The sequence below is a fragment of the Dyadobacter ginsengisoli DSM 21015 genome (assembly GCF_059568735.1).
Genome location: NZ_JCANTY010000001.1, coordinates 258,988 through 374,330 on the forward strand (window position 1 = coordinate 258,988; position 115,343 = coordinate 374,330).

The following is a 115,343-nucleotide window of genomic DNA, read 5'->3' on the forward strand; positions in this document are numbered from 1 at the left end:
TCCTGTTCGGAATACAGTTTGAACAAACTTTCGGTCGGGCGAGCTATCCCGCTTCCCCCGCTCGGGTATATGAGCGCGCTGCGTACGCCATAACCTCTGCCCAGGCCGTGCCCGCGTACATCCGTGAGGTATTGCACTTCGAAAATATTCTCTTTTCCGCCCCTTGCCGCAAGCGAAAATGCGTCGGCGAAGTTCGCATACAGGTCATATACGCCCGAGTCGATAATCTGTTTCAGTTTGTCGGCGGCCAGTTTCCAGTAGTTGGATTGACGGTCTGTCCCGGCCATTGTGATGTACACTTTGGCCAGCATACCCATGGCCGCTCCTTTGGTGGCCCGTCCCGCGTCGCTGGGCGGATATTTTGCGGGCAGGATACCCTCAGCGGCCGTCAGTTCCCCGATAACGAACTTGTAGATTTCCTCCGCCGGTACCTTTTCAACTTCCAAACCGTCGAGCGAGGAAGTTTCGGTGGTTACCAGCGGCACGCCGCCATACCAGCGCACCAGGTTGAAATAATGCACTGCGCGCAGAAAACGCGCTTCGGCGATGTAGCGTGTTTTGAGTGCCTCATCCATTGGAATGGAGGGAAGACGGCTGATCACGGTGTTCGACCGGTTGATCCCCCGGAACCCGCCCGCATAATAGGCTATGAATGAATTTGCTGAAGTAATCTCGTACCGCCAGAGCTGCGGCCGGTCTGCGGCACCGGTCAGGAATGGAATGCCGTCGTCGGTGGTAACCAGATCTGCAAATGGATCCAGGTTACCGATGGCGCCATAGCACGCACCCAATGCAGCTTTTGCGTCTTCCGCTGTTTTGTAGTAGGTGGCGTCGGTCAGGTTGGTGACCGGAGTGAGGTCCAGCTTGCTTTCGCATGAACCCAGCATGATCACCGGAAGGAGGTAAATGAGTTTGAATTTCATGGGAGAACTTTTAAAAAGTCAGATTCAGTCCTACAAGAATGGTTTTTGCTGCCGGGTAGCCGCCGTAATCGATGCCCTGGCTCAATGAAGAGCTGCCGTAGCGGTTCACTTCAGGGTCGTAGCCGTTGTACCTGGTTACAGTGAAAAGGTTCTGCGCCGCGATGTACACTTTCGCTGCCTGTGCCCTGAATTTGCTCCGCCAGTTTTGAGGCAGGTTATAGCCTATTGAAATATTTTTGAACCTCAGGTACGATCCGTCTTCCACATGGAGTGACGACAACAGCCGTGAACCACCGGCAGCATTGGCCCTCGGAATGGTATTGCTGGGATTCGAAGGCGTCCAGCGGTCCAGCACGCGGGCCGACTGGTTGTTCCCTCCTGTGAAATTGAGCTGGTCGAATGAGCCGTAGTTCAGGATTTCGTTTCCGTAAGAGCCCTGAACAAACACATTGAATTCAAATCCCTTGTAAGTGAGCGTGTTGTTGATGCCTCCGAAGAAATCGGGGTTGGCATTCCCCAGGATATCGCGGTCGTCGTCGTTAATGACGCCGTTACCATTGCGGTCTACATAGCGGATGTCGCCGGGCTTGGCGGTTTTCTGGGCGGAATTATCGACTTCCGACTGGCTCTGGAAAATGCCGTCCATGATGAGCCCGTAGTAGTTGCCCAGCTCGCTGCCCACCCTGAGCAAAATAGGATTCTGCGAAGTATTGGAAATGGTCGCATCCGCCCCCGTCCTGAATTCCTGGCGGCCATCGAGGGTCAGGATTTTATTCCGGTTAAATGTGATATTGAACTCCGAATTCCACCTGAAACCTGCCTTGTCGATATTGATGGTGTTGATGGACAGTTCGATACCTTTGTTTTGTACGCTTCCGATGTTTTTCAGCGTAGTGGTAAATCCGGAGGATGTGGGCACGCCCACGTCGAAGAGCAGATCGGAAGTCTTTTTGTAATAATAATCGGCCGAGATATTGATGCGGTTACGGAACAACCCCAGGTCGAGGCCGATATCGAATTGTGCGTTTCTCTCCCATCTCAGGTCGGGATTGGCGATGCCTCCCGTGGCGGAGCCTGTGTTAAGTACGCCGCCAATCACGTAGGGCGTGGCGGAAATATTGGCCAAATACCTGTAATTCCCGATTTCCTGGTTACCGGACAACCCATAGCTGGTGCGAAGCTTGGCCTCGGATACGGCGGGGATACTGGCCATCCACTTTTCATTGTGAAGCTTCCATGCCAGCGCGCCCGAGGGAAAGAAGCCGAATTTGCGATTGGGCCCGAAGCGGGAGGAGCCATCCCGGCGTCCGGTGAGGGTCAGCAAAAAGCGGTCGTCGTAACCATAGTTGACGCGGGCCAGATAGGAGATCAATGCCCACTCATTGGCTGCCGAGCTGGGCGCGATGAGCGTGGAACCGGTGCCAAGGTTGTTGTATTCCGCAAAATCGTTGGAAAAGGTATTGGCGTTGGCGACGGCATTCTCCCCCTTGATTTCCTGGATCGTGTAGCCTGCCAATGCGCTGATCGTATTTTTGGGGTTAATCGACTTCGTGTAGTTTAAAGTATTCTCGTTGAGCCAGTTGATACGCTGTGTGGTATTCACCGACGCACTTCCCTGCACGCTCGCCCCGACGATCGCGTTTCTCGTCACATAATAGTTGAGTCGGGAACTTTGAAGATCAGCGCCCAGGCTGCTCCTCAGGTTCAGCCCTTCCGCGATCTTGATATCCACATAAGAATTGGCAAGCAGCCTGATCAGGGAGTTTTTATTGGTGAATTCGTACACCAGCGCGAGTGGGTTGTCGGCGCCGAGGCCGTTCAGCTGGCCCTGGTTTTTGTAATAGCTGCCGTCATCATTATACATTTTGAAAGTAGGAGAATAATTAAGTGCAGCGCTGATCACGCCTGTGTACGAAAGGTTTCCGGTAGGTTCGGTCTGAGCATCGTTGCTTTGGGTATATGCACCCTGAAATGTCAGGCCGACCTTGATGCGCGGTGATATTTCGGCGTCGATATTCGATCGTAGCGTATAGCGTTTGAAATCAGAGTTTTTGATAATACCATCCTGCCCATAATAGCCAAACGAAATGGCATATTTAGATTTTTCGGACCCTCCTGAAATCCCCAGCTGATGATTCTGGATGGGTGCTTTTTGCAAAATGGCTTCCTGCCAGTCGGTACCTTTACCGATTTCCGCCGGTAGCGGCCGGTCGGCTGAGGAGCCGTCGAAATAGGGAGCACCGCCATTATTGACCTGGGCATCGTTCACGAACTCGGCAAACTGCTGTCCATTGAGCAGCGGGATAGTCCTTCGTACCGATTGCACGCCATAATAGCCCTCGTAAGTCACTACGGTTTTTCCCGCTGCGCCTCTCTTGGTGCTCACGAGCACCACGCCGTTGGCCCCGCGTGACCCGTAGATGGCCGTTGCCGACGCATCTTTCAGGATTTCAATGGATTCGATGTCGCTGGGATTGATGGAGTTGAGGTTGTCGGTTGGAAATCCGTCCACGACGTAAAGCGGGTCGTTGCTGGCATTGACCGACCCTGAGCCACGGATGCGGATGGTAGAACTTCCGCCGGGTTTGGCCGAGTTGGTGATCACCTGCACCCCCGCAGCCCTTCCCTGCATGGCACGGTCGAGGGATACGATGGGCGTGGCTTTAATATTATCTTCGCTGATCTTTGAAACGGAACCGGTCAGATCGCTCTTTTTCACGGTGCCATATCCTACCACCACCACTTCTTCGAGTGATTTGGTATCCGTTGCCAGTTGGACGGTCTGGTACGATTGATTGGTGATCCGGATTTCCTTTGGAATATATCCCACGAAAGAGAAAACCAGGGTAACAGGCAGGTCGCTCACAACCAGTTTATATTCTCCCGCGACGTCGGTGGATGTACCCTGCTGGGTACCTTTTATCATAATGCTCACACCAGGCAAGGGGCCGCCGGAGTCGTCGGTTACTTTCCCCGAAATGGCAACCTCCGGCCTGACCTGTGGAGCATTGGCCAGGCCGTGGGAGGCCTGGCCAATGCCCGGCTGTGACGTAGTCGGATTGTCGGCTGGTGATATAATGGAAACGGGTTTGGCCGGGTTTGTACCTGGATTCTTATCGATGATCAGGTACGAACTCTTGTTAACTTTTTTATAGGTCAAACCCAGCGGCGTCAGTATCTGATCCAGGTTCTTTTCGAGTTTCCATTGTTTGTTAATACGAAAGTTCAGGACCTGCATGCCGTTGGTGGCCTGGGAATCGAACAGGATATCTACCTGAAAATGTTTTTTCAGTTCTTTCAAAGCGTCCCTCAGGAGCAGAGGCTGGGACGGGCGGGCTGCCGGGCTATCATCCTGTACCGGGTGTTGGTGCATGGCTAATACCTGGGCGCCCGACGGGCAGGAGAAAAGCAGATGGAGAACGAGGGTGATTCCCCAAATGGAAATGAGGCGTAAACTTCTGGACATAATAGGGTTGTGTTTACAAAGGATCGGACAATACGGGGGCGAATCGAAGGAGCCCGGAAGACCTTCGGATTATGGACCCGTTATTTCAATTTTCAGCGGTCGCTGAACACTACCTTGTTATTTTCACGGCTTACCGAAAGATCCAGGACTTCTGCAACGGATTGGAGGAATTCGTCGATGTTTGTCCCTTTAAAAGAGCCCATCAGACGCCTGCCGGCGATTGCCCGGTTGCTGAAAGTTACTTCCAGGCCGTACGTTTCATGCAGCTGATAGGCCATTTCTTCCAAGGTGGTTTCATCGAACACAAACCGTTTGTTTTCCCATTCCGAATAGCTCTCGGGCGCTTCGGTACGCGTGATCTCCATCGGTTTGTCTTTTCTGAGTTTGACGACATCCCCGGGTTTCATAATGAGCTCCCTGGCGTCTGTGTTTTCCTCGTAGGTAAGCTTCACTTTGCCGTTGGTCAGCACCACTTTTGAACCAAACTGCCTGGCCGACATGGTGAATTCCGTACCCAGAACCTCCACCGTGAAGTGCTCGGGTGTGCTGATAATGAACTTCTGGTGGTTTTTGAGATGCCTTACATGGAAACTGGCGTCACCTTTCAGAAAGACCTCCCTTTGGGTTTTTCCAAAGCTCCACCGGGGGATTTTCAGCAGCGAGTTTGCATTGAGCTTCACGCTGCTGCCGTCGGGTAGCTCAAACCGCTGGATTTCCCCGTATGCCGTTTGATACGAAGTGTATTGAATATCGTTACGGTTGTACCAGGCAAGTCCAAACGCAATTGCAACTACGGCAGCAATTTTCCCGGCGTGTTTTTTTATCCAGTTCCCGAATTGATTGCCGACAAATTCCTGATTTTCAGGTTCGGATTCTTCATAACTGTCGACGATCGAAAAAAAACGTTCTAGTTCGGCTTCGCTTTGCGCATTGTATTGCAGATGACTGCGTTCCCACTCTTCCAGCCATTGGTAGTAAAGCTCTTCATTGTCCGTGTCGGCCAGCCAGTTCTCGATCGCTGTACGCTGTAACGGGGAGGTTTTGTTTGCAAAATGATCGAATATGACCGCCTTGCTGATCGTTGGTTCCATATCAAATCCAATGTTCTTTTAGACCCTGACGCATCGATATCAGCGCGCGGCTGATGTGCACCTCAACTGTTTTGATCGAAATCCCTAGCTCGTCCGCGATTTCCTGGTACTTCTTGCCTTCAAAACGGCTCAGAAGAAAGATTTTGCGGCATTGCGGGGGGAGGCTGTGCACGATCCTTTCGACGCGTTGCAGCACTTCTTCGTATTGTGTGATCATATCCGGCCAATGTCCGCTGCCCGACATCTGGTACTCGGCGGCTTCCAGCTGTTCCATGGGCTGAAATTCGAGCCGGATATAATTGTAGGCCTCATTCCTGACGGAACGGAAGAGATAAAAACGGTAGGAGGTGTTGATGCTCTCGTAAGCCCTGGATTTCCATAGCTTGCAAAAAACGTCGCTTACAATGTCCTGGGCTACCGCTTCCGAATATACGAATCGTGCGGCGTGACTGCACAAAACTTTGTGATAACGTGTGAACAACAATTCAAAACCATGTCTGGCGCTCCTGTCGAAACCGTTACGGATAACCCATTCGGAGTCCGGCGGCCCGTCCGCTACCGGCATGGTCGATCCGAGGTTCCGTAACGGACCTGTCTCGCCGCCGCTTCCGGATGTCTGGGGTAATGGATCGTCATTCATATGGAATCGGACAATTTATTCTTTGAATCGGTCAACTAAATAACAAGACAACTTTTAGAAAATACCCCCTTAGTGTCGTCCGTTTTTTTTCCGATTTTTTTATGGCCGGAAATAGGAACCTTGTCCGGGTTGTAGATTTTGTTCCTGCAACGCTCGGCGTCGCAGGAACAAAATCTTGGCTGAATGCATTGCTTCGCTTAGTTTTCAGCGAGTTCAGCACCGACCAGTTCGTAAACCGCGCTGACATAGTGGTCATAGGCAATGAACACATCCGGTTTGACCATGAATTCGCGGGCGCCCAGGTTTCGGCACTTATCCCGGGTGGCCGGAATGGAGGATGTGGAGGTTGCGATCACCCTGATCTCGGGGTGCCCGCTCTTTACTTCCGATATGATGTCATAGCCGTTTTTTCCAGGCATATTCAAATCAGTGATAATCAGTTGTGGCAACTGAGCCGGACTATTTTCGAGCCATTGCAGGAGCTGGTCGCCATTCCCGAATTGGCCCACGATCTCAAAATTGCCAAAGGCTTCAAAAGCTTCAATCATAAAGAAGCGCTCGTCATCATCATTTTCGACTACGGCCAGTTTAATCATGTTCGTAACGGTTATATTGTGGCAGGTTTATTCGCTGGTAATGTGATATGAAAACTGGCACCCTGTCCCGGTCGTGATTCGGCCCATATTTTTCCGCTATGTCGCTCAACGACCTTCTTGCAGATTGCCAGTCCAACGCCGGTGCCGGGATATTGGCCGGGAAAATGAAGCCTTCTGAAAACCCCAAATATCTTTTCCAGGTGCTCTTCCGGAATCCCGATACCGTTGTCGGTCACCACAATTGTTACAATGCCATTCTCGGAAGATGAGTGCACGGTCACCTCTGGTTTCTGCTCATCCGTAAACTTCAGGGCGTTACTTAAGAGATTCTGAAACAGCTGGACCAGTTGCACCCGGTCACCGAGCAGCTCAACGGAACCGATGTCCAGACTTATTCCGGCCCCGCTTTTTTGGATAGCTTCTTCCAGGTTTTGCTGTGCTTCCATTACGATGTCCGCCATGTTGAGTTCTTCACGATTTAAATCTGTTTTGCTGATCTGTGAGTAATGCAACAGGTTGTCGATAAGGTCCTGCATTCGTTGGGCGCCCTGGATACTTTTCGCTACGCTTTTGTCGAGCAGCTCATATTTTTTTTGTTGAATGTGTTGATTTATAAGATGTAAAAAGCTTTTGACAGTCCTCACCGGCTCTTTCAGGTCGTGGGAAACGATGGTTGTGAATTGTTCGAGCTCCCGGTTAGCAGCCGATAACTGCCTGTTGGTCGTCCATAGCTCCTGCACGAGCTGCCGGTATTTGTTCGAGCTTTCCTGAAGGCTTTGCTCCGCCAATTTCCGCTCGGTGAGGTCCCGGGTCACTTTTGAGAATCCGGTCAGCCGGTGTTCTGTATCATAAACTGCCGTGATGACGATATTGGCCCAGAACCGGGTGCCATCCTTTCTCAATCGCCACCCTTCTTCTTCGTATTTGCCCGTGGTCCGGGCGATCCGCAACTCGCGGGAGGGCTTGCCATCCACGATGTCTTCCTGGGGATAGAAAATAGAAAAGTACTTACCGATCACATCCTCAGCATTATAACCCTTGATCCGCCTGGCGCCTTCATTCCAGCTAATGATCCTTCCCTTCGTATCCAGCATGAAAATACCATAATCTCCCACCTGTTCCACCAATGACCGGTACCGGGCCTCGCTTTGCCGTAGCGAGTCTTCATTTTGCACACGGTCGGTCAAGTCCCTTGTTACTTTGGAATATCCGATGAATTTATTCTGATCGTTGAACAGGGCCGTCAATACAACGCTCGCCCAAAACAGCGAGCCGCCCTTTTTGACACGCCAGCCTTCTTCGCGATAAGCGCCGGTTTGCTTGGCAATTTCCAGCTCCCGCTCCGGTTTATGATCAAGCAGGTCACTGGTTGTGTAAAACATCGAGAAATGTCTTCCCAATACCTCACTTTCGGCATATCCCTGAATCACTCCGCCGCCGTCATTCCAGGTCAGGATATGGCCATGCGGATCGAGCATGAAAATAGAGTAATCCTTTACCGCCTCGACCATCAGACGATAGCGTTCTTCACTTTTAAGCAGTGCGGATTCAACTTGCTTTTTTTCGGAAATATCCCGCAGCACAACGCAAAAGCCGCAATGCCCTCCTGCATCAAAAATGGGTGCATAGGATGTTTCCGACCAATATTTGTTGCCATCCTTCCTCATTTTCCAACCTTCCACCACCACCTTCTTTTTTTGCAGGGCCTGGTCAAGTTCGTATTGGTACTTGATCACATCGCGATCATCATTCCCCAATTTGTGAAAGGGCTCATTTCGGATTTCGTCCTCCTGATAGCCGGTAATAGAACTGGCAGCCGGGTTACAGGATAGGATTTTGCCAGTTGGATCAAGTACAAAAACACCTTCATTCAGGTGCCGCAATATAATATCATTCGTGATGGGCATAGTGGCCATTCAGCTTTAATATGAAAGTCGCAAGAACACAAATAAATGCTTGCTGCAAATACTGTTCCTGCGGTGATTCAGTCATTGTGGTTTCTTTCTCATAGGAAGTGGGAATTACTACCCGACCCATTTTTTAGCTATGGTCATGATTAACCCAGGCGCCACACTTCCTGATGAGTGCCAGCTTATCCTTCATTGCTCAGATGTCATCAACAAACTTTTCAAGTGTGCGCAGGTTATCGAGTGCTGCGCCCATAGTGTTATTGAAATAAACATAAACCGCCTTCCCCGAATCCAGCCACCCCGAAATGTAACCTGCGTATTCATATAACAAGCCCAGGTCATAGCTGCCTTTGTAATTTCCCTCTGGGCCATGGAAACGCAGATAGATATGTTCGGCGTCCAGATCGGGCTGGGGAGATTCGCTGCCTGATTTATCGTGATAAACCATCGCCGCATGATAAGCATTGAGCAGTGCATAAGTTTGCCGCGTGTACCAGGAGGAGGTTGGGAATTCAACAGCGACAGGCCAGTTGTCCTTATTTGCCGCTTGCAAGGCTGACAACAATAATTCGACCTTTTCAGACAACAGCGGTTTTACGAAGGCGGGAAATTGAACCAGGATACATCCCACTTTTTGTCCGGCGCCTGCAATTACCTCAAAGTATTTTTGGATGTCGGCCTCGTCGAAGCGGAGCGCCTGGCTATGGGTGATTTGTTTCCAGAGCTTGAAAGTGAACCGGAAATCGCTGCCCACAGACCCAGCCCATTGGCTGACGGTAGCTGGCCTGGGTAGTTTATAAAAAATAGAGTTGATTTCAATTGAATTGAAAAGAGTCCCGTAAACTGCGATCCGGCTTTTACCTTCCAGTTCCGATGGATAGGCCTGCCTGTTCCTGTAAGGCAAAACCAAACCGCTCGTTCCCATGTATAGTGATCCCCGTTCAGTCATTGTCGATGCGATTTTTGTCTTCCGGAAACCCGTCAGCAAAAATCCGGCCTGCTTGCATTTTCATGAAGCTGATCAGGTCACTGACGAAAACGAATATGCTCCTGCAATCCTATACCCCGCTTCGTAACTGAAAATAAATCCGTCGCGGCCGGCAGCGTTTTTGTTGACGTGTGGTGTCCATGCTAAAACGAAAAATATAAGGGATTTTAACCTGCCGGAAAATTACCGCAGGTGGCCAAAGCCATTAAAATTTATCCGAGAAAGGGTCTTCAAATATATGGCAGCCCTACAATTGAAAGTAACCGTTCCGCTTAATAAGGATATTTAAATTTATTAAATAAAATTTCTATTTTAAGCAGCGTCAACATGTTATTGGGCCGGGCCAATAACACACCGGGCTACCGATAACTCATGAAGATCCTTGCCATCCACAACATTCTCTGGTCCCATTACAAGGCAAGGATTTTTGTGGGTCTACACCAAAAACTGCAAAAGCAACAGATAGAATTCTACGTCCTGCAACTTGCGTATAGCGAGCGTAGCCGGCTGGCGCTGAAGGCCGACCTGACCGTCCATACCTATCCGCATAAGGTGCTTTTTCCGGCCAAGGCGATAGAAGATATCCGGACCCACGAAAAAATTAGCGGCCTTTTATCACAAATCATCCGGTACCAGCCTGATATCCTTTACCTGAACGGCTATTACGATCCATCTTACTGGGTAGTGCTTGCATACTGTAAGCTCAAAGGCATTCGGATCGTACTTGACTTTGAAAGCAATGAAATCAGCCGTAGCAGGATTTGGTGGAAGGAGTATATGAAGATCTTCTTTCTCCGGCAATGCGATGGCCTGGCCTGCCTTGGCAGCAAGGCAGCCGAGTATGCGATGAAACTGAAAGTAACGCCTTCCAAAATCCTCACCACCAAAAATGTGGGTGTAGACAACGATGCGCTCTCTGCTATCTACGCCACGGAGTTTCCGCTACGTGAACGGCGGAAGACCGAACTGGGATTGCCCAGGTATAACTTTCTGTACGCCGGGCGCTTTGTGGAAAGGAAAAATCTGGAAAGGCTGATCAGGGCGTTCCATCATGCAAGAAAACAGTCGGTCGAGGGAAATGAATGGGGCCTGATACTCAGCGGAGAGGGTGAAGAGAAGGAGAAGTTGCAGGCTATTGCGAACGAGTATCCTGCAGGGGCAATCACTTTTCTGGAGCCTTGTGAATGGTATGAGGTCCCGATCAGGTATACGTTGGCCGACGTCGCAGTTCTTGCCAGTACTTTTGAGCCATTTGGATTTGTAACGAATGAAGCGATGGTCTACGCAATGCCGGTTCTTGTCTCGGAGCGCTGCGGCAGCGCTCCCGACCTCGTGGTTGACGGATACAACGGCTTTCAATTCAATCCGTTTGATGAGGCCGATCTCACTCAAAAGCTGAAAAACCTGATGGAGAACACCGGGAAATTTGCCGAATGGGGTGCCAATGGAAGAAAAATAATTAATGAATGGTCGCCGGAGATCATTGAAGATAAACTTATCGATTCCCTCTTAAAAGTGTATGTTCATGAATAATTACTACGAAAAAAAAGTCCTGGTAACCGGCGGCGCCGGGTATATTGGCTCCGAGCTGGTCAAAAACCTTTTGCAGGAAGGGTTCCATGTTACCGCATTTGATAACCTTTCTTTCGGCGGCGACCCTTTACTTGGTTTTTGGGGACACCCCCGTTTTAAATTTATTAAAGGCGATTTGCTTCGCAAAAAGGACGTTAAAGAAGCCCTCGCCGGAATTAACTACGTTTGCCACCTCGCTGCCGTAGTAGGTGAGCCGCCATGCCGTAAATACCCACAAAAGGCATTAAAAGTAAACTGGGAGGCCTCTGTGCAATTGTACCAGCTTTGCAGGGCCGCCGGAATCGAGAAATTTGTATTTGCTTCCACGTGCAGCAACTATGGAAAAATGGCCGATCCCGGTATGTTGCTGAACGAGAACGGAATATTAAATCCCATCTCGCTCTACGCTGAAACGAAGGTGAATTTCGAGCAATACCTCCTCGCGTTCGACGATCCGGACATTACGCGGGTGATACTCCGTTTTTCGACGGTTTACGGCGTTTCACCCAGGCTTCGTTTTGACCTGACGGTGAATGAATTTACCCGCGACGCAGCACTCAGGAAACCACTCCTGATCTATGGTGAAAATTTCTGGCGGCCCTATTGCCATGTAAGCGATCTGGCCAATTCGGTCAAAATAGCGCTGATCTCAGATCCGGAAAAGACGGCTAATCAGGCATTCAATGTGGGTGATACCAGTCAGAATTACACAAAAAAAATGTTGATGGAGGAAATCAAACAAGTGATCCCCTCCTTGCAGGTGACTTATCAGCCGGTCGTCAATGATCCGCGTGATTACAAAGTGAATTGTGACAAAATACGGGACGTATTGGGATTCAAGATCACCAAAACGGTGCCTATGGGCATTCGGGAAATCGCATCTTTGGTACAAGGTAAAGTCATCCGTAAACCTTTCGGTAAAAAATATGGGAATATCTGACATAGATGCTGATGGCCCTATACCGCTTTGCGAGCCCAATTTACCTGGCAATGAAAAACAGTACGTTGCCGATGCGATCGAGAGCAACTGGCTATCGGGCGGTAAGTACCTGAACCGCTTTGAAAAAGAGCTGGCACAGTTCACGGGTGCAACTTATGCAGTGGGCATAAGCAGCGGAACGACGGCATTACAAATATCACTGCTGCTCGCGGATGTCCGGCCGGGCGATCTGGTGATCGTTCCCGACCTCACATTTGTAGCGACAGCCAACGCCGTTAAACACACCGGTGCAGAACCGATTCTGATGGACATCGATCCCGGCACCTGGGTAATGGACCTGAATTTGCTGAAAAGGTTCCTCGAAGACAGTTGCTATATTTCAAACGGGTGTTGTTATCTGAAAGAAAATAACCGGCAGATCAGAGCGCTGGTCACCGTTCACCTGCTTGGGAATATGTGTGACATGCGGGAGCTTTTGCAGATCGGAGCAGACTATCAGCTTAAAATCATTGAAGACGCTGCATGTTCACTAGGCTCCTTCCAGTCGGGCAGGCATTCGGGCACGTTTGGTTTTACGGGGACATTGAGCTTCAATAGCAACAAGATCATTACAACTGGCGGAGGTGGCGCAATATTGACCAACGATGAAGCTGTCGCCAGGAAAGCCAGGCATTTGATAACCCAGGCCAAAAGCCATCCGGTAGAATATTTCCATGATCTAGTCGGCTACAATTTCAGGTTAGTCAATCCGCTGGCTGCTATCGGTGCGGCGCAAATGGAACTACTGGATGAGTTCATCCGTGTAAAAAAAGATATTGCCGAATATTACCGGACCAATCTGCCCGATACGGGGATCAGGTTTCAAAAGATCACGGATCACACGACTTCGAACTGCTGGCACCCTGCGCTGCTCATTCGAGGGAGCAGAGAGCTGGTTGCATTTTTGGCGGAAAGGAAAATCGAGAGCAGGCCTTTGTGGAGACCTGTTCATGAACTGCCTGCGTATCAAAACGACATTTTTATTACTGAAAACAACCACTCCGTGAAAGTATCGGAAGCTGGTATTATGCTCCCATGTTCCACCTCTGTAACACCCCGCCAGTTGGAGCGGGTTTGTAAAACGATTGCGCTCTTTTTAACTCAATAGAACTCGTTAAACGACTCAATAGGTATGGATAATGATATAATCAGCCAAAACGTATGGCCTGTCAACGTTGTAATCATGGCCGGAGGGAAGGGTACACGCCTGCAGCACTTTACAAAAAGTAAACACAAATCGCTGGTAGAGGTGGCTGGGAAGCCAATCATCCGCCACATAACGGAACACCTCAGCCGGCTCGGGGTCACGGAGCTGTATGTGTCGGTGGGGCACCTGGCGGAGCAGGTCATGGAGTACCTTGACAGCGGGAACGACATAGGCCTCTCTATCCGTTACGTCTGCGAAAGGGAGCCTATGGGCAGTATTGGAGCCATTACGCTTAAAAAAGACTGGCCATATGACTCATTTCTGGTCATCAATGGCGATATTTTTTCCGATTTCGACGTCAACTCGCTCGTCTCGTCATTTTTTTCCCAATCGGCCGATCTGGCGATTTTGACAGCCCATAACAACATAGAAATTCCATATGGCGTCCTGGATATCACTCCGGACGGCCAGGTACAGCGATTTTATGAAAAGCCTTCGTATGAATTGCGAATCAATACGGGGATTTACATTTTCAACAAAAAAGTATTCAAACTGCTACCTGAAAACCAGCCTATGGAAGGCTGGCAGCTCATTCAGTCCGCGCTGAGCGCACAATGCAAGACAATTGCCGTGCCGCTGGGCAGCAGCTATTGGATAGACATTGGAACAATAGAAACATTGGAAAAAGCGCAAACCATCGAGAACGGAAAGATCTGCCAATAAATGTAGGTGTCGCCTGCGTCAGAGACCCTGCCACAGGGAACCGCGCGACGGATTTTTTCATTGAATTGTATTAATTTACAAGAATGAAACAATTCGGGATTTAAATGGGCTTACCCGATAATCTGGCAAAAAAATACTTTACGGCCCTGATGTGGCTGTTAATTGCTATCGCCTGCTCACCTGGCGACCGGCAATTGGTCGGGATCTGGCACACAGAATTTGAAGCCATTCCCAATCTTAAAAGCGCTTTTGATTTTGAACTGCGCCAGGATTTGTTCAACAGGAAGTGGAGCGGACGGTTTGAGCTTGCCGAGGTAATGATCGCGGCGGATCTTCCCGGTGTCGAAGTTAACAACCAGGCGATCAAACTGGACCTTGGAGCCGGTGCTACATTTGATGGCCGGATATCAGAGGACAAAACGGCGATCAACGGGATATTAATGGTCCCTGGTCAGAAAGCGGATACACTCCGTTTTGAGAAAGCAGAACGATGGTCATCGCAACGACCGGCACGAACCGATTCCAATATGCAGCCGCTGAAGGCCTGGGAATACCGGCGCCCTCATTCACTGGATGATGGCTGGGAAGTCGGAACGATGAGCAAGAGTAGTCTCGGGTCGAAACCCATACAGGAATTGTTCCGGCAAATCCTCCAAGGCAAATACCATGGACTGGACGCTTTGCTTGTCGCACGAAACGGCCGGCTGGTACTTGAAGAATACTTTTATCTGGGTGGCCAGGACAGGATTCACAGCATTCAGTCGGCCACAAAAAGTGTTACGTCACTCCTAACAGGTATTGCCTCCGATCAGGGGTTGATCAAAAACCTGGATGCTCCTCTGTGGAGCTTTTTTCCGGCATATTCCGCAAAAACAACGAATGCTTCACCTACCTTGCGCCATGCCCTAACCATGTCTGCCGGGTTGGATTGGGCGGAAGACATCCCTTATACTGATCCGCGAAACGATGCCGTCAGAATGAACCAGAGCAAGGACATGTATGAATATGTGTTGTCCAAAAGTCCGGATTCAACAGACAGGCCAGGCGAAAAATTCGAGTACAACAGCGGGCTCTCGGTACTGCTCGGCGGAGTTTTACTGAAAGCTACGGGCAAGCCGGCTGACCAATACGCGCAGCAGACGCTGTTTAAAGACCTTGGAATCGGAAAGTATTCCTGGTCATCCGGAAATGGGCAGGTGCATACCGGAGGCGGGCTATTCCTGAAACCGCGTGATGTCTTGAAAATGGGCCAACTGGTGCTGGATGAGGGGAAATGGCGAGGGAAACAGGTCGTTTCTTCATCATGGATAAAGGAAAGCACGGCATTCAATCTCCCCGTCAATGCCTTTGGCCGTGATTCGGGCTATGGGTATCAGTGGTGGCGCGGAGCATTCCGGGTTGGAGAAAAGACATTTCCGGTAGTATTTGCCTCCGGCTACGGAGGGCAGATGTTGTACATAGTGCCTGACCTGAATCTGCTGGTGCTCACCCTGCATCATAACCCGTCGGATTTTAACGGCAGCCATAGCATCACCTGGGACAAGGTCGAGAAGATGATCCTTCCTGCTTTTAGTGATGCCGGGCAAGATAACTAGCGATACCATGACCCTCAAATTATTCATTTGCGCCCCCTGTAAAAGCTTCAATCTGCTGGTGATGAGCTTGTTGCTTGTCCTGTGCACCTGGGGGCAGGTATTTTCGCAATCCAGTGTTAAAATAGCGGATACGGCAGATCAGCACATTTTTGCCGGACGGGAAATTCAATACCTCGAAGACACGGAAGGTATCTACACATTGGAGCAGGTTTTGTCCCCCGCACTGAACGGGCGTTTTGTAACCGGTAAGACGAATACGCCGCAGAATTATAATCTGAAATCAACTTATTGGTTCAGGATCAGGATCCGGCATAATCCAGAAAGCAACAAAAACTGGATACTGGAATTTTTCGATCAGACGATCGATGACATTACCGCATTTTTGCCGGATGAAAACGGGAAATACAGCGTGCGGCGAATGGGCGACCAGCTACCTTTCAAAAACAGGGAGTATGCACATAAAAACTTCGAACTCAACATTCCCAACACCGCAGCATTTGACGGTACTTACTATTTCAGGGTAAAATCACACCAGACAGCAGATGCCATTATCGTTTTGAGGTCCGTAAACCGCTTTATTCAATACGCGCTCGACGAGTATTTTATTTTCGGGATATTCTATGGTATGGTGCTGGTTTTCAGCTTCTATAACCTGATGATGTACCTGGCGGTGAGGCAGGTGCAATACCTGTATTACGTCCTTTATAACCTTTGCGTTGGTCTTTTTGAGATGTGCATTGACGGCATCGCCTATCAGTATCTCTGGCCCGATGCACCGGGCTGGAACCAGTACGCTTACGGCATTGCCTTGTACGGGATCAGTATTTTCGCGCTACAGTTTACCCGGACATTGCTTTATACGCATAAAAAAGCGCCAAGACTGGATCGCTTTATCATTTTAGTGATGGCATTGCGGACACTCTTCTTTGCTATCTGTTTTATCGTTGATACCAACTGGTTCAGCTATAAATTCATAGAACTGGTTCCGCTCGCAGTGGCCTTTTATACCGGGATTTACATTTACAGGCAGGGATATTACCCGGCCCGTTTTTTTGTTTTGGGCTATACATTTCTTTCTATTGGTTTCATACATAAGTTATTACTGATGCTGCACGTCGAAGGGCTCAACTTCGGTGTCGTTACTTATTATAGTCTGAGCATTTGTTTCGTGATCGAGATGATCTTCCTGTCTTTTGCGATCGGCGATAAAGTGCGGGTACTGAAAAAGAAGAAGGATAAGGCACAGAGGCAAATCATCCATCAGATGAAGCTGAATGAGAAACTGAAAGATTCGCTGACGGTCCGGCTTGAATCGCAGGTGGAAGAACGTACAAAGGAAGTACTCGAAAAATCGGCCATTATCGAAGCGCAAAACCAGGAACTGACGGAGGTGAATGCACTTTTGCAGCAACAAAAGGAAGAAATCCTGCAAATGAACCTGCTGCTGGAAAAAGATAACGAAGTACTGCATACCAGTGTGGCGAAGGTAACGCAGGCAAGGGTGATGTCCACCGAAGTGAATTTTGAAGAATTCAGCAGGATTTATCCCGACAACGACAGCTGTTTCCGGTTTCTGGCTGGAATGAAATGGGGCAATGCCACTGAAAAGGACCACTATGAATGCCGGAAATGCGGGCACGATCATTATTTTCACGGACATAACCCGTACAGCCGGAGATGTGCCAAATGTGACTACGACGAGTCCGTCATAGCTCATACCGTTTTTCAGAACACCCGCATTCCCATCAACAAGGCATTTTATATGGTCTTTTTGATTTATACCACCAAAGGCAAAATTTCTTCCCATAAGCTCTCCGAAATCCTTTCCATCCGGCAAAGTACCTGCTGGGCTTACGCGAGCAGGATCAAAAAGGTAATGCACGACCGGCGCAAAGAAATCGCTGCATCCAAGTCGGGCGAAGGGTGGAGTTTACTGGTTTTGGACCACTCCCTGGAACCGGCCTGACTCGCAGCATCCGGCAATTTTCTTTCCTTACCTGTTCCAATTCGCGGGTCGATAACAACCTCTGGCAAATTTTTTGTACAAAAAACGGCCGGTTTGCAGGCGTATCAGTTTTGTTGCCCCCCTTCTTCAAAAAGCACTTCTCATTGCTTGTAAATCAGTTAAATCGCCCTGCTTCCATAACGGGGCTGAACCGTATCATTATGTTCGTAAGTTGCTATTTTACAGCATTTTATATAAATATTGGTGTATTGAATTTATCAAAGTATACCTAAATTTGCTGCATGGAATTGTCCTAGAAATTATTAAATAAATTACCAATAACTCATTAACAAATTATGGGAAAGAGAGTTACGATGTTCATTGCCATGATTTTCGCGGTGGCCGGCCTGGCGTACGGGCAGGATATTGTCGTGAAAGGTGTGATCAGGGATCAGCAACAGCAGACACTGCCCGGTGCAAGTGTTCTGGTGAAGGGGACGCAATCAGGGACTGTAACAGATGTAGACGGAAACTATTCGATCGGTGTGCCTAACGGGCAGGCTGTGCTGGTCGTTTCATTTATCGGTTACGGAACCCAGGAAATTACGGTCGGAAATCAAACACAGATCGATGTAACGCTTACCGCAGATCTGAGGAATCTGGATGAAGTCGTCGTAATCGGTTACGGCACACAAAAGCGTGGAGATGTCACGACGTCCATCGCTTCGGTGGATACAAAGGACATCGAAGAGCGGCCCATTTTGCAGGCAGCCCAAGCATTGCAGGGAAAAGCAGCGGGCGTGCAGGTAACGCAGCCGTCGGGTAAGCCTGGAAGCGCGTTGTCCATCCGGGTGCGCGGGGCCACTTCGGTGCAGGCGGGTAATGAGCCGCTGTACGTGATCGACGGTGTTCCCACGATGGATACACGCGACCTGAATGTGAATGATATAGAGAGTATCCAGGTATTGAAGGATGCGTCCTCGGCCGCCATTTATGGGGCGAGAGCTTCCAATGGGGTTGTGATCGTGACTACCAAAAGAGGGAAAGCGAATCAGTCTCAGGTAAGCTTCGGGGCCTATTACGGATTTTCAAACATAGCCAAGAAGATTAATGTGCTTAATCCCCAACAATATGCCGACCTGATGAATGAAATGGGCAATAATGTGACGGTGGGCAGCCAGACTACCGACTGGAACAAGGAAGTTTTCACAACGGGACATAACCAGAATTACCAGCTTTCTTTTTCCGGGGGTACCGATAAGAACAAATATTTTGTGTCCGGCGCCATCTCGAAAGATGACGGGATTATCAAGCCAGCGAGCTACAAGCGGTATTCTTTCCGTATGAACCTCGACAATCAGATCAAAAGCTGGTTCAAACTGACGACCAATATCAGCTATGCAAATGCGCGGATCAGGGATGTGAAGGACAATAATAATGCAGGCCGCAATGCGGTTGTTCTGGGCGCGTTAGGTGCTCCGCCTATCATGGGTGTTTATGCTCAGGACTCGGTAAGAGGTACCATTTTCACTACCAATCCACTCAAAGCCGGCTGGGACAATCCATTGGCCGCAATGTACGGGCCTACGCAGGCAGCGAAGGACAACCGGGTTTTTGGCAACGTGGCCGGAGACCTGACGTTGGCGAAAGGACTGGTGGCGCGTTCCAATTTCGGGATCGACTACATGAACCATTCCAACGATTATTACCTGGATCCATACCGGACCACGGAAGGGTGGGGAAGTGAGGGAAGCACCCACGGACTCGGAAACGCGACCCGAAGCAACTCGTTTACCTACCTTTGGGAGAATACCCTCAACTATGAAAAGAAATGGGAGAAGCATGATTTTTCGGTACTGGCCGGTACCACTGTTCAGAAAAATAACTGGAATAATTCGTACATGGCGGGCCGCGACTTTCCTTCCGACGGCATCGTGAAAACGATCAATGCAGCCAACGAAATTACCGATGCGTACACCGAACAGTCGGAATGGTTCCTGAATTCTTACCTGGGACGCGTGATGTACAACTTTGACAGCAAGTATCTGATCACCGCCAATTTCAGGGCGGACGGTTCGTCCAAGCTGGCAAAAGGCAATCAATGGGGCTTTTTCCCTTCAGTGTCTGCCGGATGGCGTATTTCTGCCGAGCCGTTTATGGAAGACCTGAAGTTTATCAGTGACCTGAAATTGCGCGGAGGATGGGGCCAGAACGGTAATCAGGAAGGTTTGGCGAACTATGCTTCCTATGGTCTGAACAGCTACACGCGCCGCACGCCAACAGTTCCGCCTTCGGGACCCGCCGTTACGCCGCCTACCTACGCGCCTAATCCTGACCTGAAATGGGAAACGACCACGCAGACCAATATCGGTATCGACCTGAGCATACTGCAAGGCCGTGTGACTTTTACGGCGGATGCCTACCTGAAAAAGACAAACGACCTGCTGCTGAATGTGCCGTTGCCGAACACGAGCGGCTACACCTATATGCCAAGAAACTCCGGTAAGCTGGAAAACAAAGGTCTGGAATTTGTGTTGTCGACCGTTAATTTCGACAAATCCGATTTTCAATGGACCACCGATTTCAACATCGCTTTTAACCGGAACAAGATCACGGAACTACAGCTGAGCAAGATTTATCGCTACGCGGATGTCGAAGGCCGGAGCGACCAGATCATCATTTTGCAGGAAGGCGCTTCGCTGGGTACATTCTATGGATACATCGCGGAAGGTGTAAATCCCGAAACCGGTGATATGATCTACAAAGACGTGAACGGAGACGGCACTTTCTCGCCTTCCGACCGCACCGTGCTGGGCTCTGCACAGCCGAAGTTTACGTACGGGATGAATAATAACCTGACTTATAAGAGTTTCAGTTTGTCGTTCCTATTCCAGGGTTCGCAGGGAAACAAGGCATTCAATGCTTCCAGACTGGAAACGGAGGGAATGTATGACAGCAAGAACCAGTCGACGGAAGTGTTGAGACGCTGGCAAAAGGCCGGTGATGTAACGGATATTCCGAGAGCAACCGATGGAAACGTCAACAACTCCCTGATCTCGTCCCGCTTTGTCGAAAATGCTTCCTTCCTGCGGATGAAAAGCGCTACCATATCCTATGCGCTGAACAAGGAATTTGCTAACAAAATCAAGCTGAGCAGAGCTACTATTTACCTGACGGCCCAAAACCTGTTTACCCTTACCAAATACAAAGGGTTTGACCCTGAGGTGAATGCATTTACGTCCAGCGGTGCGACCCTGGGAATCGATTACGGAACCTACCCGGTTTCCCGTGCATTTGTAGCAGGTCTCAATGTTCAGTTTTAATTCAGGAATTTTATGAAAAAGATCAATTATATAGCGCTTTTACTGGGCTCGTCGATGCTGCTGCCGGCTTGCCAGGATCAACTCGATTTACAACCAATTTCTCAAACTGTGGTGGGAGGAAGCGGTACCGGAACGGCGGGTTCTTCCATTAAGGACGCCGCGAGTGCCGAGGCAGCGCTGGCTGGCTGCTATTCCATTTTTAAAAGCGGCTCGGCGGAGTATTACGTAATGGATTACTTCATTCTGGGCGACGGGCAATCCGACAATTCCTATGCCGGTGCGGATAATGCCGCGTGGTTTGAAGTGGACGAGTTTCGGATCCTTTCGACGAATGCCGTTGCTGCAAGGGACTGGCAGTATCTGTACAACCATGTCGCGAGTGCCAATTCGATTATCGCTAATGTACCCAAAGTTACGGGTGGCGGGTTATCGGACACCCGTAAGGCGCAGATCGTCGGTGAGGCGAAGTTCATGAGGGCGCGGGCCTACTTTGACCTGGTCCGGATTTACGGAGACGTTCCCCTGGTGGTGGATGAATTGCCGACCATTACTTCTTCCAATGTTGAGGAAATTTATGGCAAGCTTTATCCGGCGAGAAGTTCGGCCGAGGAGGTTTATGCGCAGATTATCAAAGATCTGGACGAAGCTGTGCCGGTTGTTCCGAAGTCGGGACCGGACAAGATGACCGTGACGCCCGGAGCTGTGCATACATTACTGGCAAAAGTCTACGCCACCAAAAAGGATTGGGAAAAGGTGAAAACGAATGCGGATAAGGTGATCGCGCTCGGTTATACATTGCTGCCCAGCTTCGAGGATCTGTGGGATGGTAAGCATGAAAACAGTGCCGAGGCTATTTTTGAACTGAATTTTGAAGACTGGTCGACGGGCGGAAACTGGGGTTCTTCGATGTTTTACGGTACCGACTGGAAGAAGTTCAATACGCCTTCCAATGATCTTTTGAAGGCATACGATGATGAAAAAGACGTGGTGCGCAAAGCATCGACTATTTTTACAGCCAATGTAACCGGCAAATGGTCGGATAAATACTGGGCGTTGACGCAATTTCCATTCGCCTATAAAATGCGCAACACCGACGCATCCCAGAACATTGTGATGTATCGTCTGGCGGATGTGTTGCTTTTGAAAGCCGAAGCTTTGAACGAAACCGGCGATCTGGGCGGTGCGCGCACATTGGTGAATCAGATCAGGACGCGCGCAAAACTCGCTGCGACTACTGCCGCTGACCAGGCTGCGATGCGATTGGCGATTGAAAAAGAACGCCGGCTGGAGCTTGCATTTGAAGGCCAGCGCTGGTATGATCTGTCTCGGACCGGTAGGGTAATCCCGGTAATGGAAGCGGTGAAGGATGGTTCGGGTAACAGCTTGAAGTATAATCTCACTGAAACCAAATTACTATGGCCGATACCACAGGGAGAGATCGATAAAAACGCCAATCTGATACAGAACAAAGGTTATTGAGGGAGCGAACCAGGTCATGCCGGAAGGGGGGCGGTGTATTGAGACGCCCGTTTTCGGCATGACTTTCATTTTAAATCAAATCCATGAAAAAATTTCTGATAGCGACTGTCGCCTGTTTGACGGTCGCGCTAAGCAGCTGTTCCGGAAAATCGTCGGATACCGATAACCCGCTGCCCACCGACACCACCGCCACAAACAAGGTTGCGGTTTGGGTTACGAACGGCCAGCAGAGCAAGCTGCTCAAAGGTGAAAGCGCGCTTTCCATTGTGAAAACCGGCTCGGTGACGCCGGCCGCGAACCTGATCAATATCGATTTTTCAACAAAACTGCAAGAAATAGAAGGCTACGGCGCGGCTATGACGGGCTCGTCGGCATACCTCATCAACAAAAAGCTGAATGCTTCCCAGCGTGCTGAGTTGCTTAAAGATCTTTTTGACCCGCAAAACGGGATTGGAATGAGCTATTTACGCATTACCATGGGAGCCTCGGATTTTTCTTTGGAGGATTTCACTTACAATGACTTACCTGCCGGACAAACAGACCCGACTTTAAGCAAGTTTTCTGTTTCAAAAGATCAGGCAGACCTGATACCGGTTTTGAAATCGGTTGTCGGCTTGCAGCCGGCGATCAGGATTATGGCTACGCCGTGGTCGGCACCGGCCTGGATGAAGACGAGCGGAAAGCTGGCAGGCGGTAGTCTCAAACCGGAATGGTATGGTGTTTACGCGAACTATTTTGTGAAATATCTCGATGCCTACAAGAGGGAGGGCATTGCGATCGATGCGATTTCCGTACAAAATGAGCCGTTACATGAAGCAGCTTACCCGTCCATGGGTATGGATTCGGCAGCGCAGGGGAATTTTATCAAAAATCACCTCGGCCCGCTTTTTCAGGTGAACGGGACCAAAACGGAGATCCTCCTCTACGATCACAACTGGGACCGACCCGGATACCCGGTCTCGATTTTGAACGACCCGAAAGCCAGTCAGTACGTGGCCGGTTCGGCCTTTCACGCTTACGGTGGAAATGTTTCGGCAATGAGTGAAGTGCATCAGAAATTTCCGGAAAAGGGTCTTTATTTTACAGAAATATCCGGAGGACGCTGGGCGATCAATTTCTCGGACAACCTGAAATGGAATATGTCCAATATCTTCATCGGAACGGCGAACAACTGGTCGAAAAATGCGCTGTTATGGAACATCGCGCTGGACGAAAACGACGGCCCGAAAAGCAAGGGTTGTGACAATTGCCGGGGCGTGGTGACTATTGCCTCCGACGGCAGCATTGCAAAGAATGTGGAGTATTACACCATTGCGCATATGTCGAAATTTGTGCGTCCGGGAGCTTTCCGGGTGCAATCTGATAAATTCAGCGCTTCCAGTCAGCTGGAACATGTGGCATTTATTAATGGCGATGGTTCAAAAGTACTGGTGGTGTTGAATCAAGGTGCTGATAACAAGAAATTCACCGTGACAGTTGGTGAGGATCAGTTTAGTTACACGATTGATCCAAATGCGGTGGCAACGCTGGTTTGGAAGTGAAAGGGCGAGGCGATTGAACTGGATGATTTTTTGAACAGTGGAAGAAGGCTTAGCAAACAAGATCAAAGATCCGATTGTAAAAGATTGGATAATTAATAGCCAGCCCGTTTGTGGGCTTTGCCTTAAACGCGATATACAACTTCGCGAATGCACATATTAAATGCGCCTTTTGCTTACTCAATATCGTTAGATGGAAATTACGTTAGAAATTTTTGCAGCCAAACCAGGTCAAAATACCTGCCGTTTTTGTAGCCGATTTTCTCGAAATTTCCACATTCTTTGTAGCCCAATGCCCTATGAAAGTTTAAACTGGCTGTATTTTCAGATGAAATATTGACCAAAATATTCGATATTTTTAAATCCCTGAGCTCACTTTCCAGAATATTGTAAAGTTTGCTTCCTATTCCTTTTCTGGTAAAACCATCTTTTAACCAATATGTCAGTTTAACTGTTTGCGAAAAGGTGCTTTCGGGTCTGAAATTATAGGCATACCCAAATCCAACTAGCTCCTTGCCACTAAGGACTACGTACCTCGGAAGTATACTCTTGTCATTTAACATATCTGAGATGCTGCTTTTTTCTAAAAGCGTTTGAGAAAAGTAGGCAGTTGAATTTGCAACATAATAGTTGATGATATCTAAAATATTATCCGCATCGGTTAAGGTCATTGCCCTAAATGAAATGTTTTCCAGATTCAAGGTATAAGCTATTTTTGTGGTTCTAACGGGATCTTTGTGTTGATATTATTTTGAGGTACATGGCGGCTTAAAGATCATTCTTTTGACTAAGTTCTCAAATATCCCTCCCTCATTTTATGCGTATTATTGGAAATGGGTGACGAATCAAAATAAAGGATTTAAGAGAACGACAAAAAGCGCGGAGAAGGCGAGGACGGACTGGATCATAAAATTGAAAAGGCAGCTGAACTCCGGCTGCCTTTTCAATGCAGTTGATGACCGAATGCAGGTTAGAACCCCGGATTATTCGGTAACAAGTTCGGGTTCACATCCGACTCTTGCCTCGGAACAGGGAACAATAGCTGCTTTTCCGCGAAAGTTGCCCCGAAAACGGTTTTATGACCTACAAAATCGTCCCAGTTACCGGTCACATCGTTGTGTACTTTCCGGGTCCTGACCATATCAAACCACATTTTGTTTTCAAAGCAAAGCTCGAAATAACGTTGCAACCAGACCTCATGCTCGAATGCAGCCTGGTTTAATCCGGCGACAGGGGCCAGATTAGCACGTGCACGGATCGCATTCACATATTGAATGGCCTTGCTGTTGGGGGAACCTTCGGCGCGGTTGGATGCTTCGGCATACATCAGGTAAACATCAGCGAGCCGGTACAATGTGAAATTGAGGTCGGATTTAATAGAATTGGTCACCGCATTGGCATCAAACCATTTATAGATGTATGTGTTTTTGAACTTCACGGGCTGGCCGGTTTTAATGCTCGGCGCCGTAGTGTAAAAAAACTGCTTTTCCTCCACCCGCTTATCGCCCGCCGGAAACGATTTGATAAACTCGGGGGTTGGGTAAACCGATCCGTATTCATCCGCATATTTTGAAATTCCCGAATAGTTGGGAATGGTAAGCGGGGTAAGTGGGTTGGTCAAAGGCACGCTGGCGGCGTATTGCACCTGGAAAATGAATTCGCCCAGGTTCTTGTTCGCCGGGTTGATCATGTCGGTATAATTCTTGAAAAGCGAATAACCGCCGTTCTGGATCACATTCAGGGACCGTTTGGCCGATTCGGCATAGTATTGCTGGCCACCGTTGATCGCCGCACCCGCGTAGGTCAGGTACACATCCGCCAGCAGCGATTCTACGGCGGACATCGAAACCATGCCCGTGGTATTCGACCATGGCAATGTGGAAGCTTCCGCCGCGAGCAGGTCCGGGATGATGATTTTGTCATAGATTTGCTTCGCGGCTGTACGTGGGAGGTTTAAATCCAGGCTGGTCGGGACAGCCGTGACGATCGGCACCGCACCGTACATCCGCACCAGGTAGAAATAGTAGAGCGCACGTAATGTGTGGACCTCGGCGAGCATGTTGTTTTTTTGTTCGTCCGTGAGTCCGGCGGCATTGATCCCGGGTATGCTTTGCAAGGCAAGATTGCATGCCCCGACACCGAGGTACATTTGCTGCCACCAGGTATCAAAATAAAACGAGGTATTGGTATAACTGAGATTTTCGAAGTTGATAAATCCGGTCTGCCCGAGGTCGCTGTTTGCTTTGCCGGTGATAAATTCAAGCAAATTGTAGGTATTTCCGCCATAGGACGACGGCTGGCCGGCCAGAAGCCCCTGTAAATTGACGTAGGCAGAATTCGCATAGGCCCGGGCCACTTTACCACTGGACACCTCCGAACCGGGCGTCAGAAAACCCGTTGGCGTTTCTTCCAGAAAGTCGCTACACGAGCCGAGGGTCAGCAGAGATGCGGCCAATAATATATTTTTCAGCACTTTCATATCTTTTGTAGTTGCGGTTTAAAAAGTAAGTGTCAATCCCAGGTTCCAGACCCTTGGGCGCGGATTGGAAAAGAAATCCAGGTTTTGAGAGAACCCGGTGTTGGAACCATAGGTCGAGTTGAAAGTGTCTACCTCGGGATCGTATCCGGAATACTTGGTGATCACGAACAAGTTCTGAACACTGGCGTATAGCCTAAGCCGTTCCATTTTCAGTTTTTCCAATACGGGCTGGTCAAAGGAATAGCCGAGCATGAAATTCTGGCCGCGGATAAACGAGCCGTTTTCGACCCACCAGGTATCAAAATGTGAATCCTGCGCAAATTTGTAGTTGCGGACTTGTGAGATCATGGTATTCTGGTGATCAGGCGTCCACGCGTCCAGAACGGTGGCGAGACTGTTCGCAATGGTCTGCCTGTCCTCCACGGAATGCTTAAAGGTCGCCGCGGTATTCAAACCTTCCACGAAACGGATGCTGAATGCAAGATCCCATCCTTTGTATTTCATCGTGCTGTTGAAACTTCCTGTCCATTTGGGCGTAGTTCGACCGATAATACTGTAATAATTGCTTCCGTCGGCGTTGTAGATGTACTTTCTGTCACCCGGTTTCAGGTTATGTTCAGCGGCGAGTGCTGCCTCATCCGAACTGTAAGTACCGAGCCTGGTCATGCCGTACAAGGAACCGATCGGTTCGCCGACACGCAGGATATTGGTTTGTCCCAAAAAGTTGGGCCCGGGGAAAATATCGGCGTTGCCGCGGTTTAGTTTCAGGATCTTGTTTACGTTGGAGGCAAAAATGAAGTTGGTACTCCAGGTGAAATTACGCGTTTCGATGTTGGTGGTATTCAAACTCACTTCCACACCCGAGTTCCTGACCGAGCCTATATTCTGGTATACATTCGCATCGACTTCCCCCGCCGACCAGGGGATTGGCGCTTGCAGCAGCAGGTCCTTGGTCACGCGGTTGTAGTAATCAACTGTCAGGTCGATCTTCTCACCCAGTCCCATTTCGACCCCGGCATCGAACTGCAGAGACTTTTCCCATTTCAGATTGGGGTTACCCAGGTAGCTGGGCAAAAGCGTGGATTGCAGTGCGCCGTTCAATATGGTGCTGGTTGCATTGGTGGTGCCGGGCTGGATCTGGGCGATGGACTGGTACTGGCCGATCTCCTGGTTACCCGAAAGCCCATAGCTGGTACGGACCTTCAAGTTGGTAATGGTTTTATTCCCTTTCAGAAAAGCTTCTTCCGACACGCGCCAGGCTGCTCCGACAGAGGGGAAAAACGCATACTTATTGTTGGCTCCAAACTTGGAGGAACCGTCGTACCGGCCGGTCGCCGTGAACAGATATTTCTCGTCCAGGGTATAAGTTGCCCGGGCGAAGTACGAATTCATGGTCCATTTGTAATCGGCAGAGGTGGAAGAGCTCCTCACAGAACCGGAACCCAGCGTGTGCCACTGGAATATATCGTCAATGAAGTTTTGGGTTTCTACAAAATCGGTTTCCTGGTTGTACTGTTGCCATGAAGCGCCCAGCAATGCTGTAAACTTGTGGCGCGTATTGATGGTCTTGTTGTAGGTCAGGTAGTTTTCCGACTGCCAGTAATTGTTCAGGTAGCCCCTGATGTTCGCCACCCCGCCCTGGTCGGCAGACATATGCGCCAGGTTTTGGGAAGAGAAATAGTTATTCTTCTGGGATTGCAGGTTAAATCCGAAATCAGTTTTGAAATCCAGGTCTTTTGCAATGTGAAACAGCAAATAGGTATTGCCCAGAGATTGGAGCGTGTTGTTGATGGTGTACCGGTTATGAGCAATGTTGACCGGGTTCGGCCCGCCTTCGAGCCCGGCGATATCGTTGTTGCCGGCCCAGGTGCCATCGGGGTATTTCACAGGCAATATCGGTACTTCCTCCGAAACCATGCGCGGCACATTCAAGCTGCCGTTTCCATCGGAGACCAGCCGTTGTCTGCTGCTGATCAGTGACAGGCTTCCACCTACTTTCAACCACCTGTTTATATCCGTATCCACTGTAAACCGGACATTGTACCGCTTAAAAGCGGAAGTCGCCATCAGGCCATTCTGGTTCAGATAGCCCAGCGACAAACTGAACAAGGTCTTATCATTGCCGCCCTGGAAATTGAGCTGATGATTGTTGGAAACGGAAGGTTTGTAAACCTCTTTTTCCCAGTTTGTATTGTACAACGGTTTGTCGTTGTTATCAAACAGTAGTGGGAAGTTGGCGTGGTTGAGCAGGGCGGGCGGCGTCCAGGTCCCACCGGCAGGGTCGAACTTCGTACCATTGGCGTACGCCTGGTTATAGATATTCACAAATTCCTCCGAATTCAGTGTTTTCACATGCCGGTAGAGGTCGCTGACGTTGATATTGCCGTCATAAGAGACCCGCATCCCGCCTGCACGACCCCGTTTGGTGGTGATCATGATGACGCCGTTCGCTCCCCTGGCGCCATAGATCGCCGTGGAGGAGGCATCTTTCAATACTTCCAGAGAAGCGATGTCGTTCGGATTGATCGCGTTCCCGTCAACACCGATGACCCCGTCGACCACGTAAAGCGGGTCGAGACTGGAGTTAATGGAGCCGGTACCCCGGACGCGTACTTTGGCGGCCGCGCCGGGCGCATTGCTGTTGACGCTTACTTCCACACCCGCAATTTTACCTTGCAGGGCCTGGGACACGTTGGGGACCGGTTTGTCCATCAATTGCTCCCCTTTGATGGTGGCCACTGCGCCTGTGAGGTCCGATTTACGGACGGTACCGTAGCCGATCACGACTACTTCGGTGAGTGCTCTCGTATCGGAAGCAAGGTTCACATCGATCACAGACCGGTTACCGACCGTGATTTCCTGCGTTTGGAATCCTACAAAGCTGAATACCAGAACGCTGGACTCATTGGGGACGGCAATTTCGTAGTTTCCGGAAGCGTCCGTCGAAGTTCCGGTGCCCGACCCTTTGATCAGTACATTTACACCCGGAAGCGGAGATGAATCTTTGGGATCCAGTACTTTACCCGTAATTTTCTTGTCGGCGGCGAGGGGAAGGCCGCCGGTATTGGCATAGGAGACCAGGGAAATCAGCAATAGCAGGTTTAGCAGGACTATTTTCGTAATCCTTCCCGACCGAACGACGGGCCTTTGTACATAACGTTTCATGTAGAAATTAGTTAGTGTTTTTTAAGCGTATTGTTTTCAAAAAATGGAAGCTAGTTCGTGCGCGGAAAAGCAGGGGAGCGGATATAGGGCATGATTCAAACAGGTTTAGTTAAGTTTCGATTTTAAGTATACCAGGCCACAGCCGGACCACGTTGGCCGGGCCACGTTGGCTGCTCACGTTGAGCGGACCACGATGGCCAGGCCATGGCCACAGCAATCACCCTTTGCCGTAAGCAGGCGGTATTTGAAATGAATGTTAGGGGAGGGGAATTATTAATATTTTTAAAAAATATTGTCCAAAAAAGGCCTCGGCAAATTTAAATGCAGTTAAAATGACCTTAAATTAGGATTAAAATACACCTTGGGAATTGGGCGGGAAAGTTAAAGTACTGGCTTATAGTGCCATGCAGGAAGGTGAAATGCGAGGTGCGATCGGGCAGGTGCCGGCGCGTAGGAAAGCGCCAGCCGGCAGGTAAGATGGGAAACTAAACAGAATGCTCACTGGCGACGAGCCTCATTGGCTTTTTCGTACGCTTCCAGGCAAGTGCGAAGTGGTTTGCCCTGGTTGTAAATGCAATCACAGAAACTATTGCATGCCTCCGGATTACTGTTACCGGCACAGCCATTGGTGCATTCGAGCTGGGAATTCCCCGGCCGGATGTCATATAAATAATGGTTTACCACTATTACGGAAGCGACCATCGCAAGGACACATCCAAAAAAGAGCGCCGGAAACCTGTTGCTGTGCGTTTTCGGTTCGGCGGAGTCGTTGCCCGTATTGTGTCGTTTCAATGGCAAAATGTATTTCAAACGGCCATAGTCCCAGCAGAGCAGATATAAATTGGCCAGGAGCATAAGGGTGGTGATCCGGGTACCTTCGAAACGCACCGCGTAAGCCAGCACGCAGATATTCAGTATAATGGGAAAACCCGTGAGTGCGCCGAGGAGTGCTGTCCTCGGAATGAGCAGGAGCAATGCAGTCATGAGCTGTCCAACCCCGATAAATGTATAGTAGTAGCCTGTGAGGTGCAACGCATCGAAATAATGGCCGAGTGGATGATTCGCAGGAAGCGCGGTGAATCGTTCGCCCATTATTTTCACGACACCCGACGGAATGAAGCCTAATGCCAAAGCCACACGGCAAAAAGTTGTGAAGTAACGAAACCACTTATTTCCCCTGGCTTCATCGTAGAACCGTCCAAGACCGTGTAGTACATTCATATGGCGACGCTGTTTATAAAGGTTAAGTGATTATCCTGATGTGGCCTGCCTTTTTGTCCTGAAAGAGGTAGCTATGCCGTAGGTGCAAAATCAATTCTGCGGCAATTTTTAAAAAGTACTTTGAATTTCAAAGTTATTAGCTGAAAAAATAGTTAAGCCGGTAGAATGATGCACCGGCTTAACTTCTGAAGGATTTTTCTGCTGTGACTTATTCGAACTTCTGTATAGCTTTCAATATTTCAAAACCCATTTGTGTCTGGAAAGGATCGGGGTTCAGTGAACTGTTTGCCAGGATGACGACACCTGTTTTGGAGGCCTTATCAAACCCGACGAAGGAAGTGTAGCCTCCGTTTCCGCCGTTTTTCCAGACCACATGCAGATTATCCGTGGTGAAAAGACTCCATCCAAGACCGATGCCATCCTGATAGTCACCCGAATGCCCGAATGTACGCTCATGCGTCAGCGTGATCGCATTTTTGAGTGGGTTGCTTTCCGGATGCATGTTCGCCTCGAGGTAAATAAGCATGTCATCCATATTCGATATCAGCGACCCGGTGCCTTGCAGGATATTTTCCATGTATTTGGACCAGGATTCGACCTTTTTGTTGCCGTGATGCCCCTGTACCAGATTTTGAAGCTGATCATTCGTGAACGAAACTGTGGTATGCCTCATGCCGAGCGGTGTCAGCACGCGTTCGGTGATCATCTTCTCGTAGCCCGATTTGTGATGGATACTCAGGATCTGACCAAGCAACCCATATCCGACATTCGAGTATTCAAATTGAGTACCTGGCTCCCGGGTTAATGTATAACCATTGATGAACTCGTACATTTTTTCCTCGGAATAGCCCACATAAGGATTGAAGGCGTCTTCGTCCATGTTTTTCGGGGCCCGCGGAAATCCCGAAGTGTGGTTGGCCAGGTGCCTTAGCGTGATCTTCGTCCCGTTGTAAGAAGGAACTTTGACGTGCGACGGGAGGTATTTTTCAATAGGGTCGTCCAGATTCACGCTATTTCGGAAATGCAGATCTGCTAATGCGATCGCGGTAAAAGTTTTGGTGATCGAGGCCAGTTCCAGGACAGACTTTGATGTAATTTTATCACCGGTTCCAAGTTCTTTTTCTCCATAGCTGAGTATCGTTTTTGAGCCGTTTTTGATCACACCCACGATTACGCCCACATTGGCACCGGTCACGATATACGGATCAACCGCGTTGGTGACTGCCTCTTCGATAGTGGCGGGTACAGGAGCTTTGTCTTCACATGAATAAAGTAATCCTGTGCAAGTCAGTACGATGACTTTCAGGTAATTTAATGTTGCTATTTTCATATCTATTTTGCAATGCGATTAATGTTGCGATCGATGGAAATCCGGATTCCGGGAAATACGTAGTTATAAACAGAGAACTCCTTGTTAGTTTTAGATATCGATTGAATGTCAGTTGACAGGTAGAGCTGTGTCGAGACGTAATAGGAATGGAGCATTTTGAATTTCACGCCTACGGCCAGGGGGATACCGATGCTTATCTTATTGATATATTCATTAATGTCAGTCGTTTTATTGTCGGCATATTTGACTTTTGTCCGGACCAGATAACCGAGTTCTATACCGGATTGTATGGTGAATATCAGCTTTCGGTGCGGCGATGAATTGTACCCCACCCAAACAGGTAATTTCAAATAGTCCAGGTTTGTTTTTCTTTGCTTATACCCTCCTCCCTGCAGTGAATAGAGAAGGTCGGCCCCAATGCTTAATTTTTTCACCGGGTTGTAAGTAAATCCCACTCCCAGTGTAGTTCGTATCCTGAAATCATAAGGTGCCGTTTTAAGGAAATCCAGAATTGGAACTCCGGTATTATATCGGAATGTGGTTGCCGAGGGTAAAAACCTTAGTCCGACAGCAAGCTCATTTTGAGAATAACATAAGCTGCATGACAGCAAGAGAAGCAGGGTGAACGCGATTTTTCGGATAATTTTCATAGCTAATCATGTAACGGTAACAAACAGAAACTCTGAGATGAGTGATCATTGACGGCACAAAAGTAGTAGCCCCGAAAACGCTAAACGTTCCGATTTCTGGGTTTGTTAAAATTTTAAATGATTGATTATTAACGACATGATAAACCGGAACCTGGTTTACATATTTCCGTTGGCGGTTTGCTCACGAAATGCTCTGGGGGAACATCCGGTATTTTTCTTGAATGCGGTATTAAAAGCAGTTTTGGAATTAAACCCCGATTCGTAGGCGATGCTCAGGATGCTCATATGGTCGTATGCGCTGTGCGAGAGCATCCTTTTACATTCTTCCAGCCTGTACCGGTTGATGAAGGTGTAAAAGTTCTCGCCAAAGCTGCTATTGATCAGGTAGGAAGTTTGATAAGTGTTAAGCAGCAAGATTCTTCCCAGTTTGGGTAATGTAATTTCACTATCCATGTAAGGCTTCCGGACTTCCATAATTTCTAAAAGCCTTTTCTCGTATTCTTCCAGCTTTTCATCGCTGATCGTTTTTTTCTTAACCAGTAAAGTATTTTCACTTTCAGCCATATTGACCGAAGTACTGGTGTCGGGCAGATCGAAAAACACTTCTTTTGTGACCACAGCCGGCTGATCGTTCAGCAAATCGGAAAAGCCCTCTTTTTGTCCCTCTGAAAAACCAAATACTTCCTTTTGCCTTGCAACCTGGGTGCCTACGTAATAAAACCCGAAAAGATAGATGAGTGGGAAGAATGCGGATCTTTGTCCGTGATCAAAAATAACCTCCGCAAACGACACGGCGAACAATGCGCTGAGACCGATGATGGTATTGTACAACCAATGGTAGTCATTATCCGGTAAATTTGATACAAACAAGGGGAGCTTCCTGCGGTGCGTGTTTAACGTTTTGATGGAGTAGTATTGATAAAAAACCACCTGGATAAAGAACAGGGATATTAACACCATTTCAAGCGGATCACTGCTATTGGAAGCGGCGATATTACCCAGCGTTTCATTATCGTAATCCGTAAAAGCGTAGGCTTTCAAATACAATCCGAGTATAATGAAGTAAGGAATGAAGTGATAGACTGTCTTTACAGATATGCGCGGTGATACCGAGGTCAGGTAAGCAACCGACAAGTAAATCAGCGGTGCAAACGCATAGAGAACGGGTTGTAAAAGAATTGCCAGCAAAGGATACCGGGAATACGAGCCGCTGGCTGCCAGTGCTTCATCGATAAAATCAAAGGAGAGAAAAATGAAAAGCAGCGCGAGAAAGCGGTAGCCGGTGGAATTGTGACTTTTCTTCGATAGAGCCAATACAGCTAAAAAGAACAGGCAGCTTACCGTAGCTGTATTGATTAACACACTGGCCATAGAGTTTCACTTTGGAACATGCAAATTAACTACATCCTTGTTGCGATCCGTACAGAGGCTGGTTGGTTAAATAATGTGCCAATAGCCGTCCGTTTTATAATGACCTGAAACCAGGGTTGTTAAAAAAGCAACTTTGCATACCTCGTGTTCAGAACCGGACGGTAGGCGTGCGGTGGCGGGGTGGCGCGCGCGATTGATCCGGAAATGATTTTTTTGCTCAGAGCAAGACAGCGCAGGACAGTTGTGAAACCGTGAAACTGCTTATTTACATTCCGATAATTAGAAATATTTGTACAATACAAAGTGATTTTTTGCGGATTGATGTGAAGTTTTGTCCCGGATTTGCGTGAAACAAGCAGCATATTTACATGATACCTATGTGTCCGAACGATGGTCAATGTTCTGCGAAGGGGACGTTGCGGCCTTTGGTGACCTGTTCGACCACCATTTCAATGCACTGTATCATTATGGCACGCGGTTCGCGTTGGATAAGGACCTGATCAAAGATTGTATACAGGACCTGTTCCTGGAAATCTGGGAAAAAAGAGAGAAACTGGACCACATTATTTCGATTAAGCCTTATCTCTTTCAGTCCCTGCGAAATAATTTGATTGCCCGGCTCAAAAGGCAATCCAGGTTTTCGGGCTTGCCGGAGGATGAAGAGCTGTTTTCCAATGACATTACCACGGAATTGCACTGGATCGCGGACGAAACCGAAACGCTGAACAGCAGTCGTCTTGTAAACGGGATGGAAATGCTCCCCAAAAGACAGCGGGAGGCCTTGTACCTGAAATATTATGAGGACCTTTCCCATGAAGAAATAGCCCATATCATGGGATTGCAACGGCAGGCGGTCGCCAACTACATCCATTATGGCCTGCTGAAACTACGGAAGTACTGGAACTACAAAACCATTCTGCTGGCAATGATCATCGACTTCGTGGTCTGACGACGTAATTAGGGGACATCAGAATTTTTTTCGAAATTTTTTCACAAAGCATGGGTATGGAAAAGCAGGTGGTCACTCATCGTGCCAGAAGCGGATATTTTAAATAATTCCATGAATAATTATAAGAACTTTGAGGTGAAGGACTGGGTGGACGATCCTGGTTTTCGTAAATGGGTATACAAAGGCGAAGAGCCTGCTTTCTGGGATGCGGTGCTTGAAAACACGCCTTCCCAGCTCGACAATATAGAACAGGCCAGGGAAATACTGCTCCTGGTCCGCGGCGAACTCGATGATGTCCCCGCGCAGGAACTTGCTGCAAGGAAATCTAAACTGCTGGATCATGCCATGCGCGAAAGAGAGGTCCGTACCTGGTGGCGCGGAAGGTGGTTCCAGGTTGCCGCGGTGCTGTTGCTCACACTGGGCTTTGGCGGGTATTACTGGAAACGGCTTTCGTCAACTCCCTACAATGCCATCCTCACACGCGCAGGGGGCGTCGCCATTACCGAGGTCATCAATACCAGTGAAAAGGCGAAGCTGGTAACCTTGCCCGATGGTAGTTCCGTGATACTCAAAAAGGCCGCGCGGATCAGCTATCCGAAGACATTTTCTGCGGATAGAAGAGAAGTGGTTATGCTGGGGGAAGCGTTTTTTGAGGTGCAGAAGAACACGGACCAGCCTTTTTACATCTACTCCGGTGAAATGCTGACCAAGGTCACGGGAACGAGTTTCAGCATCAAAGCCAATGAAAAAGAAAAACAGGTGCAACTGGTGGTGAAAACGGGTACGGTGGAAATTTCAGTACACAACGCGGGTAAGGAAAGCGGCGGGCGCCCTCTGGCGTTGAATCCGAACCAGCTGGTTACCCTGAACCGGGAAAGCGCCGAATTCGCGACACGGAATGTAAAAGAACCGGTGTTGATTGGTCTTCCCGTTGAGTATCAATATTTTGCGTTTAAGAAAAGTCCGGTGAAGGACGTTTTCAAGGCCCTGGAACAGGCCTATGGGGTGACGATCAGTTTCGACCGGGAGATTACTTCCAAATGTAACATTACAGCCAGATTGGGCGATGAACCCATCCGGGAGAAGCTCCAAATGATCTGTGAGGTGCTGGACGCGCGGTTTGACATGCAGGGTAGCGTGGTTTCGGTCTACTCCGAAGGGTGTGAAAAATAAGCGATTTATAAACAACCTAACTCAGCGATGCCTATGAAGTAGAATGTCTCCTGCAAAAAAAGCCGGCAATGCTGAAACATTACCGGCTCAATTGACATCTCCAATGCGGTCTTCATGATCCGGTCTCTTACACCGGGTATTCTTCAAAATGGCCATGGAGGAGGTTTGTAACTCTGATATGAAGAACACAAAACCTAATTCAAAATTATGCAAAAAAGCCGAAACATCGTCATGGTTCGGGCTCGTCTGGTGGCGGCCTCGATCGGGCAAATGATACTCGTCGTTCTGCTGATGGGCACCACCCAGGCAAAAGTTCCCGACAAACAGAATATCCTGAATCAACGTATATCGATAACAGTTACCGGAATGGCCCTGGATCAGGTGCTGGAAAAAATTGAAAAGCAGGTCAATGTAAGGTTCGTTTACAGTCACCAGATCATCGATGCCGACCGGAAAGTTTCGGTACAAAATGCCGATAGCCGTTTGGAGGCTGTTCTGAAAGGCATGCTGGAACCGCTGGGCATTACCTACAAATTATCGAGCCGGAACACGATCCTGCTCAAACGGGGTGCTGTTAAAAACCCTGATTCGAAAACATCGGACAAGGCAGATCATAAACTGTCGGGATCACTTCCGGACAGCAGCTTTGTAATCAAAGGCCAGGTTTTCGACAACCGCGAACCACCCGTTGCATTGCCGGGAGTTACGGTCCAGATCAAAAACACCACGCGCGGGGGCACTACAGACGTCAACGGGAATTTTGAAATCCCGGTGAGAAACGGCGAAGTGCTCGTCTTTACGTTCATTGGTCTGGATGCTAAAGAAATCGTAGTGTCGGGTTCGAAAAACCTGGTCGTGTCCCTGGCCGAGCAAAACACCGCCCTGAACGAGGTGGTCGTTACGGGTTATTCCGAGCAGAAAGCACGTAACCTGGCCAATGCCATCGGGAAGCTGGATGTGAAAGCAGCCGTTGCAAACAAGCCGATCACCCAGCTGTCACAGGCATTGCAGGGCGGCGTGACGGGGCTTACTGTCATGCAGGGGAGCGGTATGGCCGGCGAAGACCGTTCCAATATCCTGATCCGGGGCATTTCGACCATAGGCAACTCATCGCCCCTTGTCCTCGTCGATGGCGTTCCTTTCGATATTAATTCCGTCGATCCGACCACCGTCGAAAGCATTACAGTGCTGAAAGACGCAGCGGCGGCGTCCATTTATGGTGCACGTGCCGCAAACGGCGTGATTTTGGTGACCACCAAAAGGGGTATTCCAGGCAAGCTTGCAGTGACCTACGACGGTTACGGCGGCGTCCAGAATGCCACCTATCTTCCCAAATTCGTGGATGCGCCGAAATATATGACGATGGTCAACGAGGCATATGCCAACATCGGCGGCCTGGAACCTTACAGCGAAACTACCATTCAGAAGACGATCGAAGGCAGTGACCCGGTCAGCTATCCGAACACAAACTGGTCGGAACTGATGCTGAAAAAGAATCCGGTCATCCAGAGCCATTCCGTCAGCATTTCGGGAGGGAACGACCTGGCCCGTTTTGCCGTGAGCGGTAACTACCTGTATCAGGACGGGCTGACGTTCAAGCGCGATTATGAAAGGTTCTCGTTTCGAGCAAACACCGGGGTTACCCTTACCAAGAACGTTTCCATGCTGTTGGATCTCGTGGCTACCAGGGGCAGAAACCGCTCGGAACTGGTCAGGTTCGGGAATTCCCTGCACCTGGTTTACACCACACCGCCGAACATCGTCCCCAAATATCCGCTGAAAGACGACGGTTACCAGGCCTACGGAAATTTCGGGGAAATGATGAACCCGATGGCCGAGTTGGAAAGGGGAGGGTATGCACAGAACAAGTCCGACCAGATCAATATCAATTTTCAGCCGGTATGGCAGATTACCCCGGAACTGAAAGTAAGGGGGCAATACCTGTACCGCGTTAATTCGAATGGCTACCTGGACAACCGTAATTCCTACAACTTTCTGGATTATTACACCGGAAACCTGGTTTTTACGTATGGTAATTCCAAAGGTTCCAGTGTGGGCAGAAGCACCTACAACTACCTGTCTTCCAATCTGGAGTTTTCTCAGACCTACGGAAAGCATTTTGTATACGCGATCGGCGGACTCTCGCGGGAGGCGAACTTCATTTCCAATTTTGACCAGGCGAACCTGGCGTCCTATTTCGTCAAGTTCAATTATGTTTTCAATAATAAATACCTGCTCGAAAGCACGGTGCGGACGGACGGCTCTTCCAAATTTGGCCCAGGTCATAAATGGGGGACATTTCCCTCGGTGGCATTAGGGTGGAATGTTCATAATGAGGAGTTTATGAAGAATTTCAACTTCATCAGCAGCTTCAAACTGCGGGCTTCCTACGGCCTGATGGGCAATAACGGCAGAAACGATGATGTCAATGAGCTCTACCGCTACCAAAGTCTGATCAACGGCGGAAACGGAACGGAAACGTCGATCGGAAACCCGGAAATCACCTGGGAAACGGTCAAAATGCTGGATATCGGCACCGATATCAGATTATTTCAAAACCTGGGCCTGACGATCGACTGGTTCAGTAAAACAACGGACAACATTCTGCTCACACCGCCATTGTCGCTATCCTCCGGTGTTGCTACGCTCCCGATCAACTCCGGCTCGGTATCCAATAAAGGCTGGGAACTGATGCTTAATTATTCCAGGACATTTAACAGGGATTTCGAAATGAGCGCCAGTGCCGGCTATTCGTACTACACCAACAAAATCCTGTCACTCCGGGGCGGGCCATATATCGGAGGCAACGGGCTGGACATTAACGAGGTCGGTTACCCGGTGAACAGCTACTATTTGTACAAAACAGACGGCTTGCTGACCCAGGCCGATATTGATGGCGGGGCGACCCTTTTGCCGGGACAGCAGATCGGTGATATCAAATACCTCGATATCAACGGGGATAAAAACATAGACAAGGCCGACAAGGTAATATCCGGTAATCCCAATCCTCAGGGCAGCTATTTCGCCAACCTGAATTTTGCCTACAAAAGGTTTTCGCTGGAAACACAGGTTAATGGCTTTACCAAAAGTCTGGCCTATTACACCGGCCGGTACCAGACGCCACTGAATGTCACATCCAATTTTGACGGAGGAACGCCCATGCAATTTCAGACCGACTACTGGACCCCGCAAAATCCGGATGCGATGTTTCCAAGACTGGCCCCGGCACCGGGCAACAATGTTCTGCCAGCCAATTACTGGCTCACCAACGCCGCATTCCTGCGGGTGAAGTACATCCAGCTCGGTTACAACTTCAAGCCGGAGTTGGTGAGGAAAATGAGGATCAGCAATCTACGCGTATTTGTAAATGCCCAGAATGCGATCACGCTGAGCAAAATGAAATATTTCGACCCCGAGACGAGGGGAAGCGAAGCGAACTACCCGATGATGAAAGTCTTCACCGTTGGACTGAATGTCAAATTCTAAAACGCAACTGAACTATGAGAAGGACCTATATTTTATTGGCAACCCTGTTTTTCCTGAGTTCCTGCAATGATGAATTCCTGACCAGGGATCACCCGACCGCTACCACGGACGAGAATTTCTGGAATACGGAAGGAGAGATCAATACAGCGCTCAACGCGATCTACGACCAGGTACCGACGGGCCAGTTTCAGTACAGAAGAAATACCAGGATCACTTTCGAGGGCATGACCGATAATGCAGTCTGGTATGCCAATTTCTTCGGGGAGGTCAATACCATCGCCCTTGGAAATGCGAATTCGCAAATGCGGGGCGGCGACTGGTACGCGGTACAGCCGGTTTGGGAAGAAAACTACATCGCCATACGACGTGCCAACCGGTTTTTGGAACATGCCGGAAAAGCGTTGATAGAGCCGGGTTTAAAAAAGCGGTACTTCGCGGAGGCGCGCGCCCTCCGTGCCTGGCTTCACCTGGATTTGTTTTTGTATTATGGCGAAGTGCCGATCGTGACTACGGTCGTACTTCCTACCGAAACGGACCTGAAAAAGAATTCGAGGCAGGAAATTGTAGACTTTGTAGTCGCGGAACTCGATGCCGCCTCCGCGGATCTGCCGGCGACCTATCCAATCAACGATGTAAAGAGGATCACGAAAGGTGCCTGCTACACGATGAAGACAGTGGCATTGCTCAATAACCGCCAGTATGCCGAGGCAGCCGACGCAGCCAGGCGGGTCATCGACATGAACCTTTATAAACTGCATCCGAATTACCTGACTCTGTTCAATTATGAGGGCCAGGTCAATGAGGAGCGGATATTTATCAAACAAGCGGGAAACAACGACAGTTTTTACCGGAGCGCACCGGGCTACCTGGGCGGAAACGCCTGCCTGAACCCAACCGGGTCACTCGTGAATGCCTATGAAACCAGGCAGGGCAAAACACTCGCGGAACTTGGGGCAGACAGTGCGGATATTTACAAGCAGAATCCCAATTACAGATCTAACCGGGATCCCCGGATGGACGCCACCATCGCCTATCCGGGCTCGACCTATTACGGGAACCTGGATCCCTGGGACGATTCACCCAACAACCCCAACAGGCTGGCCGCCATTTATTCTTCCAAAACCGGTTATTGGCTCCGGAAATATGTCGATCTGGCGGACAAAGGAAAGGGAGGCTCGCTGGATTACATGGTGTACCGTTATGCAGACCTGCTGCTGATGTATGTGGAAGCTTTGGTGGAAAGCGGTAAATGGAATGACCCGGACGTGATCAAATACCTCAATCAGATCCGGAACCGGGCAAAAATGCCCAGTGTGAATGGAGCCGTTTATAATTCGGAAACCAGGATCAGGGAGCTTTACCAGCGTGAACGCCGCGTGGAGCTGGCCTTTGAAGGAAGCCGCCTGTTTGATATGAGGAGATGGAAAATCGGCGAAAAAGTGATGAACGGTGTTGTGGAAGGCGCGGTTAATCCCAAGACAAAAAAGCCGGTCAATGTTGAAACCCGGACATTTTCCATGAAAGATTACCTATGGCCCATTCCGGCCCGGGAAATGGAAGGAAACCCGAACATGACGCAAAACCCCGGTTATTAGCAGAAATAGGTGAAAGTAAAAAAGGGCCGTCCGTGGATCTGTTTCCAGCGGACGCCCTTTTTCGTAAGTAAAAGGCACAATAACAGCTTGTGTCCGGGATTAAGAAAGACCTTCCAATTGCCTGAATATCGGTATAAGCGCTTTTCCCTTGTCGGATAACCTGTATTCGATGTGCAGCGGTTTTTCTTTCACGATCGTTTTTTCGATCAGCTCCTGCTCTTCCAATTCCCTCAATGCGGTGGCGACGGACTGTTTGTTGGACCCGTCCAACTGGCGAAGCAATGCGTTGAAACGTACCGGTTTATGCAATGCCAGCCTGAAAATCTGTGCTTTCCATTTCCCTGACAATTGTTTCAAAACGGCTTCGGCCGGGCATTCATTGGGCTGGTCTTCCTGGTTTATCATGACGTGATCTGTAACTGACATCGGGTAGTCAGAAAAATCTGACTAATTGATTGATGATGAATGTAAAGCGAATTTTGTGGAAACATTCAATGCGTTTTCATTCTCAATCTATGGAAAATCAATTTAATAACCCGCTACTCTGCGACATTGAATCGGGAAGTTGTGAAATGCCGGGTTACACTTCGTCAACAGCAGACCGCCTCGTTCTGACCCATGAGAAGCCGCTTAAAATCATCTATTTCACCGATCCGATCTGCTCCTCGTGCTGGGGGATCGAGCCGCAGTTGCGTAAACTCAAACTTAACTACGGGCACCATTTCGATATCGAGTACCGCATGGGAGGCCTCCTTCCCGATTGGAGCTACAACAGCGGGGGCATCAGCAAGCCGTCCGATGTTGCGGGCCACTGGGACGAAGTAAGTCTTCATTACGATATGCCTATCGACGGCGATGTTTGGCTGGAAGACCCCCTGGACTCGTCTTATCCACCCTCGATCGCCTTCAAAGCCGCCCAGTTGCAGGGAGAGAAGCTGGCGCTGACCTTTCTCCGGGAAGTCCGGGAAATGGTTTTCCTGCAAAAAAAGAATATTGCCAAATGGGAGCACCTGTTGTCCGCCGCCAGAAAAACGGGCCTGGATACCGATCAGTTTGAAAAAGATTACAATGGTGCTGCTCCGGAGCTTTTCCGGCAAGATTTGGACCTGGCCGGGCAGTGGGGGGTAAGGGGGTTTCCTACACTGTTTTTCACCGACGCCGCGGGGACGCGGGAGCGTGTGTATGGAACAAAGCCTTATGCGGTATATGAAAATACTTTGCGCGGGCTGCTGCCCGCCGCCGCCCGGACATCCATCGACCCCGAATGGGAAAAGTTATTCGGGCAATTCCCGACGCTTACGTCCCGTGAATTTTCGGAGTTATCCCAAACGGAACGGGCCCAAAGCGAGGCGTTGCTGCAAACATTGACTGACGCAGGGCATCTAAGCAGACTGGTAACGAAGAACGGGAGCCTGTGGGTGAGGAAGTAGCGCTGCGTGATGGGCAGGCTGGTGAGCACCGGTGCAGTATTGCCGGTGCCTGATTTTATATAGAAGTTAAGTTGCTTTTTGGCTCATGAGGCGTGCCGCATCCCGGCAATCTCATGGGTCTTTTTATTGAGGTTCGCCGGTCCGGGCTTGCTTGCTCATATGCATTGATTTGTAGTATAAATTCTATATTATACGACAATTCATGTACCGGTTTACTGAGATATGCCAACTTCCGGATGACGACAGATCGGTAATAACCGGCAATGCGAATCGCGGCGTGTCCGATAGAGCGATCGAAGATAACTTTATCCGGTTTGAGGCCGTCTTACCCGTAACGCTCGTTTTGTTTCGGGTAAACAAGACAAGGATTTTTGCTTTCCCGCATGGATAACCGCCACTGAAACGAATAGCAACCGGATGATCGTTTCGTCCGTAAGACCAGTATATTTGTCACGATGTATGTAAACCCGCACCGTTGAGTTTGCATAGAAAAGCTGCTTTGTAGTTAAAATTTATTAGAATTATTACTACAATTTGCGTTATTTGTCGACTTTACTATTCTTATTTTTTTCAGGTAATGAACGTCCTTATAGTTGAAGATCACTTTCTGGTTCGGATGAGTATGAAAATTGTTCTGCAAGAGCTTTATAATCAGGCGACCATCGACGAGGCGGAGAGCTTTGATCAGGCGATGAACCGTATACAGGGCGGCCAGTATGATTTGATACTGCTCGATATCGACATACCCGGCAGCCAGGGTGCGGCTATGGTAGGGCGCATCAGGCAATTTCAATCGCAAACCCCGATTCTGATTTGCTCTGCGGCAGATGAACAACAAAACGCTTTGCACTTCATTTCCGCAGGGGCAAACGGCTTTCTTCCAAAAACTGCCGAAAAGGCGGAGACGATTAAAGCGATCGCGACCGTCGTCAAAAAAAGCCGCTATGTAAGTCAGGCCGTACAGGAGCGACTACTCGATGTGACTTTCGGCAAACAGACGCAGAAGCCTTTCGGGGCTCATAGCCTTTCAGGTCGGGAGCGAGAGATCACCGAACTGCTGATCGCCGGAAAGTGGGTAAAGGAAATTGCTGCTCAGCTGGATATCCAATCCAATACAGTTAGTACCTACAAGGCCCGCATCTTTGAGAAAATGGGCGTAAACAATTTGGTGGATCTGGCTAGAAAAATCAGGGAGCCTGGATCGTTGTAGCACCTGTGCTTTCCGGGTTCGACGAGAATGCGTGGAAGACGATCGTTACCCGTGTTCCCTGGTTTAGCCGCTCAATCCATATGTTTTCGGCTACTGCGGGAGCCAATTCCTTCACCATAGCCAGTCCGATTCCTCCATGGGAAGTCGCCTCCGGCAGTGCAGGGCCGGTTTTGAACCATTCGATAAGCTCCCGGGGAATACCCCGCCCGGAATCTTCGATTATCAGCCGCAATCGATCGTCTTCTTTTGTAACGTAAGCCTTTATTAAACCGCTGTCGGTGAATTTGTTGGCATTGTCGATGAGATTGTGGACAATTATTTTCAGCAGCTGCGCATTGGTCACAACGAAAGAGTCGACAGGGACCAGGTTTAGAAATGTATTGGCGTTGATTCTGGTGTTTTTCCCATACAATTGCATATTCTCTTCCAGCAGATCATACAGGGCAATTTTTTCCGCTTTTGGTTCATATTTGTAAACCTGGATTTTAACGTACGCTAACAATTCTTCCAAAGAACCCTTCACACGCCTGATCGCATCTGCAATGTTTTTGCCAAAAAGAGACACCATGTCGTACTGCCCCCGCTCGATCATTTTCTGCATTTCATCGGAAACAATAATGGCCGCTCCCAAAGGCGACCGCACGTCATGCGCAATCGAGGCCATGAGCCTCGATTGAAGATGCATTTGGCTCAGCAGCTCATTCTGCGATGTTTCGAGGTCGCGCAGGGTGACCTGCAATTGACTGGTTCGCTCGCCGACCTGCAGTTCCAGCAGTCTGTTTCTTTGTTGAATGGCCCGGATCCTGTATTTTGAATATACCAGAGAGGAAATAATGAACGTGAATAGCGCCAGGAGATAAAACCACCAGGTCTGAAACCAAAGCGGAGGAACATCTATGTCGACGGTTTCAAAGCCATAATTGCCTGTTCCGAAACCATTCATTTTTCGGACGTATAAAGTATAGCGGCCTTTGCTTAATGTCGAAATGGTGATTGTCGCCGTATTCGCTGTTGTAACATCCACCGTCAGCCAATCTGATGAAGTGGGCGTTTTGCCTTTCTCCTCAAGTGCATACGAAAACTCCACATTATTCTGGTTCCCGAAAAAGGGGGTGCTGAACTGTAATTTCAGCTGTTTTTGACTTTGCGGAAAGATGACCTGTTTCTGTCCGGCTGGCACGATCTTCCGGTCGATCTCAATCTGATCGATCAGGATTTTTTTATCGGGTACTTCGGCGGTTGTTCTCTCGGGCTTAAACCATATCAAGCCGTTCATCGAAGGAAGAGAGACAAATCCTGAGGGCAATCGCAGCGCGCAAGGCTGGCAGCCCCCGTTGAACTCATTGGTGTTGAAGCCGTCGGTTTTGGAATAAAGATGATAATATAGCTCTCTGGGCTTTTCCGCATATTCCAAAAGGTCTTTCTTCAGAATCTGGAATAATCCTCGGTTGGTCGTAATCCAAAAAAATCCCTTGCTGTCTTCAATAATGCAGTGTGCATTGGCGAGATAGCTCTTTGCGTCGAATGGGAAGTGGGTGAGTTTCCTGTTTTTGAGCAGATAAAAGCCATTTTTGTAGGTAGTAATCCAGGTCTCAGCCCCGTCCGGGGATATGTGCAGGCTTCGGATGTACAGGCCTTCGAGACCCTTGATTTTAGACACGGAGCTGGTTTTTCGTGCAATGTAAAATAGCCCGTGACCGGTGCCGACCGAAATCGTACCGGACGGCTGTTCGGCGATGTATGATATATTGGTTAATGGCCCCTTCAAAAACAAAACCGGGCTGCTATGATCTGCAAAAGGTGTTTTCAGAAAGAATAACCCCGAATAGGTGGTTGCAATCCAGATGGTTTTGTCGGCACCCTGGTAGAGCTGGCTGATTTCTGAGGGCAGTGTCCAGGAAAACTTCATCCGGGATCCATCCCGTTCGATCACCATCAATTTGTTCTGATGCTTGCACCAAATGTAACCTTCTCCGTCGACCAGGATGCTGGATTTGTCCCAGAACACTTGGTTTGTTACCAGCGTCAGTTGCCTGGCTGATGCTTTACCGGTGGCCCCGTCCATAGAGTAGGCAATGCCCTGGCTGGACAAAACGCTGTTTGTACCCATCGGAGCCTGACCATAGTAAACCTGGTCAGCACCCGGAAAATTTTTTGCTAAGGAAAGGAATTTGTTTTTGGTGAACACTAAAAGGCCATTTAACTGACTGCCCAGAAAAATTCGCCCGGTCTTTTGATTATAATAGATTGCTCTGATTTCCTCTTTTTGAAAGTTGAAATTTTGCAGGATCAGTTCCGACGTAAGGTCACCATTTGCTTCGGGCTTCATATGGTAAAGCGATTGGCCGGCCACGATAAACGTCTGGTTCATTGCATTGTTCCAAAAAACCGCTACATCTTTTGATTGTTGGTAGAAGGGGTTCCCGATCAGTTCGCCTTTGATATGCGCCTGTTCAGCGCTAAACGGTACGGGGCCGGCCGGAAACCTTGTTAGTTTGCCATTCTCGAAATGATATAAGTTATTGTTAAGCCGAAAAAACTGCCAAATGCTCTTGCCGGCCCAATTGAGCCGTCCCATTTTCTTTTTTTTATCGTAGTAATCGAGCGTCTGTTGATTATAGACGAAAAAACGGTCCGCACCGGCGGGGACGACATAAAAGTTGCGGTACGGGTTGCCATAGACAAGGGTTGGCAATCGCTCGGATACATATCCGGTACCCTTTCTGGGATAGGGAAATGGTTGAGTTTTTAGCTTTTCGAATAGCGATGTGTCAATCACAGCGCGCCCCTGATCAATGTGAATGAAGTTTTGATCCTGGTTCATGGCAAAAAAGCCGGTCGCTTGCGGCCTTGGATCAATATGAAACGAGCGAATAATTGCTGCCTCAAAGGTCTTGCCGAAATTGTCAAAGACCTTAAAATTTTTACCGTCAAACCGGACCAGGCCCCGCTCCGTGGCAAGCCATATGAATCCCAGTTCGTCCTCCGCTATGGAGTATACGCTGTTTTGAGGCAAGCCATCCTCATCGGTATAATGCTCTGAATGAAAATCGGGTAAAGCATGTGGGTTTACTTTTTGTGGCCAGACATGCTGAGTTCCCGCCAGTATGAAAAATGGGATAAGAAAAGCAAGAACAATGCGTGTACTCATTTTAAAGAAGGCAAATGCCGGACTAACGGAGTGTCAATTTAGAAATTATTCTATATTTTTCGTTCTTATAGAATTACTTCTACTCTAATATTGGAGGTTTGATGCAACCTTTAGCCCGGAACGATGAGCCTGCCCCGAGGGCCGGTACATTGCAAAAAATGGTTGTCAATTTTTCGGTTGTCCTGCGCGAGTACTGTTGGTAATTTTGGGCAGTCAACACTAAAATCAATATCATGAATCTCTCAGCCGATCAGATGTATCAGGCCATTATCGAAAAAGACACCCGGTTCGAAGGTGTTTTTTTTACCGCAGTGAAAACAACGGGCATCTTCTGCCGCCCGACTTGTAGCGCCCGGAAGCCGAAACAGGAAAACGTCGAGTTTTTTACTTCGTCCAAGGAAGCCTTTGCAAAGGGATACAGGCCTTGCAAGGTTTGCAGGCCATTGGAGAATCTCAATCAAACCCCGGAGGCCATCAGGCTTTTAATGGACGAGTTGTTCGAAGACCCCTCGATTAAGTTCAGGGACGCGGATCTGTTGCGCAGGGGACTCGAACCGAATGCCGTCAGAAGATGGTTCCTGAAAAACCACCAGATGACATTTCAGGCATACCAGCGGATGTTCCGAATCAATTCCGCCTTCAAAAATATCCAGCAGGGTGCTACGGTAACTTCTGCGGCTTTTGACTCGGGATTTGAGTCGCTCAGTGGTTTTAGCGATTCATACAAAAGCATTTTTGGGTTTTCTCCTGCCAAAGGGAAAACGCAGCAGGTAATCGATCTGAGGAGACTGGAAACACCGCTCGGAACCATGTTTGCCTGTGCAGTGAAGGAAGGCATCTGTCTTCTGGAATTCACGGACAGGAAGATGTTGGAAACCGAGTTCAAAATGTTGTCCAAAGCATTGAATGCAACCATCATGCAAGGCAAAAACGACCATTTTCTGATATTGGAGCAGCAACTCGGAGAATATTTCGCCGGCGAACGAAAATCCTTTACGGTACCGTTGGTCACACCAGGGTCTGATTTCCAGAATCTGGTCTGGAAGACGTTACGGGAAGTCCCTTACGGAGAGACCAGGAGCTACCGGCAGCAGGCGCTCGCCATTGCACGTCCCGGGGCAGTACGGGCCGTGGCTAATGCGAACGGCATGAATAAAATCTCCATACTGGTCCCTTGCCACCGGGTAATTGGAACCGATGGCAGCCTGACTGGCTATGGCGGTGGCTTGTGGCGCAAGCAGTGGCTGCTTAACCTGGAAAATACCCACAAATAGTCTTCCCATCCTGTCCGTCTTTCAATCCCGAGTTCCATGAATAACGCCTATTCAAGGTGGCTGGTGTTGTGTGTTATCCTGACAGCACCGCTGCTCTATGTCATCGATATCTTTATCATCAACATGGCCATTCCGGTCATTAAGCTGAAATTAAATGCGAGCCAGAGCGATGTACAGCTGGTGATTGCGGGCTACCTGCTTGGAAGCGCCTGTTTCCTGATCCCGGCTGCCAGGGCAGGGGATTTCCTGGGCAGAAAGAAAGTCTTTTTCCGGGGTATGTTCTTCTTTACCCTCACTTCCTGTTTTTGCGGTTTGGCCTCGTCTCCGCTACAATTGAATATCGCCCGTTTTTTTCAGGGCGCCAGTTCGGCATTGATGGTCACACAATCGCTGTCGCTGATCCAGGAACTGTTTCCGCAGGCGCAGGAACGGGCGAAGGCAATTGGCTGGTATGGCATTACGCTGAGTATCGCGGCTATTATCGGACAAATCCTTGGGGGATACCTGGCCGAAATGGATGGTGCTGTCGCGGGTTGGCGGCTGATTTTTTTCATCAATGTGCCTGTCGGGCTCGCCTCACTATGGGCGATTCGCAAGTATATTACAGAAACTCCGCGCCGGGATTCGGCGAAATTTGATCTGCCTGGTGCCGGTATACTCACACTGGGGCTGGGAGGGTTAATTTACGCATTAACCGCGGGTCGGGAAGCCGGTTGGCCTCTATGGAGCAGCCTGCTTGCCCTGGCCGGCGCCATTTTGCTGATATTTTTCTTCCGGCATCAGAAACGGCAGACAGACCGGAACGAAATACCGCTGATGGATGTGCGTATTTTCCGGCAACGCAGTTTCATTGTGGGTCTGACGGCTGTATTGTTCCATTTTATGCTGCACACCGCCTACCTGCTGATGATTGCCGTATATCTGCAATCGGGCAAAGGTATTTCGCCGCTTCGCTGCGGGATATACTTCCTGCCGCATGCCATGCTCTTCATGCTGTCGTCGTACATGGCTTCGAAATTGCTGGTAAAATTCGGAAAGAATATCCTGCTGCTGGGTCTGGGGTTCATTTTGATATCCTTTGTCCTCCATGTTCTGCTTCTGGATCGGACGGCGGGTACCTTCACCGTCATTGCGCTCATTGGCCTGTACGGCTTCGGCAATGGTGCGGTGCTGCCCTTTCTCCTCAACATGGTATTAGACAATGTGCCAACCCGCGACGCCGGAATCGCGTCCGGTATTTTCTCCACTTTTCAGCAAATAGCCTCCGCTATGGGAATCGGGCTCATCGGCGGTGTGTTCTACAACAGCCTTCACGGGTTTTCTTTTGAAGCGTATCAATATGCATTACAAAACGGATTGCTGGCCGGAATGGGATGTTTGTTGGTGGTAGCGGTTATGCTGTGTATGGTCGGTAGCGGAGCTGGCCGGTCCGTTTTGCCTGAGGCAGATCTCGTCAATCCCGGGTAGTGCGTTTTCCGGCGGACCCGCTATCCCGGACGCGCACGTTCATGCCTTGTTGAACGGAATTCACAGCCGGCCCGGCAGCATTCACATTCCTTTCTTTACTGCATTTCCGAAAACAGTTTTTTTGTCGTTATAACTTCGACAACATGAAAAACGCAATTTTGTTTCTTTGGGCCGCGATCGCGGCATTTACTCCGGCACGGGCGCAAATCAATTGGGCCGACTATTACCAAAGCTTTCCGGTCGGAATCCGGGAAACTCCTTCCGCCGTCGCCCTGATATTGGCCATTCGCAAAGAGAATGAAGCATTCAGGGAAATAGTTGGGAAAAGCAGGCATTTGGATACATTGGAGAAAAACCCGGACTTTCGACGGTTACGACCGCACGGAATGATAGCCCGCACCACTTTTGACACGACCAGCGCCCAGTTCTTTCTGCACGGAGTGAATCCGCAAAATGCCCGCGCATACCAGTTCCGGGTTACAGAATATCCCGGCAACCGGATTGTGGTGCCCTGGAATGAAATCCATGTATTTACGGATTCGGTACTGATCAGGAGTTCAGGTTTTCCGAAAATGGCCTATTTGGGAGGCTATAAAACCAGGCTGGGCTCCGTGCTGATCGTGGATGTCAGGAAAGTGGAGAGCAACCGTATCGTGGCCACTTCGCTGGTTGCCTGGGAGCCGGTCAAGCCGGAGATTTCGAGCATCTATACGTCCGAAACCTTAGATGAATTTTTTCGACAATTACAATCTTCATGGCTGCCCGATAAACAATCCGTAGGCAGTTTCCCGTCGCTTTTTACAGTCCCGTCCACCAATACCAATCTGATCTTTGCATTGCAAAATGGCGTGTTCAGTAAAAATCAGATCGAATACCAGCTGATCCGTGACGGGCGTGTTTATGCAGACTGGCGATCCAATGCGTATGACGGTAATTTTGTTTGGATCAAGGATTCACCGCCAGGTAGTTATGTCATCAGAATCCGGTATTCGGTTCAGCCGCAGCATGTCACAGAATACCCATTTAAAATTGCTGCGGTCTGGTACCGGACCATGCTGTTCCGCATTGTAGTCGGTATTCTGGTAGCCGGCTTATTAGTTTTGTCGATACTATTGAACCGGCAGCGAAGGAAAACCCGGGATGAGGAGACGAACAGGACGAGGTTACAACTGGAATTGAAGGCAATTTATGCACAGCTCAATCCGCATTTCATCTTCAATGCGCTGAGCTCGATTCAGGGGCTTATCAATCAGCAGGATATCAAAGGGGCCAATAGTTACCTGTCCGATTTTGCCCGGCTAACCAGGGAATCGCTCCTGCACAGCCAGAAAAGCGAGATTGCCCTCCACGAGGAAATTCAGACTTTAAATACGTATTTGAAGTTGGAAAAACTGAGATTTGGCTTTGAATACCACATTTCGGTTGATCCGACTATCAATGCGTACGAAACCAACATTCCCGCTTTGCTTTTACAGCCGCTGGTCGAAAATGCGGTTAAACATGGCGTGGCTTCATTGGGCGGGAAGGGGAAAATCGAATTGACGGTGAGCCGGTCCAACCAGATGATGATCGTGACGCTCACCGATAATGGGAAGGGCATGGCAACCGAGCAGCCGGCCGCCGGTATGGGACTGAAACTAACCACGGATCGCATCGCACTATTGAACCAACTGCATCACGGATGGCAGCTGACCCTGGCCATTCACAAAGCAATGCCGACAGGCGCTCAAATTATTCTGACATTTAATCATTGGTTTTGATGAAAGCATTGTTGATCGATGACGAACAACCTAACCTGGATAATCTTCGGATCCTGCTTGAAACCTATTGTCCGCAAGTGGAGATTTGCGGGACCGCCCTGGATACCCGGGTGGCAACCGGCTTGCTGTACGGTCATCAGCCTGATCTGGTGTTTCTGGATATTCAAATGCCCCGGCAAAATGGATTTGACTGGTTGCGCAGTCTGCCGGATTACCATTTTGAAGTTATTTTTGTAACCGCCTATGACCAGTATGCCATCCAGGCGCTCCGGTTTGCTGCGGTTGACTACCTGTTGAAACCCGTTGCGATCGATGAATTGCAGGATGCTGTCGAAAGAGCCCGTCGGCAGCATCTTCTCAAAGAGCAAAATCAGTTGCTCGGGAACCTGATGCATTTTTTAAAAGACTCTTCCAGGCCGGCTGAACAGCGAATAGCGTTATCGACGGCCAAAGAGACGCATTTTGTGAAGACCAGCGAAATCGTCCGGTGCGAGTCTGCGAACAATTACACCACTTTTCACCTGATCAGCGGAGAAGCTTTGCTCGTTTGCAAGCCCATTTTTTTGTATAATGATTTGCTGGTGCCTTATGGATTTGTCCGATGTCATCAATCTCACCTCGTCAATAAAGCTTTTATCAAAAGCTGGAAAAAAGAGTATGGCGACTTTTTGTTGTTATCCAATGGCTCCGAAGTGCCTATCTCCCGCGGTAAGAAGGAAGAATTAAAAAAGGCCCTGGACTTTTGAATGATCGTAAGTTCGGTGTGCTGCTGCTACATTAAAACCAGAAGCAAGCATTTGACGCTTGCTTCTGAGGGATTACTTCGAAATCATTTTACCGGAGACTTCCCTGGCTAGTTGACCTGCTTGCGAAGGTACTTGGTCAGGATCACGATCACCTGGCCGTCTATCTTGCCCTCGATTTGGTCAGTATTGGCTTCCACTATCTTTATATTCTTGACCACGGTGCCCATTCTGGCGTTGATCGAGCTTCCTTTGACGTCGAGTGATTTGGTAAGAACAACCGTATCGCCGTTTTCAAGAATGTTCCCATTCACGTCCCGGTGAAATACTGCGGCTGCGCTTTCTTCATGATCGCCGGTCGCTTCGGCCCATTGTTTCGCGGAATCATCCAGGTACATCATGTCGAGGTTATCCGCCGCCCACGTCTCGCTTTTCATGCGGCTGAGCATCCGCCAGGACACTACCTGCACGGCCGGGATTTCGCTCCACATGGCATCAGAAAGAAAATGCCAGTAACCACTGTCCATCGGCTCCCGTTTTTCGATTTGGTCCAGGCACCGCTTACAAACCACGATTTCATCATTCGGATGACCCGCCGGGGGGACTTCGTAAACCGATACGTTTTGATCTGATTTGCATAGCTCGCAGGCGCCGCTGCTTCTTTCTGCTAGTATTTGATTCATAGTTATAAGGTATTGCAAAGCGACAAAGATAGGTGGCGCTACACATTTGAAGGGTAGCTTGCTAGTTATCTCGTCAATATATTTATAGTTAATCCTCTTATTTTATCATTGTTCCGATGGTTCGTTTCTGCTTCATTAAAATCATCCTGGCCATTTCATTAATCCTGGTGGAATCCGGTTTTTTTGCGCAGGCGCAGAATTTGCGTTTCAACCATTTGACCATTGAAGAGAATCTGTCCCAAAGCAGTGTCTATGCGATCACACAGGATGTGCGGGGATTCATGTGGTTTGGTACCCGTGACGGTCTCAATCGTTACGATTCGCGGAATATCGTGGTGTATAAAAAGCAACCCGACGACAAAGGTTCCCTTTCCTCCAACTCTGTCAATGCGTTGCTGACCGACCGGAAGGGCCGTTTATGGGTAGGTACGAACGGAGGGCTCAACCTGTATGATGCGTTAAAGGATCGGTTTGTCAGGATCGTAAAGGATAGCACCGACCCGCAATCTTTATCCAATAACAATGTGTCATCACTGCTGATGGATTCTTACGGTGATCTGTGGGTAGGTACGCGGCAGGGTCTGAACCGCATGCAGAATGCGAAGAGGGTTCAATTCGAGCGGTTGATGAAGAGCAAGTCGCTACAGGGTAGTTTACCTTATTATGATGTTAAAACGATATTTGAAGACGGCGACAAAACGCTTTGGATCGGGACTACTGTTGGGATCACCCGGATCACGCGCGCTGCCGGAGGGAAGTTTGCCGAAAAACATTACTTTCTGGAAAAGAATGACTCACTATGGCACCATAGTTCCAATTGGGTAAATTCTATTGCCGAAGACAAGAATGGGAGGCTTTGGATCGGTACCGAAAAAAAGGGTATTGCGGTTTTTGATAAACACAAGGAAAAAGTCATCACATGGCGTCCCATTGCGTCATTGAATACGGAATCGCTGTCGGTCAGAATGATCAAGCCAGATAGACAAGGGAATTTTTGGGTGGGCTGTATGTCGGGGTTGTTCATTGTTTCTCAGGACGGCCAGCATTTTACACACCATACCAATTCACCCGAGCAAACCGGCTCATTGAGCGATAATTCGGTAAGGTCTGTCTTTATGAACCGGGAGGGGACATTTTGGGTGGGGACCTACTATGGAGGGGTGAATTATCACAATACCCTGTCGGGGCAGTTCGGTGCTTTGCGGCTGGCAGACCGGCATGGCAGGAAACCCTTTAAGATTGCCGGGCCGATGGTAGCAGCCACCGAAGGCAACCTCTGGCTCGGCACGGATGACAACGGCCTTTTCCTGGTCGATAAGGACCAAAAGGTAGTCCGTCATTACCAGGATCACGGCGCCAAAGATCAGCGGCTTTCCAGCGAGAAGATCAAATGCCTGCTGAATGACGGCAGCAATGGCCTGTGGATCGGAACGATCAAGGGATTGAATTACCTGGATATCGAGAAGAATCGTATTACCCAATACCTGAATGTCCCGAACGACGCCACATCCATCCCCGACGACCGGATATACGATCTGGTGAGGGACATGGAAGGAAATCTCTGGATAGCCACCTACCACGGAGGCCTTTGCCGGTTTGATCCCCAAAGCAAAAAGTTTACCCAGTACAAATTCGCAAATGGCTCGGCTGCCGGGTTACTTTCCAATAGCGCCACATCCCTGTTGCTGGACTCGAAAAAGCGGATCTGGATCGGCACCACCAAAGGGTTGGCGCAAAAACTGGGCGACAAAGGTGGTTTTGTTCATTACACGCACAGTTCCAAATCGCCGGAATCTATCAGCGGAAATTATGTTACCACGCTGTTTGAAGACAGTAAAAAGCGGCTCTGGATCGGGACAAGGGGTTCGGGGCTCAACCTTTTCAATCCTGAAAAAGGCACCTTTAAGTATTATGATGAGCGCTCGGGATTACCTGGGAACACCATCCAGGGGATACGGGAGGATACGCGGGGGGATTTATGGATCAGCACTGAAAACGGATTGTCCAGGTTCGATACCGGAAAGGGCTCGTTCATTAACTACGACAAAAATGACGGGCTGGTGTGCAAGGAGTTTATTTCCAACTCCATTTTCAGAAATAAGGACGGGATACTCTATTTCGGGGGATTTAACGGCATTGCGGTGTTTCATCCCGATAGCATCCGCGCCAACCCGCATGTACCCGCGCTGGTGTTTACCGGATTGAAATTATTCAATAAAAACGTAACCGCCGGTTCGGGCGATGAGGTGCTGGCAAACAGTATTTCCTATACGGACCACATCACGCTCAATCACCGCCAGAACGTCTTTTCAATAGAATTCGCGGCGCTGAACTATATCGACGCGCTCAAAAACCGGTATGCCTACCAGTTGTTGGGATTTGATAAGGAATGGAATGTTGTGACCGAGCCGGTAGCCACTTACATGAACCTGGAACCGGGTGACTACACCTTGCTGGTAAAGGGTGCAAACAACAACGGACTGTGGAATTCGAGCCCTTTGCAGCTGAAAATCACCGTTCTGGCACCGCCATGGAAAACGAACTGGGCTTATCTGGCGTATGCGGTTGTTTTTCTGGCATTGCTTTACACCTGGGCAAAGTTCAATAAAATCAGGGTGCAGCTAGCCCACGAACTTCAGTTGGAACATCTGGAAAAAAAGCGCAGGAATGAGCTACACCAGACCAAAATCAATTTCTTCACCAATATCATCCACGAGATCCGAACGCCTCTGACCCTGATTATGGGGCCGATGGGGGAACTGACGGAGGGATTCGGTGAAAATCCGGTCGTGCGCAAGCAGCTGAATGTCATGAAAGAGAGCACAAACCGCCTATTGCGCCTGGTTGATCAACTGCTTGATTTTCAAAAACATGAAATCGGAAATGTGTGTCTTAAAGTGCAAATGCACGACCTGAACGGCTGGCTTCAAAAAACCTGCGACTCATTCCACAGCTTTGCGGCATTGCGTGGAATCCTGCTGCATTTCGAACCTGCGCCCGGTGAACCAGGTCTGTGGTTTGACTCCGGTGAAATGGAGAAAGTATTTCATAACCTGCTTGCGAATGCAGTGAAATTCACTCCCGCGGGAGGAAAAATCGCCATCAGCACCCGGATTGCGGACGATCAGCCGGCCATGTTACAGATCGTCGTGGAAGATGACGGAATAGGCATTGCCGCCGATGACCTCGACAAGATCTTTCACCGGTTCTATCAGGCCGACAATCCCGGCAGGCACGAATCGGGATTTGGAATCGGGCTTGCACTGAGCAAAAATATCGTGGAGCTACACCATGGCACCATTCTGGCAGAAAGCCGGGAATCGGCGCGGGGTGTCGGCGGATTCACCCGTTTCATCATCTCGCTGCCCATGGGAAGCGGGGTTTATTCGCAGGAGGAAATAGCCGTATCCGGATCGGAACCTCAATATACCGGCAAGCCGGACCACGCTCTGCGAGGCGAGTTTGCCGTGCAGCTGAACGGCGAGACGTACAAAAGGAAAGCGGACTCCCATAAGCCGCTGGTCATGGTCGTGGAAGACCAGGAAGACCTCCGGGCCTATCTGAAAGATCTTCTGCTGCCCCATTATCAGATCGTGGAAGCCCAGAATGGCTCCGTGGCGTGGGAGGAAGCGACAAGGATATTGCCCGATCTGATCATCAGCGATGTGGCGATGCCTGTAATGGATGGGGTCGCATTCACGCGGTTGCTCAAAAGAGACCAGCGGACCAGCCATATCCCTGTTATTCTACTCACTGCGCGGGACACCGTCGCGCATCAGGTGGCCGGGCTCGAAACAGGAGCGGACGACTACCTGACCAAACCTTTTTACCCGAAACTGCTCCTCACACGTGTGCAGAACCTGCTGCGGTCGCGGGAAGAGCTGAAAGAGAAATTTAAACAAAAAATAAGCATGGAGCCGGTAGTGCGGGAGACTGCACATCCGGATGAAGTATTTCTGAACCGCCTCATGGCCCTCATTGAAGACAACCTCGGGAACCCGGATTTCAACCTGGCCGGGATGGTCAGCGAAATCGGCATGAGCAGACCTGTCCTTTTCAGAAAGATCAAAATGCTCACCGGGTACAGCATCATGGATCTGGTACGTTCTATCCGGCTCAAAAAAGCGGAGGTCCTGTTGCAGCAAAAAAAGATGAGTATCTCCGAAGTCGCATTCACAGTCGGGTTCAGCGACCCCAAGCATTTCAGCAAAACCTTCCGGAGCCAGTTCGGTAAATCCCCCAGTGCATACATCCACGCATCCGAACCGGAGAATTGAGTCACTAATCAGGCATTAATCCGCAAAAAATCCCTTTCCGAGCATTTCTTCCACCTAATTGAACCTTTCTTCCACCCCAAAAAGGGAGGTCAGGCAGTAAAATTGTATTGAAATTTTGCTGCAAAAAATATTGAAAAACAAAGACAGTCGGAGGGTTATCAAAATGAAACTGGTGGAAGCCGTTTTGGTGACGACCCTCATTGCTGTGTTCGTGCTCATCCTTTCAACCCTGTTATAAATTAAATGTTAACCATTCTGCTATGAATCTAAATGTACGCAATCCGGCAAAACGGAAGTACCTGTGGGCCGCACTCTTGCTGCTGTGGACGACGTCCTTGGCGTGGTCGCAGGTGAAAATATCAGGCAAGGTTTCTGATGAAAGCGGCGTCGTCCTGCCGGGGGTGAATGTACTGATCGAAGGCACCATGACAGGTACCTCTACCAACGCCGACGGTATCTATTCCATTGAAGTGTCGGGCAGCAACAAGGTCATGGTGTTTTCCTCTGTGGGTTATATCATGCAAAAAGCGGTCATCGACAACCGTAAAACGATAGATATTGTGATGCAGGCCGACCACAAGGCGCTGGAAGAAGTAGTGGTGGTAGGGTATGGCAGCCAGTCGAAAAGGGACATTACCGGCGCGATAGGGTCGATCTCGGAAAAAACGATCACCGAACGGCAGGCGGTAAATGTCTTCGACGCCATGCAGGGTGCCGTTGCCGGCGTGCAGATCAGCAGCAATTCCGGAGCGCCGGGCGCAGGGAGCAACATCATCATCCGGGGCGCTTCCACCTTTTCCGATGACGGCGTGCAGCCGTTGTACATCGTCGACGGCATGATCGTCCCCGACATCAACGGGATCAACCCGAACGACATCAAATCGATCGATATTCTCAAAGACCAGGCTTCGGCAGCTATCTATGGTTCGCGCTCGGCCAACGGGGTGGTACTGATCACCACCAAATCGGGGGAAGAGGGTAAGCCGCGCATCGATGTCCGGTATCTGAGAAGTTACAATACCATTGCCAACACGCTTCCGCAGGTCAATAAGTTTGAGCGGGTGCTCAACAACAATTCCACCAGAGGGACGGTACTCGAAAAGTACAATGCCAACCCCGATTCCGTTGGGCTTATCAGCAGTACCAGTAATGACTATCAGGATCTGCTGACCCGCACTGCGGTGCGTAACGACCTGGGGCTTAGTATCAGCGGCGGAAGCAATAAAATCAAATTCTTTACCGGGCTTAACTACATCGGGGAAGAGGGCGTCATCCTGACCAGCTACAACAACAAGGCCAACATGCGTATCAACGTGGATTACCAGGCCAGTCCGAAACTCAAATTCGGAACGCGGATGAGCCTGGGATACATGAAAACCAACAACATCAACGAAGGCAATGTGCTGGGCTGGGCGCTTAAAAGGATCACGGATTACATTGTTTGGTACCCCGACGGCTCTCTGGCGCCGATCTACGCCATGGGCGGTCAGCGGAACCCGGTGCAGGAAATCTATGAGCGAAAAAACATCACCAAACGGTATGAGGGAAATTTCAATGAATTCCTCGAGTACCAGTTCAACAACTGGCTTCAATTCAGGGCCAGCGCGACGGGTAATGTTTTACTGAGCCGCAACAATCAGTTTGTCGGAAAGGAACTGGATTCAAACGGAAGTGAAGACTTGCGGCAAAGTACCGGGCGCGACCAGACCATGTGGAGATGGTCTGTCCTGAGTGACGCCTATTTTTCAGCAAATAAATCCTTTGGTAATCACCGCGTGAATGCCATGGTGGGCGGAAGTATAGAGAACGGTAAAACCGAAAACCTGGATTTCGGAGCCCAAAGATATGTGACTGAAAGTGGTCTGACGACCATTAACCTGGGGACGCTTAACCTCTCACAGACCCAGACCTTCGCGCAGGATTATGCCATTGTGGGCGCATTTACACGCTGGGGGTATTCGTTCAAGGACCGCTATATCCTCAATGCTATCCTGCGTGCCGATGGTTCATCCAAATTTGGGAAAAACAACCGTTGGGGGGTATTCCCATCGGTGTCCGCGGCCTGGCGGTTCTCCGATGAGGGCTTCATGCTGTGGAGCGCCCCCGTACTTTCCGAAGGTAAAATCAGGGTGAGCTATGGCACCGGTGGAAACGATCGTGCATTGAGCTATTACGAAGCCCAGACGCGGTACGAATCCGGGCACCCGTATATGGGACAAGCCGGGGTGAGTGCGGTAGGCACCTATGGAAATCCGAACGTACGTTGGGAGGAATCCCGCTCCACGAACTTTGGCCTTGATCTCAATTTCCTGAGCGGGCGGTTCAGTTTCACAGGGGAATACTACGTGAAAACCACACGTGACCTGATCGTGCCGGTAAACCTGCCTACGCAGACCGGTTATTCCAATATGAAAATGAACCTGGCGGGTATCGAGAACAAGGGTCTCGAACTGTCGGTTTCCGGCTATCCCATTCCAAGAACCAGGGATTTTGCATGGCAAACTACCATCAACTGGGCCAGGAACCGGAACAAGATCACCAACCTGGCCCGTGAAAACTATTTACAGGATAATGTCTGGTATGTTGCGGCGGGAATGCCCGCGGGTAACTTCTACGGCTATCAGCAGCTGGGTATCTATCAGTACGATGCCAGTAATGCATACTCCGAAGATTATTCGGTACGATTAACGCCCAAAGTGGCGCGGGATGCCCAGGGCAATGTGATCATCGGTCAGAACGGACAGCCGACGGTGGAGGGCTACCAGCTTCCCAATGGAGACGCTTATGCCGGGGATGTGAAGCAGATCACAGTCAATGGTATTGTGGCCCGCGGCGGGGATGTGATCTGGGAGAACCTGCCCAATGCCGAAGGCAGTTACGACAACAAGATCGACGATTCGGACCGGCAGTTTCTGGGCAATGCGCAGCCGCGATGGGATTTGGGATGGAACAACATGTTTACCTATAAACAATGGAGTCTTTCATTCAATATGTATGCGAGATGGGGTGGAAAGATCTATAACAAATTCATGCATTCCTATGCTTCCTGGGGTGGGAACCTGCACAACCAGCACCCCGATTACGTGCGTACCGGATGGAAATATCCCGGACAGATCACGGATTGGTACTGGATCGGCAACGACCGGAACTACAACTACCGCGAGCTCAGCAGTGCATTTATTGAAGATGCATCGTTCATCAGGCTCAGAAATGTGCGGTTGTCCTATCAACTCACCAGTTCATTGGTGCGCAAGGCGCGTATGAGCAATGTGATGCTGTACGTGTATGGGAATAATCTGCTGACCTGGACCAACTATTCGGGCTACGACCCGGAGATCGGCGGTGGAGTACTCACGCCCGGACGTGATGCAGCCACGTATCCGCGCAAGAGAGAAATAGGGGTTGGTATCAATATCGGACTTTAAACCATACAGAGATGAGGATTAAATATTTGAATAAACTGACCTGGTCCGTCTGCCTGCTTTTGCTGGCGGGGTGTGAAGGCTATCTAGACCGCACCCCGTTGGCAGAGCTCTCGCCGGATACTTTTTTTGCCACCAAAGGCGATATGCGAAGCTGGATGAATGGCCTTTATGACGAGTTCCAGGGCGCATTAAACGGCAGTTCGGCCGCACATCTGGAATGGGGCGACCTCCGTTCCGACAATTATGGGAATACAGGGTACGGCGACACGCGGGTGTATATGAACGCCATCGACGCTTCGCAATCGCAGTGGGACTGGGAGAATCTGTACAAAGTAATCGACCGGTGCAATGTGGCTATCCAGCGTTTCCCCCGTATTCCAAACCTGCTGCCGGCGGATTATAACGACCAGGTAGGACAGGCGCACGGCATGCGGGCGCTCATGTACTTCTACGCGATACGGGTATGGGGTGCGGTGCCGCTCGTGACTGAACCGTGGACCGGCGATCTGGCTGCCACCCGCGTGGGCCGGACACCGGTGGAAACCATCAAAGCACAAATTCTGGCCGACCTGGACATGGCCATCGGGAAAATGGGTGTGGACGTTACGGGGACCCGGCGACTTTTTTTCAATATGGGTGCAGCGCGGGCATTGAAAACCGACGTACACCTGTGGTTCGGGGAATATGAAAAAGCTCTGGCCGCCTCCGACTACTTTGTCGGAAATGCCAGTTTTGCCCTTGTCGCTGACGAGAAAGCGTGGAAAGAGCAATTTACCGCCCCGGCCAATTCGCCGGAATCCATTTTCACCATGAACTGGTCGACCGACCTTTCCGATGGCGCCAATTCCTGGGCGCAGCGGGTGGGGGCTTCCAATACCAACAATACGTATAAGGTATCCCGCACAATTTTCAATGAGTTTATCGACCGGCTTTATTCGGGAAAAGGAAAAGACGGCCGGTTCTGGAATGTAATGGACACTGTCAAGATCTGGCGAAATGGCAACCGGGTTCCGATCAGTTATAACCATTACACGTTGGGAGGTACTGAAAAATGTACCAAGTACAGCCAGGTAACTCCCGCACGTGCCACAGCCGATGCAGATTACTGGCAGGTGCTTTCTACCAATGAAAGCTTTGTGCAAATGCCCGTTTACCGGCTATCCGATGTGCTCACGCTCCGTGCGGAGGCCCTGAACCACCTGGGCCGAGGGAAGGAAGCGCTGGCGATCGTGAACAGCATCCGAAAAAGAGTCGGTTACCTTGCCGATGCCACCACCGAAGTGAACGCGGCAGACCCAAAAGCCGTGGAATGGCTCATTTTAAAAGAGCGGCAGCTGGAATTCATGTGCGAAGGGAAGCGCTGGTTCGACCTCATCAGGACGAAACGGCTCATTGAGGTAATGGACCCGGTCATGCGGCAGCGACAGGAAGACGCCAATGCGACCGTCACCGGCTTCGGAGATGAAGGCAAAGCGCTTTTTCCGATCTATTACCGTGAATTTGAGGCTAACCCTGCCTTGAAAGGACAGCAGAACAAGCCGTATACCGAAGGGTAAAGGCATTGCCCATCAGGTATTTAATTAAAAAATCAGACTATATGAACCGTTTCAAATACATTATAGCCGTTTTCCTGGCGCTCACTACCCTGCTCACGGGCTGTGAACTAGCCGGACTTGACCTTCAGAAAAAATACGATTACGACGAAGATGCCGGCAAGTACAGCAATGAGCTGAAAATGACACCCCTGGACTTCATCAAGTCCCGTCCGGATTTGTTCGGTATACTTTTGGAGGGCATAGAACACGCGGGCATTGCGGACAGGTACAACGAAGCAAACAGTACTTACGCGCTCCTGACGAATACTGCGTTCAATTCCGCTACGGAAACGGATCTTAGCTATTTTCAAACACACAGGCTGCCGAATCCGGATTATGACCCGCAGAAGCCGGAGCAGGGCGACAGCACATTGATGGCATTTTCATTAACCCAGTATTCCAAAGAACAGGTCAGGCAGCTGTTGTTATACCACATTGCCCGCGGAACCTGGTCGTGGACCAACCTCCCCGCCGAGCCCACCTGGTACGATACCTACGCGGAGGGTGACACGGCCAAAATGAATTTATACCTGATGAAAAATGACCGTTCCCCCACCATCGGTTTCAATAATTTCAGCACGCATTACAAGTTCCCGATTGCGGCACGGACCACCAATCTGAAAGCTTCCAACGGGTCTTACGTGCACGTTTTGGATTCCTGGCTCAATTTCCCCTCCCGAACCGACCTGAAACTGGAATAACCGGACCTCCACCATTCAAACAACCAAGACATGAAACGAATACAAATAGCTTTTTTGAGCCTGATCCTCTTCGCCACGGGCTGTGAGGAACCATCCACCGTAGAAATAGATTCACTAAGCGCCATGGGGGACGAGTTTTTCTTCGGACAGAAAGTGAAGGTTTGGATGGGTGTCAATACCAATGACCTTCCTGCGGCCCGCTACACGTGGAGTACCGTGGGAGGGAGGCTCACCCAGCCGCAGGGGCTCGATGAAAATACCTGGGAAGCACCCCGCGAGGCCGGCCGTTACATGCTTACCTGCGAAGTGGATGTGAATGGTAAAAAACAGACCCGCTCCAGGGAGATGTGGGTGTCGTCCTACTACTTTGAAAAATTTGAAAAGACCTCGCATACCTTTACGATGAACAGCAGTACCGGGACGCTCAAAAGCGGGACGCTGGAAGCAAAGGTTAATTCCACAACCGCGGCAAGAGGGTATGCTCAGCGGGCTTTTGCCGATGCACAATTGCGGGTTCCGGTCAGTATGGAGGCGCAGGTGGGCTGGATTTCCAATTTCCCGAAAGATGCGATCAAAGTGGGCAGCACAACGGCGGACAATACACTTTACTACGAATGGACGCTCAACCGTGATCCGGATCGCGCCGATAACCTTTTTATCGACAACATCCGGTTCGAGTGGTTCCCCGTTGGTAAGACAAGCGGCTTGCCGGTAGACGGAGACAAAAAGCCATACAACGGCTTCTTGAGGTTTCAGCAACGAAATGCCTCTACCAGTACGACCACGGCCTTTACCGTCCCGGTCAATCATCCGGGTCTCTCGTTCGCTCAAAATGAAAAGAAAAAGGTATCCCTCAGCATGGATAAAGATTATCAGGTACACGTGTACATGGGCGGGACAGAAATACTGAAAACGGATGCGGTCCGTCAGTGGAGGACATCGAACAACTCAAAAGACGACATCTACGTGAACCAGTGGCGGATCAACTATTGCAGTAACAGCGCCGGACAAACATCCCCGACCATCGCCATCGACAATGCCTACGTGACTACCGACGGGACCATTCTGAAATAAATATTTACTGCATTGCTTTTCAATATGTGTACAAGAAAACTGTTGTTGGTAATTTTTGCTTTGGGGCCAATGCATGGTTATGCCCAGGAATCCGGGCCTCGGGACATTGCCGGGCCACAATCGGCTAACGTTTCGCCGCTTTGGAAGGCGTTTCAGCAAGCGAAAGGTGAAGAAAGATCAAAAGGCATTCCGGATTTCTCCTATGCTGGTTATCACTTTTCTGAGAAGGCGGTTCCCGATGTTTCCGGCCGCAAAAAATTCAATGTGACGGATTACGGGGCTATACCTGATGATGACCGGTACGACGACGATGCGATACAGGCAGCCATCCGCGATGCGGAAAAAAATCCGGGTGGAGGTGTTGTATTCTTTCCCCCGGGCAAGTATATCATCGCTCCGGACGAAAGTCCCGAAAAGCGGATTTCGATTACGCACAGTAACATCGTTCTGAAAGGCAGCGGCAGCGGAGCGGGAGGTACCGAAATTTACCAGGATAAAATGAGGCTCAACAACCGGCAATTCCTTTTCAAACCGGAAAAAATGGAAAGCCGCACGCTCACCACCATTGCTGCCGACGTTCCCAGGGAAAGTTTCTGGGTGGAAGTCGCTGATGCCTCGGCATTAAAACCCGGGCAGGACGTCGTGATCCGGCACCGCAGCGAGGCATTTACCCGGCAATACTTCGCGCCTCTTGCATTAAAGGAGCAATGGACGCGCCTGTTTGGCCCGAAAGGAGGGATGCTGATATTTGAAATACACACCATTGAAAAGATCGATGACAAGAAAGTGAAGTTTGTCAATCCTTTACATTTCGACCTGAGGATCGTCCCTGATTACCCCTTCGAACTGGCGAACTTTACCCCGATCGAAGAATGCGGGGTGGAAGACATTCTTTTCAGCAGCAACTGGAAAAACTATCCCGAAGATTTCGTCCATCATAAAAACGCCATTCACGACTATGCCTGGGAAGCTGTTGGTTTTGAGTATGTCAAAAACAGCTGGGTCCGGAATTGCGTTTTCCGGGATTGGAACGAGGGTATTTTCATCCGCTCCGGTTATCAGATGACGGTCGAGAACCTGACATTCGAAGGTAAAAAGGGACATGCGTCGGTTCATGCCCGGACCGGCTATGGCGTGCTGATCAAAAATTGCCGTTTCAATGGCGCTCAGCACCACGGGCCGGGAGTCGGTTACAGCGCTTCCGGTACGGTCATTACCGGTTGTTCCCTGGGCGTTGACCAGAATATCGACAGCCATTCAGGCCAGCCTATGGCGACGCTGTTCGATGATATCGACGGGGGGGTGTTCTATAATCTCGGAGGACCTGAGCAGGGGCATCCGCACCACGGCCGGGACCTGGTGTTCTGGAACTTTTACCACCGTTCCGGGAAAGATCAATCGTATGATTTCTGGGATATGAGCCGACGGAGAAATTATACCATCGCAAAGCCTGTCTTCGCCGGTTTTCGTTCCGATCATCCGGTCGGGTTGAGTAATTATGGCGTGAACGAGTCGCAGGGAAAGGCTGTCTGGCCCAAATCATTGTTCCAGGCGCAGCTCGAATGGCGGCTTCGGTCCAAATAGGAATGTCGCGGGTATTCCGCGGCATCTTGTCCCTCCGGGTTTTTGATGTTCAGGTCCCCATTCACGTCGATATCGATAAACTCATCGATTCTGACACCCTTACCGGGATTGACCTTTTCAGCGGTTGAATCTTTACCAATGAATGCAAGTTCCGACACCTCGTAACCCGATGGATAAGTAAATCCCAGATTGACAGCCAGGGTCTTTTGCTGATTGCCGATGGTGACATTGGCAGTAGCATACCGGGGAAATGAATAGAGGAGTTTGACGGGATGAGGATCGCCGGGGCAAGCCTACCCGAGACACACCGCCTTTGCCTCACAAATGTGGTTTGAGGCATTTGAAGGTGTCGGGAGATAGTCGATTATATCCATTTAGGGTTAAATTAAAAGAACGGACAGCGGCGGCTGACCGCTAAACCGTCACGATTTTCGTGTAGAGGATTCTCTAGGCCTTCGCCCCGGTTGTAAGAACCTAATCCTTCAACTGGTCATTCGCTCCTTAATGATTGCACAGGATTTATTAAGGCCGCTTTGATGGCCTGAAAGCTTATAGTGAATAGGGCTATGCATACCGATATTATGCCTGCAAAGGCAATCATCCACCACGAAAAGTCAACCTTATAAGCAAACTGACTTAGCCAATCATTCATGAAGTACCAGGAAGGGAACGCCGCTAGTACAATAGCAATCAAAACCAGTATGATAAACTCTATTGAAATGATGGTAAAAATATTCAAGATAGACGCTCCCAAGACTTTTCGCACACCAATTTCTTTTGTGCGGCGTTCGACGGAAAAAGTAGCCAGGCCAAACAAGCCAAGACAGGAAATAAAGATAGCCAAGCCTGAAAACCAATTTGCCAGCGTACTTATCTGCTTTTCGCTGCGATAGATCCAATCATACCCCTGATCCAAAAAAATATGGTTTAACGGGAAACCCGGCAAAAGCTTCTGGTATGTTTTTTCCATGTCCTGAATTGTTCCGGATATGTTATGCCCATCTAATTGGGCAAAAATTAATTGTGTCTCTTGTGGGCGATAACGGATGATCATCGGTTCAATGGCTGAATAAACAGAGGAAAGATGAAAGTTTTTAACCACACCAATAACAGTTCCGGAAACGCCATCTACGGTGATTGGCTGTCCAATTGGCTGGCTAAATCTCATTCGCCGGACTGCTTCCTCATTTAAGAGGACGTTCATACTATCCGTTCCATAGTTTGGGGAAAAATTGCGCCCGGTACTGAGCTGTATTTCCATTGTCTGCAAAAGATTGTAATCAGTATTAAGAATTCCTGTTAAGACTTTCTCATTGCTGTGTTGCCCGGGCCATTCCGGATACATTTTAGCACTTAGCCCTAAAAAATCGGTATTAACAAGTGTTATAGCTTTTACACCTGGAATCTTGGAAAACATTTCCTTGGCATGATCCAAATGCCTGAAATCCATATTTCGCCAATTAAAAAATACTACGTTGCTTTTTTTATATCCCAGATTTATGTTTTGAATAAAACTGATTTGTTTATAAACTACCGCGGTTCCCACTAACAGTAGAATGCCCGTAGTAAACTGAACCACTACCAAAGATTTCCTTAATGTAGATGCCGAAAGCCAGACACCAGCAGTTTGGATAGGTAAACCTTTCAGCACTTTTACTGGCTTAAAAGATGACAGAACAAAAGCCGGGTACAAGCCAGCAATCAATCCAGTAAACAATAAAATACCAACATAGACAATGTAGTACCAGGGATTGCCCCAATCTATAAATATGCTTCTTTCCAAGGGGGCGTTAAAATACGGCTTCTCCAACAAACCGTTAAAAAAAGGTAACGTTAAAAGTAATAATCCAAGTGCAGCAGCTCCGGCCACAAAAGTCAAAAGTATTGATTCACTCAGGAATTGCGTAATTAAAGTACCTTGACTTGCTCCGATTGCTTTACGTACACCTACCTCTCTTGCCCTTCGGGATGCTTTGGCTGTGGATAGATTCACAAAATTTATACATGCAATCAAAAGCACAAAGGTTGCTATAATACCAAAAAGCCGTACGTAAGTGATGCGCCCACCTCCGTTGTATTTGCCATCCTTAAAATCAGTTCTTAAATACCAGTCTTTTAATCCGTGTAAGAAAAAAGATCTGTTATCAAGCTTAGGGAGATCTCTGCGGGCCATATGATTAAGTCGGGCGGTCACATCCTTTGGATCAGCATTTGGGGCAAGCTTGGCAAAAAGCTGTATGGCATTAACCGTCCAATCCGTTGATTGTATTTCCAGGGGTTGAAATGGTCTTAAATAGTCAAATCTAAGCGTTGAGTTCAAAGGAACATCCGCTATCAAGCCAACCACCTTGTAATCTTGGGATTTGTCAATGCGGATCAGTTTTCCTATCGGGTCTGATTGGCCAAAGTATTTACGCGCCAGCCCCTCAGTTATAATCAATGTATTTGGCTCCGTCAGAGCAGTAGCCTGATCACCTTTAATAAGGGGGAAACTAAAAATATTTAAGAAATCAGGATCAACGGCCCGGCCTTGTTCGGGGATATTTTTTTCTTCATAAGAAAACAGGAGTTTTTCTCCCCATGAAAATCGTGCGGCTTTTTCTACCCCTGGAACCTCTCTTTTTAAGGATTCCGCCATAGGTAACGGTACCGCTTCGTAAGTTTGAACTCCATCTGTTGGGGGAGATAAATTAGCCATTACCTTATATATGCGGTCATGATTCGTATGAAATTGATCATAACTAAGTTCATGGTTAATCCAAAGCAAGATTAGCATTACTGTTGCAAGTCCTGTTGCAAGCCCCGCAGCGTTGATGAGGCTATAACCTTGTTGTTTGGTCAATGACCGATAGGCGGTTAAGAAATGTTCTTTTAGCATATACACCGTTTCTCTACATTCAAATCGACTGTACTTTGATTAATTCCGTACCTTTCTACTTTGATAAGCACTGATTTCAACACCACCTGGAAGTAAATATTTGTAAAGTGTCATCTTGGATGCGCCTGTTGTTTTGCAATCTGGTCAACTCCCAATTTCTCTTCCTTGTAATGCATCTCGGCTAGCATAGCTTTTTTCCCTGCTTAGTAAAAAGACCGCCTCTTCGTTCCCCTTTTCTGCCTCTCACCCTGGCAACTTCCAAGGGTGTTTCAAGGAATGCCCTAACCGCCGGGTGTCCAGCGTCGTGCAGTTAATAAATGTAGATAGCATCCCCTTCACGAGGGAGCTGTTGCATGGCTGCAAGTTGTGGGCTGTCGGACTTTATTCCGGAAGCTTTTTCCTGAAATATCTTTTCACAGCCTCATTTGCCCAAAGTACTCAGCTGCATTTCCAATTCTGATCTTAAGTGGAGACCCCTGCGTAACCGATTTTCACATTTGTCTAGTTTAATCCAGACAACAGGTCAAATTTAATGTACTCAGAATACTATACAAGTTTTATTTACTAAATCGATCCGGTACCTGCTTTAGATTTTCTTTATCATCCATCCCTGCGGGGTCCCCAATATTATTTATTGGATGAGGTGCTTGTCCTGACTTTAAACAGTGCAGTCACAAACAATGTCAATGGTCGCGCAACCATTATCAAACAGGAGCTTTACCAAAACAGGATGCAGACCGCTAAGCTGGTCAGCAGCGCAGCACGCCGCACCATCCGCACAGATGTATTGGCCACTATTGAAAAAGTAATCGCCGATACGGTTAAGGAGCCATTGGCCGAGGTAACACTGATCAAACAGCTTTTCAAAAAGCAAACGGTTTTACAAAAGCTATTAAAGGAAGACAGGCAGCACCTTAAGGCTCATGGAGATGAATCTGACGCCTGAGAATCGAATATCCCGGGCTCAGGATAAGTAGCAACCGTACGTGAAAGTTGTGACTGTTTTGCGGTCAGCCGCCGCTGTCCCTTTCTTTAATTTAACCCCATTTATAAACAGGTGATATTTCGTAACTTGGGAAAAATGATGATTGCGGCTGCGTTCAAGCCTAAACAGAAGGAAGAAACAAGAAAAATAAACTCAAAAAACGCATTGGTATGATCGATCCAAATACCCGTGACAGGACAGATGGTCAAGACAGAAAGATACGAAACGATTCCTGGCCGGGTTTAGTTGGCCGATCTGTTTTAGAGGTGTTTTTGCATTTCATACTCTCTCTAGTAAAATAGACACCCCACCCTGGTGCGCATCCTAATCAAAGACATAAAAGTGGGTCTGGCAAGCGCTTTCCGGGAGTATCAGATTAAAATCCTTAAATTTGCCCGCAATCGATTGAACCAGTTACGGGCACACCCGGTGTTGAAGATTGCAATCACTGAATGACCAGATTTAGGGCGACTTTGTTTTTTATGCTTCTGAGTTACGCTGCCTTAGCACAGCTGCGTATCGAAATCGTCGCTACCCCGCCGCTGGCTACCCCGGGCTCTTCCTTGTACCTCGCTTCGGACCTTAACAACTGGAGTCCAGGTGATCCGGACTACCGTTTTAAAAAAGACGAATCCGGAGTCTATTTCATGGAGCTGCCTTACACGCCCGCCAAGTTTGAATACAAGATTACCCAGGGAAACTGGACGATGGTGGAAGGTGACTCCGCAGGCGCACCACTGCGCAACCGGGTGTATGATCCGGTAGCGACGACCGATAAGCATTTGCTCAGAATACGGATCCGTGGCTGGGAAAAGAAGATCGTATACACCTTCATTATCAAAAAGCTGCCGGAAAACACTCCGCACGACGCCCAGTTGTTCATTACCGGTAACTTCAATGAATGGGAGGCAGGCAATCCGCTTTACAAGCTCTATAAAAATGTCGACGGAACGTACAGGACCACCATTCACACGGAAAGAGATCCCGTAGAATACAAATTCACGAGGGGGAACTGGAAGTCCATCGAAGGACGTGAAAGCGGCAAAGCACGACCAAACCGGGTGATTTACAGGGATTCCAAGATCAACCACATGTCGGTCGATGTGGAAATAGACGGTTGGGAAGACCTCACCGCATCATTTCATTTTTATTCGATCTATGACCTGCTGTTGCTATTCTCCGTGTTTCAGGGTTTGTTGCTGATTATCGCCATTCCCACGATACAAAACTACAACAGGGCCGCCAACCGCTGGCTTGTTATTACCATTGGAGTAGCCTCGCTGATGATCCTGCTGCGCACTATCGCGAGCTACCGTGAGGCTGCGCAGGCTTTCACAAAGTTGCTGCTGATACCGGATTTCGTCCTGTTTTTGTACGTTCCGCTGTTTTATCTTTATTTACAAAAACTGCTTTTCAACCAGTCAGCCAAGCCGGTCAGGCAGGTACTTTTGTTCCTGCCTGCCATTTTGCAGTGTTTCGTTTACCTGCCGTTCTTTCTCATGGGTGACAGGACACTGCAACTCAGTTTTATGATGCAGGACTGGAAGCTGATGGCGGTTTTTCTGGGGACGGGACTGCTCGCATTGGCCTGGAACACCTATTTCTGGTTCCTTTTCCGCAGCACGTTCCGGTTTTACAGGGAGCAATACCAGAGCCATTTTTCTTATGAGCAGAACCTGCATTATCTGAACACCGTACTCTTCATCCAGGCCATATGCCTTGGGTTGTGGTATTTCCTGTTCATCATGCTGGGACTGGGTCACTGGTTCGAATTCGACGTGACGCAGATCGTCGAACGGAGCGTGGATGCCATATGGCTGGCCTTCTCGATGATCACCTATTTTGTGGGTTACTTCGCTATTCACCAACCCGAGATTTTCAAAATCTCACCGCAGCCTTCGTCCATTTTCGGGGAAATAAGCCCTGCTCCGGTAGCGGAAAATGAAGAGACCGTAACGGACAAAAAATCGGAACAACCGGAGGACATGCAGACGGTCCGTGCGCAGGTCGAGGAATACATGGTCAGCAACAAGCCCTACACCAATCCGAAATTAAGCCTCAACGAGCTGGCCGGAAAGCTCAAACTGCCGCCGCATACATTATCCAGGGTAATCAATGACGGCTTCGAAAAGAACTTCTTCGATTTCATCAACTCCTATCGGATCGACGAGTTTAAGAAACGCGTGGATAATCCGAAGTTCAAGAATTATACGCTGCTCAGCATTGCCTACGAAGTGGGCTTCAATTCCAAAACTGCCTTCAACCGGTCCTTCAAAAAGATCACCGGTCAGACACCCCGGGACTACTACAACGAGAGCCGGCTCGACGAATAATTGACTTTTTCCGCCTAAAACTTTGAAATAAATAAGTGCCATTTTATAAAGTGGTTCGAAAACTTGTTTCATAATGTATTGGATATTAGTGGATTATATGTTGTCTGGTGAGCAAATCAAAAAAATGGCCGGAATAGGGAAGTGGAGCGACAGAGGACTTCTATAGGGATACTTTTGCTAAGTAATATTTTGATAATTAATAGGATTTTAGCCTGTGAACTGATCGGATGTTACCAAGCAACTAACCATCATTTATCTCTGTAAGATGAATCAGCATTACAAACAATTACTCTGTTTTGCCCTGTTGCTCCTGTTCGGGAGCTTGCCGGCGAGCGCGCAAACCACGGTCTCCGGAAAGGTCACCGATGCCAAAGACGGCTCCGAGCTGCCAGGTGTGACTGTCCTTGTTAAAGGGAGTTCGACCGGAACGCAGTCGGACGTGACGGGAAGTTACTCGCTTCGAAATGTTCCTGCGCAGGCCACACTGGTTTTTAGTTTTGTAGGTAAAATGGCCAAAGAGGTGGCCACGGAAAATCGCAGTGTTATCGATGTGACGCTCGAAGACGATAGCCGGGACCTTGCCGAAGTAGTCGTGATCGGCTATGGCTCTCAAAAGAAACAGGAGCTCACCGGTTCTATTACGTCCGTTTCATCGAAGGATTTTCAGCAGGGAAATATTCAAAGCCCCGAGCAACTGATCGTGGGGAAAGTGGCTGGTGTTTCGATCACTTCCAACAGCGGGCAGCCGGGTGCGGGCAGTACGATCCGGATCCGTGGTGGTGCTTCGCTGAATGCAAGTAACGATCCGCTGATCGTGATCGACGGGGTGCCTTTGAGCGGTAACCGGATCGACGGCTCGGCGAACCCGCTGAGCCTCATTAATCCGAATGATATCGAGACGTTCACGATCCTGAAAGATGCCTCTGCGACCGCAATCTATGGTTCCCGAGCTTCGAATGGCGTGATCCTGATCACCACCAAAAAAGGCAAAAGCGGTGCGCCGACGATCAATTTCAATACGCAGTTGGCTGTTTCCAAAATCGGCAGAATGGTGGATGCGCTCAACGCGGACGAATTCCGGGCTTATGTGGAAGCCAACGGAACCGATGCGCAAAAGGCGATCCTGGGCACAGCCAATACCAACTGGCAGGATGAGATTTACCGCACCGGCGTCAGTACGGACAATAACCTGAGCATTTCCGGCGCATTGAAAAACATGCCTTACCGGATTTCGCTGGGATATCTGATGCAAAACGGGATCCTGATCAGCGACAAACTGCAGCGCCCGTCGGCATCGGTGAACATCAGCCCGAGGTTGTTTGACAAACACCTGAAAATAGACCTGAACCTGAAAGGCGCCATTACGAGGTCGCATTTTGCCAATCAGGGAGCCATCATCAATGCCGTGCAGTTTGATCCCACGCAGCCTGTGATGGACGAAACCAGTCCTTTCGGCGGATACTTTGAATGGGTAACCAGGGACGAAGCCGGGGCGGCAACGCTTAATCCGAATGCGCCTCGCAACCCTGTTTCACTGATCCGCTTACAGGATAACAAAGGCAATGTGGAACGCAGTTTCGGGAATGTGCAGTTCGATTATATGTTCCATTTCCTGCCCGATCTGCACGCCAACCTGAATCTCGGTTACGATATCTCCAAGGGGCACGGGACCACTTTTGTCCCCGAATATGCCGGGCAAAGCTTCACCACCAAAGGGCAGAACAACAAGTATCTGCAGAAGGGGAATAACAAGGTAGCCGAGTTTTACCTCAATTATGTGAAGGACTTCAAGGCCATAAAAAGCACCCTGAGTGCCACCGCCGGTTATGGTTACTACAACAATTCAACCAAGAATTACCTCTATCCGAGTTTCAGCGCCAATGGCGACATCATCGAAGGCTCCCAGCCGAAATTCGATTACGATATTCCGGAAAACACATTGATTTCCTACTATGGAAGGCTCATATATACGCTCGACGACCGGTACATCCTTGCCGGATCGGTCCGCACGGACGGTTCCTCACGCTTCGCGCCCGAAAACCGCTGGGGTGTTTTTCCTTCCGTTGCGCTTACCTGGCGGATCAACAAGGAGTCTTTTCTGAATTCGGCCAGCAAATTATCCGATCTGAAACTCAGGCTGAGTTACGGGATCACCGGTAACCAGGACGGCATCGCCAATTATTCTTACCTGGGCATTTATTCGATCAGCTCCAACGCTTCCCAATACCAGTTTGGCAATACATTCTACAACATGACAGCCCCGGCTGCCTATGACAAGAATATCAGGTGGGAGCAAACGGCAACGGCCAATGCCGGCCTCGACTATGGTTTCTTCGACAACCGGTTGAGCGGTAGTCTGGATGTCTATTTCAAGAAAACCAAAAATCTGCTCAACACGGTGCCTATTCCCATCGGCTCCAATTTCAGCAATCAGATATTGACGAATGTAGGAAATATTGAAAATAAGGGAGTCGAATTTACAATCAACGGGACGCCGGTCAGGACTAAGAATTTCAGTTGGGATGCGGGATTCAACGTCACCTACAATGATAACAAAATCACTAACCTGACAGCCGTAAGCGATCCCGAATTTGCAGGGAATCAAACCGGCGGAATCACCGGCGGAACGGGGCAAAGTATTCAGATCCATTCGGTTGGCCACAATACCTTTTCATACTATGTTTTCAAACAGGTTTATGATCAGCAGGGTGCGCCGCTGGAAGGAGTATACGCCGACCTGAACGGCGACGGGATGGTGAACCAGAAGGACCAATACCGTTACAAATCACCATTCCCGAAAGTGATGCTGGGTTTCAACACACAGCTTACCTATCAGAAATGGAGCCTGAATACAATTTTAAGGGCCAATCTGGGCAACTACATGTATAACAACGTGGCCTCGAACTTTGGGGTGGAAAGGAATATCCTCAACCCGAACAATATCCTGGGCAACAGCACCACGGACATTTACAAAACCGGCTTTTTCAATAACCAGTATCAGTCGGATTACTATGTTCAGAATGCTTCATTCTTACGGATGGATAACCTCGGCATCGGTTATAACGCGGGCAGGATTTTGGGAAACAAAATGAACCTCCGCCTCAATGCAACCTGCCAGAATCTGTTTGTCTGGACCAAATATACAGGTCTGGATCCCGAGGTCAACGGAGGTATCGATTACAATCTGTACCCGCGGCCGAGAACGTTCGTGCTGGGACTGAATCTTGACTTTTAATCCATTCATTTCTAATTCATTGAAATATGAAAGTGTTCTTTAAAACATTAGCGGTTTCAGCATTGGTAATCGGGTCGGTTTCGTCCTGTACCAAAGACCTGGATCTTTCTCCGACGAACTCCATCACGGCTGATATCGCCTATAAATCATTGGCCGACTACAAAATGGTACTGGCCAAGGTGTACGGAAGTTATGCACTGGCCGGAAATACCGGTATCACCACGTCCGACCTGGCAGGGATAGATCCCGGGCAGGCCGATTTTCTCAGGCTCTTCTGGAATGCGCAGGAGCTCCCGACCGACGAAGCGGCCTGCGTGTGGAACGACCCGGGCATTCCCGATTTTCACAATCTGAACTGGACCGCCGGCAACGTATTGCTCAGTGCGTTGTACAACAGGAGTTTGTTTCACGTCACGGTCTGCAACGAATTTATCCGTGAATCGTCGGACGAAAAGCTCAGCGCACGCGGCATTACCGGCCAGGATGCCGATCAGATCAGAACATACCGCGCCGAAGCGAGGTTTTTACGGGCATTCCAGTACTGGGTACTGATCGACTTGTTCGGTAATCCGCCTTTTGTGACTGAGAATGATCCGATTGGCAAATATATCCCCCCGCAGATCAAGCGTGCCGAGCTGTTTGCCTACATCGAATCCGAACTGAAAGCCATTGAACCGACGCTGACCGAACCCAAAAAGAATGAATATGGCCGGGTAGACAAAGCGGCTTCGTGGGCGCTGCTGGCGAGGCTGTACCTGAATGCGGAAGTTTATCTGGGTAAAGGTCAGGGAAAATATACCGAGGCGGTTACGTATTCCGATAAGGTGATCAAGTCGGGCTACGCGCTCATGCCGGAATACAAAAACCTCTTCCTCGCGGATAACGATGTCAATAACCCGGAAGTGCTGTTGTCCATTAATTACGACGGGGTGAAAACGCAGAACAACGGCGGTACCACCTTCATTATCAATGCGGCCATCAACGCGGCCATGAACCCGCCGGCATTCGGGGTGCCCAATGGCGGCTGGGGCGGTAACCGGTCGACAAAAAACCTGCCATTGCTTTTTGGAGATTACAGCGGCAGCAAGGATAAGCGGGCGATGTTTTTTGGAAACAAAATTGAAATGGAAGACCCTGCCGTGTTTACTGACGGGCTCGCTATCACCAAGTTCAGGAATGTGACCAAAGCAGGTGTAACCGCACCCTCAGCAGGAGGTTCGTTTGCGTCCGTCGACTTCCCGCTTTTCAGGTTGGCCGAAATGTACCTGACCTACGCCGAAGCTGTCAAAAGAGGAGGGGCGGGCGGCAGCGATGCCACCGCTGTGGGTTATATCAACAAGCTTCGCGAGCGCGCTTACGGGAATGCCAGCGGGAATGTCACAAGTTTCAGTCTGAACGACATTCTGGATGAAAGAGGCCGCGAGTTCTATTGGGAGGCACACCGGCGCACCGACCTGATCCGGTACGGACTGCTTACTTCCGGAAGTTACTTGTGGCCGTGGAAAGGCGGCGTGAAAGATGGAAGAGGGGTGGCCGAGAGTTTCAACCTGTACCCGATCCCCGCGACAGACCTCATTGCGAACCCTAATCTGACACAGAACTAATGATAAAACATATCAAAAAGACAATTCTGGGACTGGTGGCCCTGGCAGCCCTTGCATCCTGCGAAAAAGACGAAATAAAAACGGTAGCAGTCCAGGGCAATGCACCGGTTCTGACGGTGAGCCAGCCTGCATTGGTGTTGACAAACGAGAATGCGGATAAAGAAGCCATCCAGTTTTCCTGGACGCCGGTCGACTATGGCTACCAGAGTGTGGTCGGTTATACGATACAGCTTGACAAAAAAGGGAATAACTTTCAAAAGCCCGCAGAGATCGCGGGTGGAAGTTTGTTGAAAAAGTCGCTGACAACTTCGGAAATCAATAGCCTGCTGATCAATAAACTGAAACTGACGGCGGGGCAACTGTTTGAGATCGAGGCGCGCGTGGTATCCTCGCTGGGCACTTCTGCGCAGCGTATGGACGCGACTTCGGCGGTGACTGCCATCAAAGTAACGCCATATTTTGTGGTGATCGTTTATCCGGCCATTTACGTGCCGGGCAGCCACCAGGGCTGGGCTCCTGACAAAGCGCCGAAGCTGGTGTCGGTGAAAGACGACAAAATGTATGAAGGGTATGTGTATTTCCCGGATGCAAGCAATGAGTTCAAACTGACTAATGCGCCGAATTGGAACGAGGGAGATTACGGCTCAGGCGGCCCGGGAAAACTGGGCAAAGGCGACAATCTGAAAGTGACCGGCGCCGGATATTATCTGCTCAAAGCGAACCTGACGGCGCTCACGTGGTCGTCCTTGAAAACAACCTGGGGCGTGATAGGATCGGCTACAAAAGGGGGATGGGACGCGGACCACGATATGACATTTGACGCTAAGGACGGCATCTGGAAAGCGGAACTGGCTTTGAAAGCAGGAGAAATCAAGTTCAGGGCCAACGACGACTGGGCGATCGCTTATGGCGACGGTAATGCGGACGGCGTCCCCGATACGGCGGAGAATAACAATATTAAGATCGAGGCCGATGGTACCTATATCATCAGTCTGAATCTGAGCAATGCAGGCAATTATTCCTATTCGGTTACAAAAAAGTAAAAAGCATCGATGACCATTCAGATTAAAAATGCTGGCCTGTTGTTTTTGTGGTTCCTCTGCGGAGGAGCCGCGGCGCAGGCGCAGTCCACAAAGCCTCCGGGTGTTTGTTACGAAATATTTGTCCGCTCTTTTGCCGATTCCAATGGTGATGGCATCGGGGATATCAATGGCATCACGGCGAAGCTCGATTACCTCAAAGAGCTGGGTGTAGACGCTCTATGGCTTACACCGATTTGCAAATCACCTACTTATCACAAATATGATGTGGTAGATTACAAGGCCGTCGATCCGGAATACGGGACACTGGCAGATCTGAAAAACCTGATCGCGGAGGCGCACAAAAGGAAAATCAGGATCATCAAGGACCTGGTGGTAAACCATACCAGTAATCAGCATCCATGGTTTCTGGAAGCACAAAAAGGGAAAGACAACCCTTATCGCGATTACTATGTGTGGCTCCCGCAAAAGGCTATCGACTCGCTGGGTATTGCGACCCGGGAGAAATCGGGGGATTCCTGGGAGGTGAACCCCTGGCATACAATACCGGACGCCAGTCCGGAAAAGTACTACGGCCTGTTCTGGAGTGGCATGCCCGACCTGAATTTTGACAATCCCAAAGTGCGGAACGAAATCTATGACATCGCCAGATTCTGGTTGCAGGAAGTGGGTATCGATGGTTTCAGGCTGGATGCCGCCAAGCACATTTACCCCGATTGGGAAGCCGGGAAAAGCCAGGCATTCTGGGTGGAGTTCCGCGAAAAAGTAACGGGTTATAAACCGGACGTATATCTGGTAGGAGAGATCTGGACGACCCCGGATAAAGTGGCGCCCTATTTCAAAGGTTTACCTGCCAATTTCAACATCGATGCTTCGCTGGCGATTCAGAAGATATTAAGTAAAGGAGCGCAATCCGATTTGGTAGCACAGCTTTTGAATACCTATTCGGAATACAAAAAAGTGAACCCCGACTTTGTGGATGCCACCATTACCGGCAATCATGATCAGCTCCGGATCGGAACGGCCGTGAACGGGGATCTGAATAAAATGAAAATGGCTGCTGCTTTGCTGCTGACCCTTCCGGGGGAGCCTTATTTATACTATGGGGAAGAAATCGGGATGCTTGGAAATAAACCTGACGAAAACATCCGGGAGCCATTTTTGTGGAAGGCCAAAAACGAAGATAAAATGCGTACTTCCTGGATGAAGCCGGCATTCTCCACGGACGAAAAGGTGAAGAACCTCGAAGCCCAAAAAGCCGATCCCGGTTCACTTTTTAATTATTACAAAAAACTCCTGCAACTGCGTCATAACCACCAAGCTCTGGCGCAGGTTTCACCCGCGAACCTGATGGCCAGCGACATCCGTGAAACAGACATTCTCTCGTTTGTCCGTCCGCATGCCAGCGGCGGTTTACTGGTGATTCATAATACGGGCGACAGCGAGAAGATCATCACGCTGCCGGCTGCATTTAAATCCGGTAAATTAATATTCAGCTCTGACGAGGTCACAATGAAAGAGGGTAGTCTTAGGCTCCCGGCATTGGGCACCGTGGTCGTGAAATAATCGCCCGATCGTTTCAAAGTGCCTGATGAAGCGGCAGTGGTACTTTAGTGTTATTGGATAACAAAAAAGGAATATTTTGTTTGATGCATTTCTTTCAAAGCAAATTTGTAAACACCTTTGTAACCGGTCATTAATCAAGCTGATATGAGCCATTCGCCCAAAGAATTGACATTGCCGGTTTTGCAGGTTCAGATTTACGGTACCATCGCATCGATCGTTGTATTTTTTATTCTCTCATTCCCATTTCAGTGGATTTACCACCGACCCATTTTTAGATTTGAGGAAATCGATATCACAATCGGTGTTATCATGGCAGCCTCATTTTTTGTAGGAATTGCGGTTCACGAGCTTATCCACGCCCTGACGGCTTTTGTGTACGGGAAGGTTAAGCCGAGCGAAACCAGGTTTGGGTTTCAGTGGAAATCAATGACCCCCTACTTTCATAGCAAAGTCCCGATACCGGCAGGGAAGTTTCGCGTGGTAGCTATCATGCCGCTTCTGCTGATCGGCGTTGTACCCTATATCTGGGCCATGTTTCTGGGTAACGGATGGCTTGTCGCGTTTGGCATCCTCTTTATACTCGCCGCGACGGGCGATCTGCTTATCCTCTGGCTGATACGCGACATCGATAGCAAACAGCTGGTTCAGGACCACCCCGAAAAGATCGGCGTGATCATCACAGGCTAGCGTTGCTGTGCCCGGATTTTCGAAAATAGGTCAGCCCCGCACCGACTAATAACCCGTCCGCGGTGAGGGTCGGTGCGGGGGTAATTAAGAATCAGATGAAAAGATATTTTTCTATTTGTTTTATTAACCCCGTCAAGGTTGTATTTTGCGAGGTAAAACGGCATGATCTTGTCGTCATCCTGGCCGGTGACTTAGCTTTTCCGATGCAAATAATCCTTCGGAAGCAAGATTAAAGCAGCTATTAAACTGGCAAAATATACTCCTATGGCTTTTATTGACTTTGTACTTCGGCCTCCTTCATACGGATGGCAAGACGAATCCGGGAACCTGATCAAGCCGAGTCCCAAAGAGATTTTCCGGGAGTTCTTCCAGCGCCTTAATGTGATGCAGGACAGGAGAAACTGGCTTTCGTTGATGAGCTGGGTGAAAGTGATCTGCATGGTGCCATTCCTGGCATTGTTTATCTTCAAATTTTTCAGCCTGCCGTTGCTGCTCGCTGCTTTTTTGTACAGCATGTTCATCATGGGAACGCATGGGACGATCTGGCATCACCGCTATTGTACCCATGGTGCGTACACATTCCGGAACAAATTCTGGCGTTTCATTACACAGAATCTTACCGTGAGTATGATTCCCGAAGAGATATATGTCGTTTCCCATCACGTCCACCATGCCAAGTCCGACCTGCCCGGCGATCCTTATAATGCCCAGGGCGGTTTTCTGTATTGTTTTTTGGCGGATGTCAACCATCAGCCCATTGCCTGGAATCTGAGTGAATCTGATTATGGTCGCGTGAAATCCCTGATGAAACATACGGGAGTGCAGGCGAACACATACGCGCAGTATCTGGTGTGGGGCTCACATCAGCACCCTGCGAGGGCAATTCTGTCCTGGATACTCAACTGGTCGTTCTGGTATGCAGCTTTCTATTTGCTGGGCGGACATGCCCTTGCTTGTACACTGTTTGGTGCAGCGGGCTTTTGGGCAGTAGGGGTGCGCACTTTCAATTACGAGGGGCATGGAAAAGGTGAGGACAGGCAACGGGACGGAATCGACTATAATAATAAGGACAGGTCTGTCAATCAGCTTTGGCCTGGCATAGTTGCCGGAGAATGGCATAACAACCACCATCTGTTTCCCAAGAGCGCCCGCAGCGGCTTCAAACCGTATCAGGTGGATATGGCTTGGTATTATATCAAACTTTTGAGCATTTTGGGCGGTGTAACCAGCTACCATGATTCAAAAAAGCAGTTTTACGAAGAATACGAAACCCCTCATCGCATGTCGAAAGGAAAAGAGGAGCACGTACAAATGCCCTAACGCTCCATTTTCGCTCCGCTATGCGGTTTCACTCAGCATGTGAGCCAGTATCGGTGCGCATTTCTCCTGGCAGGCGGGATAAAACTGGCCATGTTTCCAAAAGTCGGACTTGGGGGACATCCCCCACCAGAATTCGGCCATTGCGAGTGGCCTCATGTGATGCAGAAATGCATACTGCAGTAATTTAGGACCCGCACATTCGCCGGCGCCGGCGGGCGGATTTTTGTAGGAAGCATCCGCAAATATTTTGCGCAGACTTTTCCGCTTTCCCGTCCGGTTGAGAAAATGATACTGATCAAAAATTTCATGCTGCAATGAAACGGAGTGTCGCTTTCGCAGCACTTTCAGGCTCCGGACCACTGCTTCGTGCGTTTCACCTTTTTGCTCTTCCAGCATTCTGATGGACTCATTGATCCGGGAAAGTTCCGTCATTCCCGCGTTCAGAAAGCCGCCGTTGGCGAGGCCGTCGAAGATGGGAGGCACGAACCGGCTATGATGGTTCCCACCGCCAAGCTTTCCCGAAAATGCCGCGAGATATCCGATTTCATGGAACTCGGTCTCCACCACCAGAACACCGAACATCTTACCTGCGATATTTCCGGCTTCCTCCGATAATCCAAAGTTATGCCGCCATTCCTGCTGGTTTTGAAGGTGCAACTGTAACATTTTCGCAGCCCGTAAAGCCAGCGGATGTGGTTGCTGATCAAACGGGGATGTGAACTTATCCGGCAGCGTATAGCCCGTTTTAGTTTTTTCAAACGGTGTAAAGAATTCGTCTGCCGACGAAACGGAGGGTGCTAACAAAAGATCTCTGAATACTTCATTTGCAATCATGCGGACGGATACTTCCACAGTATCCGCCTGCAAAGGTAGCGAATTAGTGTCTAAGGAGTTTCCTGGAGGTTAATGGCTCCGTGGTTCTTTTTGGTCTCAATCGTAAGAATGGTCCGATTCGGGCGACTTTTTATTCCATGATGAGGGCCATATCCTGTGCTTTGCCCTGAGGCGTTTCCCGGGTACGTTCGAGCCATTTGGTCCGAATAATCAGGGTCAGCACCGCCAGGATCAGCACGGCGTAACCGGCACCCAGCCATGCCTGGTTGTCGATCCGGATGGTTTTAACCACGAGGTAGCTGAATGCAGAAGTAGACAGGATGTAACCCCCGCCGGTCAGTCCGCTGGCCATACCGCCAAATTGCGAAAACCGGGTGAGGCAGTAAGCCAGCATGCCGTTAAAGATAAAGCCGGAAGCAGCGTGGAGCAAGATCACGTAGGCCATCAGGGTGTACAGGTTGTGGACCTGCAGGGTCAGCAGGATGAGGCCGCCGGATACAGTCAGCTGAGCCACCGCCATGATGAACAGCTTCTTGAAAAATGGTTTGGAGATCATTGCTTTCGATAACAGGCTGCCGGCCAGCATGGCCAGGCCTGAAATCATGGAACAGTTGCCCGTGACCGTTGCCGGGTAGTGCATCACTTTCTCGATCAGAAAAGGGCTTGACATATTGTATATCATCAATACGCCGTAGGATAAACCTAAAATGAGCAGGCCCGAGGTAAAGTCCCTGGTCCGGATCATCGACCGGTAGGCATTACCGATTGTTTTCAGACGGAACGGCACTTTCGAAGCGATCGTTTCGCCGCTGAATATCAGTTCCAACGCCAGGAACACCAGCCCGAAGCAACCCAGGAAATAGAAATTCGACTGCCAGCCCAGCCGGGTTTGCAGATATCCGCCCAGAAAGGGCGCTATAATGGGAGCCGCCGACCAGATAACGGAAAAAAGACTGGTGTAATGTTTCAGCTTTTCACCTTCGTAGAGGTCGAAGAAAAAGGACCGTTTGCTAACGACGATTACGGCGGACATAATACCTTGTACGGCCCGCATGGTGTAGATCATAGGCAAACTTCCCGCGTTTGCGATCGCAAAACTCGCCAGGCTGAAACCGGCTAATGCGATGATATTGGGCCAATATCGGCCATAGCTATCCAGCAGGCCGCCGACCAGCAGCTGTCCTATTCCATAGGTTGCCAGGAAAATCGAAATGGAAAGTTGCACGGCGGCTGGGGTAGCGTTCAGCTCCGCGCTCATCGCTGGTAATGACGGAATGAAAATATCAAGCGCAAAACCGGTGATGGGGATCAGGCTAAAAGCCAGTACTGTGCTAATTGCTTTATTAGAATCTTTGATGTTTTTCATATGCTGGCATTTGATGGCCCAAAAGTAGGACGACAAGCGGAGATGCCGGTAATATGAATCAAAGCAATGCTTATACAAATCAAATATTAATGGACTTGCCTGAGTTGTTCGCGGAAGAGCAGCGGCGTGATACCGGTATTTTGTTTGAAATACTTATTGAAATGCGAGGGGTATTCAAAGCCGAGGGTATACGCGATTTGTGCGGCGTCCCAATCGGTATTCAGAAGCAATGTTTTGGCTTCCTCGACAATCCGTTCATGGATAATCTCGCGGGTGGTCTTTCCCGTGGATCGTTTAAGTACGTTGTTCAAATGATTGACATGAATGCTCAGTTGATCGGCATATGCTGCCGGCGTCAGGAGGCGTAGCGGGTTTTCCGGAGAGTCGACGGGGAATTGCTGGTTGAGCAGCCCGAAAAACCGGGAAATCAAACGGTCGCTGGTATTTTCTGTCAGTACGGGCCCCTGCAAGCGAATACCTTCCAGGATGATCATTTGGAGGAGGCTTCTGATCATGTCAAATCTGTATGTGTATGTTGTTGATAATAAGCCTTCCATCTCGCGAAAGAAGCCGCCGATCCGCTCGGTTTGCTCCGACGTCAGGGAGACGACCGCCGGGACGGCAGGATTGAACAGTGCACTCCGGTACCGGATCTCCTGCCGGACGCTGTTCAGCAGAAATGTGTCATTGAAAAGACAATAGTAGCCGGATTGTGCCTCGGAGATGGCCTGGTATGAGGACGGGACAGACGGGTTCGAAAAGATAATCCCAGCGCCCTCAATCGGAGTCTCCTTGTCGCCCGCCTGGTGTATTCCCTCTCCCACGATCATGCAGATCTTATAATAGTCGCGCCGGTTGTAGGGCGTCATCCTGTTGAGACAGGTGCGCTGCTTTACATTAAAGTGGCTGACGTTTGTCTGGGAGACCAGGTCCGCAGGCACTGGCTGGCGGGTGCGCTCATAGAATTGTTGCAGCGTTTCGGTTCCGATTGTCATAGGGGTGCTATTATATAAATCAAAGTTAATTATAATAGCGGTTCTGAGCAAACACGGAATGTGTTGCTATGGATAAGGGACATCAAGCGGCACCCAGATGCAGAATTTTGTCTGTTTCTGTGCGTATCATCACTATTTTTAGCCTTCAATCAGTATAAATCCTTTTTCATGATGAAAAAACCAACATTTTTCGCTGCACTATTGGTGCTTATGCTTTCGGTTATTAGCCAGGGGATTGCCCAGTCCGGTCGCACCGACGTTGAAAAGAAACTGTCCGACCTGGGCGTTACGCTTCCCAAACTCAATGCACCTAAGGGAAACCTGCTAAGAGCGGTTCGCGTGGGTAACCTCGTTTACCTGTCAGGGCACGGCCCCGATAAACCCGGAGGCGGGCAGATTACCGGAAAGGTGGGCGACGATCTTACGGTTGAGCAGGGGAAAGAGGCGGCCAGGCTCTGCGGAATCGCATTGCTGGCTTCACTGAAATATGAGATTGGAGATCTGAACAAGGTCAGGAGGGTTGTAAAAGTCCTGGGACTGGTGAATTCCACACCAACGCTGAGCCAACAGCCGCAGGTAATCAATGGCTTCACGGATTTTATGGTGGAAGTCTTTGGGGAGAGTGGCAAACACGCCCGTTCTGCGATCGGGGTGGCGTCGTTACCTTCCAATATCGCGGTCGAAATCGAAATGATTGTCGAGGTTGCGCCTTAGGCTGCAAATCACCGGAGCGTCCGCTGGAAATGATCAGAAGTGAAACTGCTTATATTCAGGCAACTATTTGATTTTCTAAGCTCAAATGAAAACGAGGCAGTCCGAAACTGCCTCGTTTTTTTGTTTACTACAATGCTGTGGAGATCTACGCGCAGACAAACTAGGACACCGATGCATTCATAAATCGTGTAAACAGGGGGGCGTTGGCTGCGATACGGCGGGTTGGAAAAGTCAGGCAAGTATTGTCTGATGCCCGAGATTCTATAAATGCGTAATAATACGCATTGGATCAAGTAGTTAAACTCTATCAATAGCAATACCATATTCACTATTTTCGCATAAGCCCATCTCTTTCTGTAAAAGTGATTTCAGATGATAAGACTTCTATTGATCTGTGGCATAGCCCTTTTGGGACATGTCAATTCATTGATTGCCCAAAGTAAATTTCCAGGTGTCTTTAATTCAAAACTGGCCGTTTATGCTTCTTTCAATGGCGGGTATGGGATTAGTCTGGCCACGGCATACTGGGTGACCCGGGAGGACCTGCTATGGAACCTTGATTTTCAGCCGGGGGTAAATCTGGCCTTCACGCTGGCGGGCACCCGGTATGCGCTGGGAAACAAGAACCGACAGGGCTCACGTACGCAACTGAACATCGTGATCACGCCGCTCAATGTACTTGGTATTGCGGGGAAATCGCAATACGAGGAGGTGCCTGTCTTCAAAATAGGGCATTCCAGTGCTTTTCTCGCCAACAATGAATTTCAATTTGTTCTGGGATCGAACTTCATACTTACCCCGAAGTCTAACGTCAACATTTTCAGGGCCAAGTTCAACAGGGATAACGTATATACCACCAAAAACAGGTCCCAGCAGCTGATCGTTCTCGGTGCGCGCGCTACACTGAACTGGAACCAGAAGAACAGACTGTCCTTCCAGGCGCTGTTCTATAACGACAACATGGTCATTCCATACATCCTGCAACAATTTGCGGATCATTATGACCGGTACTACACAGGAGGGCTACGCTTCTCCGCGAACCTCTATACGCAAAGAGAGCGAATGAACAACAAACCCTGGCATATCAGTTACGCCAGTGACGTTTATACAGGATCGTTCGAGAGGGATTTGTTCGATTATCCGGACGTGTATGATATTAATGAGCAATTTGACGTCAATAAGCCCGAATTGACAAGGAACGCGCGCTACGTAAACCAGGAGCCTGGTGAACGCATGCTGAACGAAGGCCGGAAAATCATCAACATTGGCATACCCATCCGTAATTCAATGTCTTCGCAGATCGACGACTACCGCAACTGGGGTCTAAATCTGTTCTTCGGCGTTCAGGGTGGTGAACAGGGCATACGGCCTCAGAATAGGAATCATTCTAAAAAAGTCATTTATAAAGTGAACGCCCGCCGTTATAATCCTGCCGTTTTGCATAGTACAAAAGGAAAGGATAAGATGGAACTGGAAAGATTCCATTGGTTTAATCCGACGGCAGAATCGGGCAGGTTCATCATCGGAGCAGGCTTAAACAGTCAATTGTAACATGACCGCAAAATTCACAACCCTTCTTTCATGCTTGCTGGTCTTTTGCCTGCAAGCTATTTGTCACGGAGAGGAGACCAGCCCGGCTGCAATCGTCGCCCGTATGCAGTCCATGACCAGGGAGTTTGGAGCCGGCGTCTTTCTGCGTTCCATACAGCAGGCCGAGATTGAAAAGACCACAAATTTCAGTTCCAGAAACAGCTATACTCCTTATATTCAGATACATAAACTCTATTATCGGTTCTATGATTTTGATGATACGGTCAGTATGTCGGAAGACAGCGCCTATTTTTATAAAATCGGTAAAGTGTTTGTCAGCGAGCGGTACAGGGAATTGGATTTTAAGGCTTTACACAAGACTAAGGCGGATTTTCAGAAGGATATCGACGGTTTTTTTTATTATTGCAAACTTTATTTTCACGTCGAGGACAAACAATTTAAACTGGTAATTTATCCCGGCTATGTGCAGAATGTGTGTGAGCCTTATATGCATTTTAACAAAGTCGCATGTCCCGAACATGACCATACGACCATCGATGACGCCAGCGTCATGCACGAAAACTCGATCAGGGCACTTATCCGGATTCCAGATGCGCTGAGCCGTGAATTCGTAGTGGACAACAGTTTGCGTGCCAGAGACAGATTTGAGAAAACCAAGGACACGATTATCAGGCTGAAAAGAGAAACAAAGGAGCCATATAATACCAACTATCGCTATTGGGATAATAAGGCCCCGTTCTGGGACGTCCAATGGTTCGACTGGGTGCATTCTTCCATTATCAATCTCTTCATTCTCAAGAACAGTACGCTTGAGGTAAGCCTGAACCTGTCGAAGCAAATGAAGGTGTTCAGGGTCGACGAGGTCAGTAACAGGATATCGGGTTTGTCGTTAACCGAATCGAAGAATGTCAACAACGAGGACTTCGCTTACCGGACTACCTATTCGCTCAACTATCTGGCCCTGGATTCACTCAGGGAAAGCCTGAACGACATGTTTATCGAATCGGAGGATAAAGTAATTCTCAATCTCGTCACTTCCAACCGACCCGACGACAGCTATCTTACAGGTAAATCGTGGGTGTATCGGAGATTTCCCGGGATAAGAACGGGAAACAGCATTATCGATACGTGCATCAAGTCACCGGACTACAAGGCATGCATTGTTGCGGTGAAAGAGCGTTTGAAGTTTCAGGAAGATGCCATCGCTTCCAGAGTCAAAGACCTGACCAGCAACATCGCCATTGACACTGTGAAGCTGGGAACTTTTAAGAAGACAATCACCGATATGGAGGGGCTCATGGGATCGACAGATGCGCAAAACGCGGAAAAACGTCTGAAACGGGTGCAGCTATCCGCTGTCATCAATGAAACGACCAATAATGCTTTTACACCCGCCTTGCAGCATGATAAGCAGGCGATCCGGGATGTTATCGAAAAGGTTTCTCCCGATATTGCCGATTTGGAGAAACTGAAAAACAGCCTGACGGCATTGACGCGGGCGGATAGTCTCCCGGCTGTTCTGAAACAGATCGACAGAGTCGATAAAGGGTACGAGCTTAATTTTATTCATAGTTTGAAGAGTTATAGAGATCTAAAAGAAGATATCAGAGATCTGTTGCCACAAAATTATGTGGATTTGCAGTTTGACGGGCTTGGTTTTAACCGATCTTCAGGCGACGGGAGCGAGGTTATTTCGGCGGACGAGCTGGTATTTGCATCGAAAAAATTAAGCGCTCGAATCGGCGAGTTTGCAGATTCTTTCAATAAAATAAAATCGAACCTGAACGATTATCTGAAAAATCTGGAAGAGGAGGAAAGCAACAATTCGGCAAACGTATCACGCCAGACTGCTTTGAAAAGAGAAAGGGCTGCGTATGATGAGCTCCAGGGGAAGATCAGTCAGCAGCAATCCAGATTGAAAGAAAGTGCCGACAGTCTCGCCATTATACGTAACGGCAATGTGCTAAGCAGCGTGGCCCAAAACTTTCATGATTTGTTTATTAAGGATAATATATCCGAAAGGAAATACTTCATCTATTTGAAGAACGAGTGGATCAGGAATAGTCTCGATACGGTAAGAGTCGCCAGCAGGAGGGACGATCAAGAGAATATCAAACAATTTCTGAGGTTGTTCTCGATTCCCCTGTATGTAAGGGCCGGTCTGCCTGTTTCGGCCCAATCGTTTCTGAGTACCTCAAAGCAGGCAAACCTGTCCGTGTTCCTTAAGCATCAGGTAATGGAGATTTACGATCCGTTCAATATTAACCGAAAGCGCGTCCGGGCCAGATTTAAGAATGAGATGAGTAAAGAAATGCTCCACCATTTTGCGGGATGGAAGCCCCGATATAAAAAGATGATGTACGACTTACTGGCTAAGCAAACCATTGCTGATAGCATCGCGAACTTTGATCCCTTCCGAGGTACTTTTACAACGTCGGTTTCAGCCAATGAAAACAGAATATGGAAGGTCAGCTATGGTAGCCAGGATCACTACTGGTTACAGATTTCGAATGAGCTTTTTGAGAACATCCGGTACTTTAATTGGTTTTACAATATGAGCTACAAAAGAACTGCCAAAGCCAGAGAGCGGTTTTTATCCGCTTACAAGCCGTAAATATTTTGAATTGCAGTGCGGTATTCGGGTAGGTTCAGGTAAAGACCGATGTCGTGAAACGTATTGGGCGCTTTATGCCCGTTGGCCTGGGCGTAGGAAAAGTTGACAGATTGAAAATTCTGGACATTGTGGTAACGGCGAAAATACTCCCGCGTCCGGATCACTTCGGATTCTAATGCGCCCAGCGCTGTGGAACCGAAAGAGTCGCTGATTCCATTGATCAGCCTGCCATTATAGTTTGCGCTTTCCAGCAGTTTTCCGATCCATTTTTTACCAAAACGCTTTCCGAGATCCGGATCGTTGACATTGTATCCCAGTATAATCCGGTAATTGTCACTTTCCAGCGGGCGATTGTTTTCGCGGCTTCGCTTGTAGTAGTCCATGAATGTCTCTATCCCCGGCAGGGAAGCTTCCATCAGGAATGCGTTCACTTTCGATTGCGAGGGCGTGAGATACGAGTTGGATTGATCCTGATAGCACTGATCGAGGAGACGCCAGAGCTCTGATTTGCGTGCGGCATAAGCCTTGACCTTTGATCGCTGATTGAACAACGATTCGCAGATCACATTGGCTCCCGAGCTGTGCGACATCATATTGATTTCCAGGTTTACGGAGTCTATTCTGCTCACTATGCCACGAAGTGCCAGACCGGCTTTGTAGCTCGAAATGAGAGCGGGCTGGTAGTTTAGTCCGGTTTTTATGCCTTTTTCATTCACAAACCGCCCGTCCCAGTGCACTTCGATAAAAAGTGTTTTGACGACTTCGGAACCGCCTTTCAGAATAAGCCGACGCAGGTTGTATGCGTCAAGAATCTCCTGAATTTTGGTCACCTGAGATGCGAGCTTGGCTTCCGATGAATTATGTGAGGTGTGGTCGTTAACAAATGTGTTGTTGAAACCGACCATTAAAAATGTAACGTTGCTGTAACGGAAGTCGTGGATCAGGTTCTGCAGCCTGCTTACAATCGAATCCGTGGAAACCGAATTGAATGCTTTTCTGAAATTATAGAGGTCGTTGGAGCTCAGATCACGTTTGCGGTAATACGTTTCCAGCAGTGGCTTATATGCTGCCGATAACCCCTTGTAAAATTGGGGATTCAGGCAGGAAATAATGCCATTTTTTGCACTATCTGCGTAGTCGCTGGGGTAGGGAAGGAGCGAGTAATTATTCCCCCTCAGATAGGTATTTAAAATTCGCTGATCAGGAGGATATATAATTCCTTCCCGATCTATGAAAATACGTACTACGTGATACGAAGTGTCTTTTGCATCTATTTTCCCTGGGAAAAGCGGCGCCAGTCCATTCCGGTTTGCCACCACATCGACACCGGTATTTCGCTCACCGTACAGTACCGAAGTTTTGAGTCCGCATGACTGAGCGATAAGCAAAATGGGGAGCAATAAAATCGTCAGATTTTTCATATTGATTCGAACGAGATAGAAGAGGTAGGTATCGGGGCAGACGGGCTATGAACCCTTCTTCAAAATCGTGAAATCAAGAGAATAATGCAAACTTCCCGGTCCGGCAAAGCGGAGAGTTTTGGCATAACTTATTAAACGGCTATCCCGACGGGGGGCCTTTGACTCCCGGGGTGTCGGATGATCATGGTTTGTTTGGGAACAGCATGAAAGAAGCGCACCCCACCCACCCGGGCGTGCACCTTGGAGACTATCTGTCCTTGTTAGCCATTCTTTTGAAGCACATGAAAGAAAATTTCCGTACGAATGGCAAATCCCAGCGACTCGTACACGCCGATCGCCCGCGTATTATCCGCCTTCACGTGCAGGAAAGGGACTTCCTCGTTCTTCTGAATGCGGCTCACCTGCCGAAGCAACAAATGCCGGGCATAACCCTTGCCCAGATGCTCCGGATGCGTACAAACTGCGCTGATCTCTGCAAACCCTTTCGGATGCAGTCGTTGGCCGGCCATGGCGACCAGCCTGCCATCTTCCAGAATTCCTTCGTAATGCCCAAACCGGATCGTTTCCGTAGCAAACGGGCCCGGATTGGTGAGGCTGGTCAACGCAAGCATTTCAGGGACGTGCTCCTGCGCGAGTGTAGTGATGGATGGTCCTCCTTCCGAAACCGGATTCGCCGGGCCGTGGTGAAGCATCTGGTACCCGTCGATCGCGGCGAGCAATTTCCAGGGAGAGGGGATGTCCATTTTCTGATTGCTGACAAAAATGACGACGTTGTCAAAAGGGACAGCTTCATGCAATGCTGTCAAATGCCGCTGCTCCGGGCGTTCCACAGCCGTAAAAGGGGAAACATCGGGGCGAAAAAAGGCGGTGGCGCCGAGCACGGTGCCGAGCGGACGATTGTGAGAAGTCAGCGCGTGCCAGGCCGGATTGTCGAGAATATGTTCCATTGAAATTCGTATTTGCGAAGCTAATGTACGGTTCTCTTTCCGAATTGGCCATTTGATTACTGCCTAGGGTGATCAGAATCGTTAAATCTCCGGAGCTGAGCGGCGAGATCTCCGCCTTTCCCAGAATGGCATTTTCCTCCATCGCTGCTCTGCCGCGTATTGCTGCCCATGCATGGTCAGGTACACATCGAAGGCCTGACTAATGATTGCGTCATACGCGATAGTAGCGTCCGTTGCCCCCTGTAATGTGTCGGTAATGGCGTGGCCCGCATAATAGCCGCCTTCCAGGGCAGTCATGATCCCATAAGAAGAAATGGGATCGAATGTGTAGGCGGCATCCCCGACAGCAAGCCAGGAGTCGCCGGTTCGCTCGCTGAGCATGGAAGTAGATGCGGGACGGAGTGTTGTTCCAGTGTTGGCGCTGCAAACTTTGAGGAGCGGAGCGATCAGGACCGTCGCGGTGGTTTGGGCAATTCGCAGAAAATGCCCGGGTTGCAGCATCTGCTTGTCAACGAGATCGGCATCGGTCATGAACACGACAGATAGCCTGTTGTCCGATAGCGGGGCAGCATACCACCAGCCATCCGGCGCGGCTTCGATGAAAGTATGCTGCGGTGGTGCCGCACCGTCTACGGTCAGCATCAGGGATATGCCCGCCAGCGCGTCCAGCCGGTGCCGCTGGCTGCCGAGGGCGCGCGCTATCCTGGATTGCCGTCCGGAAGCATCGACCAGGAATTTGCATGATACCTCATCCGTTTTATTTTCGCCATCATTTGTAAGAACCTGCCAACCGCCTTTTTGTTTTTCAATATGCACCGCCCGCTGGCCTTTCAGCCAATCGACACCCCGGGAAAGGCAGTGTGCCCTAAGTTGGTCTTCGAAGCGTGGCCTGTCCAGATGCCACCCGTGCGGCTGTATGTGTGCGAAGAAACTTTTTTCATAGGGTGTACTGCTGCCCCACGCGAAATGGTTTCCGTAGCAGGGCAGATGGGCCGGATCGCCCAGTAAGTGATCGATCCCGGCCCTGGTCAGTATGGATTTGGAATTGGGAGGAATGGTTTCACCCACTTTGCTGACCCATGAAATCTCAGGCTCGGCAATCATACATCTGATCCCCCGGTTCACGAGGCTCAATGCGGTAGCCATGCCAGCTATCCCTCCTCCGGCAATCAAGACAGGCGTGCTGTGCTTCATTTATCTTTCGTCCCGCCTGAATGTGCGCCGTTCGCGCAATGGGCGCGCCGGACTTTCCTGATCGCCGGCCACCGTTTTCAGAAGCACGGTAGCCTCACTGAGTACCTGCGGAGTTGCGCTCTCCGCTTTCAGCACCTGCTTGTACGTCGGATCGTCGTCGGTGAAGCCACCGCGGTCGGATTCCACCCATACCTGCTCCGGAAGCCAGTCGGTTGTGCCGGTTTTGGGTAACGGATGTTGGACAATAATGCCCAGCTCGTGCCAGCGCGCAACCATTTTATTGATTTTGGACTGATACTGAGTACCCAGGTCGCGGAGCCAATCCTGGCGATAATCGAGGTGTTTCAGTCGCTGTGCGTCATTCATGGCGCTGTCGGAAAGTCTTGTAAAGCTGTCACTTGAAAGTACCTGATTGGGGACCCGGGCGGCCCAGAAGGATGGAAGCGCGAGATACAGCGAGGCTACATATCCGGAGAGGCAACTGGCCTCGTCGGTTTGCCAGGGTACACCCAGCCAGCGTGTCAGCGAGCCTGGTCCGCTGCCATCGAGCGGACCGCCGGCTCCTAGTGCAATGGCCGGAGATAACAGCGGGCCGTAGTCATCGGCCGGTGCGGTACCTTCCGGGAGTATCTTGACGCGGAAGGGGCTTTTCCAGAAAATCAGATTACGGAAAGGCCAGGTAATCTCGATGCCCGGGTGGAACGGGCCGCCGAGGCATTCTTCCAGGGGCGCTTTGTTGAGCGCGGCAAGCTGGTCCTCGGGGTCGAGTTCTTCAAATGGCGTTAGTGGCCGCAGGGCGCCGGTTGTAAAATCGCCGTTGGCCCAGCGTGTCATGCATTCGTACTGGGTTGCGGTAAGCGGTAAGTCCACATTGGGCAGCGCTTCATAGTCGCCGAATGTGTCTCCGTAAAACGGCGGTATCTTTTCCGGTTCATATTGGTCGCCATTGGGCTCGCGATACCAGTTGAATACCCGCATCCTTTCCTCCCTGCTGCTTTCTGACGGATCGGATAGTTTGGCCAAAATATCCTTCCCGGTAAAGTCACTGGGCGAGTTCTGGCCAAACAGCATATAGAAGCCGTGATTGACCCACTGCGTATCCACGGTGCGTTTCAGGATCGGATAAATGTGCTCATAAAAAACGATCGCGTCAGGTTTCTGCATCCAGCCGTTGCGCACGTAGAGATCGTACACGACGTCGTACATCGTTACCACCGCAAACAATCCCTGGCCGAAGTTGGGCGGTGTCACCGCAACCATCGCGGGTGTGGCCTCGAAAGTCTGGCCTTCAAATGTAACGGTGGCCCGGATGGTGCCGTCCGAGACGTCGTCGTGCCAGCCGTCGTTGTTGGCAAATGTGATCGCGGCGGCATTCGACGCCGAGGCCGACTTTCCTTCGCCGCCTATCACCATGAGCCTGCCTTCTTCATCTGTCCGTATTTCCCCGAGGGTGACATCGATATCGTAAAACCGGCCGCCCGTCAGCTGGTACGTAGGGCCATTGACATCTTTGCCGCTGATCGATCTCGGTCCCGGGTCGATAATCAGCTTGGAGCGATCAGGTCCTGTAACCGTTGCATTGCGAAATGCCGCCGGTATGCCGTAGCCCGGGAGGTCGAGCGCATTCATAAACTGATACCATCCGGCCTTCCTGTTGGCAACATGTACCCGCCATGTGATACCGGCATTGTCGCTTGCTTTTAATTCTTTAATAACTTTGCCATCTTCGCCGATGCCGTAGATCCGAAACCTTACTGCCTGCTTTTTCACCCTGCCTAATGCATCTTTGTATCCGTTTTCAGGCACGGGATGCTGGCCAGGTAGCTCGGAAGCGAGGAAGTACTCGTCGGAATTACCGACACGGGCAATGCCCAGCGGTGGATAGATCGCAACTGATTTAATGAGAGAGCACATTTTGCGGTGATTTGAAGTGTAAAAAAAATATCGTTGGATGTAGGTGGAGTAGTAGAACTACTTTGATGCAAAGCAGAAATGCGGTCTTTTTACTGGGAAGAAGGAATGTATCTTGTGAAGAATTGATTTTCCGGTTTACCGGATCAACTCATATCATTTTATGGCAATGACAGACATTCAAACCGAATTTATCCGTGAAGCTATCTGGCATGGGTCGCTGACGGGCGCCGACGCGATGTTGGAGCGATATCCTGAACTCGCAGATGCCAGCATTTTCACGGCCGCCATATTGGGCAACAACGAACTTGTATCGACCTATCTGGCCGCGGACCCGGCGATTGCTATGCATACGGCAGCGCCCTATGGCGGCAATGCCCTCGTTTATTTGTGTATGTCCAAATACCTCCGGCTGGACCCGGATCGCAGTGACGGTTTTTTGAAAACTGTACGGATACTTCTGGAAGCGGGCGCTGATCCAAATGCAGGCTTCTCGACGACCGGCAAATACCCGGAGTTCGAAACCGCATTGTACGGCGCTGCCGGAATTGCCCATCACGAAGGTCTTACGAGGCTGTTGCTGGAATTTGGTGCAGATCCAAATGATGGCGAGGCGGTATACCATTCTCCCGAGACCGATAATAATGGCGCGATGAAGGCTTTGGTTGAAACCGGAAGGGTCACGCCGGAAAATCTGGTGCTGATGTTGATCCGCAAGCATGACTGGCACGACTACCCCGGTGCAAAATACCTGCTTGAAGCCGGTACTGATCCCAACAGGATCTGGGGGACGACATCGCCTTTTCATCATGCATTGGCGCGTGTAAACCACATTGCGTTCATCAAATTGCTGCTCGATCATGGTGCAGATCCCGGAGTGGTTTGCGCGGGCGTCACCGCTGCGGCACGTGCAGCAAGAGAAGGGCGTGCGGACGTACTTGAAATGCTCCAAAAACGCGGAATTTCCTATACCCTTGCAGATACGGACCGACTCATTGAAGCCTGTGCGTTTGGGGACGCCGGAGCGGTGGAGGCTATCGTAGCTGCCGAGCCGGTCCTTTTAGACAAATTGCTTACCATGGGTGGTGAGCTGCTCTCGAAATTCTCGGCCGGCGGCAATGCAGCCGGTGTGAAGCAACTTCTGGATGTAGGGGTGAAGGTAGACGAGCCTTTTGAGAATGGTGATGGTTATTGGGATATCCCGAAAGGTAGTCTGGCCATTCATGTAGCAGCCTGGCTGGGGCATCCGGACGTCGTGCAGGTGTTGGTCGAAAGGGGGTCCCCCATAGACGTACCAGACGGAAACGGCCGCACACCGTTGCAGCTGGCAGTCCGGGCCTGTGTCGATTCTTATTGGACGGACAGGCGAACACCGCTGTCCGTGGAGCTTTTGCTGAAAGCGGGTGCTAACGGCGATGCGATACCGTTGCCTACCGGATATGCAGAGATAGATAAGTTGCTGGCAGTTTCATAGGCTTGTGCAGTAGGTTGTAGGTTTTAAAGTATGAATTGAACATCATCCGGTCGTTTTTGCTGCCTGCTGACGAGTAATGCGGAAAGTTTCTCCGAACGCGCTGATGTTCTTCAAGCGCATAGAATTCCATTTTGCAGGCAGGTACGTGTTGATTGGGCATGAGCGCAACCCGGTCGGAGTCCCTGGGCCGTCGTGCCTGAGGCGAATACACCTTTCAGCGCGTATAATGGAGAGCGGTTCCTGTACCACGGAGCTGCACCTGGCTGCGGATTTCAGAAGTCCTCCGAAACGGACGGATTTCACGGTTTCGAGCAGTCCCGGCTTTTGTCTCCCCTTGGATGCTGCCATCTTCCTGAATTTTCCACCGGCTATACTGCAACGGCTACGCTTTAGCAGCAATCGCCGGAAGCAACGCTGCGGTGTAAAAAACATATTCTTCATACCGGTGCCACGAGTTGAAATAGATCGGAAAGCGGATTGGGATTGCAGTCGGATCGGCAAGGTTTTTCAGAAACTTCTACTAGCCATAGTACATAGCTAATATATAAGCATAGAATAGTATAGTATGATGAATTCAGGTGTATTATTTTAATTGATAACCACTAATATACTAATAGTGAGTTGAAATAGTGATTTTTTAGAAAACAGTCACTACTAATTTTATTTCTATTTCCTGTAAATAAAAATAGTATAGAATAGTATAGTTTAATTTGAAATTGTGTTCTTTTGATAAAAAATTAGACAGGACTGGTACGGTAGCCTGTTTTCACCGGCTTGCCCTGAGTAAATCATGTTTCACTCATAACCCTTTTTCAGCATGACTTTTTGTACCCGTTTTTTTTCAATCATTCTAACTGTGCTGCTGTGCCTGGCGGGTACCGGGGCGGCATTTGCGCAGGTTTCGGTCTCGGGCCGGGTGACGGATGCTTCCGGCCCGCTGGTAGGCGTTAGCGTTATCGTCAAGGGCTCCAAAGGCGGCACTTCCACCAATGCGGAGGGGGAGTTCTCGATGCGCGTTCTGTCCGCCGACGCGGTGCTGGTGTTTTCCTACATTGGCTATCTCCCGCGCGAAATCCAGGTGGGCAGTAAAAGCAAGCTGGATGTGATGCTCGAAGCGGACACCAAGGCGCTCGACGAGGTGGTGGTGGTAGGTTACGGCACCAAAACGCGGGCCGATCTCACTGGGGCGGTTTCGACAATCAAAGGCGCTGACCTTGAAAAATCACCGGCCGCGAACCTCACCAATTCCATAGCAGGGCGGGTGCCGGGATTAATCGCCAATACCCGGAGCGGCGAACCGGGAAACGACAATGCCGAAATATTCGTACGCGGAAAGGCTACATTGGGGAGCACCGGCGCTTTGGTGGTCATCGATGGCATACCCGATCGGTCGGGTGGTTTCGCCAGGCTCAATCCGGCTGATATTGAGTCATTTACGGTGATCAAAGATGCCACAGCGGCCATTTATGGAGCCCGGTCGGCGAACGGCGTGATCCTGATCACCACCAAACGCGGGCAGGCCGGCAAACCGGTACTGTCTATCGGGAGTAACTGGTCGCTGACACAGGCCACCCGCGTTCCTCAAATGCTGAACGCTTACCAGTACGCATTGGCTACCAATGAATACGATCAGATGATCGGTCAAAAGCCAACATGGCCGGACGCGGCCTTGCAGAAATTTAAAGACGGCTCCGATCCGCTTTCCTATCCGAGCACGGACTGGTGGGATGCTACGATGAAAAAGCAGGCCCTGCAACATAATCAGGTGGTTTCACTGCGGGGTGGTACCGATAAAGTAACTTATTTCCTTTCTGGCCAGTATCAGAAGCAGAATGGCATCTACAAGGAAGACGCGGCCTATTACAAACAGGCACAGGCCCGTGCGAATGTCGATATTGCGGTTACCAACGACCTGAAAATCGGCGTGGACGTGCTTTACAGAAATGAATACCGGAATTCGGCCGTGGGCAACTACAATGCGGGGGCGATTTTCCGGGAGCTTTGGCTTGCTTATCCTTACCTGGTGCCCATCTATCCCAACGGACTGGTTGGTCCCGGTATCGGAGGAGGCCCCAACAATAGTATGATTTACATTACGAGCGGTGAAGCGGGTTACAACCGGCTCACCAACGACTTCCTCCAAACGAAAACCTATTTTAAATGGGACCTATCAAAACTGGCCGACGGGGTCTTTCTGGATGGATACTACGCCTATGACCTGACTTTTTCGAAAAACAAATCATTTACTAAAACACCTCCGCCGGCCTTCCGCTACGACGGCGCGACGGGTACTTACACTCAGATTAACTCCTCGATCAAGCCAAGCTTGTCGGAGGTACGCGGGTCGCTTGTGCAAAACCTGATGAACATCCGGCTGGGTTACGCCAACCGGTTTGGCGACCATTCCATTGAAGGCTTTGCCGCCTACGAGCGTTTCGAGGGAAAAGCGGACGAGATTAGCGCATTCCGATCCAATTTCCTCAGTAATTCGCTCGATCAGCTCACAGCAGGCAGCCTGATCGGTCAGCAGAACAACTCCACTGCGGCCCAAACCGGGCGTAACAATTTCATTGGCCGGGCCTCCTACGGTTTTAAGAACAAATACCTGTTCGACTTCAACATGCGCTATGATGGTTCCCAAAACTTCCCCGAGGGTAAGCGTTACGGCTTTTTTCCGGCACTATCAGGTGCCTGGCGGATTTCGCAGGAGGATTTTTTCAATGCAAAAGGCGTTACCGAGCTGAAATTGCGCGGTTCGTGGGGGAAAACGGGTAATGACGTGGTTTCCGCCTTCAACTATATCCAGACTTACCTGCTCGGGACCGGATACGGCTATTCACTCGGGCCGGGTGCGTCGCAGGTCAGCTCGCTGGTGCCGGGACCCACGCCGAACAAGGACATCACCTGGGAAGTGGCCACGACTACCGATCTGGCGCTTGACGCGCAATTTCTGAAAGGAAAGCTGGGATTGACCATCGATTACTTCCGTTCCATGCGCTCGGGTATTCTCATCACCCGTAGCGAGTCGGTGCCTGCGTATACAGGGCTTACGTTGCCCAACCAGAACCTTGGGAAAGTATTGAACCGGGGGATTGAAGTCGATGCCTATTACAACGGAACGATAGGCAACAGTTTTTCTTACAATGTGCGGGGAAACCTCACGTTTGCCCGCAACAAGGTGATTTTTATGGATGAAGCAGCCAGCGTGCCTGCTTATCAGCAAAAAACCAACATTCCGATAGACTCCTGGCTGGTGTATGAATCCGACGGCCTGTACCAGAACCAACAGGAAATCGACGGGAGCCCTCACCCGGCCAATACCGCTCCCGGCGACATACGCTATAAGGACATCAACAACGACGGAGCGATCAACGGCCTGGACCAGGTCCGGAAATCATCAGTTCGAACGCCTGAGCTGGTGTACGGAACATCGCTGAGCTGTTCGTGGCGTAATCTCGATTTGTCTGTTTTTGTGCAGGGACAAGCCAGAGCCCAGTCTTATCTGGCCCCTGCCGGGTTGAATATGGCCAGCGAATTCTTTGAGGGGCGCTGGCAAAAAGAGGGCGACAACCAGTACCCGCGCAATTTCAACGGTCCTACGGGAGCGACGAGAGGGGTTAACACGCTCACTTCCGACTTTTGGCTGCGCAATGCGGCATTCGTGCGGCTGAAAAATGTGGAACTGGGTTTTACATTGCCCGCCACGGTGATAAAGAACGCGAAAATGCATAGTGCCAGGATTTATGTCAATGGTAGCAACCTGTTCTCTATCGATCGTTTCGGGCCTTCTTTTGATCCTGAAATCCCTAACAACTCCGGTTATTATTACCCTCAGCAGCGGGTTGTCAATCTGGGCGCAAACATCAGTTTTTAATTCAAACCCTTTATCTCCATGAAACCACAAACCAATACTTACCGTGGACAGGCCTTCTTGCAAAAGAATATCCATTGGCCGAAAAACAGATGGGTAACTGCCTTCCTCGTAACCCTCATGATGATCATGGGTGCGTGTAAGGATGTACTGGACCTGAAACCCCTGAACGCCTATTCCGAAACAGACGTTTGGACGGATCCGAACCTGGCCCGGGTATTTGTGAACGGCATCTATGATCAGACGGTGCTTGCCTACAAAGACGGCGGATTCGGATGGGCAGCCCAGACCGACGAGTTGTACGGGAACTTCAACTGGACCAATGAAAACAGCTATGTACAGGGGGAAGCTACTCCCGATAATCAGTCGGCTTCGTCGCTGAACCGCTGGGGAGATCTCTATTCCTCCGTGCGTAACTGCAATGTGTTTCTCAAAAACATCGGTCAGCTGGATACCACCTCCAACGGGAAGACAGTCCGTACAATGAAAGGCGAAGTGTATTTTCTGAGGTCGCTGGCCTATTTCGAACTGCTCAAACGGTTCGGCGGGGTTCCGTTGATTACCAAGGTGTTCGATGTCGAGGACCGGACCTTCAACGAACAACGCGCTACCTGGACAGAGACGAAGGACTTTATATTGTCAGACATCGAACAGGCCACCCAGCTGCTGCCAGCGGCCTATTCCGCGGACCTGGACAAAGGGCGGGCCACGATCGGGGCTGCGTTAGCGCTTAAATCACGATTGCTGCTCTATTCGGCGAGTCCGTATTTCAATACTTCGGGCGACAGGAAGCGCTGGCAGCAGGCCAAAGAGGCGGCCAAAGCCGTGATTGACTTTAAAGCCACTCCATATGCCCTCTACGGCAATGCGGCGAATGGGACCTACAATAAAACATACCTGGACTTTTTCAACCCGGAAGTCATTTTTGCGCGGGTGTACAGCGGGTTGGTCAAAGCCGACCGGTTCAATACAGTGAGCCGTGATCTGAGCCCCAACGGGTATGAGGGGTACAGCGCCTACAATGTTATTCAGCAAATGGTGGACGCATTTGAAATGGCCGATGGCACGGCATTCAGCTGGGCTAACCCGGTTCATGCCAAAAATCCGTATGCCAATCGCGATCCGCGTTTCTACGCGACCATTCTGGCCAATAACCAACCATTTAAAGGCAGGGTCACGCAGTTTTTCGAAGGAGGTGACGATTCGCCTCAAAGCCCTTATTCTCCCTGGAATGCGTCCAAAACGCGTTACGTAATCCGTAAAATGGTGGATGAGTCCGTCGACTGGCAGAAACAGGACTTCGCGGCCTCGCAATGGGTCGCATTCCGGTTATCGGAAATGTACCTCAACTACATGGAAGCGTGTGCAGCTCTGGGCGAAGATGGCGAAGCGCTGGCGTACCTTAACAAACTGCGGGCCCAAAAGGCTGGCATGCCCCCGGTCACTGCGTCAGGTGCAGCATTGATGGACAAGATCCGGCAGGAGCGGAGGATCGAATTATGCTTTGAGGGGCACCGGTACTTCGATATCAGAAGATGGGGCATCGCTGAAACAGGTTCCAAAGATGCCCTGGGCGTGATCATCACCAAACAGGCCGACGGCACATTTTCCTATCAGCAGACCACCGTCCAGAAAAGAGTATGGCAACCTGCGCTTTATTTTTATCCGATACCCAGGACCGAACTGCAAAGAAATCCTGCATTGATCCAGAATCCGAACTATAATTAATGGGATGGAGGGCATCTTCAAAAAGGAGATATTTGGAAAGATTGTATTTTAAATCAAAAATGAAAGTGATGATCAAACACGTTGCAACAGCCTTCATATGGTTCATTTTGAAGCATAGCTGTTTTGGACAAGGCGAAATGCTGCAGTTCAAATCGACAGATGCCGCATTGCAAACCGCCTTTGAAAGAGCCAGGGAGATGGCCCTTAGCCATCGGGGTAAGGCTGGCGACCCTGTTGGTGAATGGTATGAAGCCGCTTTGCCTACACGTTCGGCGTTTTGTATGCGGGATGTTTCCCACCAAAGCATGGCCGCAGAGATGATCGGACTGGGGAAGGCCAATAAGAATATGTTTTCGCTTTTTGCCAAAAATATCTCGGATAGCAAGGATTGGTGCTCTTACTGGGAGATCAATAATGAAGGAAAACCGGCGCCGGCCGACTACCGGAACGATGAGGAATTCTGGTATAACCTCAATGCAAATTTTGATGTTTTGAACTCGGCCTGGGAACTCTATCTCTGGACCGGCGACAAGGACTATGTCAATGGTCCGGAGTTTGCGAACTTTCACAAAAAATCGGTGAACGAATACATCCGTCGCTGGGTGTTGGAACCCGACTCGTTGTTGTCGCGCCCGCTCCATCCCAATGCGCATGCCTCTTATAACGATGAAGATTCCTTTCACCGCTGCCGCGGACTGGCATCCTATTCGGAAGGCGTGCGGGACCTGAAAATGGGTGTAGACCTTATTGCTGCGATTTCGCGGGGCATGAAAACGTATGCCGATATGCTGCGCTTGAATGGCCGGGACACGGAAGCCAAACTTTACGACGCCAGGGCCGAGCAATACAGGCAACACATTGAAAGGGAATGGTGGAGCGAGAAAGAGGCCAAATATTTTACCTATTATTCGTCTGCCGGGGCATTTGGATACACCGAGGGGGAAACATTTTTGCTTTGGTTTGATGTCCTGAATGATTCAACCCGCACCCGGAAGGTGATCGACCAGATCCTGTCGCGCGAATGGAACATCGAAAATGAGTCCTACTTTCCCTATCTGCTGGGTCAGTATGGTTATGCCAATCAGGTTCGCGACTATATTCTCCGCCTGACCGACCTGAAAACGAAACGGAGAGAATACCCGGAAGTGTCCTATGGCGCGATCCAGGGCATTGTGCAAGGCGTAATGGGTATCCGTGCGGATGCGCGGGTGAACCGGATCACGACTTTATTCAACGGTCGGGCGGGCGATACCCACACCCTGGAAAATCTGCCTGTTTTGCAGCGAAAAATATCGGTGACGCAAAGCCCGGATAAAGCTTCGTTGCGGAATGCAGGATCTTCGCCGCTTCAGTGGCGGGCGATGTTTACCGGAAAACACCCGTTCATTATCGTGGATGGTGTTAAACGTAAAGCCATGCAAATGACAGTCAAAGGAGCGCGAACGGTCTCGTTTCTGGATGTGAACGTAGCTGCCAGCGGGCAGGTAACTGCACGGGTCGACTAGCGCGCACCCCGGCCCCTGTGATCGGTGCATCGCTGATTACAGGGGCCTGAGGGTTAGTCGGCAATAAGTTTTTAGTTTTACAGATCAATTTTCAATCAACGGAAGGAAAGTAATTACCACCGAATGGAGAGCATATTTGACAAAATAAGGGAATTACGGGAGGTGACGTCCTATTCCAAGCATGACCAGATCGTTGTAGGGATCATCAATGCCATTGATCAGAAGATAGTAGCGCCGAACGACCTGCTGCCTTCGGTGAACCAGATGATTCAGGAACTGAGTTTCTCCCGCGAAACCATTCGGAAAGGATACGGGGACCTGGTGGACAGGGGGGTGGTGGAGTCCAAAAACCGGATCGGGTATTACGTGACCAATGCGCAGACCAACCAGTTCATGAAGGTGGCGTTGCTGATGTACAACCTCGATACTTTCGAAGAACTATTTTACAGGAATTTCAGGAAAGAACTGGGCAAAAAAGTGCATCTGGACGTGTTTTTTCACCACGGCAGCATTGATTTCCTCGAAAGCACGCTATTCCAGATCAAAGGAAAATACGGCATGTATGTCGTAGCGCCCATACCGCACCGCAAGACTAAGGAAATACTCGAAACCATTCCGCGCGCAAACCTGATGATATTCGATCGTTTTGAACCGCTGGACGGGGATGTGAATTATATTGCCCAGGAATTTGAAAAATCAACTTATTCGGTCCTGGAAACGCTGGCGGACAGGATCAGGGAATTTGACGAAATCATTTTCTATCATTCTCCCAAGTCACTGGACCCGAAGGAGATCGTCTTTGCATTCAAACGGTTTCTGCACGACTACTCCATCCAGGGGCAGATCATCAGCGAGTTTATTCCCGGTTCCGTCGAAAAGGGAAAAGCATACTTCACGCTCGACAACTACACCATGTGGGCGATATTAAAGGAATGCAAAAGTAAAAAGCTCACGATGGGTACTGATGTGGGACTGCTCTCGGTTAACGACGAGCCAGCCAAGGAATTTGTCGATATCACCACCTATTCCACCGATTTTGCGTTGATGGGCCAGCTCGCCGGCCAGGCTATCATGCAAAAGCAGAAAATCCAGGTTATCCTGCCCAACGTTCTGATCCGGAGAAAGACATTGTAACGGGCCTATGCGCGAAAAAGTGATCCTCAGCGACATCGATATCGGCATTATCGTCGCGTATCTCGCAATCTTGGCCGGGTCGGGGTTTTATTTTGCCCGGAAACACCGGATTCAAACCGCCGGTGACCTGTTTCTCGGCGGAAGGTCACTGAAATGGTACAATGTAGGCCTGTCGATTTTCAGCAGCAATGTGAGCCCGGTCATGCTGGTAGGTTACGGGGGCATGGCTTATACCACCGGAATGGTCGCCGCCAACTTCGACTGGCTTGCCTGGTGGTTTTTGCTATTACTGGCTATGGTATTTATTCCCCATTATTTTGCGACGAAAGTGAGCACTATGCCTGAGTTTCTGCTTCGGCGGTACGGGCAGCGCTCATTCACGTTTCTCACTTACTATTCGATGATTTCCACGCTGATCGTTTCGGTCAGTTTTGTACTGCTGACCGGCGGCCTGGTCATTGCGCAGATTCTGGAAGTTCCTTTTTGGGTGGCTGCAACCGGCGCGACGATTCTGGCCACCAGCTTTACAGCCATCGGTGGCCTTGGAGCTATCGCCAAAACCGGTGTGCTGCAATCCGTCGTGGTAGTGGTAGCAGCAATTATCGTAGGTGTCATTGCGGTGGATCGGATCGGTGGCGTGCAGGAGGTGATCAACCGTTCGCCCGGGGAATTCTGGACCATTTTCCGTCCGGCCAGCGACCCGGTGTATCCCTGGCATGCGGTCATATTAGGTTACCCGGTGGTTGGGATCTGGTATTGGTGTACCGATCAGACGATCGTTCAGCAGACACTGGCGGCCAGGAGCATTCAGCATGGACAATATGGGGTAATGCTCGTTGCATTCCTGAAAGCGATGGTGCCCTTTGTCTTTTTACTGCCGGGCATCTACTGCCTCATTCTCTTTCCGAATCTGAGCAACCCCGATCACGCTTATCTGGTGATGACGGCCAATTTACTTCCGGTAGGGTTGGTGGGTATTACGCTTGCGGCACTGATTGCGGCGCTGATCTACGATGTCGCGGTGGGTATCAATGCATTCAGCACGGTTTTTTCACTGAATATCTATTCAAAGATCATCAACCCTTCGGCTTCGCAGGCCCGGATCCGGCTTGTTGGTCGCATCGTGATCATTGGCTCATCGTTCATTGCCCTGATGATGTCGATCCTGCTGTCTAGGGTCGATAAAGGACTCTTCGATTTGTCACAGGCCGTGGGAACTTACCTCGCTCCGCCGCTGACGACCGTATTTTTGCTGGGAGTCGTCTGGAAAAAGGCGACCAGCAGAGCGGCCAACCTGACGCTTTATGCAGGTTCGGTCCTTTGCCTCTGTGTAGGGATCATGCAGATCACGGATTACCCGCACAAGGCGTTCTGGCCCCATTTCATGCTTCTGACGTTCCTGTTAACGGCCACTCTGATGGTTTTCATGGTAGCTGTCTCATTGCGTTTTCCGGAAACAGGTCAAAAGTCGTCGTTGCCGACACTCGCCGAAACCTATGCTTCCCAACCTCATTATGATCGTCGGAAAATCTGGTTGGGCTGGGCGGGGATAGGTCTGTTGATGGGGATGCTGTATTATTTGTTTGGTGGATTCATCTGACTTTCTCGAGATATAAGCTGATCCTGTTGATCATGATAACCGATAATTCGGGCAGTTCGACCTCAGGGACGATCGCCAGGTGTATTTCTTGTATTTCACTGACTTTTGCACCCTGAATGCTGCTCACCGTCGGGGTAATGTCCAATAATAAGTCCAGACCGGGCCCCATGCTTTCCCCCACACCGGCGCTCGCCCTTCTGAGCCCGAAAAGACCGACGCTTCCGGCAAGAAATCGATCTCTGTTATCCCGAAAAGCGCTTTCAGGCAGGCTGATGTAGATTTTCAGGATGGAGGCATCTCTGGTCCCGCGGATAGTTTCCAAAGCCAGATAAATGTGGCCCTCTGCAACCGTTGCCGGGGTGGCGGCCCACGCAGTCAGCTTTTTCTGTCCTTCTGATGTGATCGCGAGCGTAACATCGACTCCTCCGCCTTTTATTTCTACCGGATGGGAAACGGCACCTATCCATTCGGCCTCAGGAGATAAATTCATAGACTTTGATCATTTAGGACCGGGAGCTAATGCGCTGGCTGGTCTGCGAAAACGGCGCAGCCGTAAACCCCCATATTGGTAAATTGCATCAAAACCGCGCCACTGCCAACGGGGTGTCCGGGGTGGAGCCAATCTCTCGCAAAATACCATTACGCTCACAATCGCCATCGCCACGATGTGCCCGGCCGGGAGAAGCATGGCAAACAGCATGGCCGACCAGCAGGAATACAGGCACCAGCCTGCGTGCGTCAGTCCCATTCCGGCAGCATCCCGGGCGGCTTTAGGGCCAAAGGCACTGAGGACCTTGTGGTGATGGCAGCGGTTGAGGCTTCGCTGCTTCTCCGGCGACGATTGCCATACCAAAGCAGTTAGACCGACGAATAATGCGGGAATGAAAGATCCCGGCACCCAAACTCTCGCTGCCAGCATGATTACGATAAAAGCGGCCCCCGCTGCCACCCAGACTGTAAAATAGCTAAAAACAAAAAAGAGCGTCAGACGCGTCCGTTGTCGCACAAAGCTGTTAGCACGGATATGGTATACCGGCTGAATCAATGTCGGGGTCATCATCGCCAGCAGCATAAGTACCCAGTCCCCGAGGAGGGGACCGGGCGGATTTTCTGCGAAAACGGCCTCCATGATCTGGGGAGCGGGCGCATTGGCAGCTATGGTCATCTGGAGTTGTGTCGGACAATCCCCTCCGCAACACCAGGACGATGAGGAAGCCGGCTTCGCCAGAATAAGGAGCCAGGCAACGACGCTGATGCCGATCAAAGACCACCGGAGTTGTACATACTCCTTTTCGTTATAGATCATGAGCGTTTGATCATTCGGTTCAGAATGCCTGCCGGTAAATGCTGATCCGGCCGATCTTCACTTCTGTGGCGTCAGGCAGTGGTTTGTCAGGAACAATACTGACCTGAAGTGAATCGGCGTCCAGGGCATTCGTCAGGTGGAGCTGATCGATAAATGGTGTTATATCCAGAATAAAGGTAAGCCCTTCGCCTCCATGCTGTCCATCTTTCACGGTTGCTCTGCGCAAGCCGAAAAGAGATACATGACCGGCGAGGAATTTTTCGCTCTCACCCGCGGATTTGCTTTCCGGTGGGCTCACATAAACCGCGAGCACAGTGGCGTCGAAGATCCCGCTGACGTTTTCGAGTTTCAGGAATGCCTTATCGGGGAATGCGGTATCAGAAACTTTGGCGAAACTGGCCGCGGTTGTACGCCGGATTTGGGTGTCCAGCTTAACGGACGTCTGTATCGGTGTTTTTCCGATAACCAGGGCTACCGGGCTTGCACCCATCAGTTCGGTCCGTTTTGGCGCTGCCGTAGTGGCGGATTTGAGCGTTGGCGGAGAAGGTTTTGAGCCCAGCATGTTGAGCCTGTCGGATAGTGCAAGGGTAGGCTCTGCGGTTTCTGTAGTGAGTTCTTCGTAGCTGTAATCGAGCTTGTTGAGATCGCCCACCTGCCCTGGCGTGTAGTACCAGGGCTTACCTCCTGGTCCGGGCATCGCGAATTGCTGCGCAGGGCCGTTAGACCAGTCGGGGTCACCCGGGTTTGCATTGCCGTTCGCGTTCCATGACGCCCACATCCGATCGATGTTGCAATGGTGGAGGTAAAATATAGGATCCAGCGCCGCGGTGCCGGGATCGGCCATTAATCCGTAAATGGGGCTCGTGGGACTGGGCGCACCGCCTACGTAGCCGTGCACGAGGTCATGCGGATTGCTTTCGAAGTTTCCGTGCGGAGACCCGTTATGCGCGAATGTAGTTTTGGGCCCCCCGAAGCCAGGCAGGGGAGTCGACGCGTCGCTGCCTGTGAACAAATCGTTATTCATCGCTTTCGCGTTGACGGGCCCGTTGGGAAATCGCGGCGGGCAGGGAACGAAGATGTTTCCGTCGCCCCTGGGGCCATAGCGCATTTCGACGTAAAGGGCGTTGGCACTTCCATGGGGCAATGTCTTCGCTGCAAATGCCGGGGGCATCTGGTATTGGCTTCCGTTTTGCCCGCCGAAGTAGTTCCAGTACGGCAACGCCCAGGTGTCGGGGCCGCCCTGATGGACGATATCCTGCCGTAGCTGCACTTCGAGCGACATCAGGTAGCCGCGGTGCCACGGGAAAAAGTACCAGCTGCCATGCTGGCACTGGTTCCAGTACAGATCGAGCGCCGCCTGGTCGGGCAGGGGCGAAGTAGGGACTTTGGGAGGAGATGTGATAAACCCCCAGGCCGGGAACGCCGGTGGATCGGGATACCATGCGGTGTTGGGATTTACGTATTCACCGTGAATGGCGGCATAAAACCACCAGCTGGCAGGATCGTTGAGACCGCGGCTCATCATCGCTTCCACCCCTTTTGCATACCACAAAAGGTCAGTGTTGTCAAAATTTCCGCCGCTGTTCCAGGCATTGTTACGCACAAATTCAGCCATGACGTTTTTTATTTTAGAGAAAATATGGTGAAGGGAACTTGTAAAAAGAGGTAAACTGATGCAGTAATCCGTCCGCTACGCATTATTGTAAGGAGGTAGCAGGGTGTAAACTGGCAGGGGCGCATCCCTGTTGTAGATCAGCACATCGGCGGTTTGCTGGGCTATGGTTGCTCCGTCATATTCTTCCACGAGCGATAATGCGCCGTCTATTCCGGAGGTAATTCCGCCTGTCGTGGTGGTAGAACCGTCGGAAACATACCGGACATTTTTGATGATATGAATGTTGGGGTACTGGGTTTCGGCATCAGCGATGGTTTGATAATGAGTAGTAGCCTTTTTGCCGGAAAGAAGCCCGGTTTTGGCGAGAATGAAGAAGCCAATGCAGACGGACATGATCTTTTTTCCCTGGTAACCCATCTGTTGAATCCAGGTAGTGACCGAGGGGTCTACTTCTTGCCCTATGATTCCGGGAATGACGATCAGATCGGGTTCGGGGCAATTGTCCAGGGCGTAGCCTGGTGTGATTGTTACGATGCCATCTTCGCTCTTAATGGGAGCACCGGTTGCCGCGACGGTGTAGATCTGGTACCTGTTGTTATTGTATCGGTTGGCCTTCGCAAAAACATCGATCGGCCCGTTCATATCGACGACCTCGACACCATTGTAAATAAGGACAGCTATTCTGATTGAGGACTCCATTGGCTGGGTTTTTAATGACAACTGGATAATACAATGCAGTAGACGACCGCGGGAGCTCAGGGCGTCTGTTTAAGAGGGTGTGCAGGTTTGTAAAAGTATTTTGATCCGGGTAGACCGGCAAACCGATTACTAATTAGTTTGACAAATATTTGTAGTATTAGTTATAATATTACAATCAGATCACCTGCGCGATCGTGGAACTTCCTACCTCTGAAACCCGGGATTTTAGCACGGCAGCGTGGATAGACGAGGGTAAACGAGATCGGGGCTTTGCATTCGAAGCTTTTAATTTTGAAATTTACCGGGATTAAATGCAAGGAGGTAATGGCGGTCGGATCCGAAGATGAGGTAATGCTCTGGAAAGAGCTTCTTTTAGGCAACAGGGATGCCTATACGAAAATTTATGGATTACACGTCAAGGCTATGTACCGCTATGGCATGAGCCTGGTATCTATTTCGGAAGAGTTTGTTCTGGATTGCATTCATGATGTTTTTACTGAGATCTGGATAAAAAGAGAACGCCTGACGGTACCGGGCAATATCCGGTCATATCTTTTTGTGGCATTAAAAAACCGGGCGCTGCATTTGCTGAAACGGCAGGAACGTCCCCACATGTTTGTAGCGCAGGAAGGCTTCGAAGACCTCTGGTTTGAATCCTCGGCGGAGGATATCATGACACAGAAAGAAGAGTCGGTGAGCCGGGAAGAATTACTGACCAGGCTGGTTGCACAGCTCCCGCCACGACAGCAGGAGGCCATCAGGCTCCGGTTCGTGGAGAACATGGATTACCAGGAGATCGGGCAGGTGCTGGAGGTCAACACACAGTCGGCCCATAACCTGGTATTTAGGGCAATGGAAAAACTTCGCGGGTGGCTGATACTGGGCTTTTTTGTTTTTCAACAAAGCTTTTTTCAGGTATAAAATTTTGCATTTTCTCCCCCTTTTGAAATTTTTTTTAAAAATTATGAATGCAGCCGAGTAAGGAAATGGCGTATCTGTTATCTATTTGTAAAATAACCATACAGTGGACAGCACATACGACAATTTCGGACCGGTAGACTTTGTTACGGACGATCACTTTCTGAGGCATCATCTGGCTCCCACCGAGGAATCAGGGATATTCTGGGAAGCGTATCTCAGGAGCTATCCCCATAAAAATACTGCATACCAACAGGCAGGAGCGCTTTTGGATGCGGTTTTGCTCGGTCTGACCAGCTATTCGAGAACATACCTTTCCGAAGAAGAGGAAGCCAGGCTGCTAGACCGTATCCTGCGCACCACGACGCCACAGGAATATCCTGTGCAGGACATGCAGGTCAGTGCAAATCCCAGATGGTACAGAATGGCTGCTGCGGCAGCCGTTGTACTGGCAATTCTGGCGACCGGTTATCTGGTATGGCGACCGGGCAGCTCCCATAAAGCCACCTACGCCGAGACTATCAATACGCTTGCCGCGACATCGAAGGTGACGAGGTATGCCAACCAGTCGGCCCGGGCCGAAACCTATTACCTACCGGACAGTTCGTCGGTTGTCCTCGACCCGAAAAGTGAGATCAGCTACACTGCTGACTACGGTAGGGAAAAGCGCAATGTATATCTGACAGGGAAAGCGACCCTGGAAGTGGTTCCCAATGCAAACAAGCCTTTCTATGTTTACGCGAATGAGATTGTCACCAAAGTTCTCGGGACCAAATTTGAGGTGGTGGCTTTTGATAATGGTTCGGATGTGACGGTGAAGGTGCTGACGGGTAAAGTAACGGTCTATCAGAATGGCGATCAGGACAGCGAGACGGCCCGTACTGCCAGGCATCCTGCGGTGTTGCTGCTGCCTAATCAGCTGGTTGTGTTTGATAGAAAAGCCGAATTGTTCGATAAGCGGCTGGTAGACCATCCGGTATCCCTTCCCGACGTGAAATCGATGCCCAAATTCGAATATGAAGATAGCTATGCCGCACAATTCTTCGAGGATATCAGGAAAGCATACGGGGTAAACGTAATTTACAATTCTGAGCTCCTGGAAAGCTGTCAGTTTTCGGCGGTTTTTTCAGAGGAAAGCCTGCCGGAGAAACTGGACGTGGTTTGCAAAACCATCGGGGCCTCTTACGAAATCATCGATGCCCAGATCATCATCACCACTGCCGGATGCAAACCATAACGCTGTATGATATTCTTGAACTGATCCACTAATCCTACGCAGCACCCTATGAGAACATAACTACTATCCCATACATCTTAAGCAACATGGCCAATGATGCTTGCTCCATCATTGGCCCTTGTTAATCCTTAGCATCCCGGAGAGGTTGTAAGGATCGCTATTGTCCGAATTTTCCAAACGAACAACTCATTCAAAAGTATGAAACAAGCAAGACATTTACTATTCCAATGTATGAAAATATCGTTGGTTCAGGCGTTACTGGCGTTTGTATTTATGGGGGTTTCCTGGGCGAACGATTTGTCTGCACAGGAGCTGTTGAGCCGCCGGGTCAGCCTTGATCTGACGGACGTGAAGCTCAGGCCCGCTTTAAAGGAAGTGGAAAAAGTTGCCGGTGTGCGTTTTTCATACACTCCTCAGATCGGCCAGTCGCAGCAGCTGGTGACATTGAAAGCAACCAATGCCACACTCGGGCAATTGCTGGACCGGCTCCTTACGCCGATGAACATCAGATATGAACTGAGCGGAAGGCATATCATTCTCACACGTAACCCCGCGGCGCCTGCGCCCGTGAAGGTCGAGCTGAATGACTCTCCGATCATCAATCTGATTCCTTTGAAAGGAAAGGTGGTAGACGAGAAAGGAGAGGGCCTGGCTGGTGTGAGCATTCTGATCAAAGGGACCACCAACGGGACTCTTACCAATGTGGACGGTGCATTTTCGCTGGACGCACCCGAGCCAAGCGGTACCCTGGTGTTCAGTTTTGTAGGCTTTGTTACGCAGGAGGTGCAGATCGCCGGGAAGACCTTTTTCGATATCAAACTGGAACCGTCGGCGAGCGCGCTGAACGAAGTGGTCGTGGTGGGTTACGGTGCCCAGAAGAAAATCACAATGACCGGAGCTGTTGGCACCGTATCCAGCGAAGCGATTAAAAACGTACCTACCGCGAACATTACCAATGCATTGGCCGGAAGGGTAGCAGGTTTGTTTGCAACCCAGAAAAGCGGTGCACCCGGTTCAGGAAGCACGCTGACCATCAGGGGGAGAAGTACATTCAATTCGGTTGACCCTATTTATGTGATCGACGGCATTGTGCGCACGTCCGGTGATTTTGAAGCGCTCAGCACGACGGAAATAGATAATATTTCGGTTTTGAAGGACGCTACCTCGGCGGCGGTTTACGGTGCGCGTGCTGCTAACGGGGTTATACTGGTAACCACGAAGCGGGGTACAACGGACACGCCCACATTCACTTACAGCGCCTATGTTGGTAAAGAGTCTCCCAGCAAAGTTCCTGAGCGGATGAATGCCTACGAGCACGCGTTGTACCGTAACAATGTGGCCAGGTTTAACAACAGGCCGGTTACAGACCCTTCGTACTACACGCAGGATGAAATAGATTATTTCAGGGATCATCATGTCAACTACGACTGGTTCAAGGGCGCGTGGCAGGACCCCGTTTTTACACAGCATAATCTGAGCGTTTCGGGGGGGAGCGAAAAGGTCAGGTACTTTTCCAGCCTGGGATACAACTTCCAGGATGGCGGTTTCAAAAACCTGAAATACGACCGTTTCAACCTGAGATCCAACGTCGATGCGAAAATCGCCAAAGGCTTGAACATGGCGCTGATGATCGACGCCAGCCTGCAAAAAAGGGAACGTCCCTATTGGCCTTACGATGGTGGTGATGACGACCGGATGTACGATCTGTACCGCGGTCTGCTGAACAAGCCGTCGTTCATGCCCTGGAAAATCGGTGACAAATATGTGCGCGCGTTCCAGCAATGGAACCCGATCGGGCTCATTGACAATGCCGGTTCGAGAAGCCTTAAAAAGAACACGTTCAACGGGATCCTGAAACTGGACTACGCCATTCCCGGCATCGACGGCCTGAAAGCAAATGTTTCCTTTAATTACCGGAAGTACTACGAATACGATAAGACGGTCCGGAAAAAATACCCGGTTTCGGAGTTCAAAACAACAGGCGGGCATAATCACTTGCTGACCGAGGAGGTGACCAACGATCTGTTGCTCGGCGATTGGGATAACAGTGCGTTTGCATCTTTCAACGAAGTGAATTCCTATCAGCTCAATGCCGGTCTGCAGTATGAGAAGACCTTTAACGAAAAACACTTTCTCACGTTGATGGGGATGTACGAGCAATCGGAAGGCACGGGGAATTACCTTTACGGCTATCGGAACAAGTTGCTGACACCGTCCATTGACCAGCTGTTTATCGGCAATGCCGCCAGTGAAAATCAAAGCGCGACGGGAAGCGCATCCGAAACCGGTCGCTTGGGATACATCGGCCGTGTTACCTATTCCTATAATGAAAAATACCTCTTTGAAGCGAACTTCCGTTCGGACGCTTCCCTGAAATTCGCGCCGGAAGGACGTTGGGGATTCTTTCCGTCGGTTTCGGCCGGGTGGCGGCTGTCGGAGGAGTCGTTTGTCAAAAACAATTTCAAAAATCTCGACAACCTGAAACTGCGTGCATCCTATGGTTTGCTGGGAAACGATGGCGGGATTAACGTCGCGGAGTATGGCTATCAGAGTGTTTTTTCCGTGGTTGGTGGAGCGGTCTTCGGCTCAGCTATGTCCGGCATCGCACCCGGCGCACTTCCGAATTACAACATCACGTGGGAGAAAACACGCATTACGGATATTGGTCTGGAAGGATCGCTGTGGCGGGGATTGCTGAGTTTCGAGCTGGATTATTTCAAGAAGTATACCTACGATATTCTCGGTTCAAGGATCATCTCGATACCCAATACATTTGGCGCCACGCTCCCCAGGGAGAATTATGGCATCGTAAGCAATCAGGGAATCGAAATAACCGCACGGCATGACCATACCCTTAAGAACGGTTTGCAATACTTTGTGGGCGGAAACCTCAGTTTTGCGCGTAATAAAGTTAAGCAGCAAGACTACTCGGCGGGAGCCTTTGATTATCAGATACCCCTCGGACGACCGATTGGCTATTTGTCTGGTTATGAAGCTTCCGGCATTGCACGAACCCAGGCCGATCTGGAAGGCCTACCCAAATGGGGGACTTATGAATGGTCGCTGGGAGATGTGATCCTGAAAGACCAGAATGGAGACGGTACCATCGATTCAAAGGATAGGGTGGTATTATCGAGGCAGGGGGTTACCCCCGAAATCATGTACGGGATCACCACAGGCGGCAGATGGAAGGGGTTTGACCTGAACGTTCTCTTCCAGGGCGTAGCCAACCGCAAGCTGATCTTCCCGAACCGCGCGGACCTCTGGGACGAGCAGGCGGTATTGAAAATATGGACCGACTCGTGGTCCCCCGAGAACCCCGGAGCCAGATACCCGCGCGTAGGAGGTATTGG

75 protein-coding genes (2 of these 75 only partly in view) are annotated in these 115,343 nt (G+C 49.8%); 45 read left to right on the top strand and 30 right to left on the bottom strand.

Going from position 1 to position 115,343, the window contains the following annotated elements; all coding sequences use genetic code 11:
* From BP71_RS00840 to BP71_RS00870, 7 genes are all read right to left on the bottom strand, one after another.
* Positions 1 to 923 carry the 5' portion of a RagB/SusD family nutrient uptake outer membrane protein gene (locus BP71_RS00840; protein WP_496375597.1) on the bottom strand. The gene continues 520 nt to the left of window position 1, outside the view, so 923 of the gene's 1,443 nt are visible here — the first part of the coding sequence; it begins with the start codon at positions 921 to 923; its stop codon lies beyond the left edge, outside the window.
* Between the two features lie 10 nt (positions 924 to 933).
* Complete coding sequence (locus BP71_RS00845) at positions 934 to 4,389, bottom strand: SusC/RagA family TonB-linked outer membrane protein (protein ID WP_496375599.1); 3,456 nt, start codon at positions 4,387 to 4,389, stop codon at positions 934 to 936.
* Positions 4,390 to 4,481: 92 nt separating this feature from the next.
* Positions 4,482 to 5,480, bottom strand: a complete 999-nt coding sequence (locus tag BP71_RS00850; RefSeq protein WP_496375601.1) for a FecR family protein — start codon at positions 5,478 to 5,480, stop codon at positions 4,482 to 4,484.
* A 1-nt stretch (position 5,481) separates the two neighbouring features.
* Positions 5,482 to 6,120: an RNA polymerase sigma-70 factor gene (locus BP71_RS00855; protein WP_496375603.1), complete on the bottom strand. Its 639-nt coding sequence runs from the start codon at positions 6,118 to 6,120 to the stop codon at positions 5,482 to 5,484.
* A gap of 197 nt (positions 6,121 to 6,317) precedes the next feature.
* Positions 6,318 to 6,716: a response regulator gene (locus BP71_RS00860; RefSeq protein ID WP_496375605.1), complete on the bottom strand. Its 399-nt coding sequence runs from the start codon at positions 6,714 to 6,716 to the stop codon at positions 6,318 to 6,320.
* A gap of 11 nt (positions 6,717 to 6,727) precedes the next feature.
* Complete coding sequence (locus BP71_RS00865; protein WP_496375607.1) at positions 6,728 to 8,623, bottom strand: sensor histidine kinase; 1,896 nt, start codon at positions 8,621 to 8,623, stop codon at positions 6,728 to 6,730.
* Between the two features lie 199 nt (positions 8,624 to 8,822).
* Positions 8,823 to 9,575 (bottom strand): DUF72 domain-containing protein, encoded by a 753-nt coding sequence (locus BP71_RS00870; RefSeq protein ID WP_496375609.1) that lies wholly within the window; start codon positions 9,573 to 9,575, stop codon positions 8,823 to 8,825.
* Between the two features lie 411 nt (positions 9,576 to 9,986).
* Between BP71_RS00870 and BP71_RS00875 the strand changes: the two genes are divergently transcribed.
* From BP71_RS00875 to BP71_RS00915, 9 genes are all read left to right on the top strand, one after another.
* Entirely contained in the window at positions 9,987 to 11,147 is a 1,161-nt protein-coding gene (locus tag BP71_RS00875; RefSeq protein ID WP_496375611.1) for a glycosyltransferase family 4 protein, read from the top strand.
* Positions 11,140 to 12,126: an NAD-dependent epimerase/dehydratase family protein gene (locus tag BP71_RS00880; RefSeq protein WP_496375613.1), complete on the top strand. Its 987-nt coding sequence runs from the start codon at positions 11,140 to 11,142 to the stop codon at positions 12,124 to 12,126. Before BP71_RS00875 ends, BP71_RS00880 begins: the two co-directional genes overlap by 8 nt.
* Positions 12,113 to 13,273, top strand: a complete 1,161-nt coding sequence (locus BP71_RS00885) for a LegC family aminotransferase (protein WP_496375615.1) — start codon at positions 12,113 to 12,115, stop codon at positions 13,271 to 13,273. The genes BP71_RS00880 and BP71_RS00885 overlap by 14 nt, the downstream gene beginning before the upstream one ends.
* A gap of 24 nt (positions 13,274 to 13,297) precedes the next feature.
* Positions 13,298 to 14,035, top strand: coding sequence for a nucleotidyltransferase family protein (locus tag BP71_RS00890; protein WP_496375617.1), 738 nt, complete (start codon positions 13,298 to 13,300; stop codon positions 14,033 to 14,035).
* A gap of 104 nt (positions 14,036 to 14,139) precedes the next feature.
* Entirely contained in the window at positions 14,140 to 15,630 is a 1,491-nt protein-coding gene (locus tag BP71_RS00895) for a serine hydrolase domain-containing protein (RefSeq protein WP_496375619.1), read from the top strand.
* A gap of 7 nt (positions 15,631 to 15,637) precedes the next feature.
* Complete coding sequence (locus BP71_RS00900; protein ID WP_496375621.1) at positions 15,638 to 17,596, top strand: 7TM diverse intracellular signaling domain-containing protein; 1,959 nt, start codon at positions 15,638 to 15,640, stop codon at positions 17,594 to 17,596.
* A gap of 335 nt (positions 17,597 to 17,931) precedes the next feature.
* Positions 17,932 to 20,898: a SusC/RagA family TonB-linked outer membrane protein gene (locus BP71_RS00905; protein WP_496375623.1), complete on the top strand. Its 2,967-nt coding sequence runs from the start codon at positions 17,932 to 17,934 to the stop codon at positions 20,896 to 20,898.
* A gap of 12 nt (positions 20,899 to 20,910) precedes the next feature.
* The gene (locus BP71_RS00910) at positions 20,911 to 22,377 is read left to right on the top strand and encodes a RagB/SusD family nutrient uptake outer membrane protein (protein ID WP_496375625.1); all 1,467 of its coding nucleotides are present in this window, start codon (positions 20,911 to 20,913) and stop codon (positions 22,375 to 22,377) included.
* A gap of 83 nt (positions 22,378 to 22,460) precedes the next feature.
* Positions 22,461 to 23,918 (top strand): glycoside hydrolase family 30 protein, encoded by a 1,458-nt coding sequence (locus BP71_RS00915; protein ID WP_496375627.1) that lies wholly within the window; start codon positions 22,461 to 22,463, stop codon positions 23,916 to 23,918.
* 197 nt (positions 23,919 to 24,115) lie between these two features.
* Here BP71_RS00915 and BP71_RS00920 read toward each other — a convergent pair whose 3' ends face one another.
* From BP71_RS00920 to BP71_RS00950, 7 genes are all read right to left on the bottom strand, one after another.
* Entirely contained in the window at positions 24,116 to 24,616 is a 501-nt protein-coding gene (locus tag BP71_RS00920; RefSeq protein WP_496375629.1) for a GNAT family N-acetyltransferase, read from the bottom strand.
* 269 nt (positions 24,617 to 24,885) lie between these two features.
* Positions 24,886 to 26,394, bottom strand: a complete 1,509-nt coding sequence (locus BP71_RS00925) for a RagB/SusD family nutrient uptake outer membrane protein (protein ID WP_496375631.1) — start codon at positions 26,392 to 26,394, stop codon at positions 24,886 to 24,888.
* A gap of 18 nt (positions 26,395 to 26,412) precedes the next feature.
* Complete coding sequence (locus BP71_RS00930; RefSeq protein WP_496375633.1) at positions 26,413 to 29,559, bottom strand: SusC/RagA family TonB-linked outer membrane protein; 3,147 nt, start codon at positions 29,557 to 29,559, stop codon at positions 26,413 to 26,415.
* Positions 29,560 to 30,057: 498 nt separating this feature from the next.
* Complete coding sequence (locus BP71_RS00935; protein ID WP_496375635.1) at positions 30,058 to 30,780, bottom strand: DoxX family protein; 723 nt, start codon at positions 30,778 to 30,780, stop codon at positions 30,058 to 30,060.
* Positions 30,781 to 30,988: 208 nt separating this feature from the next.
* On the bottom strand, positions 30,989 to 32,110 hold the full coding sequence (locus BP71_RS00940; RefSeq protein ID WP_496375637.1) for a serine hydrolase domain-containing protein: 1,122 nt from the start codon (positions 32,108 to 32,110) through the stop codon (positions 30,989 to 30,991).
* Positions 32,111 to 32,112: 2 nt separating this feature from the next.
* The gene (locus tag BP71_RS00945; protein ID WP_496375639.1) at positions 32,113 to 32,760 is read right to left on the bottom strand and encodes an outer membrane beta-barrel protein; all 648 of its coding nucleotides are present in this window, start codon (positions 32,758 to 32,760) and stop codon (positions 32,113 to 32,115) included.
* A 156-nt stretch (positions 32,761 to 32,916) separates the two neighbouring features.
* Complete coding sequence (locus BP71_RS00950; RefSeq protein ID WP_496375641.1) at positions 32,917 to 34,131, bottom strand: helix-turn-helix domain-containing protein; 1,215 nt, start codon at positions 34,129 to 34,131, stop codon at positions 32,917 to 32,919.
* 346 nt (positions 34,132 to 34,477) lie between these two features.
* On the opposite strand from BP71_RS00950, the gene BP71_RS00955 reads away from it, so the two are divergent.
* The 4 genes from BP71_RS00955 to BP71_RS00970 all read left to right on the top strand — a co-directional run bounded on the left by BP71_RS00955 (position 34,478) and on the right by BP71_RS00970 (position 41,334).
* On the top strand, positions 34,478 to 35,080 hold the full coding sequence (locus BP71_RS00955; RefSeq protein WP_496375643.1) for an RNA polymerase sigma factor: 603 nt from the start codon (positions 34,478 to 34,480) through the stop codon (positions 35,078 to 35,080).
* A gap of 111 nt (positions 35,081 to 35,191) precedes the next feature.
* The gene (locus BP71_RS00960; RefSeq protein ID WP_496375645.1) at positions 35,192 to 36,253 is read left to right on the top strand and encodes a FecR family protein; all 1,062 of its coding nucleotides are present in this window, start codon (positions 35,192 to 35,194) and stop codon (positions 36,251 to 36,253) included.
* 207 nt (positions 36,254 to 36,460) lie between these two features.
* Positions 36,461 to 39,739, top strand: a complete 3,279-nt coding sequence (locus tag BP71_RS00965; RefSeq protein ID WP_496375647.1) for a TonB-dependent receptor — start codon at positions 36,461 to 36,463, stop codon at positions 39,737 to 39,739.
* 14 nt (positions 39,740 to 39,753) lie between these two features.
* On the top strand, positions 39,754 to 41,334 hold the full coding sequence (locus BP71_RS00970) for a RagB/SusD family nutrient uptake outer membrane protein (RefSeq protein WP_496375649.1): 1,581 nt from the start codon (positions 39,754 to 39,756) through the stop codon (positions 41,332 to 41,334).
* A 99-nt stretch (positions 41,335 to 41,433) separates the two neighbouring features.
* On the opposite strand, the gene BP71_RS00975 is transcribed toward BP71_RS00970, so the two are convergent.
* Positions 41,434 to 41,739 (bottom strand): winged helix-turn-helix transcriptional regulator, encoded by a 306-nt coding sequence (locus BP71_RS00975; protein WP_496375651.1) that lies wholly within the window; start codon positions 41,737 to 41,739, stop codon positions 41,434 to 41,436.
* 110 nt (positions 41,740 to 41,849) lie between these two features.
* Between BP71_RS00975 and BP71_RS00980 the strand changes: the two genes are divergently transcribed.
* Entirely contained in the window at positions 41,850 to 42,764 is a 915-nt protein-coding gene (locus tag BP71_RS00980) for a ClpXP adapter SpxH family protein (RefSeq protein ID WP_496375653.1), read from the top strand.
* Between the two features lie 577 nt (positions 42,765 to 43,341).
* Positions 43,342 to 43,974 (top strand): response regulator, encoded by a 633-nt coding sequence (locus tag BP71_RS00985; protein ID WP_496375655.1) that lies wholly within the window; start codon positions 43,342 to 43,344, stop codon positions 43,972 to 43,974.
* On the opposite strand, the gene BP71_RS00990 is transcribed toward BP71_RS00985, so the two are convergent.
* Positions 43,952 to 47,125, bottom strand: coding sequence for a ligand-binding sensor domain-containing protein (locus BP71_RS00990; protein ID WP_496375657.1), 3,174 nt, complete (start codon positions 47,123 to 47,125; stop codon positions 43,952 to 43,954). The two genes, BP71_RS00985 and BP71_RS00990, sit on opposite strands and share 23 nt — an antisense overlap.
* Before the next feature lie 233 nt (positions 47,126 to 47,358).
* Between BP71_RS00990 and BP71_RS00995 the strand changes: the two genes are divergently transcribed.
* The 4 genes from BP71_RS00995 (at position 47,359) to BP71_RS01010 (ending at position 52,372) form a co-directional block, all read left to right on the top strand.
* The gene (locus BP71_RS00995; RefSeq protein WP_496375659.1) at positions 47,359 to 48,399 is read left to right on the top strand and encodes a bifunctional transcriptional activator/DNA repair enzyme AdaA; all 1,041 of its coding nucleotides are present in this window, start codon (positions 47,359 to 47,361) and stop codon (positions 48,397 to 48,399) included.
* Between the two features lie 36 nt (positions 48,400 to 48,435).
* Positions 48,436 to 49,866, top strand: coding sequence for an MFS transporter (locus BP71_RS01000; protein ID WP_496375661.1), 1,431 nt, complete (start codon positions 48,436 to 48,438; stop codon positions 49,864 to 49,866).
* A 143-nt stretch (positions 49,867 to 50,009) separates the two neighbouring features.
* A complete protein-coding gene (locus BP71_RS01005) occupies positions 50,010 to 51,626 on the top strand; it encodes a sensor histidine kinase (RefSeq protein WP_496375663.1) in 1,617 nt (538 codons plus the stop codon).
* A complete protein-coding gene (locus BP71_RS01010) occupies positions 51,626 to 52,372 on the top strand; it encodes a LytR/AlgR family response regulator transcription factor (RefSeq protein ID WP_496375665.1) in 747 nt (248 codons plus the stop codon). Before BP71_RS01005 ends, BP71_RS01010 begins: the two co-directional genes overlap by 1 nt.
* Positions 52,373 to 52,479: 107 nt before the next feature.
* Here BP71_RS01010 and BP71_RS01015 read toward each other — a convergent pair whose 3' ends face one another.
* Positions 52,480 to 53,052, bottom strand: coding sequence for a PhnA domain-containing protein (locus tag BP71_RS01015; protein ID WP_496375667.1), 573 nt, complete (start codon positions 53,050 to 53,052; stop codon positions 52,480 to 52,482).
* 116 nt (positions 53,053 to 53,168) lie between these two features.
* Between BP71_RS01015 and BP71_RS01020 the strand changes: the two genes are divergently transcribed.
* The 6 genes from BP71_RS01020 to BP71_RS01045 all read left to right on the top strand — a co-directional run bounded on the left by BP71_RS01020 (position 53,169) and on the right by BP71_RS01045 (position 65,708).
* Positions 53,169 to 57,329, top strand: coding sequence for a hybrid sensor histidine kinase/response regulator transcription factor (locus BP71_RS01020; protein ID WP_496375668.1), 4,161 nt, complete (start codon positions 53,169 to 53,171; stop codon positions 57,327 to 57,329).
* A 260-nt stretch (positions 57,330 to 57,589) separates the two neighbouring features.
* On the top strand, positions 57,590 to 60,754 hold the full coding sequence (locus BP71_RS01025; RefSeq protein WP_496375670.1) for a SusC/RagA family TonB-linked outer membrane protein: 3,165 nt from the start codon (positions 57,590 to 57,592) through the stop codon (positions 60,752 to 60,754).
* 11 nt (positions 60,755 to 60,765) lie between these two features.
* A complete protein-coding gene (locus tag BP71_RS01030) occupies positions 60,766 to 62,310 on the top strand; it encodes a RagB/SusD family nutrient uptake outer membrane protein (RefSeq protein ID WP_496375672.1) in 1,545 nt (514 codons plus the stop codon).
* 41 nt (positions 62,311 to 62,351) lie between these two features.
* Positions 62,352 to 63,050, top strand: coding sequence for a hypothetical protein (locus BP71_RS01035; protein ID WP_496375674.1), 699 nt, complete (start codon positions 62,352 to 62,354; stop codon positions 63,048 to 63,050).
* Positions 63,051 to 63,080: 30 nt separating this feature from the next.
* A complete protein-coding gene (locus BP71_RS01040; RefSeq protein ID WP_496375676.1) occupies positions 63,081 to 64,124 on the top strand; it encodes a hypothetical protein in 1,044 nt (347 codons plus the stop codon).
* Between the two features lie 69 nt (positions 64,125 to 64,193).
* The gene (locus tag BP71_RS01045) at positions 64,194 to 65,708 is read left to right on the top strand and encodes a DUF4955 domain-containing protein (protein WP_496375678.1); all 1,515 of its coding nucleotides are present in this window, start codon (positions 64,194 to 64,196) and stop codon (positions 65,706 to 65,708) included.
* Between the two features lie 490 nt (positions 65,709 to 66,198).
* On the opposite strand, the gene BP71_RS01050 is transcribed toward BP71_RS01045, so the two are convergent.
* Entirely contained in the window at positions 66,199 to 68,586 is a 2,388-nt protein-coding gene (locus BP71_RS01050) for an ABC transporter permease (RefSeq protein ID WP_496375680.1), read from the bottom strand.
* 634 nt (positions 68,587 to 69,220) lie between these two features.
* On the opposite strand from BP71_RS01050, the gene BP71_RS01055 reads away from it, so the two are divergent.
* The 8 genes from BP71_RS01055 to BP71_RS01090 all read left to right on the top strand — a co-directional run bounded on the left by BP71_RS01055 (position 69,221) and on the right by BP71_RS01090 (position 81,356).
* On the top strand, positions 69,221 to 69,532 hold the full coding sequence (locus tag BP71_RS01055) for a hypothetical protein (RefSeq protein WP_496375682.1): 312 nt from the start codon (positions 69,221 to 69,223) through the stop codon (positions 69,530 to 69,532).
* Between the two features lie 521 nt (positions 69,533 to 70,053).
* On the top strand, positions 70,054 to 71,904 hold the full coding sequence (locus BP71_RS01060) for a helix-turn-helix domain-containing protein (protein WP_496375684.1): 1,851 nt from the start codon (positions 70,054 to 70,056) through the stop codon (positions 71,902 to 71,904).
* A 265-nt stretch (positions 71,905 to 72,169) separates the two neighbouring features.
* Complete coding sequence (locus BP71_RS01065; RefSeq protein ID WP_496375686.1) at positions 72,170 to 75,139, top strand: SusC/RagA family TonB-linked outer membrane protein; 2,970 nt, start codon at positions 72,170 to 72,172, stop codon at positions 75,137 to 75,139.
* A 26-nt stretch (positions 75,140 to 75,165) separates the two neighbouring features.
* Positions 75,166 to 76,743, top strand: coding sequence for a RagB/SusD family nutrient uptake outer membrane protein (locus BP71_RS01070; RefSeq protein WP_496375688.1), 1,578 nt, complete (start codon positions 75,166 to 75,168; stop codon positions 76,741 to 76,743).
* Positions 76,743 to 77,786, top strand: coding sequence for a SusE domain-containing protein (locus BP71_RS01075; protein WP_496375690.1), 1,044 nt, complete (start codon positions 76,743 to 76,745; stop codon positions 77,784 to 77,786). The genes BP71_RS01070 and BP71_RS01075 overlap by 1 nt, the downstream gene beginning before the upstream one ends.
* Before the next feature lie 9 nt (positions 77,787 to 77,795).
* Positions 77,796 to 79,349, top strand: coding sequence for an alpha-amylase family glycosyl hydrolase (locus BP71_RS01080; protein ID WP_496375692.1), 1,554 nt, complete (start codon positions 77,796 to 77,798; stop codon positions 79,347 to 79,349).
* Positions 79,350 to 79,493: 144 nt separating this feature from the next.
* Entirely contained in the window at positions 79,494 to 80,036 is a 543-nt protein-coding gene (locus BP71_RS01085) for a DUF3267 domain-containing protein (protein WP_496375694.1), read from the top strand.
* 264 nt (positions 80,037 to 80,300) lie between these two features.
* A complete protein-coding gene (locus tag BP71_RS01090; RefSeq protein WP_496375696.1) occupies positions 80,301 to 81,356 on the top strand; it encodes a fatty acid desaturase in 1,056 nt (351 codons plus the stop codon).
* Positions 81,357 to 81,374: 18 nt separating this feature from the next.
* Here BP71_RS01090 and BP71_RS01095 read toward each other — a convergent pair whose 3' ends face one another.
* From BP71_RS01095 to BP71_RS01105, 3 genes are all read right to left on the bottom strand, one after another.
* A complete protein-coding gene (locus BP71_RS01095) occupies positions 81,375 to 82,223 on the bottom strand; it encodes a pseudouridylate synthase (RefSeq protein ID WP_496375698.1) in 849 nt (282 codons plus the stop codon).
* A gap of 97 nt (positions 82,224 to 82,320) precedes the next feature.
* On the bottom strand, positions 82,321 to 83,556 hold the full coding sequence (locus BP71_RS01100; protein ID WP_496375700.1) for an MFS transporter: 1,236 nt from the start codon (positions 83,554 to 83,556) through the stop codon (positions 82,321 to 82,323).
* Positions 83,557 to 83,642: 86 nt separating this feature from the next.
* Entirely contained in the window at positions 83,643 to 84,551 is a 909-nt protein-coding gene (locus BP71_RS01105; protein ID WP_496375702.1) for a helix-turn-helix domain-containing protein, read from the bottom strand.
* A 171-nt stretch (positions 84,552 to 84,722) separates the two neighbouring features.
* Between BP71_RS01105 and BP71_RS01110 the strand changes: the two genes are divergently transcribed.
* The 3 genes from BP71_RS01110 (at position 84,723) to BP71_RS01120 (ending at position 89,430) form a co-directional block, all read left to right on the top strand.
* Positions 84,723 to 85,265: a RidA family protein gene (locus BP71_RS01110; RefSeq protein WP_496377740.1), complete on the top strand. Its 543-nt coding sequence runs from the start codon at positions 84,723 to 84,725 to the stop codon at positions 85,263 to 85,265.
* 372 nt (positions 85,266 to 85,637) lie between these two features.
* Positions 85,638 to 86,816 carry a hypothetical protein gene (locus BP71_RS01115; RefSeq protein ID WP_496375704.1) on the top strand — a complete coding sequence of 393 codons (1,179 nt, stop codon included), beginning with the start codon at positions 85,638 to 85,640 and terminating at the stop codon, positions 86,814 to 86,816.
* 1 nt (position 86,817) lies between these two features.
* A complete protein-coding gene (locus BP71_RS01120) occupies positions 86,818 to 89,430 on the top strand; it encodes a hypothetical protein (RefSeq protein WP_496375706.1) in 2,613 nt (870 codons plus the stop codon).
* Here BP71_RS01120 and BP71_RS01125 read toward each other — a convergent pair.
* The 4 genes from BP71_RS01125 to BP71_RS01140 form a co-directional block, all read right to left on the bottom strand.
* Complete coding sequence (locus tag BP71_RS01125) at positions 89,418 to 90,851, bottom strand: hypothetical protein (RefSeq protein WP_496375708.1); 1,434 nt, start codon at positions 90,849 to 90,851, stop codon at positions 89,418 to 89,420. The two genes, BP71_RS01120 and BP71_RS01125, sit on opposite strands and share 13 nt — an antisense overlap.
* Before the next feature lie 260 nt (positions 90,852 to 91,111).
* Positions 91,112 to 91,798 carry a GNAT family N-acetyltransferase gene (locus tag BP71_RS01130; RefSeq protein ID WP_496375710.1) on the bottom strand — a complete coding sequence of 229 codons (687 nt, stop codon included), beginning with the start codon at positions 91,796 to 91,798 and terminating at the stop codon, positions 91,112 to 91,114.
* 81 nt (positions 91,799 to 91,879) lie between these two features.
* Positions 91,880 to 92,992, bottom strand: a complete 1,113-nt coding sequence (locus BP71_RS01135; protein WP_496375712.1) for an FAD-dependent oxidoreductase — start codon at positions 92,990 to 92,992, stop codon at positions 91,880 to 91,882.
* Entirely contained in the window at positions 92,993 to 94,906 is a 1,914-nt protein-coding gene (locus BP71_RS01140) for a LodA/GoxA family CTQ-dependent oxidase (protein WP_496375714.1), read from the bottom strand.
* Between the two features lie 160 nt (positions 94,907 to 95,066).
* Between BP71_RS01140 and BP71_RS01145 the strand changes: the two genes are divergently transcribed.
* A complete protein-coding gene (locus tag BP71_RS01145) occupies positions 95,067 to 96,377 on the top strand; it encodes an ankyrin repeat domain-containing protein (RefSeq protein ID WP_496375716.1) in 1,311 nt (436 codons plus the stop codon).
* Positions 96,378 to 96,419: 42 nt separating this feature from the next.
* Here the strand turns inward: BP71_RS01145 and BP71_RS01150 are convergent, their stop codons facing one another.
* Complete coding sequence (locus BP71_RS01150; protein ID WP_496375718.1) at positions 96,420 to 96,725, bottom strand: hypothetical protein; 306 nt, start codon at positions 96,723 to 96,725, stop codon at positions 96,420 to 96,422.
* 469 nt (positions 96,726 to 97,194) lie between these two features.
* Here BP71_RS01150 and BP71_RS01155 point away from each other — a divergent pair, with 469 nt between their 5' ends.
* The 5 genes from BP71_RS01155 (at position 97,195) to BP71_RS01175 (ending at position 106,215) form a co-directional block, all read left to right on the top strand.
* Positions 97,195 to 100,251, top strand: coding sequence for a SusC/RagA family TonB-linked outer membrane protein (locus tag BP71_RS01155; protein ID WP_496375720.1), 3,057 nt, complete (start codon positions 97,195 to 97,197; stop codon positions 100,249 to 100,251).
* A gap of 18 nt (positions 100,252 to 100,269) precedes the next feature.
* Positions 100,270 to 101,976 (top strand): RagB/SusD family nutrient uptake outer membrane protein, encoded by a 1,707-nt coding sequence (locus tag BP71_RS01160; protein ID WP_496375722.1) that lies wholly within the window; start codon positions 100,270 to 100,272, stop codon positions 101,974 to 101,976.
* Positions 101,977 to 102,035: 59 nt separating this feature from the next.
* Positions 102,036 to 103,481, top strand: a complete 1,446-nt coding sequence (locus tag BP71_RS01165; RefSeq protein ID WP_496375724.1) for a hypothetical protein — start codon at positions 102,036 to 102,038, stop codon at positions 103,479 to 103,481.
* A 123-nt stretch (positions 103,482 to 103,604) separates the two neighbouring features.
* Positions 103,605 to 104,615 carry a GntR family transcriptional regulator gene (locus BP71_RS01170; protein WP_496375726.1) on the top strand — a complete coding sequence of 337 codons (1,011 nt, stop codon included), beginning with the start codon at positions 103,605 to 103,607 and terminating at the stop codon, positions 104,613 to 104,615.
* A 7-nt stretch (positions 104,616 to 104,622) separates the two neighbouring features.
* Positions 104,623 to 106,215, top strand: a complete 1,593-nt coding sequence (locus tag BP71_RS01175; protein WP_496375728.1) for an SLC5 family protein — start codon at positions 104,623 to 104,625, stop codon at positions 106,213 to 106,215.
* Here BP71_RS01175 and BP71_RS01180 read toward each other — a convergent pair.
* The 4 genes from BP71_RS01180 to BP71_RS01195 all read right to left on the bottom strand — a co-directional run bounded on the left by BP71_RS01180 (position 106,208) and on the right by BP71_RS01195 (position 109,835).
* Positions 106,208 to 106,705, bottom strand: a complete 498-nt coding sequence (locus BP71_RS01180; RefSeq protein ID WP_496375730.1) for a DUF7868 domain-containing protein — start codon at positions 106,703 to 106,705, stop codon at positions 106,208 to 106,210. The two genes, BP71_RS01175 and BP71_RS01180, sit on opposite strands and share 8 nt — an antisense overlap.
* Positions 106,706 to 106,714: 9 nt before the next feature.
* Positions 106,715 to 107,521 carry a copper chaperone gene (locus BP71_RS01185; RefSeq protein ID WP_496375732.1) on the bottom strand — a complete coding sequence of 269 codons (807 nt, stop codon included), beginning with the start codon at positions 107,519 to 107,521 and terminating at the stop codon, positions 106,715 to 106,717.
* Positions 107,522 to 107,540: 19 nt separating this feature from the next.
* Positions 107,541 to 109,136, bottom strand: coding sequence for a tyrosinase family protein (locus tag BP71_RS01190; protein WP_496375734.1), 1,596 nt, complete (start codon positions 109,134 to 109,136; stop codon positions 107,541 to 107,543).
* A gap of 75 nt (positions 109,137 to 109,211) precedes the next feature.
* Entirely contained in the window at positions 109,212 to 109,835 is a 624-nt protein-coding gene (locus BP71_RS01195) for a DJ-1/PfpI family protein (protein WP_496375736.1), read from the bottom strand.
* A gap of 324 nt (positions 109,836 to 110,159) precedes the next feature.
* Between BP71_RS01195 and BP71_RS01200 the strand changes: the two genes are divergently transcribed.
* From BP71_RS01200 to BP71_RS01210, 3 genes are all read left to right on the top strand, one after another.
* Positions 110,160 to 110,756, top strand: a complete 597-nt coding sequence (locus tag BP71_RS01200; protein ID WP_496375738.1) for an RNA polymerase sigma factor — start codon at positions 110,160 to 110,162, stop codon at positions 110,754 to 110,756.
* 103 nt (positions 110,757 to 110,859) lie between these two features.
* Positions 110,860 to 111,990, top strand: a complete 1,131-nt coding sequence (locus BP71_RS01205) for a FecR family protein (RefSeq protein ID WP_496375740.1) — start codon at positions 110,860 to 110,862, stop codon at positions 111,988 to 111,990.
* A gap of 231 nt (positions 111,991 to 112,221) precedes the next feature.
* Positions 112,222 to 115,343: the 5' portion of a TonB-dependent receptor gene (locus BP71_RS01210; protein WP_496375742.1), read on the top strand. The gene runs 277 nt beyond the window's last position; only the first 3,122 of its 3,399 coding nucleotides appear in the window; it begins with the start codon at positions 112,222 to 112,224; the stop codon falls past the right edge of the window.

Bases quoted from the DNA above. Each gene is read 5' to 3' on its own strand.
- BP71_RS00845 (WP_496375599.1), bottom strand. From the start codon at position 4,389: ATGTCCAGAAGTTTACGCCTCATTTCCATTTGGGGAATCACCCTCGTT.
- BP71_RS00850 (WP_496375601.1), bottom strand. From the start codon at position 5,480: ATGGAACCAACGATCAGCAAGGCGGTCATATTCGATCATTTTGCAAAC.
- BP71_RS00855 (WP_496375603.1), bottom strand. From the start codon at position 6,120: ATGAATGACGATCCATTACCCCAGACATCCGGAAGCGGCGGCGAGACA.
- BP71_RS00860 (WP_496375605.1), bottom strand. From the start codon at position 6,716: ATGATTAAACTGGCCGTAGTCGAAAATGATGATGACGAGCGCTTCTTT.
- BP71_RS00865 (WP_496375607.1), bottom strand. From the start codon at position 8,623: ATGCCCATCACGAATGATATTATATTGCGGCACCTGAATGAAGGTGTT.
- BP71_RS00870 (WP_496375609.1), bottom strand. From the start codon at position 9,575: ATGACTGAACGGGGATCACTATACATGGGAACGAGCGGTTTGGTTTTG.
- BP71_RS00875 (WP_496375611.1), top strand. From the start codon at position 9,987: ATGAAGATCCTTGCCATCCACAACATTCTCTGGTCCCATTACAAGGCA.
- BP71_RS00880 (WP_496375613.1), top strand. From the start codon at position 11,140: ATGAATAATTACTACGAAAAAAAAGTCCTGGTAACCGGCGGCGCCGGG.
- BP71_RS00885 (WP_496375615.1), top strand. From the start codon at position 12,113: ATGGGAATATCTGACATAGATGCTGATGGCCCTATACCGCTTTGCGAG.
- BP71_RS00890 (WP_496375617.1), top strand. From the start codon at position 13,298: ATGGATAATGATATAATCAGCCAAAACGTATGGCCTGTCAACGTTGTA.
- BP71_RS00895 (WP_496375619.1), top strand. From the start codon at position 14,140: ATGGGCTTACCCGATAATCTGGCAAAAAAATACTTTACGGCCCTGATG.
- BP71_RS00900 (WP_496375621.1), top strand. From the start codon at position 15,638: ATGACCCTCAAATTATTCATTTGCGCCCCCTGTAAAAGCTTCAATCTG.
- BP71_RS00905 (WP_496375623.1), top strand. From the start codon at position 17,932: ATGGGAAAGAGAGTTACGATGTTCATTGCCATGATTTTCGCGGTGGCC.
- BP71_RS00910 (WP_496375625.1), top strand. From the start codon at position 20,911: ATGAAAAAGATCAATTATATAGCGCTTTTACTGGGCTCGTCGATGCTG.
- BP71_RS00915 (WP_496375627.1), top strand. From the start codon at position 22,461: ATGAAAAAATTTCTGATAGCGACTGTCGCCTGTTTGACGGTCGCGCTA.
- BP71_RS00925 (WP_496375631.1), bottom strand. From the start codon at position 26,394: ATGAAAGTGCTGAAAAATATATTATTGGCCGCATCTCTGCTGACCCTC.
- BP71_RS00930 (WP_496375633.1), bottom strand. From the start codon at position 29,559: ATGAAACGTTATGTACAAAGGCCCGTCGTTCGGTCGGGAAGGATTACG.
- BP71_RS00935 (WP_496375635.1), bottom strand. From the start codon at position 30,780: ATGAATGTACTACACGGTCTTGGACGGTTCTACGATGAAGCCAGGGGA.
- BP71_RS00940 (WP_496375637.1), bottom strand. From the start codon at position 32,110: ATGAAAATAGCAACATTAAATTACCTGAAAGTCATCGTACTGACTTGC.
- BP71_RS00945 (WP_496375639.1), bottom strand. From the start codon at position 32,760: ATGAAAATTATCCGAAAAATCGCGTTCACCCTGCTTCTCTTGCTGTCA.
- BP71_RS00950 (WP_496375641.1), bottom strand. From the start codon at position 34,131: ATGGCCAGTGTGTTAATCAATACAGCTACGGTAAGCTGCCTGTTCTTT.
- BP71_RS00960 (WP_496375645.1), top strand. From the start codon at position 35,192: ATGAATAATTATAAGAACTTTGAGGTGAAGGACTGGGTGGACGATCCT.
- BP71_RS00965 (WP_496375647.1), top strand. From the start codon at position 36,461: ATGCAAAAAAGCCGAAACATCGTCATGGTTCGGGCTCGTCTGGTGGCG.
- BP71_RS00970 (WP_496375649.1), top strand. From the start codon at position 39,754: ATGAGAAGGACCTATATTTTATTGGCAACCCTGTTTTTCCTGAGTTCC.
- BP71_RS00975 (WP_496375651.1), bottom strand. From the start codon at position 41,739: ATGATAAACCAGGAAGACCAGCCCAATGAATGCCCGGCCGAAGCCGTT.
- BP71_RS00980 (WP_496375653.1), top strand. From the start codon at position 41,850: ATGGAAAATCAATTTAATAACCCGCTACTCTGCGACATTGAATCGGGA.
- BP71_RS00985 (WP_496375655.1), top strand. From the start codon at position 43,342: ATGAACGTCCTTATAGTTGAAGATCACTTTCTGGTTCGGATGAGTATG.
- BP71_RS00990 (WP_496375657.1), bottom strand. From the start codon at position 47,125: ATGAGTACACGCATTGTTCTTGCTTTTCTTATCCCATTTTTCATACTG.
- BP71_RS00995 (WP_496375659.1), top strand. From the start codon at position 47,359: ATGAATCTCTCAGCCGATCAGATGTATCAGGCCATTATCGAAAAAGAC.
- BP71_RS01000 (WP_496375661.1), top strand. From the start codon at position 48,436: ATGAATAACGCCTATTCAAGGTGGCTGGTGTTGTGTGTTATCCTGACA.
- BP71_RS01005 (WP_496375663.1), top strand. From the start codon at position 50,010: ATGAAAAACGCAATTTTGTTTCTTTGGGCCGCGATCGCGGCATTTACT.
- BP71_RS01010 (WP_496375665.1), top strand. From the start codon at position 51,626: ATGAAAGCATTGTTGATCGATGACGAACAACCTAACCTGGATAATCTT.
- BP71_RS01015 (WP_496375667.1), bottom strand. From the start codon at position 53,052: ATGAATCAAATACTAGCAGAAAGAAGCAGCGGCGCCTGCGAGCTATGC.
- BP71_RS01020 (WP_496375668.1), top strand. From the start codon at position 53,169: ATGGTTCGTTTCTGCTTCATTAAAATCATCCTGGCCATTTCATTAATC.
- BP71_RS01025 (WP_496375670.1), top strand. From the start codon at position 57,590: ATGAATCTAAATGTACGCAATCCGGCAAAACGGAAGTACCTGTGGGCC.
- BP71_RS01030 (WP_496375672.1), top strand. From the start codon at position 60,766: ATGAGGATTAAATATTTGAATAAACTGACCTGGTCCGTCTGCCTGCTT.
- BP71_RS01035 (WP_496375674.1), top strand. From the start codon at position 62,352: ATGAACCGTTTCAAATACATTATAGCCGTTTTCCTGGCGCTCACTACC.
- BP71_RS01040 (WP_496375676.1), top strand. From the start codon at position 63,081: ATGAAACGAATACAAATAGCTTTTTTGAGCCTGATCCTCTTCGCCACG.
- BP71_RS01045 (WP_496375678.1), top strand. From the start codon at position 64,194: ATGCATGGTTATGCCCAGGAATCCGGGCCTCGGGACATTGCCGGGCCA.
- BP71_RS01050 (WP_496375680.1), bottom strand. From the start codon at position 68,586: ATGCTAAAAGAACATTTCTTAACCGCCTATCGGTCATTGACCAAACAA.
- BP71_RS01060 (WP_496375684.1), top strand. From the start codon at position 70,054: ATGCTTCTGAGTTACGCTGCCTTAGCACAGCTGCGTATCGAAATCGTC.
- BP71_RS01065 (WP_496375686.1), top strand. From the start codon at position 72,170: ATGAATCAGCATTACAAACAATTACTCTGTTTTGCCCTGTTGCTCCTG.
- BP71_RS01070 (WP_496375688.1), top strand. From the start codon at position 75,166: ATGAAAGTGTTCTTTAAAACATTAGCGGTTTCAGCATTGGTAATCGGG.
- BP71_RS01075 (WP_496375690.1), top strand. From the start codon at position 76,743: ATGATAAAACATATCAAAAAGACAATTCTGGGACTGGTGGCCCTGGCA.
- BP71_RS01080 (WP_496375692.1), top strand. From the start codon at position 77,796: ATGACCATTCAGATTAAAAATGCTGGCCTGTTGTTTTTGTGGTTCCTC.
- BP71_RS01085 (WP_496375694.1), top strand. From the start codon at position 79,494: ATGAGCCATTCGCCCAAAGAATTGACATTGCCGGTTTTGCAGGTTCAG.
- BP71_RS01090 (WP_496375696.1), top strand. From the start codon at position 80,301: ATGGCTTTTATTGACTTTGTACTTCGGCCTCCTTCATACGGATGGCAA.
- BP71_RS01100 (WP_496375700.1), bottom strand. From the start codon at position 83,556: ATGAAAAACATCAAAGATTCTAATAAAGCAATTAGCACAGTACTGGCT.
- BP71_RS01105 (WP_496375702.1), bottom strand. From the start codon at position 84,551: ATGACAATCGGAACCGAAACGCTGCAACAATTCTATGAGCGCACCCGC.
- BP71_RS01110 (WP_496377740.1), top strand. From the start codon at position 84,723: ATGAAAAAACCAACATTTTTCGCTGCACTATTGGTGCTTATGCTTTCG.
- BP71_RS01115 (WP_496375704.1), top strand. From the start codon at position 85,638: ATGATAAGACTTCTATTGATCTGTGGCATAGCCCTTTTGGGACATGTC.
- BP71_RS01120 (WP_496375706.1), top strand. From the start codon at position 86,818: ATGACCGCAAAATTCACAACCCTTCTTTCATGCTTGCTGGTCTTTTGC.
- BP71_RS01125 (WP_496375708.1), bottom strand. From the start codon at position 90,851: ATGAAAAATCTGACGATTTTATTGCTCCCCATTTTGCTTATCGCTCAG.
- BP71_RS01130 (WP_496375710.1), bottom strand. From the start codon at position 91,798: ATGGAACATATTCTCGACAATCCGGCCTGGCACGCGCTGACTTCTCAC.
- BP71_RS01135 (WP_496375712.1), bottom strand. From the start codon at position 92,992: ATGAAGCACAGCACGCCTGTCTTGATTGCCGGAGGAGGGATAGCTGGC.
- BP71_RS01140 (WP_496375714.1), bottom strand. From the start codon at position 94,906: ATGTGCTCTCTCATTAAATCAGTTGCGATCTATCCACCGCTGGGCATT.
- BP71_RS01145 (WP_496375716.1), top strand. From the start codon at position 95,067: ATGGCAATGACAGACATTCAAACCGAATTTATCCGTGAAGCTATCTGG.
- BP71_RS01150 (WP_496375718.1), bottom strand. From the start codon at position 96,725: ATGGCAGCATCCAAGGGGAGACAAAAGCCGGGACTGCTCGAAACCGTG.
- BP71_RS01155 (WP_496375720.1), top strand. From the start codon at position 97,195: ATGACTTTTTGTACCCGTTTTTTTTCAATCATTCTAACTGTGCTGCTG.
- BP71_RS01160 (WP_496375722.1), top strand. From the start codon at position 100,270: ATGAAACCACAAACCAATACTTACCGTGGACAGGCCTTCTTGCAAAAG.
- BP71_RS01165 (WP_496375724.1), top strand. From the start codon at position 102,036: ATGAAAGTGATGATCAAACACGTTGCAACAGCCTTCATATGGTTCATT.
- BP71_RS01170 (WP_496375726.1), top strand. From the start codon at position 103,605: ATGGAGAGCATATTTGACAAAATAAGGGAATTACGGGAGGTGACGTCC.
- BP71_RS01175 (WP_496375728.1), top strand. From the start codon at position 104,623: ATGCGCGAAAAAGTGATCCTCAGCGACATCGATATCGGCATTATCGTC.
- BP71_RS01180 (WP_496375730.1), bottom strand. From the start codon at position 106,705: ATGAATTTATCTCCTGAGGCCGAATGGATAGGTGCCGTTTCCCATCCG.
- BP71_RS01185 (WP_496375732.1), bottom strand. From the start codon at position 107,521: ATGATCTATAACGAAAAGGAGTATGTACAACTCCGGTGGTCTTTGATC.
- BP71_RS01190 (WP_496375734.1), bottom strand. From the start codon at position 109,136: ATGGCTGAATTTGTGCGTAACAATGCCTGGAACAGCGGCGGAAATTTT.
- BP71_RS01195 (WP_496375736.1), bottom strand. From the start codon at position 109,835: ATGGAGTCCTCAATCAGAATAGCTGTCCTTATTTACAATGGTGTCGAG.
- BP71_RS01200 (WP_496375738.1), top strand. From the start codon at position 110,160: ATGGCGGTCGGATCCGAAGATGAGGTAATGCTCTGGAAAGAGCTTCTT.